This window comes from Bradyrhizobium sp. 23AC, assembly GCF_054863025.1.
In genome coordinates this window covers 106,221-221,563 of record NZ_JAVAYN010000007.1, presented here as the reverse complement: position 1 = coordinate 221,563, position 115,343 = coordinate 106,221, and the positions used below count along the sequence as shown (strand labels likewise).

The window sequence follows — 115,343 nt, the reverse complement described above, 5'->3', positions numbered from 1 at the left end:
CTTCCTGCGCGAGGTGCCGTTCGGACAGGACGGCAACTACAATCACGAGGCCATCGTGGCGCGCATCAACGCCGATCTCGCCAACGATCTCGGCAACCTCGCGCAGCGTTCGCTGTCGATGATCGCCAAGCAACTCGGCGGCGTACTGCCCGAGCCCGGCGAATTCAGCGACAACGACAAGGCAATCCTGGCGATGGCCGACGGCATGGTCGCCGCATCGCGCGCGGCCATGGCGACGCAGCAGATCCATCACTGGCTCAACGCCGTCTGGGCCGTGGTTGCGGAGGCCAACCGCTATTTCGCGGGCGAGGCGCCGTGGGCGCTCGCCAAGACCGACCCGGCCAGGCAGAAGACGGTGCTCTACGTCACGGCCGAAGTCGTGCGCCAGATCGCGATCCTGGCGCAGCCCGCGATGCCGACCGCCTCGGGATTGCTGCTCGACAGCCTCGGCATCCCGGATGGGGAGCGCAACTTCGCCATGCTCGGCGGTGCCAAGCGCATCGCGCCCGGCTCGACCCTGCCGGCGCCGACGCCGGCGTTCCCGCGCTACATCGAGCCGGCAGCCTAGGACGTTTGCGCGATGCTGGTCGACAGCCACTGCCATCTGGATTTTCCGGATTTTGCGGAAGATCTCGACGGGATCGTATCGCGGGCCCGCGCGGCCGGCATCGGCCGCATGGTCACGATCTCGACCCGGGTGCGGAAGCTCGATCAGCTTCTGGCCATCACTGAGCGCTATGAGGACGTCTACTGCTCGGTCGGCACTCATCCGCACAATGCGGATGAGGAGGACGGTATCGCATCGGACGAGCTGGTTGCGCTGACGGAGCATCCCAAGGTGGTCGCGCTCGGCGAAGCCGGGCTCGACTATTTTTACGACAACGGCTCGCCAGAGGCGCAGGCGAGGGGCTTTCGTGCCCACATCGCCGCCGCCCGCACCACCGGCCTGCCGCTGGTGATCCACACCCGCGAAGCCGACGAGGACTGCGCGCGCATCCTGGAGGAGGAGGCGGCCAAGGGCGCGTTTCGCGCCGTGCTGCATTGTTACACCGGCGGGCGCGAGCTGGCGCTGAAGGCGGTGTCGCTCGGGCTCTATATCGGTTTCACGGGCATCCTGACCTTCAAAAAATCGGAGACCTTGCGGGCGCTGGCGGCCGAACTGCCGGCCGATCGCATCCTGGTCGAAACAGACTCGCCCTATCTTGCGCCCGGCAAGTTCCGGGGCAAACGCAACGAGCCCGCTTATGTGGTCGAGGTCGCCAAAGTGCTGGCCGAGACGCGCGGCGTATCGCTTGACCAGATCTCGCGCCAGACCAGCGAGAACTTCTTCCGCCTGTTCTCGAAGGTGAAAGCTTGAAACCGGGAGCCGCATGACGCTGACGCTGACGATCCTGGGCTGCGGCTCCTCCGCCGGCGTGCCGCGCCCGGCGCTGGGCTGGGGCGCCTGCGATCCCAACAATCCCAAGAACCGCCGTCGCCGCTGCTCGCTGCTGGTCGAACGGACCTCCGAGCACGGCACCACGCGCATCGTGATCGACACCTCGCCGGACCTGCGCGAGCAATTGCTCTCGACCAATGTCGATCACATCGACGCGGTGTTCCTGACGCATGAGCATGCCGATCAGACCCACGGCATGGACGATTTGCGTTCGGTCGTGATGCACATGCGCCGTCGTATCCCGACCTACTTCAACCAATCGACGGCCAAGGACATCCTGTCGCGGTTCTCCTATTGCTTCATCGCGCCGGAGGGCAGCGACTATCCGCCGATCCTGACCCGACATTCGATCGAAGCTGGCGAAAGCCAGACCGTTCTGGGGAAGGGGGGCGCCGTAACGATGACGGCCTTCCTGGTGCAGCACGGCAACATTCCCGCGCTCGGCTATCGCATCGGGGATGCGGCCTACACACCCGACCTCAACGACATTCCGCGCGAGAGCTGGGGTACGCTGGAAAATCTGGACCTCTGGATCGTCGATGGCCTGCGCTACACCAACCATGTCAGCCATTTCAGCATCAACGACGCGCTGTCCTGGATCGAACGGTTCAAGCCGAAGCGCGCGGTCATCACCAACATGACGGCCGATGTCGATTACGAAGTCATCCGGCAATCGCTGCCCGCGGGCGTCGTGCCGGCTTTTGACGGGCTGCGGCTGGAAACGCACTGAACCTGCGGTAGAAATTCCCGCCACAAGCAGGCATAGTCCTTGCTTGCACCGGTTGCATCATGTTGATCTAACGTCTGAAAGACAGACGTTGGGCAAGGACGATATTGAAGAGGATCGGCGGCACGCGATACGTGACCGCCGGGTCGGCTGAATCGCCCACATGTGAGATGGGGATCGCGTGGCAGGGGACGACGTAACGGCAGGGGGACTGGTGCGCCGCGCCCTGGATCTCCTTTATCTCGGAGCAGGCTACGCCGCCGGCGTCTTCCTGGTTGCGATCTTTGCAATCATGATGACCATGTCGGTCGGGCGCCAATTTGCGATCAACATTCCCGCCGGCGATGATTTCGCGTCCTGGTGCATGGCCGCGATGGCGTTCCTCGGCCTTGCGCATACCTTCAAGCGCGGAGAGATGATCCGCGTCGGCCTGCTGCTGGAACGTCTGCATGGGCGGACCAAGCAGATCGCGGAGATCGTGGCGCTCGGGATCGCCACCGCCTTCGTGCTCTATTTCACCCGCTATGCCGTGCAGATGACCTACGATTCCTGGCGCTTCAACGATATGGCGCAGGGCGTCGTCGCGCTTCCGCTCTGGATTCCACAGCTCGGCTTCGCCGGCGGTCTTGCGATCCTGTCGATCGCGTTGATCGATGAAATGGTCAATGTCGTCGCCGGCAACCGGCCGACCTACGAAAAGGGCTCGCCGGACGAGACGCCGGACGAGTTCATCGAGCGCATCTCGCAGGGCGGCGGAGGTTGACCATGGCCAATCTCGGCATGATCGAGCTGTCGTTCATCCTGCTCGGCGTCATGATCCTGTTGCTGGGAAGCGGCGTCTGGATCGCGGTCTCGCTCGGGCTCGTCGGCTTCGTGGCGATGGCGCTGACCACGAGCCTGCCGCTCGGTGCCGTGCTCGCCACCACCACCTGGAGCGCCAGCGCGTCGTGGACGCTGGCCGCGTTGCCGCTGTTCATCTGGATGGGCGAGATCCTCTTTCGCACCAAATTGTCGGAAGAGATGTTCCGGGGCCTGTCGCCGTGGGTTCAGTGGCTGCCCGGGCGCCTGACCCATGTGAACGTGATCGGCTGCGGTATCTTCGCCGCGGTGTCGGGCTCTTCGGCCGCGACCTGTGCGACGATCGGCAAGATCGCGCTGCCGGAGCTCGACAAGCGCGGCTACGACAAGGGCTTGAGCCTCGGATCGCTCGCTGGATCCGGCACGCTCGGCCTCCTGATCCCGCCCTCGATCCCGATGGTGGTCTACGCGGTCACGGCGAATGTCTCCGTGCTTCAGGTGTTCCTCGGCGGCTTCCTGCCGGGTGTGCTCGTGATGGTGCTCTATTCGGGCTACATCATCATCTGGTCGCTGCTCAATCCGAAGAAGATTCCGCCGCGCGATCCCCCGATGCCGTTCCGGCAGAAGTTGCGCGAGTCGGCGAGACTCGCGCCCTGCCTGTTGCTGATCCTGGCAGTCTTCCTCTCGCTCGTGCTCGGCTTCGCGACGGCGACGGAATGCGCCGCATGGGGCGTCGCCGGCGCGCTGCTGCTGGCGTGGTGGAGCGGTACGCTGACGCGCAAGAACTTTCTCGAAAGCATCATGAGCGCGACGCGCCTGACCTGCATGATCATGCTGATCCTGGCAGGCGCAGCCTACACCACGGCTGCGATGGCCTATACGGGCATTCCGGCCGCACTCGCCACCTGGGTCCAGGGGCAGCAGCTCACCCCGGGCATGCTCGCGCTGTATCTGAGCATCATGTACATCATCCTCGGCTGCCTGATCGACGGCATCTCGATGATCGTCCTGACCGCCGTCATCGTGCTGCCGATGGTCAGGCAGGCTGGTCTCGACCTGGTCTGGTTCGGCGTCTATCTCATCATCCATGTCGAGATGGCGCAGATCACGCCCCCCGTGGGCTTCAATCTCTTCGTGCTCCAGAACATGAGCGGTCGCGATACGTTCACCGTTGCGCGCGCAGCGTTTCCGTTCTTCGTCCTGCTGCTCGTTGCCGTGTTCATCATCACGGAGTACCCGCAGATCGTGATGTTCCTGCCCAAGCTCGCTTTCCCAGACTGAGCGTACCGGTGTTCAAATTGACTGTGAGGAGAAGCCTGATGATGTCTCGATTGTTTCGCGCATTCTTGACCGCCGGCGTGGTCGTGGCCGCGACGCCCGCTTTGGCCCAGACCAAATGGAATCTGCCGGCAGCGTATCCCGCCGACAATCCGCACTCCGAAAACCTGGTCGCCTTCGCCAAGGACGTCGAAGCAGCCACGTCCGGAAAGCTCCAGATCACGGTTCATCCCGGCGCCTCGCTGTTCAAGGCGCCGGACATCAAGCGCGCGGTGATGACCGGGCAGGCGCAGATGGGCGAGGTGCTGCTCTCGATCCACGAGAACGAGGATCCGATCTTCGGCATCGACGTCGTGCCATTCCTGGCGACCAGCTTCCCGGACGCCATGAAGCTGTATCAGGCCTCCAAGCCTGCGATCGCCAAGAAGCTCGATGCGCAGGGTCTCAAGCTGCTGTTCGTCGTGCCGTGGGCGCCGCAGGGGGTCTATGTCAACAAGCCGCTCGCTACGATCGAAGATATGAAGGGCTTGAAATGGCGGGCCTACAATGTCGGAACCTCGCGCATCGGCGAGCTGGTCGGTGCGCAGTCGGTCACGATCCAGGCCGCGGAATTGCCGCAGGCGCTCGCGACCGGCGTGGTGAATTCCTTCATGTCGTCGGGCGGGACGGGCTACGACGCGAAGGCGTGGGAGTCGCTGAAGTATTTCTATGACGTGCAGGCCTGGATTCCCAAGGACTACACCTTCGTCAACAAGGCCGCGTTCGACGCGCTCGACAAGCCGACCCAGGAGGCCATCCTGAAGGCGGCGGCAGCGGCGGAGACGCGCGGCTGGAAGGCCTGGCAGGACAAGAGCACCTGGTACATCGATCAGCTCAAGGCCAAAGGCATGACCGTCGAGCCGCCGAGCCCGGCGTTGAAGGCCGGCTTCCAGAAGATCGGCGAACAGCTCACGACCGACTGGCTCAAGAAGGCAGGCGCCGACGGTCAGGCGGTCGTCGACGCCTACAAGAAGATGTGAGGACTGATGTCTTCCGCCCGCCACGTGCTCGTGCGGGCGGAAGACTCTCAGACGATGTTCAAGCCGAGATCGCCTTCACTGATCCCACTTCGTTGCGCAGCAGGAATTTTTGGATCTTGCCCGTGGACGTTTTCGGGATCGGCCCGAACACGACCGCCTTCGGCGTCTTGAAGCCCGACATGTGTTTGCGGCAGAACGCGATGATGTCGGCTTCGCTCGCGCTGGCGCCGTCCTTCAACTCGACGAAGGCGCAGGGCACTTCGCCCCATTTCGGATCTGGCTTTGCGACCACGGCGGCAAACAGCACAGCCGGATGTTTGTAGAGGATGTCCTCGACTTCGACGGAGGAGATGTTCTCGCCGCCGGAGATGATGATGTCCTTGGAGCGGTCCTTGATGATGACGTAGCCGTGCTCGTCAAGTACGCCAAGATCGCCGGTGTGAAACCAACCGCCTTCGAATGCTTCCTTGGTCGCCTTCTCGTTCTTGAGATAGCCCTTCATCACGATGTTGCCGCGGAACATGACTTCGCCGATGGTTTCGCCGTCGCGCGGCACCTCTTGCATCGTCTGCGGATCGATGACGGTGACGCCTTCCTCGAGCGGGTAGGGCACGCCCTGCCGGCGCTTCATGCGCGCGCGTTCGGCCGGCGGAAGCTCGTCCCAGCCGGGCTGCTCGGCGCAGACGGAAGCGGGGCCGTAGACCTCGGTCAGCCCGTAGACATGGGTCAGCTTGATGCCGATGCTCTCGGCACCTTCGAGCACCGCGACCGGCGGCGCGGCGCCGGCGATCAGGCCGACGACGCGGCGCGCGGCGTTGCCTTTGGGCGCGTCGGGTGCGTTGATCAGCGTGTTGTAGACGATCGGCGCGCCGCACATGTGGGTGACGCCGTGCTGCTTGATCAGCTCGAAGATCCTGGTCGGCTCGACCTTGCGCAGGCAGACATTGATGCCGGCGGCCGCCGCGATCGTCCAGGGGAAGCACCAGCCGTTGCAGTGGAACATCGGCAGCGTCCAGAGATAGACCGGATGCTGGCCGAGATTGCCGGCAAGGATGTTGCTGACGGCGTTGAGATAGGCGCCGCGATGATGGGTGACGACGCCCTTGGGATTTCCGGTCGTGCCCGAGGTGTAGCTCAGCGCGATCGCGTCCCACTCGTCCTGCGGCGGGATCGCCGTGAACGCAGGATCGCCTTCCGCGACTGCGGCTTCATATTCGATCTCGCCGATGCGACTGCCGCCTTTGACTGATGCGTCGTCGACGTCGACTACGAATGGCTTTGGCCCGCTCATCTGCGCCAGCGCGTCACTTATGACGCCCGAAAACTCGGGATCAACCAGGATGATCTTGGCGCCGCCATGGTCGAGCTGAAACGCGATCGAAGGCGCATCGAGGCGGATGTTCAGCGCGTTGAGCACAGCGCCGGTCATGGGCACCGCGAAATGCGCTTCGTTCATCGCCGGGATGTTCGGCAGCATCGCCGCGACGGTGTCGCCGACGCCAATGCCCTTGCGCGCGAGCCAGGACGCGAAACGCTTGCAGCGCTCATAGGTCTGCGCCCAGGTGAAGCTGCGGCCCTCATAGACCGTGCTGACATGATCGGGATAAACGGCGGCGCTGCGCGCGAGAAAGCTGAGCGGACTCAGCGGCACATAGTTGGCGGGCGTCTTGTCGAGGCCGATATTGTACTGATTCTGCCGCTCACTCATCGACACCCTCCGTCAAACGCCTCAAAGGAATCCGATCGAAATCCACGGGAAGATCGCGACGATGATCAATCCCACCAGCAGCGCCAGCAGATAGCCCCAGATCGGGCGGATGCCCTCGGCCGGATCGACGCGTCCGATGGCGCAGGCGGCATAATAGCCGACGCCGAAGGGCGGGGCGAATAGTCCGATGCCCATGGCGAGAATGATCACCATGGCGTAGTGCACCTCGTGCACGCCGACGGCCCGGGCGATCGGAAACAGCAGTGGGCCGAACAGCACGATCGCCGGGATGCCCTCCAGCACGCTGCCGAGGATGGTGAAGGCCAGGATCGAGACGGCGATGAAGGTCGCCGCTCCCCCGGGCAGTCCGGTCATGGCCGCCGCCAGCGAGCGCGAGAAGCCTGATTGGGTCAGGCCCCAGGCCATGCCGGTCGCCGTGCCGATGATCAGCAGGATGGCACCCGACAGCGCCGCGGTCTCGACCAGCATCGGAAACAGCCGCGACCAGTCGAAGCGGCGGTAGACGAGGAGGCCGACCAGGGCGCCATAGACGATGCCGATGGTGGAGACCTCGGTCGCGGTCGCGATGCCCTCGACCACGGCGTAGCGGATCACGAAGGGCAGCGCGAGCGCGGGCAGGGCGATGACGAACGTCTTGCCGATCTCGCCACCGCTGGCGCGTCGGACGTGGCTCATGTCCTCGTGGCGGTAGCGCCACCACACCAGCATGCAGAGCGTGATCGCGAGCACGACGCCGGGCAGCAGGCCGCCGGTGAACAGGGCGGCGATCGAGACGCCCGTGACCGAGCCGATCGTGATCAGCACGAGGCTCGGCGGGATGGTCTCGGTTTGGGCTCCGGTGGCCGCCAGCAGCGCGACGAGATCGCCGGGCTTGGCGCCGCGCTGCTTCATCTCCGGAAACAGCACGGGCGCAACGGCCGCCATGTCCGCGGCCTTGGCGCCTGATATGCCCGAGACCAGGTACATGGCGCCGACCAGCACGTAATGCAGGCCGCCGCGGACATGGCCGAGCAGGCTCGCCAGGAACGCCACCATGGCCCGCGCCATGCCGGTCATCTCGATCAGGAGCCCCAGGAACACGAACAGCGGCACCGAGAGCAGGATGAGGTGGCTCATGCCCTCGTCCATCCGCCCGACCAGCACCATGACCGGCGTCCGCGTGGTCAGCGCGAGATAGCCGAAGATCGCAAGGCCGAAGCCGAAGGCAATGGGAACGCCGGCGAAGACGCAGAAGCCGGCGACGCCGACGAAGAAGATGACGAGGTTGAGATTGCCGAGCGGCCGCAGCAACGGCTCCGCCAGCCAGAACAGGCCGATGATGACGGCAACGCTGACGACGGCGGCTGCGACCATCCGGTAATCAGCCGCGCGCAGCAGCCGCAGCAAGGCAAAGACCGCCATCAGCCCGATTCCGGCCGGCAGCGCGGCGGCGCGCCACATATTGGAGATCTGCAGCGCCGGCGTCGTGATGTAGCTCTCTTCGTAGGCGTAGTCGCAGGCCGGCCAGACGATCAGGACCAGGAACGCCAGCGCCGCCGAGGTCGCGACCAGATCGAGATAGGCCCGCATGGCAGGCGTGGCGCTGGCGACGATCGCGGTCATACGCATGTGCTCGGAGCGGCGGAACGCCACCGCCGCGCCCAGCATGGCGAGCCACAGGAAGAGGATCGAGGCGAGCTCGTCCGACCAGATCAGCGGCCGGTGCAGGCCGTAGCGCGCGACCACGCCGGCAAACAGGATCACGATCTCGGCGACGACCAGGATCGCCGCCGGGATTTCGACGACGAGACCGAGCGCGCGCTCGAGCGAAGCCAGCAAGGAAGGTCGGCGAGGGGACTGAAACGCCGCCTCGCCCACCACTCCGGTCACATCGACCTCGACATGAGCCATGATGGCCCCAACGCGTTACGACAGCTTGCCGACGGCCTTTTCCAGGAGGTCCCAGGCCTGGTCGCCATACTTGCCCTTCCACTCGGCATAGAAGCCGGCGGTCCGCAGCTTGTCGCGGAACGGCGCCACCGTGGGCTGATTGAAGGTCAGGCCCTTGGCCGCGAGCTCCTGCTGCAGATTGGCATTGAGCTTGGCGGTGTCGTCACGCTCCTTGACGGCAGCGGCGTTGATGTTCTTGGCGACGATGGTACGCACGTCCTGCGGCAGCTTCTCCCAGGCGCGGCGGTTGGCCAGGAACCAGAAGCCGTCCCACATGTGGTTGGTCAGCGAGCAGTACTTCTGCACCTCGTAGAGCTTGGCAGTCGAGATGATCGCCAGCGGGTTCTCCTGGCCTTCGACGATCTTGGTCTGGAGTGCGGAATAGACCTCACTGAAATTGATCGAGGCGGGCGCCGCGTCGAACGCCTTGAACATCGAGGTCCACAGCGGCGACACCGGCACGCGGATCTTGAAGCCCTTGAGGTCATCAGGCCCGGTGACCGGCTTGCTCGACGAGGTGGTCTGGCGGAAGCCGTTGTCCCAGATCTTGTCCATGACCTCGAGGCCGGCCTTCTTGATCTCGCCGCGGACATGGGCGCCGAGGTCGCCGTCCATGGCCTTCCAGACCGTGTCGTAGTCCGGGAACGCGAAGCCGATGCCGTTGATGGAGGCCGCCGGCACCAGGGTCGACAGGATAAGGCCCGACAGCGTGAAGAACTCGACGCCGCCGGAGCGGATCTGGCTCAGCATGTCGGTGTCGGACCCAAGCTGGTTGTTCGGGAAGATCTGGAGGTCGAACTTGCCGTTGGTCTCGGTCTTGATCGCCGCCGCCATCTCCTTGGCGCGTACGTTCAGCGGATGGGTGTCCGGCAGGTTATTGGCGTATTTGTAGGTGAACTCGGCGCTCTGGGCGCGGGCCACATGGGGCGCACCGATGCCGCCCAGGACCGCGGTCGCAGCGGAGGCCTTGAGAAGCGTGCGTCGGGAAAAACTCATGGGTCTGCTTCCTCGGAAGTTTGTTGTTGTTCTGAGACGCAAACCTATACGGACGGAAGGCCTGAAGGTCATCTGCGATCTCGCGAGGCCTCGCTTATTGCAGCCGGACAAGGTCACGGCAATATCGGCTTTCGCAGAGATGGGCCGGATTCAAAATCTGAAAAACAACCCCATGCACAGTAGCCGTCGAGAACCGGGGCGGCGTCGAGGCCCGGACTGAAAATCGCGCTTCGGCGAAGGTGCGGTGACAGGAATTCCGTCTAAATAACTGATCTGATTGTATATAAAAATATTCCATAATATACCTTATGCGAATTATGGATTAGGCTATAGCCGCTTGCGACCTGCCAGTCGGATCTCGCCTGAACTGAGCCCCTATCGCCAAACCTGTGCGTCTGTTCCGCCGGCGAAGGACGTGCGGCTACTGTCCCGGCCGTGCGGCTATGCGGTTCTGGAGTGCAGCAGCGCGTCACTCCGCCGAAAGCGATCGCAGCCAGGCCAGCCGTGAGATCGCGCGCTCGGCAAGTTGCTGCAGGCTTTCCAGGTGGGCCGCGTCGCTCGACCGCTCGGCGCCGTCGAGGTAGCCGTCGACCAGGGCTTCGGCGATTTCCAGTGGGCCTTTGTGCTCCATGGATGCCGGATAGCTCCCGAGGCCCACGGTGGCGTCGGCCATCTCGATCGTCTGCTGGCGAATGTCCCTGGTCCGGATTGCTGCTGGCCCGCTCAGGCGTTGTTCCATGTCGCCGAGCTGCATGACCAGGCGAAGCTCGAGCCTTTGCGCATCAATTTGCCGCAGAGGCCCGGACGATGCCTCGGCGCCGCTCCGTTCGTGCTCGCGATGATAGGCACGGCGCCTCTCCTTCCGCAGCGTGGCGACATGGCCGAGCTCTTCCTTGGCCATCGCCTCGGACGCCTTCTTGATATCGGGATCATCGGAGTAGGCGGCGAGATAGGACCAGAACGCAAAGGCGCGCTCCTCGTTGCGGACCGCCATCGCGAGCGCGCGGTACGGCGTCATCAAGCGCGACGTTTTGACCTCAGCGGCGGATTCCGGGGCGAGCGTTTCCGGCGCGTCCCAGCGCACCATAGTGGGATCCGGGATCTTGCCGCGCCGCGATTGCGACCACCGCGTGACGCTGTCGACATGCTCGCGCTCGGCGGCCGCGAGCTTCGTGAACACGTCAGCGAGATCATCCTTGCCCTGCCCGCGCATGTCTTCAGCAAGAGCATCATACCTTTTGGCTGCCTCCTGCTCCATTGCATGCGCTAGCGCAAAGAGTTCATCGAGCGATTGCAATACACCTGCGGGCTCAGCGCTCAGCAATGAAGTGCGCAGGAATGGCATGGCAAGGACTCCAAATGCAGGCTTCTGATTCAGCTCAGCGCGAATACAAATATTTTTGCTGGCCTTGACAGATGTGGGCACGCGCGATGACTTTGACACGTCAGCGGCGACAAATCATCGAAGAAGAATCTCAAAGCACGCGCGTCCGATAGGTCGCGCAGATCGCATTTGAATTGATATGTTGAAGCGACCGGATGACGATACCGCCTTCACAAGGCGTGCAGCGCTAGCGCTTGCGGGCTTGCTGCTGATGTGTCTGGCGTACATCTCGCCCGCGTGCGCCGCCGGTGACTTACCAACATACCTGCCGAAGATTACGCCTGCCGAGTTTTTCCCGGATGCGGATCGTTTCGGCCCGCCGCAAGGCGATCCGCCCATCGTACCAGTGTACCGCGGCGATCAGCTCCAGGGATTCGTTTTCCTCAACTCCGATTTCGCGAACTCCGTCGGGTACTCGGGCAAACCGATTCACTTGCTCGCCGGGATCGATCCGAAAGGCGTCATCACCGGCGTCAAGCTCGTCGATCACAAGGAGCCGATCGTGCTGGTCGGCATTCCGGAGGCGCGCATCGTCGCCGCCATGAACGCCCTGATCGGCAAGGACATGAAGCCTGTCGCAAGTGGTGCCGAGAAACCGCCGCAGGTCGACATCGTAAGCGGCGCGACCGTCACCGTGCTGGTGATGGGCGACAGTGTCGTCCGCGCGGCGTCAAAGCTCATCCGGAGCGGTCGCGTCGGTGGCGGTGACGGCGCGGCGGCTTCGGCCGCCCTTCCCCCTGTCGTCAAGACGCTCGATCTCGCGCGCAGCGAGGTGCGCGACTGGGAAAGCCTCGTCGGCGATGGCTCGGTGCGCCGGCTTCATCTCGGCATCGGCGATATCAACGAAGCCTTTGCGAAGTCCGGCAGCGCCGCGGCGAGCCAGTATCCCGAACCGGGTGACGCGAGCGATACCTTCATCGAGCTCTACGTGGCGCTCGTGACCGCGCCAACTATCGGCCGCAGCCTGCTCGGCGAGGACGGCTATCAGCGGCTGAAGGACAGCCTGAAGCCCGGGCAGCAGGCCATCGTCGTTGCCGGCAACGGCCCCTACTCCTTCAAGGGTTCAGCCTACGTCCGCGGCGGTATCTTCGATCGCATCGAAATCCTGCAGGAAGGCAACAGCACCCGCTTCCGCGACCGCAACCACATCCGTCTCGGCGCACTGGACGCTGTTGGCGCGCCCGAGTTCAGGGAAATCGGCCTGTTCGTCACCCCGCCTGAGTTCACCCTGGATCCGACGCAGCCGTGGCAGCTTCAACTGCTGGTGCAACGCAGCCTCGGCGGCCGCGACAAGGCGTTCCTGACTTTCGATCTCGGCTACACCCTGCCCGACAGCTATATACGCCGCGAGCAGCGTGCGGTGACGGTACCGGAGAGCGCGGCGCCTCCGGCCTCGCAGCAGGCCACCGCTGCGGCCGCCCCGCCCCCGGATGCAGACGAGCCGTTGTGGATGCGGATCTGGCGGTCGAGCACCGTCTCGATCGGCATCACCGCGTTCATGCTGGCCACCCTCACCGGCATCTTCTTCTTCCAGAATCTGCTCGTGCGCCGCCCGGTGTTCTACACCTGGGTGCGGCGGGGCTATCTCGCCCTCGTTCTGGTCTGGCTCGGCTGGTACGCAAACGCGCAGCTTTCCGTCGTCAACGTCGTCACCTTTACCAATGCGCTGGTGACGGGCTTCCGCTGGGAATTTTTCCTCGCCGCTCCGCTGATCTTCATTCTGTGGGCTGCAACGGCCGGCGGGCTTCTGTTCTGGGGCCGCGGCCCGTTCTGCGGTTGGCTGTGTCCCTTCGGCGCGCTCCAGGAGCTCACCAACACGGCCGCGAAATGGCTGAAGGTGCCGCAGATAACCGTGCCGTGGGGGCTGCATGAACGGCTATGGCCGATCAAGTACATCATCTTCCTCGGTCTGTTCGGCCTGTCGCTCTATTCGGTCGACATGGCCGAGCGGTTCGCCGAGGTCGAACCGTTCAAGACCGCGATCATCCTGAAGTTTTCGCGAAGCTGGCCCTTCGTGGCCTACGCAGTCGCCCTGCTCGTCATTGGACTCTTCATCGAACGCTTCTTCTGCCGCTACCTCTGCCCGCTCGGCGCCGCGCTCGCGATCCCCGGCCGCATCAGGACGTTCGAATGGCTCCGCCGCTGGGAAGAATGCGGGTCCCCCTGCCAACGCTGCGCCAAGGAATGTCCGGTGCAGTCGATCCATCCCGAGGGGCACATCAACGTCAATGAGTGCATCTACTGCATGCATTGCCAGGAACTCTACTACGACGATCACCGCTGCCCGCACATGATCCAGGTGCGGCTCAAGCGCGAGAAGTTCGCGGCGATGTCCTCGCCCGCGATGCGCTCAGGCGGCAAGGGTCCGGCGACCGTCATCACCGCCGGCGGCAAGCCTGTCGGCGCTTCACCCGTCATCTCTCCACCACCAAACTGAACCGGAAGCCGAGGAGGCAATCATGAGCGAAAACGAAAAGGCAAAGGGCGTCAGCCGACGAACTGTGCTGGGAACGACGGCGGCCGCAGCGGGCGTGGGCCTGGCTGGCGGAGCGGCGATGAAGGACGGCGGTTTCGTCTCGTCTGCGGATGCGCAGACCAAGGCGGCTGCACCGAAGGCCCCTCCTGCCCGGTCGGCCGTGCTGAAGACCGAGGTCGCGCCCGGCGAGCTCGACGAATATTACGTGTTCTTCTCGAGCGGCCAGTCCGGCGAGATGCGCATCGTCGGCCTTCCGTCGATGCGCGAATTGATGCGTGTTCCGGTGTTCAACCGCTGCAGCGCGACCGGCTGGGGCCAGACCAATGAAAGCCTCAAGGTTCTGACCGAGGGGCTGCAGCCCGCGACCCGCGAATTCCTCAAGGATCGCGGCGGCACCTACATGAACGGCGACCTCCACCACCCGCATATTTCGTTCACGGACGGCACCTATGACGGGCGCTACGCCTTCATGAACGACAAGGCCAACAGCCGCGTCGCGCGGGTGCGGCTCGACGTGATGAAGTGCGACAAGATCATCGAGCTGCCGAACCAGCATACGGTGCACGGTTTGAGGGTGCAGAAATATCCTCGGACCGGCTATGTGTTCGCCAACGGCGAAGATGGAGTGCCGCTGCCGAACGACGGCAAGATCCTCAACGACTCCAAACAGTATCGCTCCATCTTCAGCGCGATCGACGGCGACACCATGAAGGTGGCCTGGCAGGTGATCGTCAGCGGCAACCTCGACAACGTCGACGCCGACTATCAAGGCAAGTACGCCTTCGCGACCTGCTACAACGGCGAGGAAGGCGTCACGCTGGCCGAGATGACCGCCAGCGAGCAGGACTGGGTCGTGCTCTTCAACCTCAAGCGGATCGAAGAGGCCGTGAAGAAGGGCGACTTCAAGGAAATGAACGGCGTGCCCGTGATCGACGGCCGCAAGGGCTCGCCCTACACGCGCTACGTCCCGGTCTCGAACAATCCGCACGGCATGAACACGGCTCCGGACGGCATCCACATCGTGGCGGCCGGAAAGCTCTCGCCCACCGTGACCGTGATGGACGTCCGCCTGTTCGACCAGTTGTTCGACGACAAGATCAAGCCGCGCGACGTCGTCGTCGCAGAGCCGGAGCTTGGCCTCGGCCCGCTGCACACCGCCTATGACGGCAAGGGCAACGCCTACACCACCCTGTTCCTCGACAGCCAGGTCTGCAAGTGGAACATCGACCTCGCCAAGCGGGCTTTCAAGGGTGAGAAGGTCAATCCCATCATCCAGAAGCTCGACGTGCATTATCAGCCGGGCCACAACCATACCTCGATGGGTCAGACCAAGGAGGCCGATGGAAAATGGCTGATCTCGCTGAACAAGTTCTCGAAGGACCGCTTCCTGAACGTCGGACCGCTCAAGCCGGAGAACGATCAGCTGATCGACATTTCGGGCGATCAGATGAAGCTCGTGCATGACGGCCCGAGCTTCGCCGAGCCGCACGACGCGACGATCGTCCATCGCTCCAAGATCAACCCGATCTCGATCTGGGATCGCGCGGATCCGATGTTTGCCGATGCGGTCAAGCAGGCCAAGGCGGACGGCATCAATCTCGAAGGGGATTCGAAGGTCATTCGCGACGGCAACAAGGTGCGCGTCTACATGACGTCGACCGCGCCGGCGTTTGGTCTGGAGGAATTCCAGGTCAAGCAAGGTGACGAGGTCACCGTCTTCATCACGAATATCGACGCGGTCGAGGACCTCACGCACGGCTTCTGCATCGTGAATTACGGCATCCAGATGGAAGTGGCGCCGATGGCGACCGCGTCCGTCTCGTTCACGGCGAACAAGCCCGGAGTTTACTGGTACTATTGCTCCTGGTTCTGCCACGCCATGCACATGGAGATGAAGGGCCGGATGTTCGTCGAACCGAAGTCGGTTTGAAGTCGGTCTGATCGGAGCGACCTCGTGGGTCTGTTGTTACGCATGTTTCCGGCGGCGCTGGTCGCCGCCGGATTGTCCGGCTTCGCCGACGCGGAGACCTTGACGGCTGCGCCCGGGCAGCCGCTGCAAGCGGTGCTGGATGGCGCGCGCGCCGGCGACGTCATCGAACTTGCTCCCGGCGAATATCACGGCTCGATCCGGATCGGCCGGTCCCTGGAGCTGGTCGGGAGCCGAGGCGCGGTGCTCGACGGCGACGGCTCCGGCAACGTCATCACCGTCAGCGCGCCCGACGTCATAATCCGCGGCGTGACCATCCGGGCATCCGGCCGCGATCTGCAGGAGATGAATTCCGGGATCTTCCTGCAGAAGACGGCAGAACGCGCGAAGATCGAGGACAACCGGCTGGTGGGAAACCTGTTCGGTGTCTACGTGCATGGCGCCAAGGGCTCCCGGGTCGTCCGCAACGAGATCGAGGGACTGCGCGGCGGGCGTCTCAGCGAGGCCGGCAACGGCATCTCGCTGTGGAATGCGCCCGACGTCACCATCGCGAACAACATTTTCCGCTACGGCCGCGACGGCATCTTCTCGATCTCCAGCAGCAAGGACCGCTTCATCAACAATCGCTTCGAGCAGGTTCGTTTCGCCGTCCACTACATGTACACCAACGACAGCGAGATCAGCGGCAACGTTTCGATCGGCAACCATGTCGGTTATGCCATCATGTATTCGAACCGTCTGGTGATCCGCGGCAACTCCTCCGATCACGATCGCGACTATGGGCTGCTCTTCAACTACGCGAACTATGCCCAGATCGAGGACAACCGGGTCACGGGCGGCCCGCTCGGCTCGATGACACAGAGGGCGGAGGACGGTCCCGCCGACGAGCGAGGCATGCTTCCGCAGCAGGCACGGGAGACCACTCTCAAGAGTGGCCCGGAGAAATGCGTGTTCATCTACAACACCAATCACAACAAATTCCGCAACAACTGGTTCGAGCGCTGCGCCATCGGCGTGCACTTCACTGCCGGCTCCGAAGGCAACGAAATCTCCGGCAACGCCTTCGTCAGCAACGCCAACCAGGTGAAATATGTCGGCACCCGGCGCCTCGACTGGTCGACCGGGGGGCGCGGCAACTACTGGAGCGACAATCCGGCATTCGACCTCAACGGCGATGGAATCGCCGACACGGCGTACCGGCCGAACGACCTCATCGATCGCGTGCTGTGGACGGCGCCGGCTGCGAAGGTCCTGATCAACAGCCCCGCCGTCCAGGTGATCCGCTGGGCGCAGGCACAGTTTCCCGCGCTGCTGCCGGGCGGCGTGGTCGACAGCCATCCGCTGGTGTCGCCGCCGCGGACCCCGGTGAAGGAAACACGATGACCAGCACGGTACGAGTCAGCGACGTCACCAAGGTGTTTGGCCGGGTCGAGGCCGTGCGGGGTGCGTCGTTCACGCTTGGCCAGGGCGAGCTGGTGGCCTTGATCGGGCACAACGGCGCCGGCAAGACCACGCTCATGAAGCTCATGCTCGGGTTGATCCGGCCGACCAGCGGCGCCATCGAGGTTCTCGGAGACAATCCCGCCGCCGGCGAATTCGCAGGCCGACGGCAGCTCGGCTACCTGCCGGAGAACGTCTCCTTCGACCCCGCCCTCACCGGCCGCGAGACACAGGCCTTCTACGCCAGGCTGAAGCGAGAGCCGGTTGCCAAGGCGCTGGAGCTGCTCGACGCGGTCGGACTGGGGGCCGCCAGCCGCCGCCGGGTCAACACCTACTCGAAGGGCATGCGTCAGCGGCTGGGGCTCGCGCAGGCACTGCTTGGCGAGCCGCGCGTGCTGCTGCTGGACGAGCCGACCACCGGTCTTGACCCTGAGCTGCGCCAGACCTTCTATGACATCATCGCGCGGCTCGCGGCCCGCGGCGCGACCGTGCTGCTGTCGTCACATGCGCTGACCGAGCTCGAGGAGCGCGCCGGCCGGGTCATCATCATGAACCGCGGCATCAAGGTCGCGGACGGATCGATCGACGAGCTGCGTCGCCTCGCCCGCCTGCCCACCCGGATCCGCCTCAAGGTGGCTGGCCTTGCCCCGAGCGAGATGCCGCTCTGGGCGCCCAACGACGCGGCCTGCCGCCGTCTGAATGGCCACATCGTCGAGATCGACGCCGCGCCGGAGCGGAAGATCGAGCTTCTGCATCGCGCGACGGCCGCCGGCAATTCGGTCGAGGACGTCGACGTGGTCCCGCCCACACTCGACGAGCTATACGCTCATTTCCTCCGGCAATCGGAGCAGGCGCCATGAATGTCCTGATCATCGCCGCCAAGGAAATCCACCAGGCCATCCGCAATCGCTGGGTGCTTGCCGCAACGCTCCTGCTCGCCGGACTTGCGCTGTCGCTGACGTTTCTCGGCAGCGCGCCGACCGGGAACGTCGGCGTTCGCACCCTGGACGTGGTCGTCGTCAGCCTGTCGAGCCTGACGATCTTTCTCGTTCCGCTCATCGCGCTTCTGATTTCCCATGATGCCATCGTCGGCGAGATGGAACGCGGGACGATGCTGTTGCTGCTGAGCTATCCGGTCGCGCGATGGCAGGTGCTGCTCGGCAAGTTCTTAGGTCACCTCGCCGTCCTCGCGTTTGCGACCTGCCTCGGCTACGGCGCGGCGGTCGGAGCGCTGGCGGCGACGGGCAGCCAGATCGATAGCGACAGCTTCCTGGCGTTCGCGGCGATGGTGGGTTCCTCGGTGCTGCTCGGCGCCGCTTTCGTCGCCATCGGATATCTGGTCAGCGCGCTCGTGCGCGACCGCGGCACCGCGGCCGGAATCTGCATTGGATTATGGCTGCTGCTGGTGCTGATCTACGACATGGCGCTGCTGGGCGTGCTTGCGCTCGATCAGGGACGCAGCGTCTCGGCGAGCGTGCTCAACGCCATGCTGCTGTCGAATCCGACCGACGCCTACCGGCTGATCAACCTGACCGGGTTCGCCAATGTCAGCACCTTCGCCGGCATGGCTGGCCTTGCCCAAACCACATCCCTGACGATACCGGTCCTTCTGACCGCCCTGCTCTGCTGGACGCTGCTGCCGCTGGGGCTGGCCGCGCTCGCCTTCTCGCGGAGGGAGCTATGAGGCGCCGAACGATCCTCCTCGCCTTGCTGCTGCCGCTCGCGCTCGCGGGCTGCAACGAGAAGCAGGCCGCGAAGATCCCGCCGCCGCATCGGATGACCGCGGAAGACATCGGCCATTACTGCGGCATGAACGTGCTCGAGCACCCGGGACCGAAGGGCCATATCCTCGCCGCGAGCCTCATGGAGCCCGTGTGGTTCTCGTCCGTGCGGGACACAATCGCCTTCACCATGCTGCCGGACGAGCCCAAGGACATCCAGGCGATCTACGTGTCCGACATGGGCAAGGCGCCGGACTGGGACAAGCCCGGCGCCGACAACTGGATCGAGGGGCGCAAGGCGCTGTACGTGATCGAGAGCCGGGTCAAAAGTGGCATGGGCGGCGACGAGGCCGTTCCGTTCTCGGACCGGGCGGCGGCGGAGAAGTTCGCCGGAGAAAACGGCGGCAGGATCGTCGGCTTCGACGAGGTGCCCCGGGACTATGTCTTGACGTCGGCGAATGCCGCCGGCGCCGCTGCGGCCGACGAAGCGGCCGAAGCCCCGCCGGGAGAACGATCGAGGAGGACGCCATGACGCGAACACTGACGCGCCGACGCTTCATCCGGATCAGCGCGGCGGCAGCGGGCCTTGGCGCGCTGTCTCCAGGACACCCCGCTCGTGCAGAGGTCGCGCCGGTGACCTGGCGTGGCACGATGCTGGGCGCGGTGGCCACGATGGAGATTCACGACGAAGACCGCAGCCGGGCGGAGCGGCTGATCTCGCTGGCCTGCGCCGAGGCGCGGCGGCTTGAGCGGCTGTTCAGCCTTTACCTGAACGATTCCGCCCTGGTCGCGCTGAACCGGACCGGTGTCCTGATCGATCCCGCCGCCGAAATGGTCGATCTGCTATCGACCTCGCAGCACTATTCCACGCTGACGGGCGGTCTGTTCGATGTCACGGTGCAGCCGCTGTGGGATCTCTACGCCAGCCATTTCGCGCGAAATGACGCGGATCCGGCCGGTCCTGCGGCAGCCGCGATCGAGGCCGCGCTCGCGCGCATCGGCAGCAGCCGGCTGTCGATCAGCCGCGACCGGATCGTGATGCCCAAGGGCATGACCGTCACCCTGAACGGGATCGCGCAAGGCTACGTCACGGACAAGGTGGTCGACCTGCTGCGCACGCACGGCATCTCTCGCAGCCTGGTCGACATGGGCGAGGCCCGCGCGATCGGCGCGCGTCCGGACGGAGGGCCCTGGGAGATCGGCATCGCCGATCCCGACATTGTGGGCCGCACGAAGACGGTACTGCCGATCGTCGACCGCGCCGTGTCCACCTCGGGCGGCTACGGCTGCCAGTTCGATTCCAGGGCGCGCTTCAACCATTTGTTCGATCCCCGATCGGGCGGCTGCGCCCACCGCTATCGCAGCGTGACGACGGTGTCCCGCAGCGCCACCGCCGCGGATGCATTGTCGACGGCGTTCAGTCTGATGCCGGAAGATAAGATTCGATCGCTCTTGCCGCATGTCGACATCGACCGCGTGCATCTGATCGATGAGGCCGGTCAATCGGTCGAATTGTCGGCCTAACCTTCGCGCTACTGCAGTGGCAGCAGCTCCAACTGGCTCTGCGCCTTCTTGACCGCCGCTGCGTACCAGCTCTGGCTCGGCGCTTCCTTGGCGAAGCATTTTGTGTAGGCGTCCATGGCCTGATCCTCGCGGGCCATGTCGCCGCGCGGGTCCTTCTTGTTGACGGGTTTCGCCATCATCTGCTTCCACACGCGCTCGCAGGCCGGGATTTCAGCCGTCTTCACGGCGTTCGATGTGGCGAGGAAGTAGACCTTGTCGCCCTTGGTCGCGACGACGTCGATTTCATCCGGCGGCCCCTTGAGCCCGCCATTGCCGCGCAAGCCGAGCACGGCAACTGCAGCACTCGCGGATGCGGGCTTTGTGATCGGCAGCTCGGCATATTTGGCGAAGGCGGCGTCCTGGATCGCCTGATAATAGAAGCGGTCGGACTTGAACGCGGCGCCGCTCTCCTGCGGCATGCCGTCCTCGCGATGCTCGCGCAGCCAGTGCGCCAGAAGGGTGCTCGTGGTTACGACGGCTTGCGTCTTGTAACCTTCCGAGGCGAAACCGAGCCCGTCGAGATGGCCGAAGCCGATATCACTCTTGAAGAGCGTGTCGACGTTCGACTTGCCGTCCGCGGGAAGCCCCTTGATCGTGACCGGTCCCACCAGGCCGTGCAGCACGCCCGCCAGCTCCTTGAGCGCCGCATCATGCTGCTTGTAGATCTCGTCGCTCTCCTTGGCACTCGAGAATTTTGCGATGTAGCGATTGCGCAGGTCGAGATAATGCTGCTCGGGCGTAGCCGCATGGACGGGCGTCGCCAGGATGAGCAGGCAGAGCAAGGCAAGCGATTTCATTCGATGTCCGCGGACTGGGAGCGATCTCCAGTCTTTGTGCCCGCTGGAGGCGGGAAGGTTCATCGGCAACACCCGTACGGAGACCCTACTCCGCCGGCGTCAACTGCCGGGTCAGACGCACCGCCGCGGTCTCGCGCACGCGGATGCGGGCGCGGCGCTTGCGCCACCAGATCACGACGCCGGTGACCGAGAGTGCCGCCACGACCAGCCCCATGATCGAGATCAGGATGCGGCCGAACAGTCCGACGATGCGGCCCGAATGCAGCGGAAATTGCGCCTGGACGAAGATGTCGGCGGCAGTACCGACCCAGGGCAGCCGCTCGCCGATCGGGCGGCCGTCCTCGCTGTCGTAGTAGAGCTGGGCCGGGCCGACGCCGCCGGCGCCGTGGTCGTCGCCGGGGTGGAAGAAGGCGGCGGCGTAGACGCCATGGGCCGGGCCGTAATTGACCGAGCCGACCGGGATCGTCCATCCCCGCGCCTTGCCATCGGCGGCGGCGCGTGCGGCGATGTCGGCGAAGGTCACCTTGGGCTCGATGGGATCGTCGAGATCGCGATAAGGCCGCTGCTCATAGGGTGTCGGCGTGTAGTTCGACACCATCTTCATCAGCGGCGAGAACACCTCGAAATAGAGGTTCAGCGAGAACGCGGTGAAGGCGATGATGAACAGCACGCCCCAGGTCCAGAGACTGAAGGCGCGGTGGATGTCGAAATTGATCCGGTAGGTGCTGCCGGAGGTCTTGATGGTCCAGGCCGGCGCCCAGCGCGCCCAGAAGCCGCGCTCGAGCTGGCGCGTGACGGCAGGCGCCCGCGCCGCCTTGGCGCGCCTGCGCGAGGGCAGTGTCAGATAGAAGCCGACGAAGCAATCGATGGTCCAGATGATCGCGATCACGCCGAGCACGCGCATGCCCCAGCGATCGCTGCCCCAGAACTCTGGAATGTGCATCGTGTAGTGCAGCTTGTAGAGAAACGAGACGAAGTTTTCCCGCGTGACGGGCCAGACCGCGCCCCAATAGCGCCGGCCCAGCTCCGCGCCGGTGTTGGGATCGAGGAACACCTGATTGTAGTCGAGGGCGTAGCGCTTGCCGGTCGCCGGATCGATCCGCGGCATGACGAAGAACCACAGCGAGTGGCCCTCCTCCGGCGTCATGAAGAGGTAGACGACGCGCGCGCGGGGATCGCGTTGCTCGATCGTCTTGGCGAGCTCGATCGAGGGGATCGCCGGGCCCTTGGTCGAGACGTCGAACAGATGGCTGTTCAGGACGTCGTCGATCTCGTGATCCCAGGAGATGATCGCGCCGGTGATGCCGGAGAAGAACAGGAATCCGGCCGTGAGCAGTCCCGCCCAGCGATGCAGCTTGCCGAATATCGCTCTCATGGTCCTGCACTCTCATCCAGCAGGTCCGGCTCGCCATCGCCGGACCGTCTTCGATTTCACCAGCGATAAGTCAGCTTGCCGATGGCTTTCCGTCCCTCGGCATACATGCAGCCCGAAAGGCCGTAGCACGCCGCGACATAGCGCGTGTCCGCAAGGTTGGTGACGTTCAGCGACAGCCGCCAATTGTCACGGGTATAGGCAAGAAGCGCATCCAGCACTGTGGCCGATCCCACCTTGAACGTATTGGCGTCATCGCCCCAGGTCGCGCCGACATAGCGAACGCCGCCGCCGAACTGAAAGCCCGCCAGCATGCCGTTCTGAAGCGTGTAGTCGCTCCACAGCGAGGCGCGGTTGAGCGGCACGGTGACCGGCGCCTTGCCGACATTGACCGGATCCTGCGTGACCATGGCATCGATATAGGCGTAGGCCGCGCGCAGGTTCCAGCCGTCGGCGAGCGACATCGAGCCTTCGAGCTCGATACCGCGCGACTTCACCTGCCCGATCTGTTCGTAAAAGGTGGTTGCAGGCACGTACACAGCGACGTTGTCACGCGTCAGGTCGAAGGCCGCGAAGGTGAATAGCGCATTCCAGCCGAGCGGTTGATACTTGACGCCCACCTCGTACTGCACGCCGGTCTCGGGATCGAGCATCTGTCCCGACGGGCTGGTCGCGAGCTGCGGCAGAAACGACTCGGAATAGCTGAAATAGGGCGCGATGCCGTTGTCGAAATTGTACATCACGGCCGCGCGGCCGGTGAAGGCCGAGGCGTCCTTCGAGGTTGAAGTATCGGCCGGGGGCAGATTGGTATCGAGCTGCGTCGTCACGAAGTCCTGGCGGCCGCCGAGCTGGAACGAGAGCCGGCCGAGCTTGATCTGGTCCTGAGCATAGAGGCCGAGCTGCGACTGCTTGATGCCCTTGTTGTCGTACATGCCACCGAGGGCCCAGTCGTAACTGTAGACCGGGTTGAAGACGTTGATCTCCGGCGCCGAGGTCGTGACGGCGAAGGCCGTATCGCGGAACGTGGTGTTGCGATAGTCGAGCCCGACCAGGGTGGTGTGGCTGAGGATGCCGGTGGTGAACTTGCCCTGGAGCTGGTTATCCACCGCAAAGGAGTTGATGTAGGAGTTGCTATAGCTGCCGAAACGCCCCAGCTGCCCCGCCGCTTCGTCGGTGTATCCGGTGCCGTAGAAGGTCTTTTCCTCGTTGTGCTGATAGGCGTAACGCAGGTTCTGCCGGAACGTGATGTTGTCGGTGAAATTGTGCGACAGCTGATAGCCGGCGGTCGCAATCTCGGTGTTGAACGCGTTGAAGCTCGGCACGCCCGCGAAGAACGAGACCGGGATGGTGCGGCCGTTGTTCGGCCACACCGTGCCCGAGGCCGGCAGGAACTGCAGGCCCCACCCTGCCCGGTCGCGCTGGTAGTTGGCCAGCAGCGTGATGGTGGTGTCCTCGTTCGGCTTGAACGTGACGGCGGGCGCGATGAAGACGCGGTTGTCCTTGGTGAAGTCGACCTGGGTCTGGCCGTCGCGGACGACCCCGGTGAGGCGCCACAGCACGGTTCCGTCCTTGTTGGCGGAGCCTCCCATGTCGAACTGGCCCTGATAGCGGTTGAAGCTGCCGCCGGAGATCGAGACCTCGCCGAACTGCTGCGCCGTCGGCAGCTTTGTCACGTAATTGAGAATGCCGCCGGTGCCGCTGCCTCCATACATCGCCGAGGACGGGCCCTTGAGCACTTCCAGCCGCTCGGCCCCGTAGGGATCGAGGCCATTGAAGTGCACGTAGTTGCTCGAGGGGATCCGCAGGCCGTCGACATAGAGACCCGACATGGTCGTGTCGAAGCCGCGGATCTGGAGAGCGCCGAAGCGGGTGTCCGAGCCGCCATTGACGTCGCCGCTGACACCGGCGGTGTAGCGCAGCGCCTCGCCGATCGAGACCGCGCCCTGGTTCCTGACCTGGTCGGTGGTGACGACGGAGACCGACTGCGGGGTTTCGATCAGCGGTGTATCGGTCTTGGTCGCCGTGCCGCTTCGCGTCGCGACGAAGCCGCGCACCGGACCATTGGCACGCTTGCCCGTCGCGCCGTTCGATGAGGCCGACTGAGTTGGCGCGGCCGGCTGCGCGGGAGAGCGACGATTGGCGCGAGAGGTGCGTGTCGCCGCTCTTCGCGACGAAGCAACCGCTGCAGGACGGGCACGCTGAACCGGCGCATCGACGGTGACAGCGGGAATCTGCGTCTGCGCCTCCACGGAACCAAAGGGAACCACGAGCGAGAATGTGCTGACCGCTCCGAGGAGCAGCATCCGAATCTGTCGACGACGCGTGCCCTCACGCGAAGAAAGTTGGTAGTCGGTCACGTCTTTCGAGGCCCCACGCACTGCCGGCTTTGCCGGTATCGTTTTTGGTGTCCCGCCCTAACTCAGGCGGTTTCGGAGTGCGATAGGAACGAAGTTAGAATCTCTCCAGAGGCGTGCGCAGCGCGTGCGACGAATGCGCTCATGCCGAATTGCCGCGCACGGTGCCATGCAGTCGTCGTGCTCCACATTTGGAATGCTTCTAGATGGAAACACTCCCTCACCATTCGGCAATGGCTGGAAACGATCAGCTTGCTACCGCGCGAGAACCGCCAACGACCGGCGCGGTCGGCGCTACCGAAAAATCCGATCGAGCCCGATCGAACTCTATGACTTGCCGGCGCGGCAACACGATTCGTCGGCAGTGTTGCTCGCGTGTGCCAGCACGCTGCGGCTGTTGCGGTCCGGCGGGATGTCGCCGGCCGCATTGGCGGCGAAAAAGCCGGTCGGCTTCAGCACGAAGCCGGCATATTCCACCGGCATGATCGGAAAGTCCTCGGGCTTGCAGACATGGGTGTGGCCGAAAGAGTGCCACAGCACGATGTCGGCATTCTCGATGTTGCGGTCCTTCGCGGCATAACGCGGCAGGCCATCGCCGCCGGCATGGACGTTGGGATAATCGCCGCTTGCGTATTTCTCGGCCGGATCGAACGCAGTCACCCAGACATGCTTGGTCGCGAAGCCGCCGCGCTTGCGCACGTAACTGCCCTCCTGCGCCAGCATCAGCGGGCTCGGATTGACGACGAGCTTGTAGGCCGGGGCATTGCCGACGGAGTTGGTCTCATTGGGATTGCTGATCTTCCAGAACCGGCCGGTTTGGCCGTTGGCGATGCCCGCCGCGTCATGCTCGCGCGACAGCACCCGCGTCGTGGTGTCGAAGACGTTGCCGTGCGGATTGTCGTCACCCCAGGGCCGCGGCACGAAATCGTGTTCGGTGACGGTGTTGCCGCCGCCGTCGAGATCCATGTGCAGGCGGACGTTGAAGAAGTGCTGGTGCGTCGGTCCGCCCAGATGGTCGTCGACCATGCCGCCCCATTTGTATGTCTCGCCTGACGGCACCGCGGCGGTCTGGATGATGCCGGTGAGCTTGGTCTCCAGCTGGATCGTGCCGTCCTGGTAGAGATACCAGTAGAAGCCGTAATCGTAATTTCCGACGGTGGCGAAAAACGAGATCACGAGCCGCCGCGAGCGGCGGACCTCGAACAGGCCGTTGCGGAATTCGTAGTGCTTCCAGGCGATCCCGTAGTCTTCCTCGTGCATGCAGATGGCGTTCTGCATGACGAAGGGCTCGCCCTTGCTGTCCGCCGCCGGTACGTCGAAATAGCGGATGTTGCCGAGACAGTCGCAGCCGAGCTCGAGCGCGTTCGCAAGCATGCCGAGGCCGTATTCGCCGGCATCGAACGCCGACTTCCAGAAATGGTTCGCGGTCGGATCGGCGTAAGGTACCACCATCTCGGTGACGCTGGCGCGATGGATCAGGGAGCGCTTGCGCGCGCCGTCCTGGTAGGCGAGCTGATGCAGCACGAGGCCCTCGCGCGGCGTGAAGCCGATGCGAAAGCTCCATTTCTGCCAGTCGACCTTCCAGCCATCGACGCGAAAGCTCGCGCCCTCGGGCTGCTCGATGTGCAGGGGCTTGATGTCGGCGCGCGGATTGGTCACCTCATGCGCGCCGTAGTTGCGCTTCTTGCGCGGAATCGGCACGATCGGATCCTCATCCGTGAGGTCGATGACCTTGCCGCCGATCAGGTCAACGACAGCGACCACGCCCTCGATGGGGTGCGCATAGCCGTTGTCCTGAAGGTGCTCGCGAAAATAGCTGACGGCACGCACGATACGGGCGCAGCGCTCGAACTCCTTGTCGAAGAACCCCGACGAGAACGGATCGACCTGGACCAGCTCGATGTCCTTGTCGGAGAGCCCGCGCCGCAGCATCGCTGCCCGCCAGCCCGGATCGGCCTTCACCACGGCCTCGCACTTGAAGAATTCTTCCAGCATTACCGGCGGCTGCCCGTAGGGCGCCTCGCGGTTCGGGATGATCTTGCGGCCGACGATCTCGCCGCGGCCGAGATCGACGATGTGCTCAATCGCCTCGCCCGTGGTGACGTCGAGCGTCAACGCGAAGGCGCGGCGCCCTGCGCCGCCTGCGGCTAGCTCATGCTTGGTCGGCTCCTCCAACCGGACCGTCGGGAAGCGGCAGTTTTCCGGGGAGGTCGCAGCAGAGCGAACCAGCGCGCAGGCGGCGGTGATCTCCTCGACCGTCAACGGATCGAGCGGATGCGGCGTCCCGGTCTCTGTTTGCGATTTGGCTTTGACGATATCGAGCATGGCGATGTCCAGAAATCAGGCGAGATGCGCGGTGATGGCGCTGAAGGCGGCAAACCAGCGCTGGTCGATCGGCACGTCCATCGCCTTGGGCTGTGTCGCGAGCTTGACGATGACGGTGTCCGAGTCGAGGTCGACATAGAGGTGCTGGCCGTGAATGCCGATCGCGGTGAGCGCGTTGCGCGACGGATCGATCGTGAACCATTTGCTGCGGTAGCGCGCGCTCGGGAAGAACTCGGCGAGGTCGCCGTCGGCCCAGGCCTTGGGATCGCCATTCTCGCGGATGTCATCGATCCACCAGCCCGGCACCACCTGCCGCCCCTCGACCACGCCGCGGCAGCGGATCATCTCGCCGAAACGGATGAGGTCACGCGCGGTGACGGAGATGCCGCCGGCGATGCGGCCCATGCCGTGGCTGTCGAGTGTGAGCGAGCCGTCCTCCTCCGCGCCCAGGGGCTGCCAGAGATATTCGGAGAGGATGCGGTGATAGGGCATGCCGCAGGCACGCTCATAGACCCAGCCGAGCACCTCGGTATTGGGCGAGACGTAGTGGAACACCTTGCCGTGCGGCTCGCCGGTGCCGCGCAAGGTTGCGAGATAGGCGCGCTGGTGGCCTGCTTCGACGCCCGGCGGCGGCACGTCCCAGCCCGAGGAGAACCGATAGCGCGCAACGTCGCCGGCGGGGTCCTCGTAATCCTCCTCGAACTTGATGGCGACGGCCATGTCGAGCAGGTTGCGGACAGTGCAGCCGGCGTAGACCGACGGCTCCAGCTCCGGTACGTAGCGCACCACCCTCGCCTCGGGATCGAGCAGCCCGCGCGCGGCCAGCACGCCGCCCAGCGTGCCGGCGATCGCCTTGCTGATCGAGCAGATCAGATGCGGCGTGGTCACGCTCATGCCGTCGCCGTACCATTCGTGGATCAGCGTGCCCCGGTGCATGACGAGGAGCGTATCGGCAAAGGTCTCGCGGAGCGTGGCTTCGATCGTGGTCTCCTGGCCATCAGGCGCGGTGAAGCCGAGTTTTGCCAGTTCGCGCGGCGCGCTTCGCATCAGCGTCGGCTGCGACGAGCGGCGGATCTCTGCGGTCGGCAGCACTTCACGGGTGTGGGTAAAGCCCCAGCGAATCGCGGGAAAGCTGCGCCAATTGGCGCGCGTCACCTGCGCCTCGGCCGCGGGCGGGCTGCCGCGCATGATCTCGGTCGGTCGCATCTCGATCCCTCCGCAAAGCGCCGTCCCGGCTGCGATGTCGGAACGGCAGGACCGAAGCCTGCACCGCGGCGCCATCGGGCGTTATCGAGATCCGGCAATATTTTGCTGGACAGCGCCGATGGCCGTGCCAGTCTGGCGTGGCTCTTGCCCGCTGTCGGGTGGATTTCGACGTGTCGTCATGCCCTTAGGCGCAACTCTTCCGACTCTGGACTCGGCTGCCGGCCTGTTTCGGGCCAGCAGTACCGATGTCGATGAGCATTGCGCTTCGCTCGGTCGCTGGCGGCTCAGCTACGACCAGATCAGCGCCGGAGCCTTCAGGGGCAGCTTCACCCAACTCTCCCTGCCCCAGCTCGACGTCTTCCGCGAGATCACCAGCCAGCAGGTCCGCCAATACGGCCAGTTGGGGGCCGACAGCTTCGGCATCGGTCTGCCCTGGCACAGTGACGGCGAAGTCAATTGCAACGGCGCCAGCGTTGCAGGTGCCCAGGTCATCGCCTGCATCGACGCCGAGGTCGATATGTGCACGCCGAAGTCATTCGAACTGCGCGGTGTTGTCGCCAGCGCGGCGCTGATCGAGGAGCTTGCGGCCCGGCTCGATATCGAGCTGCCACGCGCAGTCTGGCACCAATTGCGGGTGATCGAGATGGCGCAGGCACCGGTCGCGCGATTGCGCGCTCACCTTGCCGCGATCCACGAGACCATCTCGACTGCCCCCGAACGGTTCGACGATCCGGCCGTCGGGCAGGCGCTGGAAGACGCCCTTCTCGTCGAGATCATGGACATGCTGCCGACCGCACGCCCCAGCGATCCCGGCCGCAGCGCCGCGGCGCGCAAGCGCACCGTCGATCGTGCGCGGGCGCTGATGCATGGCAGCGGCGATCGCTCGCTCTCGCTGCTGGAGGTCTGCAAGGCGGTCGGCGCCAGCCCGCGCAAGCTCGGCTATTGCTTCCAGGAGGTTTTGGGAACGAGCCCGATGCACTACTGGCGAGCAATGCGGCTGAACCGCGTGCGACGGGATCTGAAACGCGCCGGCGGCACCGATGCCTCGGTCTACGACGTCGCCGTGCAGCACGGTTTCTGGCACTTCAGCCAGTTCTCGCTCGATTACAAGCGCCACTTCTCCGAACTGCCCTCGCAGACGCTGCGCCGCGCCAGGTGTACCTGATCCGGCTCAGTGATGCCGCAGCCGGCGATTGACCCGACGCGCCAGATAATCGCCGGCGCTCTGGACGAGCTGCACCAGCGCGATCAGCACGACGACAACGGCCAGCATCATCTCCGGCATGAAGCGCTGATAGCCATAGCGGATGCCGAGATCACCCAAGCCACCGCCGCCGACCGCGCCGACCATCGCGGAGTAGCCGAGCAGACTGACCACGGCGAGCGTCAATGCCAGCAGAAGTCCCGGCAGCGCTTCGGGGATCAGCACCTTGAACACGATCTGAAGCGGCGAGGCGCCGAACGAGGACGCGGTCTCGATCAGGCCGCCATCGACCTCGCGGATGGCAGCTTCGACCAGACGCGCGATGAAGGGCGCCGACGCGATCGTCAGCGGCACGATCGCGGCGGTCGATCCGATCGAGGTGCCGGCAACGAGGCGCGTGAACGGGATGATGGCAACGACGAGGATGATGAACGGTGTGGACCGCGTCGCATTGACGACGATGCCGAGGACGCGATTGACGATGGGAGCTGCGAACAGCTCCCCCTTTCGGCTGGTCGCGAGGAAGACGCCGAGCGGAAGGCCGAAGGCGGTGCCGAGCAGCGCCGCGATGCCGACCATGTACAGGCTCTCGAAGGTGGCCTGGATGATCAGGTTGATGAGTTCAGGCGACATAGCCGAGATGCTCCGCCGGGAATTGATGTTGAGCGAGAAAGGCGAGCGTGCGCGCCACTGCATCCTCGCCGCCAGAAATACCGAGAGGAATGCCGAGAACGAGCGAGCCCACATGCTGGCCGCCGATCTCGTCGATTCGCGCCGCCAGCAGCGACACGTCGAGGCCGAGCTCGCGGGCGAGCCGCGCGACCAGGGTGTCGCCGACCCCTGCCCCGCGCACCTGGAGGCGGATCACGGCCTGCCCACCGGCAGACGGCTCCGCCACGATCCGGCTCGCCAGCGAGACGGGCAAGCTGTCGCCGGTCACCTCGGCCAGGAAGGATTGCGTGATCGGATGCTTGGGGTGGGTGAAGATATCCGCGACATGGCCGCTTTCGACCACATGGCCGGCGTCGAGCACCACGACGTCCCGGGCGAGCTGGCGCACCACGGACATTTCGTGGGTGATCAATACGATGGTCACTCCGAGCTCGCGGTTGATGTTCGCGAGCAGATCGAGGATCGCGCGCGTCGTCTGCGGATCGAGCGCGGAGGTCGCCTCGTCCGACAGCAGCACGCTCGGCCGCGTCGCCAGCGCCCGGGCGATGCCGACGCGCTGCTTCTGGCCGCCGGAGAGCTCTGACGGATAACGGTCGTGCTTGTCCGAGATGCCGACGAGCGCAAGCAGCTCGGTGACGCGGGCCTTGATATCGGCCTTGGCCCAGCCGGCGATCTCGAGCGGCAGCGCGATGTTGTCGGCCGCCGTGCGCGACGACAGCAGGTTGAAATGCTGGAAGATCATGCCGATCGAGCGCTGCGCCAGCCTGAGTTCGCGCCCCGCCAGCGCCGAGATGTCGCGGCCGTCGACGACGACGCGCCCCGTAGTCGGCTTCTCTAGCCCGTTGATGAGCCGCACCAGGCTCGACTTGCCGGCGCCGGAGCGGCCGATCACGCCGGTGATGGAACCGCGCGGTATCGCGAAGTCGATGTCTTGCAGCGCATTGACGCCGGGCTTGCCGCGATAGGCCGGATAGGTTTTCGCGATGCCGGCGAAACGGACCATCGCGTCCGGCTCAGCTGCGGCAGGTGAAATCGCTTCGAGCCTCTCGATCGGCTCTCCGACCGCGAGCGATTGGTGGGCATTCATGGAAGCGGCCTTCATGCACAATAGTTCGCTTGCCCGCCGCCCCTGGGGCGCACGGGAACCGGGTCGCATTCGAGCGACAGGGGTGAAACTGCGGTGAGGGTTCGGGTGAAACACGCTGCAACGCAGCACGCACCATCGCGCTTTCAGGTCGGTCTTGCAATGTCAGATATTTGGAAGGAGTTGGACGAAGTTTTCCCAAACCCTGCCCGGAGAAGAATATTCCTTCGCCGGGGCTGTCAGCGTCCCGCCCGAGCTCATCCCATCTGCAACCATGGCAGCACGATCAGCAGGAGCCCGGCGAAATAGAGCAGCCCGAACAGCAGGCCAAAACCCCAGAACTGGCCCTTCCCGATATAGCCGCTGCCGAAATACATCGGCGCCGGCCCGGTCGCGTAAGGCGAGATCACGCCCATCAGGCCGAGCGAGTACATGCAGAGCATGGCGAGTGTCGTGACCGGCAGATCGGGGATGCCCGATCCGACCGCGAGCACGACCGGCAGCACGGCGGCGGCGTGCGAGGTGATGCTCGAGAAGAAATAGTGGATCCAGAAGAACAGCGCGACCAGCAGCAGCATCGCGGTCGACGGCGACAGCCCGGCGAGCGGTTTTGCGTATTCGGTCGCGAACCATTTGATGAAGCCGATCTCGTTGAGGCCCGAGGCCAGCGTCAACAACGAGGTGAAATAGAAGAACACCTCCCAGGCGCTCTTCTCGCTAACAATGTCGGCAAACTCGATCACGCCGGTGACCAGCATCAGGGAGATCACGATGAACACGACGGTGGTGGCATTGACGAAGTTCGAGCCGAGCACGGGAATGTGGATGTCCGGGCTGGAGCCCGCGATCCACAGGAACATCGCGAGCACGATGAGGCCGAGCATGATCCACTCGTTGCGCGACATCGGACCCATCCCGGCGAGTTCCTTCGCCGCCCATTCGGAAATCTCGGGGCTGCTTTTCACCTCCGGCCGGCACACCAGATAGCTGAGCAGCGGCACGAGGACCATCAGCAGGATGCCGAGCGGCGCGAAGCCGAGAAACCACTGGCCCCAGCTGACCTCGACCCCGGCGGTCTTCTTGGCGATCGCCAGCGCCGCCGCGTTGGGCGCAAGAGCGGTGAAGAACAGCGAGCTGGTGACGGCGGTCGCGGCAAAGGCCGTCCACATCACATAGGTGCCGATCCTGCCGGCGGTCGGCCCCGGCTCGGAGCCATAGATGCGCGGGATGTTGCTGATGATGGGATAGACGATGCCGCCGCTGCGCGCGGTGTTCGACGGCGTTGCCGGCGCGAGCAGTAAGTCCGACATCGCCACGGCATAGCCAAGGCCGAGCGTGTTGCGGCCAAGGCGCTGCACCAGCACCAATGCAATGCGCCGGCCGAGCTGGCTCTTGCGATAGCCGATCGAGAACACGAAGGCGCCGACGATCAGCCAGACCGTGCTCTCCGCAAAGCCCGCCAGCATCCAGCGCAGCGACTTGCCGGGATCAGGATCGATATAGCCGGCAACGCCCGCGACCGTGAGTCCGATGAAGCCGACCGCGCCGACCGGCATCGATTCCAGGATGAGCCCGGTGATGACGGCCGCGAACACGGCGAAATAGTGCCACTGATTGACGTTGAGCCCTGCAGGCACCGGCCACAGATAGATCACCAGCCACACCGCGAGCGGCGCGACCAGTTTCCAGCGAAAGCCTTTCGCCTCCGGCGCCTGCGAGCTAGCAGTCATGGGCCCTCCCCCTCGATCGTCGTCGCCTGTGCGGCCCGTGGGCCCAGCCTGCTCTTGTCTCTGCGCCGCGTATAGGGACTGCCGGTTGTGCGATCAATGGCCTGGCATGAATCTACCGCCCCTTGAAGCGCGGCTTGCGGCGGCCCAGGAACGCCTCGACGCCCTCCTTGTGATCCTCGCTGAGGCTGGCGAGCGCGAACTGGTCGACGTCCATGTGGCTGGCGAGATCGTCCAGCGCATGCGCGAGCCGGTTGACGGTCAGCTTCGTCATCGCGACCGAGAGCGGCGGCTGCGCAGCGACCTTGCGCGCGAGATCCATGGCGGCATCGAAGGCATGGCCCGGATCGACCACCTGCTCCACCAGGCGCCATTCATGGGCCTCATCCGCCGAGATGCGCTCATCAGCCAGGATCACCGCCTGCTTGGTGCGGGCCGGCCCCATCAGGTGCAGCATGCGCGGGATGCTCTGCCAGCTCATGTTCATGCCGAGGCCGATTTCGGGCACGCGCAGATGCGCATCGCGGCCCATGATGCGGAAGTCGAGCGCGACGGCAAGCGCGACACCGCCGCCGACACAAAAACCCTCGATCGCCGCGATCGTGATCTGCTCCATCTCCTGCCAGGCGTGCGTCAGACGTGGTCCGAGCTTGAGGTGCCGCCGCAGCGTGCCGAGGTCCATCTCCTTGCGCGAGCGCCCCTCGGCGTCCTTGAGGTCGAAGCCGGCGCTGAATGCGCCCGAGCTGCCGGTCAATACGACGACCGACGTCGCGGCATCGTCCTCGAAACTGCGCGCCGCCGCGGTCAGCTGCCGCAATGCCTCGGGTGACAGGGCATTGATGCCGTCGCCCCGATCGAAACGCACCACCGCAATCCGCCCCTCGGGCCCGAGGCCCCTTTCGATCTTCACGTAGTCCGTCACCAACGTCTCCCCATCTGCTTTGCGGCGATGCTAGCCTACACCCGGCCTCACGAATATGGGACCCGGTTGCGCCGCTGCGCATACTCGACAGGCCCAGGCCATTGCGCCTATCTTCGCCGCCATGAGCCACGATCACGACCATCACCACGAACACGACCATTCCGAGCTGTCGGAGACCGAGCTGCGCGTGCGCGCGCTCGAGACGATCCTGACCGAAAAAGGCTATGTCGAGCCTGCCGCGCTCGACGCCATCATCCAGGCCTATGAGACCAAGATCGGCCCGCACAACGGCGCACGCGTCGTCGCCAAGGCCTGGACCGATCCGGCATTCAAAAAGGCGCTGCTGGAGGACGGCTCCAAGGCGATCGGCACGCTCGGCCATGTCAGCCGCGTCGGCGACCATCTCGTCGTGCTCGAGAACACACCCGCGCGACACAACATGGTCGTGTGCACGCTGTGCTCCTGCTACCCCTGGGAAATGCTGGGATTGCCGCCGGTCTGGTACAAGGCGGCGCCCTACCGCTCGCGCGCCGTGAAGGATCCGCGCGGCGTGCTCGCCGATTTCGACGTCACCCTGCCGAAGGACATGGAGATCCGGGTGTGGGATTCCACCGCGGAGACGCGCTTCCTGGTGCTGCCAATGCGGCCCGAAGGCACCGAGGGCTGGAGCGAGGAGCAGCTCGCCGAGCTCGTCACGCGCGATTCCATGATCGGCACCGGATTCCCGCGACAGCCCGGAGCGCCGTCATGAACGGCGTCCACGACATGGGCGGCATGGACGGTTTCGGTAAGGTCGAGCCGGAGCCGAACGAGCCTGTCTTCCACGAGGAGTGGGAGTCCCGCGTGCTGGCGATGGTGCGCGCGATGGGCGCGGCCGGCGCCTTCAACATCGACACCTCGCGCTTCTATCGCGAGATGATCCCGCCGCACGTGTATCTGTCGAGCTCCTACTACAAGAAATGGTTTCTCGGGCTCGAGGAGATGCTGATCGAGAAAGGCTACCTCACAAGGGAGGAGGTCGCCGCCGGCCATGCGATGCAGCCTGCAAAGGCGCTCAAGAATGGCAAGCTGAAGCGCGACGATGTCGAGCGCACCATGGTGCGCGGCAAGTTCGCCCGCCCTGCTCCGGCCCCGGCAAAATTCAACATCGGCGATCGTGTGCGTGCGAAGAACATTCATCCGGCCACGCACACGCGGCTGCCGCGCTATGTGCGCGGCCATGTCGGCGTGGTCGAATTGAACCACGGCTGCCACGTGTTTCCGGATTCAGCGGCGATGGAGCTCGGCGAGAATCCGCAGTGGCTCTACACCGTGGTGTTCGAAGGCCGCGACCTCTGGGGCGAGGACGGCGATCCCACCCTGAAGGTCTCGATCGACGCGTTCGAGCCGTATCTGGACCCGGCGTCATGAGCGGCACCGCTGCTGCCGCAGCCACCGCGGCCATACCTAGCATTCCCCGCGATGACGACGGCCCGGTGTTCCGCGCGCCTTGGGAGGCGCATGCGTTTGCGATGGCATTGACGCTGCACGAACGCGGCGTGTTCACCTGGCCGGAATGGGCCGCCGCCTTGGCCTCGGAGATCAAGCGCGCCCAGGCCGCCGGCGATCCTGATACGGGCGAGACCTACTATCTGCACTGGCTCGCCACGCTGGAAGGTCTGGTTGCGCGCAAGGGTGTCGCCTCGACGGAAACCCTGCACCGCTACCGCGACGCCTGGGACCACGCGGCCGATCGCACCCCGCACGGCAAGCCGATCGAGCTCAGGCCGGAGGATTTTGGGTAGGTCGGGAATGGGTACGCTTGTGCCAAGCCCTGCGCTGTCATTCCCCGCGAAGGCGGGGAATCCAGTACGCCGCGGCCTTTCGGCTCAAGCACGGTCTCTGGAATACTGGATCGCCCGCCTGCGCGGGCGATGACAGCGGAGTGGACGGTAATGAAAGAGCGCGGAGCGCTATTTGCGCCCCGCCACGAACTCCCGCCACCCCTTCGCCCGCAGGCTGCACGCCGGGCATTCTCCGCAGCCATAGCCCCAATCATGCTGCGCGCCGCGTTCGCCGAGATAGCAGGTGTGGGAATGTTCGCGGATGAGGTCGACTAGCCCCTCGCCGCCGAGATCTTGCGCGAGCTGCCAGGTCGCGGCCTTGTCGATCCACATCAAGGGCGTATGCAGATCGAATGGTCTGGCCATGCCGAGCGAGAGCGCGGCCTGCATGGCGCGGATGGTGTCGTTGCGGCAATCGGGATAGCCGGAATAGTCGGTCTCGCACATGCCGCCGACGATGTGGGTGATGCCGCGCCGGTAGGCCAGCGCCGCCGCAAAAGTCAGGAATACCAGGTTGCGGCCGGGCACGAAGGTGTTGGGCAGGCCGTCGGCGCCCATCGCGATCGCGACATCGCGGGTCAGGGCGGTCTCGGACACCGCCGCCAGCGTCGGGATCGACAGCGTATGGCTCTCGCCGAGCTTCGCAGCCCAATCCGTGCGAAGTGCTTTGACGCCCTCGAACAGCCGGTCGCGGCAATCAAGCTCTACCGCATGACGCTGGCCGTAGTCGAACCCCAGCGTCTCGACGCGCGCAAAGCGGTTGAGCGCCCAGGCGAGGCAGGTGGTGGAATCCTGGCCGCCGGAAAACAGCACCAGCGCGGTTTGTGATGAAAATGCGTCGCTCATGGTCCGCGCTTTAGCACTGCAGACGCGGCCCGCCAATCAGTGGAAATCGGCCTGTTCCGCCCCGCCGCGCTGGGAACGGCGGGCCGCTTTTGGCATAAGGTTTTGGAGCCAGGAGAGCGCCCCGCAATGACCCCTTCCCGCGACATTTCCCGCCTGATCGAGATCATGGCGGCGCTGCGCACGCCGGTGACCGGCTGCCCCTGGGACCTCGAGCAGGATTTTGCGACCATCGCGCCCTACACGATCGAGGAGGCCTATGAGGTGGTCGAGGCCATCAGCCGCGGCGATCTCGACGATCTCAGGGAGGAGCTCGGCGATCTCCTGCTCCAGGTGGTCTTCCACGCCCAGATGGCCTCGGAGCAGAACGCCTTTGCCTTCGGGGATGTCGTCGAGGCGATCACGCGAAAGATGATCCGGCGCCATCCCCACGTCTTCGCCGACAAGGACGGCAATCTCGCCTCCTCCCACGTGAAGGAAGTCTGGGACCGCATCAAGGCCGAGGAGAAAGCCGAACGCGCCGCGCGCCGTCCGCCGGAGCAGGTGCCGACGCACAAATCGCTGCTGTCAGGCGTCAAGGCCGGCCAGCCCGCACTGACCCGCGCGATGGAGCTGCAGCGCAAAGCCTCCACCGTCGGCTTCGACTGGAACGACCCGCGCGCGGTGCTGCAAAAGATCCGCGAGGAGGCCGACGAGATCGAGGCCGCGCTCGACCGCAACGACAAGCAGGAGATTGCGGAAGAGACCGGTGACCTGATGTTCGCCCTCGTCAACCTCGCCCGCCATGTCGATGCCGATCCGGAGGCCGCATTGCGTGCGACCAACGCAAAATTCGAGCGGCGCTTTGCCTATATCGAGCGCGCGCTGGAAGCGCAGGGCCGCACGCTGGAACAGGCGTCGCTGGCCGAGATGGACGCGCTGTGGAATGCGGCGAAGACGGCGACCTGAAAGGCAACGACGTGGATATCAGGCAGGACGATCCGACGGCACCTTATGTCGCCGACTTGTTGGCACATCACCTCGAAGAACTCCGCAGCGTCATGGGCGAGCACGCGCAGGCACTGGACGCGAGCGGCCTTTCGGCTCCGACCGTGACGTTCTGGACCGCTTGGCAGGGCGATGTGCTGGCCGGCTTCGGGGCCCTGAAGCAGCTCGACGAGACGCATGGCGAGGTGAAGTCGATGCGCGCCGCGGCCAGTGCGCGGCGGACCGGGGCCGGACGCACGATTCTGAACCACATCATTGCCGAAGGCCGCAAGCGCGGATATGCGCGTCTCAGCCTGGAGACCGGTACTGCGCCGCTGCACGTGCCGGCCGTCGCGCTCTACCGCAGCGCCGGGTTCGTATCCTGCGAGCCGTTTGCCGACTATCAGGCGAGCCCGCACAACCAGTTCATGAGCCTTGATCTGTCCAGGTGATTATCTCGGCGTGTAGCGCGGATGGAGCCAGCGCAATCCGGGCTACGAAGTGCGCTCTACGCGGACAGACGCGGTACGGCATCAAACCTGTTCACCACGATATCCCGCTTGGTCTCGTCCACCCGCACGGTCATGTCGAAGCGGCCATCGTGCAGCTCCTTGGCCAGCACCTCGGCATTGCGGTGCAGCCAACTGATGCCGGCGCCGTCGGCGGCGTCGATCGAGAGATCGAGCGTCGTGCGCTTGGCCGCTAGCCGCTCCTCGATCGCGGCGAGCAATGCGTCGACGCCCTCGCCTGACACGGCGGACACCAGCATCGCGGGATGATCCTCCGGCCTGCGCGCGGCGATGTTCAAAAGCTCTTCGCGCTGCTCGGAATCGTAGCGGTCGATCTTGTTCCAGACCTCGATGATGCGGCCGCTATCATCGGGGTTGATGCCGAGCTGGCGCAGCACGGCGTCGACGTCGCTCTGCTGGGCCTCGGCATCTTCATGGGAGATGTCGCGCACATGCAGGATGACGTCGGCTTCCAGCACCTCCTCCAACGTGGCGCGGAAGGCCGCGACGAGCTGGGTCGGCAGGTTGGAGATGAAGCCCACGGTGTCCGACAGCATCGCCTTGCCGCCATGCGGCAGGTTGAGTGCGCGCAGCGTCGGGTCGAGGGTGGCAAACAGCATGTCGGCGGCCTGCACGTCGGCACGCGTCAGGCGGTTGAACAGCGTCGACTTGCCGGCATTGGTGTAGCCGACCAGCGCGACGACGCGATACGGCACGCGTTGGCGGCCGGCACGATGCAGCCGCCGCGTTGCCTGCACCTTCTTCAGCTCGCCCTCGAGCTTGGAGATGCGCTCCTGGATCAGGCGTCGGTCGGCTTCGATCTGCGTCTCGCCGGGACCGCCCATGAAGCCGAAGCCGCCGCGCTGGCGCTCCAGATGGGTCCATGATCGCACCAGGCGCGAGCGCTGGTAGTTGAGATGCGCGAGCTCGACCTGGAGCGAGCCTTCCTTGGTCTTGGCGCGGCGGCCGAAGATTTCCAGGATCAGCCCGGTGCGATCGAGCACCTTGGCGTGCAGCTCCTTCTCGAGATTGCGCTGCTGGATCGGCGCCAGCGCGCAGTCCATCACGACGAGCTCGACGTCGAGGCTTTTGGCCAGCGCGGCGATCTCCTCGACCTTGCCCTTGCCGATATAGGTCGCGGGGCGGATCTGGCTGATCGGCGCGATGATCGCGTCGGCAATGACGAGATCGATCGCACGCGCGAGGCCGGCGGCTTCATCGAGCCGGGCCTCGGCGTTGCGCTGGATATGAGTCTCCGATTGCGCGTCGGCACCGCCTGCGCGCACCCGCAAATAGGGGCCGATGACAAGCACCCGCCCCGTCTGCTTAGCCCCTGCCGACCGCGGACGGTCGGCATCCCCGTCGAAATTCCGGGGTTCCAATCAGATCACTCTCAAGCCGGCTGATCCTCGCCGCCTTCGAACAACTGGATCGGCGCACCCGGCATGATGGTCGAGATCGCATGCTTGTAGACGAGCTGCGAATGACCGTCGCGCCGAAGCAGTAAACAGAAATTGTCGAACCAGGTCACGATGCCCTGGAGCTTCACTCCGTTGACCAGAAAGATCGTCAGTGGCGTTTTGGTTTTGCGAACGTGATTAAGGAAGGTGTCCTGTAGGTTTTGTGCGCGGTCTGCCGCCATTGTTTTTTTCTCGCTTTGAGTTTCTTTTTATTGCGCCGGTTGCGGCCCTCTTTGTGAAGGTCGGAGCCTCTCCCGGTTGCCGTTCCTCATGAGATCCCCCTCGGAAGGAACAGCTGTGCAATTAGAGGACAGGTGGACCTATTAGGCAAGCCGCTTCACGCGGCAGCGGGCGCCGTATTGCCCCGAAAAACTACGGAAATCGATGAATTTCCTCGTTTTATTCAAAGGTGTCGCCGCAACGTCGCGGCGTTAGAATCCTGTTTTGACGGCGTTTTCCCAGTGCGAACCGGTACCCGCTTCGCACGAACACGCGCTAGCCGACACCGAGCGCTTTCAACTTTCGATGCAGCGCCGACCGTTCCATGCCAACGAACTCGGCTGTGCGAGAAATATTTCCTGAAAAACGGCTGATCTGTGCAATCAAATAGTCGCGCTCGAACACTTCGCGCGCCTCGCGCAGCGGCAGGCCCATGATGTGCTCGCCATTGTTGCTGGTCGGCATCGCCGGCACCATGGAGCCGACGTCCTGCGGCAACATGTCGGCCGTGATGATGACCTCCGGTCCACCGGCGGCGAGAATCATGACTCTTTCAACGTTGTTGCGGAGCTGGCGCACATTGCCCGGCCAGACATGCGATTGCAGCACCGCCATCGCGTCCTGCCCGATCTGCCGCTTGGGCAGGCCGCTGCCGGCCGAGATCTGCTCCATGAAATAGTCGATCAATTCCGGGATGTCCTCGCGCCGCTCGGAGAGCGCAGGCACGCGGATCGGCACCACCGAGAGCCGATGATAGAGGTCCTCGCGGAAGTGGCCGGCCGCGATCTCCTCTTCGAGATTGCGCGCGGTCGAGGAGATGATGCGCACATCGACCTGCACCTTGGCGGTGCCGCCGACGCGCTGGAACGACTGCTCCACCAGCACCCGCAGGATCTTGTTCTGGGTCTCGCGCGGCATGTCCGCGATCTCGTCGATGAACAGCGTGCCGCCATGGGCTTCCTCGAGCGCGCCGGGCTTGCGCGCCTGTTCGCCGTTGGACTGCTCGACGCCGAACAGCTCGTGCTCCATGCGCTCGGGCGTGATCGCGGCTGCGTTGATGACGACGAAGGGACCGTCGGCGCGGCCCGAGGCCGTATGCAACGTGCGCGCCGTCAATTCCTTGCCGGCGCCGGCGGGGCCGACGATCAGGATGCGGCTGTTGGCCTTGGCCGCGCGCTCGATGGTCTGGCGCAGCTGGTTCATGCTCGGCGAGCGGCCGACGAGCTGGCTGGCGCTCGGCGCGAGCTGCTTCAGCTCCTTGACCTCGCGCTTGAGCCGCGAGTTCTCCAGCGCCCTGGTCGCGACCAGGATCAGTCGGTCGGCCTTGAACGGCTTCTCGATGAAGTCGTAGGCGCCGCGCTTGATCGCGGCCACCGCGGTCTCGATGTTACCGTGGCCGGAGATCATCACGACCGGCAGGTCGGCATTGTCCTTCTTGACCTGCTCCAGCAGCTGCAAGCCGTCGAGCTTGGAGCCCTGCAGCCAGATGTCGAGGAACACCAGATGCGGCCGCCGGTTGGCGATTTCAGCCAGTGCAGAGTCGCTGTCGCGCGCAGTCCGCGTGACAAAACCCTCGTCCTCGAGAATGCCTGCGACGAGATCGCGAATATCGGCCTCATCATCGACAATCAGAATTTCACTTGCCATGGGTCGCGCCCTGTCTTGTCAGCTGCCTGTTGAGGCTTCGATTTTCGTTGAATCATTGGTCTTTTCAGCGGCCTCTTTGGTTTCGGCCGCCAGCTCTTTTGTTTCCTGCGCCGGGTCCTTGACAGGAGCGCCGGCCTGCTCGCCGGTTGCTTCCTTGACCGCGGCCGCGCCGGCCTGCTCGGCTCCCTCGGACTTCGCGGGTTGCCCGGAGATTGCAAAGCGCATCCGCATCCAGGCGCCGCGCTGGCCCTCGCGGAAGTCGGAAGCATCCTTCAGCTCGATGCGTCCGCCATGGTCTTCCAGCACGCGGCCGACGATCGCAAGGCCAAGGCCGGTGCCCTTGGCGCGCGTCGTGACATAGGGCTCGAGCAGCCGCGAGCGCGCGACCTTGGGCAGGCCGATACCGTTGTCGATGACGTCGATCAGCACGTCCTCGCCCTGACGCGACACCACGACGTCGATATGACCTTTGCCGAGCTCCTCCGGCGGGACCTGCTCGATCGCTTCGGTGGCGTTCTTGACGATATTGGTGACCGCCTGCGAGATCAGCCGCCGGTCGAACTGGGCGCGGAGCGGATCCTCTTTGAATTCGGCCTCGATATCGATCTCGGGATGGGCGACCTTCATCAGGAACACGGCCTGCCGCACGGTGTCGGCGACGTCCTCGCCCTCCATCACCGGTTTCGGCATCCGTGCAAAGCGCGAGAACTCGTCGACCATGCGCCTGATGTCGTCGACCTGGCGCACGATGGTGTCGGTGCACTGCTCGAAGATCTGCTTGTCCTTGACCTCTGTGATGCCCTTGCCGAACTTGCGGCGAATGCGCTCGGCCGAAAGCTGGATCGGCGTCAGCGGGTTCTTGATCTCATGCGCGATGCGCCGCGCCACGTCGCCCCAGGCCGAGGTGCGCTGCGCCGAGACCAGCTCGGTGATGTCGTCGAGCGTGATGATGTAGCTGTCGTGCGGTTGGTTCTTCTCGGCGCTGACGCGGACCGAGAGATTGCGCTCGCTGCCGTCGCGGGTGATCGTGATCTGGCCCTGCACCAGACGCTGGCTCCCTTCCCGCGCTGCCTTCATCATCTCGTCGAGCTCGGGCAGCACGTCGGAGAGCGGATGACCGAGCGTCTCCGCCTCGGAGTGCCCGATCAGCTTCTCGGCCGAGCGGTTCAAAATGCCGACGCTGCCGGAAGCATCGACGCCGATAATGCCGGCGCTTGCGGAGGACAGCACCGCTTCGATGAAGCGACGGCGACTGTCGATCAGGTCGCTGGCGTTGACGAGCTCATCACGCTGGCTGCGCAATTCCTGCGTCATCTTGTTGAAGGTCTCACCTAGCTGGGCGAGATCGCCTTCCGACTGGTGCACCGGCACCTGGACATGGAGATCGCCGGTCGAGACCGTGTGGGCCGCGTTCATCAGCCGCCGGATCGGCGAGACCAGGGAATTGGCGAAGTTCAGCCCGATCAGCACCGAGGCCATCAGGATGGTCAGCGCGATCACGGCGAACATCAGCGCGAAGGCAACCTGGATGCCGAGCCGGCGCGACTCGATCTGGGCGTATTCGGCGACGCTGACCTCGGTCTGCTTGAGCTGATTGACGACATTCGGATCAAGCGGACGGGCGACATAGAGGAAGGTGTCGCTGAAGGCGCGCAGCCGGATCACCGCGGCCACGAAGCTCGCATCGGGAAGGACCGCGATCTCGGGCTCGGACTCGTTGACGTTGCTGAGGAAGTCGGACGCGGGCGGCGAATAGGCGAGCCGCATGCCAGTGTCGGCGGATTCCAGGATGTTGGTGTTCTTGTCGATGATCATCGCGCCCGGCAGGTTGCGGGAACTGGCGCTGGCGCTCAGCATCTCCCGGAACGAACGGCGATCCTGGTCGTAGAGCGGCCGGGCATGCGCGATGTCGTTGGCCATGCCGAGAATGTCGCCGCGGATCAGCTGCGCGTGGTCCTGCATATAGGCCCGCGCGATCGTCAGCGAATTCTGGATCACCTCCTTGGTCGGGCCGGAGAACAGCCGGTCGAGGCCGCGTTCGATGGTGACGTTGGCGACGACGGCGACCAGCACCGCCGGCAGCACCGCCACGATCGAGAACAGGCTGACGATCTGGACATGGAGCCGTGCCGCCGCCCTGCCCCGCCGCCGCGCAAGGATCAGCTGCCAGAGCTCGCGGATGATGATTCCGACCAGCAGCAGGATCGTGGCCGCGTTGATCAGGTAGATCGAGCGGACCACCGCCGGCGTCGGCTCGATCGTGGTCAGGCCGGTCAGAACCAGAAAGGTCAGGAAGGCCGAGAGCAGCGCCAGCGCCACGGCAAAGGGCGCCAGCCAGCGCCGCGCCGACCAACGCCGGGGCTCTTCCGCTGGGGCCGTGTCAAAGTGTGCGGCCGAGGTGTCTGCGCTGGTCATTCCGACAATGGTGGTGCTGAAAACGGGTCCGCGATGGGCGGATACTGATGTATTCGTACCACATTGTTGCCGAATTGCGACAATTCCGCGGCGCCCCCGCCGCGGCGGACCGGCGCATCCACAGGTGGATCATGGCCGATGTCGTGGACAAACCTCGCCTGCGGGAACGGTTTCCCACCGTTGCGGCTTGACCAGCATGGACAGGTTCTTCCTCGCGATAATGGTCTCGGCCGTTCTGCTGCTGATCGTGGCGTCCGATCTGCTGGTCAATGGTCCGGTCCTGCAGGAACCGACGACAGACGTCGCGCGCCTGGTGCCGTCAATTGAGCGACTGGTCAGGTGATGGATCGCAGTTGCGGGTGGCCGAATGCCTCACCCTTGTGTGACCACGGAACATTTCGGCCCCGCCCCGACTTCTGCTCACCGCGTCAGCCAAAACGGCCAGCGCGATCCGGACAGGCTCAGCTCCGCTTTGGTAGGGGGAGCTGAGCCACCGTCCGCGTAAACGCGTTGAGCGGTTGTCGCGAGGGAACTAGCCGCCGCTGCGATAGACCTGGATATCGAGATCCCGGATCTTCTTGCGCAGCGTGTTGCGGTTGAGGCCGAGCAGGTCGGCAGCGCGGATCTGGTTGCCGCGGGTGGCGGCGAGCGCGGCCGTGAGCAGCGGCACCTCGATCTCCTTGAGGATGCGGTGATAGAGGCCGGGCGGCGGCACGCCGTTGGGAAAGCCCTGGAAGTGCGAGGACAGATACGCCTCCACTGCGCCGCCGAGATTGTCGACGCCCTGCTGGACCGCAGCACCCGGGCTGACCGAGGGTGGCGCGAGCTCGCCATCAATGACGGAAGCCGTGATCACGTCCTGCGGATAGAGCGCGGCGAGGCGCCGGGCGAGGTTTTCCAGCTCGCGCACGTTGCCGGGCCAGCGGTGCTGCTTCAGCCGCTCCAGCGCCAGGGCATCGAGCTTCTTCGGCGGCAGGCCGTCCTTCTCGGCCAGCGCGAAGAAGTGACGCACCAGATCCGGCAAATCCTCGATGCGCTCGCGGAGCGGCGGCAGCCGCAGCGGAACGACGTTGAGGCGGAAGAACAGATCTTCCCGGAACAGGCCCTGCTGGATCAGGACGCGCAGATCCTTGTTGGAGGCCGCGACGATGCGTACGTCGGTCTTGATCGGGGTGCGGCCGCCGACGGTGGTGTATTCGCCCTGCTGCAGCACGCGCAGCAGACGGGTCTGTGCCTCCATCGGCATGTCGCCGATTTCGTCGAGGAACAGCGTGCCGCCCTCGGCCTGCTCGAACCGGCCGGAGGCGCGGGTGTTGGCGCCGGTGAAGGCGCCGCGCTCATGGCCGAACAGTTCGGATTCGATGAGGTCGCGCGGGATCGCCGCCATGTTGACCGCGACGAACGGGCCGTTGCGACGCTTGCCGTAATCGTGCAGCGCGCGCGCCACCAGCTCCTTGCCGGTGCCGGACTCGCCGGTGATCATCACGGTGAGATCGGTCTGCATCAGCCGCGCCAGCACGCGGTAGATTTCCTGCATCGCCGGCGAGCGGCCGACCAGCGGGATCGCCTCCATCTCGGCGTCCTCGTCCGGCGTCGAGACCCGTTCCTTCGGCTCGGCCAGCGCGCGGCCGACGATGGCGATCAGCTCCTTGAGGTCGAACGGCTTCGGCAGATATTCGTACGCCCCGCGCTCGGAGGCGCGGATCGCCGTCATGAAGGTGTTTTGCGCGCTCATGACGATGACGGGCAGATTGGGCCGCATCTTCTTGATCCGCGGCAAGAGGTCGAAGGCGTTTTCGTCCGGCATCACCACGTCGGTGATGACGAGATCGCCCTCCCCCTGGCTGACCCAGCGCCACAGCGTTGCGGCATTGCCGGTCAGCCGCACTTCGTAGCCGGCGCGGGACAGTGCCTGATTGAGAACGGTGCGGATGGCGGTATCGTCATCGGCTACGAGAATGCTACCTGCGGGCATCGTTAATCCTCATTTCGCCCCCTGTGACGCAGGCGACGGCTTCCCGGCAGAGTCGGCGCGACTGCTTTGATCGGCATGTTTCACCGATGTGGAATACATCGGCATCAGCACGCGGAAGGTGGTCTTGCGCGGCTGAGATTCGCATTCGATGATGCCCCCGTGATCGCCGACGATCTTGGCGACCAGCGCAAGGCCGAGCCCTGAGCCGGTCTGTTTGGTGGTCACGAAGGGATCGAACAGGTTGGGCAGAAGATCGTCGGGCACGCCTGGTCCGTTGTCCTTCACGCAGAATTCGAGCGGCAAGGATACCCGGGATTTTTGACCGGGGACTGACAGGCGCACGCCGGGGCGGAACGCGGTGGTGAGCTGGATCTCGGCGTCGGGGACGTCGATCAGGGCTTCTGCGGCGTTCTTCACGAGATTGAGGAACACCTGGATCAGCTGGTCCTGGTTCGCGAGCACCGGCGGCAGCGAGGGATCGTAGTCCTCGATGAAGCGGATATTGCGGGCAAAACCGGACTGCGCCAGCCGCTTGACGTGGTCGAGCACCGAATGGATGTTGACGGGGCCGCGCAACACGGGACGCTCGTCGCCGAACACCTCCATGCGGTCGACCAGCGTCACGATGCGGTCGGCCTCGTCGCAGATCAGGCGCGTCAGCATGCGGTCCTCGGACGAGGCCTGCTGCTCGAGAAGCTGCGCCGCGCCGCGGATGCCCGAGAGCGGATTTTTGATCTCGTGCGCCAGCATCGCGGCCAGCGCGATGACCGAGCGCGCCGCACTGCGATGGGTGAGCTGGCGGTCCATCTTGTCGGCGATGGAACGCTCCTGGAGCATCACCACGATATGGCCGGGCCGCTCGGTCAGCGGCGCGACATGCAGATCGACCTGCCGGTCGCCGCCCATGCGCGGCGTGCCCAGATCGACCTTGTATTCGTTGACCGGCGAATTCGACGAGCGCACCTGGTCGATCAACGCCAGCAATGGGCTGCCGAACGGCACCAGCTCTTTCAGCGACTGCCGCTTCAGGAACTGGGTCGAGATGTCGAAAAAGGCCTCGGTCGCGATATTGGCGGCGACGATCTTGCCGTCCGGCCCGATCATCAGCACGGGATTGGGCAACGCATCCAGGATCGCGTCGCTGTCGGCGGGCCGGCGATGGTCAGCGGCTGAGCTCATGCAGCAGCGCTCCATCCGAAGTCGTCGAAGGCATCCTGCAGCGACTGGTGGACGAGGCGCAGATCCTCCGAGGTCAGGATCTTCTGGCGCCAGGATTTCAGCTTCTCGACCGGAGCGCCGCTCGCAGCCGCGGCGACGTCGAGCGCCCAGCCGAGATGTTTTCGGGCGTGCTTGAGGCCTACGCGCAAACCGTAAAGCGCGCAGACGCCTTCATAAAGCGTGCGGACGTAATGCAGCTGGGTGGCGAGCGACGGGATGGCCTCAGCCGCCCCGCCCTTCAGGCGACGGCCGATCTGACCGGGCAGCCAGGGCTGGCCCTGCGCACCGCGGCCGATCATCACGGCGTCGGCGCCGGAGGCCTCGAGCGCCGCAAGCGCCTTCTCGTAAGTCGTGATGTCGCCGTTGACGACGAGTGGAAGGCAGGTGGCCTCGCGCACGGCGCGGATCGCATCCCAATCGGCCTCGCCCTTGTAGAACTGGCTGCGGGTGCGGCCATGCACCGTGACGAGCTTGACGCCGGCGGCTTCCGCGCGCCGCGCCAGTTCCGGCGCGTTGCGGCTGCGGTCGTCCCAGCCAAGCCGCATCTTCAGCGTCACCGGCACCTTCACCGCAGCGATGGTCGCATCGATCAGGCTGACGGCATGGTCGAGGTCGCGCATCAAGGCCGACCCGGACTGGCCTCCGGTGACGTGGCGGGCCGGGCAGCCCATGTTGATGTCGATGATATCGGCGCCCTCGGCTTCGGCGATCCGGGCGCCCTCGGCCATCCAATGCGCCTCGCAGCCGGCGAGCTGGACCACGTGCGGGCCGATCCCGGTGGCTTCGCAGCGCAACCGGGACATCCGGTGGCCGCTCGCGAGCTCATCGCTGGCAGTCATTTCGGACACGACGAGACCGGCGCCAAGCTCGGCGGCCAACCGGCGGACGGGCGAGTCAGTCACCCCCGACATCGGTGCCAGGAAGACCGGGGTGGCGACATCAATATCGCCTATTTTCAACGGCTTAGAGCCGGATACTGCCGAACCGGTCACAGGGGTCTCGTTGACTGGGCAGGGCCTCATCGCGCCTGCCATGACCTATCTTGCGCACAATTCTTGTGCAGTCAAGCGTCATGCCTACAGTTTAGACAATTCTGCAAATCTTTCAAGTGCAGTGCAGCAAATTGGTGTTTCCAACAATCCGGGGAAACCCCCTTTTTTTGCGGGCCTGCCGTGCTAGAGGCATGCGGCAATCACCCCACTCCCCGACTCTTCATCACCAACTGAGTATTCGAGTCCTATGGCGAAATCACAGCGCACCGCAGTCGTCCTCGTCGCAGCCGGGCGCGGACTGCGTGCAGGCGCCGGCGGGCCGAAGCAATATCGCGAGATCGGCGGCGCGCCCGTGATCTATCGCGCCATGGAAGCCTTCAGCCGCCACACCGACGTGTTCGCGGTGCAGCCGGTGGTGAACCCCGATGACAGCGCCATATTCACGGCCGCGGTCGCGGGGCTCAAGCATGAGCCGCCGACCAATGGCGGTGCGACCCGGCAGGCCTCGGTGCTCGCCGGCCTCGAAGCGCTGGTCAAGCACGAGCCCGACATCGTGCTGATCCACGACGCCGCCCGCCCCTTCGTCTCGGAAGGATTGATCTCGCGCGCGATCGAGGCGGCGAGCAGCACCGGCGCTGCGATCCCCGCCGTTCCCGTCACCGACACCATCAAGCTCACCGGTGATGGCGGCAATGTCGAGGGCACGCCGGACCGTGCGCGGCTGCGAATCGCGCAGACGCCGCAATCCTTTCGTTTCGACGTCATCCTCGAAGCGCATCGTCGCGCCGCGAAGGACGGCCGCAGCGATTTCACCGACGATGCCGCGATTGCCGAATGGGCGGGATTGACGGTTGCAACCTTTGAAGGCGATGTTGCCAACATGAAGCTCACCACTCCCGAGGATTTCGTGCGCGAGGAAGCGCGCCTGGCCGCCCAGCTCGGCGATATCAGGACCGGCACCGGCTATGACGTGCACGCCTTCGGTGAGGGCGACCATCTCATGCTGTGCGGCGTGCGCGTGCCGCATACCAAGGGCTTTCTCGCCCATTCCGACGGCGATGTCGGCCTGCATGCGCTGGTGGACGCCATCCTCGGCGCGCTCGCCGACGGCGACATCGGTTCGCACTTTCCGCCGAGCGATGCCAAGTGGAAGGGCGCCTCCTCCGACCAGTTCCTGAAATACGCCATCGAGCGCGTCACGGCGCGCGGCGGCCGCGTTGCCAATCTCGAAGTCACCATGATCTGCGAACGGCCGAAGATCGGCCCGCTCCGCGACGCCATGCGTGCGCGCATCGCCGAGATTTCCGGCGTCGACATCTCGCGCGTCGCGGTGAAGGCGACCACCAGCGAGCGGCTCGGCTTTACCGGCCGCGAGGAAGGCATCGCGGCGACCGCGAGCGCCACCATCCGTCTTCCCTGGAGCGTCTAGGTCATGGGCGGCAGCGACGCACGCGCCCTCTCCCGCTCGCTGCTCGACCTGTGCCGGATGCGCAAGCTGACGATCGCGACGGCTGAATCCTGCACCGGCGGCCTCGTCGCCGGCGCGCTGACCGACATCCCCGGCTCCTCCGACGTGATCGATCGCGGCTTCGTCACCTATTCCAACGACGCCAAGCGCGCGATGCTCGGGGTCGAAGCCGGCACGCTCACCAATTTCGGCGCCGTCAGCAAGGAGACCGCGACCGCGATGGCGGTCGGCGCGCTGGAGCGTGCCGGCGTCGACCTCGCCGTCGCCATCACCGGCATTGCCGGCCCCGGAGGTGCGACGCCCGGCAAGCCGGTCGGTCTCGTGCATTTCGCCGCCGCGGCCCGCGACGGCCGCATCATCCACCGCGAGCACCGTTTTGGCGCGATCGGCCGCAGCGCCGTGCGCGCGCGGTCGGTGGTCGAGGCACTGCGCATGCTGATGGATCTCGCCCGCGGCCCGCAAGTAGCCGCCAAGCCGAAACGCGCCGCCGCAGTAACCCGCCTGCGCCCGCGCGTCACCCGCTCGCCGCGCCGGCATGTGGCCAAACGACGGACGCCGCGGTCGCCGCGAGGGTGAAGTGTCTCAGGCCGCCGCCAGCAGCGCGCTCGCATGGTCGAGCACCCGCTGCCTGACCGCATCGGCATCCAACGGATTCACCCTTGCGCTGACCGTCAATTCCACGACGGGCGCCGCGGGATCGGCGGCGATCACCTTCGACACATTGACCGACGGCGCGCCACCCTTGGCGATGCGGGGATCGTCGCGCAGCTGTTTCAGGATCTGGTCTGCCAGCGCGTTGGCCGATCCGGCCCTGACCGGAAACGCGACCTTGACCTCGCCCGTGCCGGGATAGGCGCTGCGGTTGATGATGGCCGCGCCCCACACTTGCCCGTTGGGCAACAGGATCTGCGTGTTGTCGGGCGCGACCAGCTCGGTCATGAACAGCGACAGCGACTTCACCTTGCCCGCCTTGCCGGCGACCTCGACGTCGTTACCGATGTGAAACGGCCGGAACAACAGCAGCATCACGCCGGCGGCGAGATTGGAGAGCGTGCCCTGGAGTGCCAGACCAATGGCGAGCGATGTCGCGCCCAGCACGGCGACGAGGCTCGCGGTCTGAATACCGAACAGCTGAAGCACGGCGATGCCGACCACCGCCAGCACGCCGTAGCGCGCGAGGCTGCCCACGAACAATGTCACGAGCGGGTCGACGCGGTGCGTGACGCTCAACAGGCGCGTGACGAAGCGCTGCATGGCGCCCGACAGGTACCAGCCGATCGCGAGCAGCAGGATCGCGTAAATCGCGTTCAAGCCATACAGGACGAGCGAGGCTTTCAACGTGTCGAAATTGATGGTCATGGTGGCTCCAACCCGGACAATCCGTTGCAAACTCACTGCGGCGCGAATTGATCCCGAAGGGAACACGGTCCCGTAGGGCGGATTAGCGAAGCGTAATCCGCCGCGTCTCTCTCCTCGGTATCTGGCACGGCGGATTACGCCTTCGGCTAATCCGCCCTACGGCGTACAATTTCTTGCGTTGCCCGACAGGCAAAACACGCTAGCTGTGGGGCAAGACACTGGCGCGAAAATATTCGCCTTTACAGAATTTCGGCTTTGTCGCATTGTCCCGCCACCTCACCCCGGTCAGAGGGGCGTATCGCGATCGTCACGAAACGTGGGGTGAGCTGCGGTGGACGCTAGTCACATCGGCGCGAGAGGCATCGCAGGGCGGGCAACCGTGAGCGACGAGCCTTTTGCGCACACGACCGGTGTGACATGCGTACGGCAAAACCGTGTCGTCCTGACGCCCGGGGTCTGTGCGTCAAGTCTTGCGGTGATGCGTGTTGCCCGACCGGGTGCGCGCGTCAGCCATCTGCAAGGCGACGGGGGCAATAGTGCATCGCTCCCCGGGGAGAGCTCGGCATAAGCCGTCGAACCACTGCGCAGGGAAGGCCGGGTTGTCCTGGCTACACCTGTATGCCGCTGTGCAGCTTCTTGTCACGCAGGTTTAGCACAGTGGACCGCGGGTGCCAGCCGGCACCCGGCCTTCCCTGCGCCCTCTGACATCTGAGGGCGACATGACCAATGCAGGACTCGGGCAGGAACACTGTCGCGAGACCGCAGCGTTATGTTCAGTTTTCGAAAAAAGCACGCAAGTTTGTCCAATTCGATCGGAAACGCGAATGCAGACGGCGCGACCAAACGTCATCACGCGTCTCCGATCTTGCGCGAGAAAATATTGGCGCAATAATGCCGCTCTACGTTGTGATCCGGAATCAACCGGACCAGCACACTGGAGGGCGACGAAATTGTTCGCTCGTGCCGCGGCATCAGTCGCCGTGACTATAACCTTGGCCGCCATTGTTTTGGCTACCATTGTCTTGGCCACCATCACCTTGGCCACCATTGATGGTGCGGCCGCACAAACGGCCAACCAGCCGCCGGATACGATGGCGGCGCGGGTCGAGGCCTGCACGCCCTGTCACGGCAACAAGGGCGAAGGCACCAGCGACGTCTATTTCCCGCGGCTTGCCGGCAAGCCCGCCGGTTATCTCTACAATCAGCTGCTCGCCTTCCGCAGCGGCCGCCGCAAATATCCGCCCATGAACTATCTGCTGGAGTTTCTGCCTGATCCGTATCTGGAGGCGATGGCGGAATATTTTGCCGGCGAACATCCGCCGCTGCCGCAGCCGGCGCCGAGCGAGGTCAGCAAGGACGTGCTGGCGCAGGGCGAGCTGCTCGCCACCAGCGGCGATGCCAGCCGCAATATTCCGGCCTGCGTGAGCTGCCATGGCCCGGGACTCGCAGGCATGCAACCCGGCATCCCCGGCCTGCTCGGCCTGCGCGCCAATTACATCAGCGCCCAGCTCGGCGCCTGGCGCTACGGCACCCGCACGGCGAAATCGCCAGACTGCATGCAGCAAGTCGCAGGCCATCTGACCGAGGCGGACGTCACCGCGGTCGCGGCCTGGCTCGCGACACGACCGGCGCCCACGAACCCGGCCCCCGTGCCGAAAGGCAGCTACGCGCTGCCTTTCGGCTGCGGCAGCCAGCCCAACTGACGAGGCGGATGATGGGCTCGAAACTGTCGACCGCGCTCATATCGATCAAGCTCCTGGCCCTCGCCGCGCTCACCACGGCCGCGCAGGCGCAGGACAAGAGCAGCGACATCATCGCCCGCGGCGAATATCTCGCCCGTGCCGGCGATTGCACGGCCTGCCATACCGCGCCGGAGGGCCGCCTGTTCGCCGGCGGCCGCGCCATGCCGACGCCGTTCGGCACGCTCTACACCTCCAACATCACGCCGGACCCGGATACCGGAATCGGCAAATGGAGCGCCGACGACTTCTACAAGACCATGCACAGCGGCCGCTTCCCGGACGGCGGGTTGATCTATCCGGCCATGCCGTTCGCCTCCTACACCAAGGTGACCCGCGCCGACAGCGACGCGATCTTCGCGTATTTGCGGTCGATCCCCCAGGTGAACCAGAAGAACAAGCCGCACGAGTTGCGCTTTCCCTACGACAACCGGCAGCTCATTCTGGGATGGCGCACGCTGTTCTTCAGCGAAGGCGAGTTCAAGCCAGACCCGAAGAAATCGGCGGAATGGAATCGCGGCGCCTATCTGGTCGAGGGCCTCGGCCATTGCGGCATGTGCCATTCGCCGATCAACGCGCTCGGCGGCACCTCGCAATCGGACGCCTTCAAAGGCGGCCTGATACCGATGCAGAACTGGTACGCGCCCTCGCTCACGTCAAACCGCGAGGCCGGCCTCGGCGACTGGAGCATCAAGGACATCACCGACCTGCTGCAGACCGGCGTCTCCATGCGGGGCGTGGTCTACGGCCCGATGGCCGAGGTCGTGCACAACAGCCTGCAATATCTCAACGACGAGGACACCAAGGCGATGGCGGTATACCTCAAGGGCATTGCCGAGCCCTCGCCCCCGCCGCCGGCAAGCTCGACACTGCCGACCACCGAGAGCAGCCTGCTGATCAGCCTCGGCAAGACCGTCTACGACAAGCAGTGCGCGAGCTGTCACGGCACGCAGGGCGAAGGCAAGCCGCCGCACTGGCCGCCGCTCGCCAACAACCAGTCGATCGAGATGCAGTCGGCGGTCAATCCGATCCGCATGGTGCTCAATGGCGGCTATCCGCCCGGCACCAAGGGCAACCCGATGCCCTACGGCATGCCGCCGTTCGCTGGCCTCCTGTCCGACAACGAGATCGCCGCCGTCGTCTCCTACATCCGCACCGCCTGGGGCAATCGCGGCACGCCGGTCTCGGCGCGCGAGGCCAACGAGCTGCGCTCCGCACCGCTGAACTGAGAGACCTCATGATCAACTCCGATCCGCCGACCAGCCCCGCTAGCGCCGACCAGGCCGTCGAGGAGGTGGTCGCGCAAGGTCCGTCCGGCGCGATCGTGCTCGCCGGCATCGCCACCGCCTGCGTGGTCGCGATGTGGCTCGCCTTCTATCTGTTTGTCTTCCTGCCCCGCGGATCGCTGCAATGAGCGCAGAGGAAACTCATCACGACAGCGCCGAGGTCGCCGCCCGCGTCGAGCGGCGCTGGGCCACCATCGCCGTGATCATCATCGTGATGATGGCGCTGCTGGCGGCATTCGCCGGCATCCATCGCGCGACCATGCCGCAGCCGCGCGTCGAGATCACCGATCCCTCGCGCCTGCATCTGTCCGGCGAATTCGTCGAGAGCAATCTCGGCAGCGTGCTGGAAGCCAACGGCAATGTCACCGTGCGCGCAATCGGCCAGCAATATTCCTTCACGCCGGCCTGCATCGTGGTGCCCGCGGATACGCCGATCACGCTTCGGGCCACCAGCGCCGATGTCGTCCACGGTATCCTCATTCAGGGTACCAACGTCAACGCCATGCTGGTGCCGGGCTACATCTCCGAGCAGCTGATGCGCTTCACGAAGACCGGCGATTATCTGATGCCCTGCCAGGAGTTTTGCAGCTTTGGCCACGAGGGCATGTGGGGCAAGGTCAAGGTGATCGACAAGACCGAATTCGCCGATCGCGCGAAGGGTGGCGGGAGGCTGAGCTGTGTTGGTCAATAGGAAGCTCATCCTCGCCCATTTCTGGCTGGCCTTCGCCGTATTCGGCATCGCGCTCACGCTTGGCGCCTGGCAGATGTTCATCCGCAGCCCGATCGGCACCTGGCTCTCCAACCCCGAGCTCTATTACCGCTCGCTGACCGCCCACGGCACGGTGATGGGCTACGTCTTCCCGACCCTGGTGGCGATGGCATTCGGCTACGCCATCAGCGAGTCCGCGCTGCAGCAGCGCTTGGTCGGCGTGCGCTGGGCCTGGGCCGGATTCTGGTTGATCGTCGCCGGCAGCATCATGGCGGTGATCCCGATCGCGCTCGGCCGTGCCTCGGTGCTCTACACCTTCTATCCGCCGCTGATCGGCAACGTCTTCTATTACCTCGGCGTCGTCCTGGTCGTGGTCGGCTCATGGATCTGGGTCGCGCTGATGTCGGTCAATCTGCGCGTCTGGCGCAAGGCCAATCCCGGCGCGCCGGTGCCGCTCGCCATGTTCGCCAATGTCGCGGGCTCCTACTTGTGGGCCTGGACCGCGGTCGGTGCCGCGCTCGAGCTGCTGCTCCAGATCATTCCGGTCGCGGCAGGCCTCAAGGCCACCATCGATGCCGGCCTCGCCCGCATCTTCTTCTCATGGACGCTGCACGCCATCGTCTATTTCTGGCTGATGCCGACCTACATCGCCTATTACGCCATCGTGCCGCGCGCGATCGGCGGTCGCGTCTATTCCGACTCGATGGCGCGGATCTCCTTCATCCTGTTCCTGGTGGTGGCGATGCCGATCGGCATGCACCACACCTTTGCCGATCCGCAGGTAGGCGCCGGCTTCAAGTTCATCCATTCCGCCTTCACGGCGCTGGTCGCGCTGCCGACGCTGCTGACCGTGTTCACGATCTGCGCCTCGGTCGAGATCGCGGCGCGGCTGCGCGGCGGTCGCGGCATGTTCGGCTGGATCGGGGCCCTGCCCTGGGACAATCCGATGATGCTGGCGCTGGCGTTCTCCTTCGTCATGCTCGGCTTCGGCGGCGCCGGCGGCCTCATCAACATGAGCTATCAACTCGATGCCTCGATTCACAACACGCAGTGGATCACCGGGCATTTCCACCTGATCTTCGGCGGCGCCATCGTCATCATGTATTTTGCGATCGCCTATGATCTGTGGCCGCATCTGACCGGGCGCGAGCTGATCGATCTTCGCCTGATCCGCACCCAGCTCTGGCTGTGGTTCATCGGCATGATCGTGACGACCTTCCCGTGGCACTGGGTCGGCATTCTGGGCATGCCGCGCCGCATGGCCTATTTCGACTTCGGCGATCCCGCGATCGCGCCGCAGGCGCTCTCCGTCACCCTCTCGGCGATCGGCGGCTTCATCCTGCTGGCGTCGGGCATCATGTTCATCGTTATCCTGGCGCGCGGCATGCGCGCGCCTCAAATCGACGCCGGGCCTTATCGCTTCGCGCTGGCCGTGCATGAACCAAAGACTGTGCCGGTCGCGCTCAACACCCACGCGCTGTGGGTGGCGCTGATGATCGGCCTCACGCTGACCAATTACGGCTATCCGATCCTGAATCTGGCGCTGAGTTCGGGCACCTCGGTGCCGGCCGTCTATGTGGGGGCGCAGTGATGAGCACGCGCGACCTCTTCACCCTCCGCAACAGCCATTTCAGGACCGGCGTCGGCATCACTGCCGCGATCTTCGTTGTCACCGCGATTGCCGGCTTCATCGTGTTGCCGTTCGCACAGCCCTGGGTTCAGTTCGCCGGCGTCTGGGATGCGATCTGCAGTGCCGCCGGCGTACCGCAGCGTGCGGCCAGCGTCACGGCGCCCGAACAGGCAAAACGCCTGTCCGAAGTCGTGCTGACCTCGAACACGCTCTCGCGCCCGAGCCAGGAGGCAATTGGCCGCGGCGCGACGCTGGCGCAGCGCTGCGCGATCTGTCATGGCCCCACCGGCGTCAGCCGCGCGGACTCGCCCAATCTCGCCGGCCAGTATGCGGCCGTGATCTACAAGGAGCTGCACGATTTCCGCTCGGGCGCACGCACCAATGCCGTGATGTCGCCGTTTGCGGTCAACCTGACCGACCAAGAGATCGCCGATCTCTCCAACTATTACGCCTATCTGCCGCGGCTTCCGGCCTATCACCCGACGCCGCAACTGCCGAAACCCAACATCGTCATCTACGGCGCGCCGATGCGCGGGATCGCGCCCTGCGGCTCCTGCCATGGCAGCCTCGACAACAAGACCGGCAGCCCGTGGCTGGAGGGTCAGTCCGAGGCCTACATGAAGGCGCAGCTCCACGCCTTCGCCTCCGGTGAACGGCGCAACGACATCAGCCAGCAGATGCGCAACATCGCCCGCGCAATGACGCCGCAGGAGATCGAGCAGGCCGCGGCGTATTACGCCTCGCAGCCGCCTGATGTGGTGAAGGCGGTGGATTGAGGTTGGAGGCTCGTGCCCCGGACGCGGCGCAGCCCATCTCTCCGCATTTTGCCGTGTTGCCTTCTGGGTCCCGGCTCTGCGCAGCAACGCCGTAAGCGCGTTTACGCGCGTCTTCGCGCGCTATGGCGTTGCAGCGCGTCCGGGACACGAGAGCCCATGGCAGCTACGACGACGCCAGCTTCCGCCCGTAAATCGCGTCGGCCCGTTTCTCGAACGCAGTGGAAAAGCGCGCGAAGGCGGCGTCGAACATCGAGCCCATCAGCAGCGCCAGCATGCGGCTCTTGAATTCGTAGGACAGGAAGAACCCGACGTCGCAGACGCCCTCACCTTTGGGCTCGAACGTCCAGCGGTTTTCCAGGTTGCTGAAAGGACCTTGCAGATATTCGACCAGGATCTTCTGATTGGCGCGGTCGAGGCTCACGCGGCTGGTGAAGGATTCCTTGACCAGCTTGAACGACACCGTCATGTCGGCGACCAGCACCTCGGTACCATCAGGCTTGGCCATGCGCTGGCGCACCTTCAGCGCGCTGCACAGCGGCACGAATTCCGGGTAGCGCTCGACGTCGGCGACCAGATCGAACATCTCGGAGGCGCTGTGATTGACACGGCGCTTGCTCGAAAATTTGGGCATGGCGGTTCAGCGGGCGGTCGCGGCCCGCGCGGCCTTCAGTCTCGCAAAATCCTCGCCGGCATGATGCGACGAGCGGGTGAGCGGGCTCGCCGACACCATCAGGAAGCCCTTGGTGTAGGCGACCTTCTCGTAAGAGGCGAACTCGTCCGGCGGCACGTAGCGCATCACGGCGTGGTGCTTGCGGGTCGGCTGCAGGTACTGCCCGATGGTCAGGAAATCGACGTCGGCGGAGCGCAGATCGTCCATCACCTGCTGCACCTCGTGGCGCTCCTCGCCGAGGCCGACCATGATGCCGGACTTGGTGAAGATGGTGGGATCGAGCTCCTTGACCCGCTGCAACAGCCGGATCGAATGGAAATAGCGCGCGCCCGGCCGCACCGTGAGATAGCGCGATGGCACGGTCTCGAGATTGTGGTTGAAGACGTCGGGCTTGGCGGCAACGACCACCTCGAGCGCCCCCTCCTTGCGAAGGAAGTCGGGCGTCAGGATCTCGATCGTGGTCGTGGGGCACGCGGCGCGGATCGAGCGGATGGTCTGGGCGAAGTGCTCGGCGCCGCCGTCAGTGAGGTCGTCGCGGTCCACGGAGGTGATGACGACGTGGGCAAGACCCAGCTTGGCAGTCGCCTCGGCGACGTTCTCAGGCTCGGCTGCATCCAGTGCATTGGGCAGGCCGGTCTTGACGTTGCAGAACGCGCAGGCACGGGTGCAGGTGTCACCCATGATCATGAAGGTGGCGTGCTTTTTGTCCCAGCACTCGCCGATGTTCGGGCAGCCCGCTTCCTCGCACACCGTGTGCAGGCCGTTGGACCGCACGATGTTGCGGGTGTCGGCGTAGCCACGGGTGTTCGGCGCGCGCACGCGAATCCAGTCCGGCTTCGGCGGCGAAGCGGAGTCAGGGCGATTCACCTTTTCGGGGTGGCGCGGGCGCAGCGGGTTCGTGATGGTATCGACAATAACGACCATGGGGTGTCCGGTCTGTTCAGGTCCTACCTAGTCGGTCTCGCCACGCATCGCAACCCGGCTCGCGCCGCTTCAGGGAACATGGCAGATATGGGCAATATCCTGCTCTGTTCTCAGGCGATTCTCACCTCGAATGGCTCCAGTATCGAAGACTTCCACACCGCGGCTCGGCAAGGTCCTGAAGCGGGCCTTTTTCAACCGCGACGTCCGCGAGGTCGCCCGCGACCTGATCGGTGCCACCATGCTGGTCGACGGCGTCGGCGGCCTCATCGTCGAGGTCGAGGCCTATCATCATACCGAGCCCGCGGCGCACTCCTACAACGGTCCGACGCCGCGGAACCAGATCATGTTCGGCCCGCCGGGCTATGCCTATGTCTATCGCTCCTACGGCATCCACTGGTGCGTGAACTTCGTCTGCGAGGAGGAAGGCTCGGCCAGCGCCGTGCTGATCCGCGCGCTGGAGCCGACGCACGGGATCGCCGTCATGCGCCGCCGCCGTCATCTCCAGGATGCGCACGCGCTGTGCTCGGGTCCGGGCAAGCTGACCGAGGCGCTCGGCATCACCATCGCGCACAACACGCTGCCGCTGGACCGGCCTCCGATCGCGCTGCATGCGCGGGCCGAGGAGTTGGAGGTGGTCGCCGGCATCCGGATCGGCATCACCAAGGCCGTCGAGCTGCCCTGGCGCTATGGCGTCAGGGGCTCGAAGTTTTTGAGCAAGCCGTTTCCGAAATAGTCGTCATTCCGGGGCGCGGCGAAGACGCGAACTACGGTGCGCAATTGCGCACCGGAGAATCTCGAGATTCCGGGTCTGGTCCTTCGGACCATCCGGAATGACGGAAGTCTCACGACGCCTGCTTCAGCCGCTCCAGCGCCTCGAGCAGCTTGGCCTTGCGCGCCAGCGCGGCCTCGCGCTTTTCGCGCTCCTCCTCGACGACCTCCTCGGCCGCGTTGGCGACGAACTTTTCGTTCGCGAGCTTCGACTCGGCGCGCTTGATGTCGGCGTCGGCCTTGCCGATCTCCTTGTCGAGACGCGTGCGCTCGGCGGCGACGTCGATCACGCCCTTCAGCGGCAGCGCGGCCACTTCGCCACGGATGAGGAGCTGAACCGCGCCGTCAGGCGCGCGGTCGGCGAAGGAGATGTCCGACAGCCGCGCCATGCGCTTGATGACGTCGGTCCAGCGCAGCACGCGGTCCCTGGTTTCGGCGGAGGCGCCGACCAGCACCAGCGCCGTCAGCGTTGCCGGCGGAATGTTCATCTCGGCACGCACCGAACGGATCTGTGTGATCAGGTCGATCACCCAGCCGATCTCGGCTTCCGCCCTGGGATCGGTGAAGTCGGCGTGGTCGAAGATCGGCATGACCAGCATCGGCGACATCAGGGGTTCGGTCGGCCCGGCCGCCGCAGCGAGGATTGCGAGCTGCTCCGGCGTCGGCTCGGCCGGCTTCAGCGGCCATTGCGCCAATGCGAGCAGACCGTCGCGCTTGGCCGTCACCTCCCACAGCTCCTCGGTGATGAAGGGCATGAAGGGATGCAGCAGCTTCAGGATCTCATCGCGCGCCCAGGCGACCATGGCACGGGTTTCGTCCTTGGCCGGGCTGTCGGGGCCCAGCAGCACGGGCTTGGCGAGTTCGACATACCAGTCGCAATAGACGTTCCAGACGAAGCGGTAGATGCTACCCGCCGCATCGTTGAAGCGATAGGCCTCGATCGCCTCGGTCACCTCACGCGTGGTGTGCGCGCTTTCATGCGCGATCCAGCGGTTCAGCGTCTCCTTGGCCTTCGCCGGCTCGAAACCCTCGGGCACGGCGCAGTGGTTCATTTCGGCGAAGCGCGACGCATTCCAGAGCTTGGTCGCGAAATTGCGATAGCCCTCGACGCGGCTGGTGGCGAGCTTGATGTCGCGCCCCTGTGCCGCCATCGCAGCCAGCGTGAAGCGCAGCGCGTCCGCACCGTATTCGTCGATCAGATTGAGCGGATCGATGACGTTGCCCTTCGACTTCGACATCTTGGCGCCCTTCTCGTCGCGGACGAGGGCGTGGATGTAGATGGTCGAGAACGGCACCTCCTTCATGAAGTGCAGGCCCATCATCATCATGCGGGCGACCCAGAAGAAGATGATGTCGAAGCCGGTCACCAGCGCATTGGTCGGGTAATAGCGCTGCACCTCGGGCGCATCCTCGGGCCAGCCGAGCGTCGAGAACGGCCACAGCGCCGAGGAGAACCAGGTGTCGAGCACGTCCTCGTCGCGCGTGATGAAGCCCTCGCGCTTGTTGCGGTCGAGCGCCATCTCGCGGCCCTGCTCGGCCGTGATGACCTCCTGCTCGACGTAATAGCCGAGCGCGTGGCTGACGGCCTCCTCCTCGGTCTCGGCGACGAACACCTTGCCATCAGGGCCATACCAGGCCGGGATCTGATGGCCCCACCAGAGCTGGCGCGAGATGCACCAGGGCTGGATGTTCTCCATCCACTCGAAATAGGTCTTTTCCCAGTTTTTCGGCACGAACGACGTCTCGCCCGACCGCACCGCCGCGATCGCGGGTTTGGCGAGCGTCTTGGCATCGACGTACCATTGGTCGGTCAGGTACGGCTCGATCACGCTGTTGGAGCGGTCGCCGTGCGGCACCATGTGGGTGTGCGGCTCGATCCGCTCGACGAAGCCGAACGATTCAAGCCGCTCGACGATGCGCTTGCGCGCAGCGAAGCGATCGACCTTGTGGAATTCCTCGGCGAATTGCGAGGCGCCTTCCGGCAGGTCGCGCAGATAATCCTCGTTGTCGACGAGATCGAGGCAACCTTCCCTGTCGATCACGCTGATGCGGCGCAGGCCGTGGCGATTGCCGACCTCGAAATCGTTGAAGTCGTGCGCCGGCGTCACCTTGACCGCGCCCGAGCCCTTCTCGGGATCGGAATAGTCGTCGGCGACGATCGCGATCTTGCGGCCGACCAGCGGCAGAATCACGTTCTTGCCGACCAGCTTCAGATAGCGCTCGTCCTCGGGATGCACGGCAACGCCGGTATCGCCGAGCATGGTCTCGGGGCGCGTGGTGGCGACGACGATGAAGCTCGAGGGATCCTCAGGATTGAACGTCTTGCCCTCGATCGGATAGCGCAGATACCAGAGGTGGCCCTTCACCTCGGTCTGCTGCACCTCGAGATCAGAGATCGCGGTGAGCAGCTTGGTGTCCCAGTTCACCAACCGCTTGTCCTTGTAGATCAGGCCGTCGCGGTGCAGCTCGACGAACACCTTGATGACGGCCTTCGACAGGCCCTCGTCCATGGTGAAGCGTTCGCGCGACCAATCGCAGGAGGCGCCGAGCCGCTTGAGCTGGTTGATGATGGTGTCGCCGCTCTCAGCTTTCCACTGCCAGACCCGCTCCAGGAATTTCTCGCGGCCCATCTCGCGGCGGCCGGGCTGCTGGCGCTCCATCAGTTGCCGCTCGACCACCATCTGGGTGGCGATGCCGGCATGGTCGGTGCCGGGCTGCCACAGCACGTCGCGGCCGCGCATGCGCTCGAACCGGCACAGGATGTCCTGCAGCGTGTTGTTGAGGGCGTGGCCCATGTGCAGCGAGCCCGTCACGTTCGGCGGCGGGATCACGATGGTAAAGGGCACGGCGTCGCGGCGGTCGGGGCGGCCGGCCTTGAAAGCAAGGCTGTCCTCCCACACCACGGACATGCGGGCTTCGATATCGGCGGGCTGGTAATTTTTCTCGATCATGGGGCTGTTAGAAAGCCGCGAGTGCGGGTCAAGTCAACGGGAAGCTCAGCGGCAAAGGCTTTCCAGCCCGGTCCGCAGACCGAATATGCTGCAGAAGCAGGGCTTTATCGGGGCCGCACGACCGTCTCAGCGGCCGCCGCGCGAGACCCGCTCGATTTCGGCCTTCACGATGCGTTCAACGAGCCCCGGCAAATTGTCGTCGAGCCAGGATTTCAGCATCGGACGCAGCATCTCCTTGACCAGATCCTCCAGCGTCCGTGCATTGCTGCTGAGCACCGTATGGGCCAGGGAGTTGAAGGCGGATTCGACCGCCGAGACCGTCGACTGCGCGAGCATCGGCTGCTGCGGCGGCAGCGGCGGGGCATCGAAATCCACCGGCGCGTAGGACGGCGGCGGCGTCGGACGCGGCGGCGGCGATTCGGCGAATTCAAGATCGTCGCGCGGCTCGACCTTGCGGAAGCTCGGCGGCGGTGGAGGCGGCGTCGGATCCATCGCCATCTCGTCGGTCAATTCGAGCACGTCGGGCTCAGGCTCGGGCTCCGGCTCAGGCTCGCGGACCTCCGGCGCGGTTGTGGCCGTATCGAGCCCCGCCAGCAGCGCGTCGATGTCGTCCTGGCTGTTCGGTGACGCCTCCGCCGCAGGCGGTGGGGCCGGTGCCGGCTTTGCGGCCGGAGGTGGCGCAGGTTTTTCAGCGGCAGGCTTGGCAGGGGCAACCTTGGAGGGCGGAATGTCGTTCATCGCCTGCGGCTTGGGTGCGGGCGCAGCAGGAGGTGGCGCGGGCTTTGCGGCCTCCGCCGGCGGCGGCTTGGCCTCATCGTCGGCAATGATGCGCCGGATCGAGGCCAGAATCTCCTCCATCGAGGGTTCTGTGACCTTTGCAGGCTGCGTCATCTCCGACTCCACATCATCAACGCCCTCGCATGCGTTGTTTTACACCAAGCACGACAGGATTGGCCGGTTCCGGATGGGTGGCCCGACATTTTCGTCGCGGCAGCCCGACTTGTCCCCAGATCACGGCTCAACGTGCAGCGGTGCGCCCCTGCCCCCGGCACTCAAGCTTTACGCACACGGCATCACTGCGAGGCGAATCGACCCGCATCGTCTTGGCAAGGCTATGTCAGGGATTTTGATGATTGCAAGCAAAGCGCCGGTCGGCCTCGGCAATTCACGAGGCCGACCGGACGAGTACGGGAATCAGCGCCCGTCAGGCGTACGCACGCCGGCCCAGCTGTCGCGGACCTGATGGTAGTGAACGCTGGGATCATAAACCGTGGTCGCAAGGCCGAGGACCTGCGGCGCGAGACGGCCGACGGCCGAGAGGACGTTATAGGATGCAACAACCCGGTCATGCTGCGCGGTCACCAGCGCGACGCGCGCATTGACCAGCGCCTGCTGCGCGTTGAGCACGTCGAGCGTGGTGCGCTGACCGGCCTTGGCCTCTTCACGCACGCCGTTCAGCGCGATCTCGGACGCCGTCACCTGTGCTTGCGCCGATTGCACCTGCGCCTTGCCGGCCTGCAGCGAACCCCACCACTGCACGACAGTGGCGCGGGTCTGATCCCGCGTGTTTTCGAGGTTGAGACGTTGCTGCGCCAGGTTTTCCTTGGATTGCCGGATCAGCGAATATTCGCTACCGCCCTGATAGATCGGCACCGAGATCTGCGCGAGCGCGGAAGCGTTGAGCGAGCGGTACTGAATCAAAGATTGTTCGTAGGCCTGGGTCACGCCCGCCTGCAGGGTGACCGTGGGCAGCAGAGCGCCCTCGGCAACCTTGACCTGCAAGAAATTGACGTCAATGCCGAACATCGCGGCCGTGACGTTGGGATGCTCGACGAGGCCGAGCTCGACCGCGGCAGCGAGCGTCGCGGGCAGGAAACGGTCCACCGGGGAGCCGGGTGCCAGATTCGTCGGCTCGTTGCCGATGATGCGGCGGAAGTTCGCGCGCGTCGTGGTGAGATTTGCTTCCGCGGTCAGGGCCTGCGTCCTGCCTGCCGCCAGCTGTGCTTCCGACTGTGCAACGTCGGTGCGCGTCACTTCGCCGACGTTGAAGCGGTCACGGGTCTGCTTGAGCGTCTGCTCGAGCACCCGCACGTTGCTGCGCTGGACTTCGAGCGTCGCCGAGTCGCGCAGATAATCCATGTAGGTCGTGGCGGCCAGGAGCAATATGCTCTGATCGAGGCTGCGCAGCGCTTCGCGAGAGCCGGAAACCTGACTCTCCGCGGCGCGCGTCCTGTTGGCAGTCTGGTTACCGTTGTACAAGGTCTGGGAAGCAGTAAGTCCAACGCTTCGGGGATAGCCTTTACCGTTGATCGGAGGATCGTTGGCGCCGCTCTTGAAGTCCGAGTACTGAATGCCACCGCTCGCCGTCAGCGAGACCTTGGGGCGATATCCCGACAGCGCCTGAGGCACGTTTTCGTCAGTCGAGCGCACCTGGGCGCGCTGTGCGTTGAGCTGTGGATTGTTCTGATAGGCGCGCACCAGCGCGGACTCGATCGTGTCCGCCAAGGCAGGCGTCGGCCCGGCAAGCGCGAGCAGCAGGACCGAAACCGCAGCTCCGGTGAAGAGCTTCACCCCATGCATCCCAAAAATTCCGTTCATTCTAACGCCCGGCTCGTGCCCGCGAGCTGGGTTACCGTCTACGAGTGGAGTCGTTGCCCCGCCGCAACATAAGACGCGGTCAAGCGCGACGGAACTACCTGAGGGTAGTTCTCGGTGGAAACTCTTCACGTGCAGCATCCCGGCCACACTTCTGATTCAGAACGGGATTTTATCGCGTTTTGGACGTCAGAAGACGAAGGCGGCCGCCCGTTCCAGCCCGGGAAGGACCGGAGCGGCAGCGTCGAACAGGGCCCGATGGCCGAATTCACCATGGGTATGGGTCACGATTATGGCACGCGGTGGCCTGGATTCGGCCGACACCCCCACCAGACGCCCGCCCTCCTTCAGCTGCCCGAGCAGCGCTTCCGGGGTCACCTCAGTCGCGCCATTGAGGATGATCACGTCGTAAGGAGCGGCGGACGGATCGCCGTCGGCGCAGGCCGCGGCCTTACAGGTGACGTTGGCAAGGTTCAGGGCGGCCTTGGCTTTCGCGGCCAAAGCCGAATCGCATTCGGTGGCGGTGACCTGCCGCGCAAGTCTGGCGGTCAGCGCGGCGAGGTAACCCGTGGCGCAACCGACCACCAGCACGTTGTCGCCCTCGCCGATCTCGGCGGCCTGGAGCAGCTTGCCGGTCAGCTGCGGCTTGATCAGGAACCGCTTGGCGGCGCCTTCGCTTACGTCGAGATCGAGATCGAGATAAGCCAACGCCTGCCGGTCGGCCGGCACGAAGGCCTCGCGTGGAACCGTGAGCATGGCATCGAGAACACGACGGTCGGTGACGTCATTGGTGCGCACCTGGCCATCGACCATTTTGAGGCGCGCGGTCGAGAAACCGGACATTTGCGGACCCTGCAAGGCGGACGATGCCGCGGACGAAATTCGCGGCATCTTTGGAGCATGCACAGCCAAAACGCAACACGGCCGTTAGCCTGCGCAGCTAAGGCATCCGCATGTTACCGCATCAGGGTCGGGATGGATTATTCGATGGCCACCGCGAGGCGACCGATGAGAGCGGCGACTTCGTCCAGCCGCGCCGAATCGGGCGTCTCGACCGCGCGCGCCAGACAGGCGAGGCATTCGTCGTCGCTGAGCTCGGGAATGTCGGCCGGCAGAATCGAGGGGGCCATATGGTCGACCTGGATGTCTGGCATGGGAATCAGCTCCGTTAAGATCCGGCTATCGCGAAGCTCGATTTCAATTGAGTCGATTTGGCGCCGTCCGCATGGCGCGGCGGGGCCAACCCACAACACATCTGCTTGAATGCGATTCCCAGCTGGAATCGCGAAAGCGCGGTTCAGAAGGCACGGCAACGAGATCGCGCATGGCGCGAGAATGTGCCCGTAACCCGTTGAATTTGCGGCATGATTTGGCTCCCCGGGCTGGATTCGAACCAGCGACCATCCGATTAACAGTCGGATGCTCTACCGCTGAGCTACCGAGGAAAAGGCGAACCAGTCGTTCGCGCGCGGCTGCGTATAACAAAGCCGCTTGCGCTTGCAAAGGACGAATTCGTCATCATCCGCAATGCGCCGGAGGAAGGCCGGGACGCCCCCTCCTCCGGGCCGTGTCGGCCAAAGGCTACTCGGCGAGGAACGAAGTGGTCTTGGTGCCGGGATCGTAGCGCAGCCGAAGCGCGGTCATCTTGCAGAGGTTGACGTTTTTCCAGAGCACGGCTTCGTCGTAGCTCTGCCAGTCGACGCGGATGTTCCAGACGCAGCCCTCGTCGTCCTCGTCGAACTCGACATAGGTGCTGGCCTGGTTCTGCAAAACCTTCTCGAGCTCATTGTCCCATTCGTCCAGGCCATCGTCCGGCGCGTTGAAGCCCAGGAATTTGATGGCATAGCCGGTCTCGTTGACGACGGTGACGTTGCGGGCATCGGCCGCGAACGAGGGCATGGCGGCGATCGAAAGGCCGATCGCGATCAGTCCAGACAGAAAATATTTCATATGAAATTCCCCGATCGAAACAGGCTTCAGCGCCTGGCGTCGATCGGCGCAGGCGCCGCGGCAACCAATGTCGTTGCCTTGGAAGGTTCGTCCGGAGTGCGATCGAAAGGTTCAAGACGATCGATCGGCACTCCGGCACGTTGCGCGACGCGAGACGCGCTCAACCTGTTTATCGATTCGAATTCTCCGCAGCAATGAACGGGCATTCATAGATCGGCGGTGTTGGTCTTCTCCGGCACCGGCGCCGGCACGGCCGCGCCGTTGCTCTTGCCGGTCACGGCTCCGACCAGCGCCTTCACGGGATCGTCGCCGGGCGCAAAGCCGCTCTGGCGCAGGATCTCGTCGATCATCGGACGCAGCGCGTGCACCTTGAGGAGCTCGCCGGCGAGTCCCTCGCCGAAGCCGACATTGCCTCCGCCGGCGCCGCTGCCGCCGAACGCGCCGCCGGTGTGCAGGATACGGACGTCCTTGAGGTTGGCGATGGGCTTGACCATCTCGGCCAGCGCCGCCGGCATCGTCTCGATCCGCTTCTTGGCGATCTCGAAGTCGATGACGTTGCTGCCGAGCTTGTTCTGCGCCTCGTTCTTCATGGTGATGACGGCTGCCTCGGCCTCACCGATATTCCTGACGCCGACCGCCTTGATCTTGTTGGACTCGGCTTCGGCCGTGGCCAGCGTCTTCACGGCCTCGGCGCGATCGAGCGAGGCCTTCTTCTCGGCTTCGGCCGCGACGATCAGCTCGGTCGATTTGCGCTCGGCCTCGGTCCGCGCGGCCAGCACCTGGGTGAGACGGGCACGATCGGCGACCTCGACCGCGCGTGCGGTCACGACCTTTTCCTCCGCGGAGACCGCGATCGCTTCGGCGGTCTTGGCCTCGGCGACGGCCTCCGAGGTCTGCTTGCTCTTGGACGCGATCTGGATCTCGTTCTCCTGGGTCGCAATCTGGATCTCGCGCTGGGCGTCGGTCTTGCGCTTGTTGATCGCCAGATCGGACTCGATCACGGCGGTTTCCTTGACCTGCTTGGCGCCCGCCTCCTTCTCGGCGACCGCCCTGTCGGTGTCGATGCGGGCATTCTCCTCGGTGAGGCGCGCGGTCTGCGTCGCGGTTGCGACCTCGGCGCGGGTGCTCGCGGTCTTGTTGGCGATGTCGCGCTCCTGCGACAGCTCGGCCTCCTTCTTGGTTCGCTCGATGCCGAGGGTCTGCTGCCGCGCCTCGAGGTCCTTCTGGGCGATCGCCACCTCGTTGTCGCGCACGATGGCGTTGCGGTCACGCCGGCGCGTCTCGGTGACGGTCTTGAGCTGGGTGAGACCTTCGGCGTCGAAGAAGTTTTCCGGGTTGAAGAACTTGACGTCGGTCTGGTCGAGCTTTGTGAGCGACACGGATTCAAGTTCGAGGCCGTTGGATTTGACGTCGGATTCGACTGTCGCCTGCACATGTTTGACGAAGTCCGAGCGCTTCTCCTGGAGCTCGAGGATGCTCATGGTCGCCGCCACCGAGCGCAGGCCGTCGACGAATTTGGCCTCGACCTGGTTGCGCAAAGCTTCGGCGTCATTGGTCAGTGCCCCCAGCGTCTGGCTCGCAAGCGCGATACTCTCGTCGTCGGGGCGAACGCGCACGTAGAACTCGGCGACGATGTCGACGCGCAACCGGTCCCTGGTAATGAGGGATTCCCGCTCCTTGCGTTCCACCGTGAGCCGCAGCGTCTTCAGGTTGACGCTGGCATAGGAGTGGAAGATCGGCAGGATCATGGCGCCGCCGTCGAGCACGACCTTCTTGCCGCCGAGGCCGGTGCGCACGAAGGCCTCGTCGCGGGTGGCGCGCTTGTAGAGGATGGTGAAGACGATCCCCAGGACGACGATCAGCGCGACGCCGATCATGGCCGGGACTGCAATGTCGAACATGATGTTCTCCGATAATGACTGGCTAGCTGTTTAGAGTGGGCTTGGAAGGTTTGAGTTCATCGTCGGCCTTGACCGCCACGAAGCGGGTGCCGTCGCGGTCGACGAGCAGGACCATGGTTCCCTGTGGCAGGGGCGATGACGCCGGCGCCGCAACCGCCCAGACGAAATGGCGGTTGCCGTGGACGTCGGCGACGCTGACGCAGCCGGGCGGTCCCTGGTCGAGCGGGCCGATGACGACCTCACCGATGCGGCCGACCAGATCCCCTAAACCGACGGCATAGCTTTCATCCTTGGGAATGACCCGCGCGATCGCCCTGCTGGCGGTGCGGACCATCGGAACCGAGACCACGACGGCCCCGACCGAGGCGACTGTTGCCGGCAAGGGCCCCGCAACCATTCGCGCGATGTCCTGGATCAGGAAGCCGGTGATGGAGAAGGCGCCGAGCAGCAGCAGCAGGAAGATCAGAAGCGGCACGCCGCCGACATTGATCCAGGAAATGGCGTTGATCACGCCATTGTCGCTGGGGTGACCGAAATCGATGTTGGTGCCGAGCATTTCGCTCAAGGAAGCCCCGACCAGCATCGAGACCACTTCGATCGAGCCGACGATGAGGATCATGGCCGCCGCGATCGCGAACGGCCTGACCTCAGGCGACATGACGTGTTCGAGCAGAGCGCTCATGACATGGCACTCAGGAGCGCGACTTCAATCGCGCGAGCCTCGCCGCAATTTCCTTGTCGCGATGCAGCGTGCTGAGCTCGTCGATGTCGCTCGAATAGGGAATGCCCGGCGGCACGCCGGTGGCGCGTGCCACCGCCCTGCCCGCCCGCAGCGCCTTCGCTGCCGCAGAGCCGCCGCCCTGTTTTCGGGATGACGTCGAGGCCTGATGGCTTGCGGCTGCCTCGCTCCTTTCGAGATCGGCGCGGCGCTGCTCGGCATCCTGGAGCGCGGACAGCACCGCGCGCAGCGAGGTGATGCATTGCTCGATCTTCTCGTTGTTCTCGTCGATGGCGCGGGACAGCACATCGAACTGCGCCTCCAGATCCATCTGCCGCGCGATGCCAGCGCGGGCGAGATCGTCGCGGCTGTCAGCGATCGCGCCCTCGATCTTGGGGGCGAGATCGGCCATCTCGCGTTCGATCTCGGTACGGCGCGCGTTGAGGCGATATTCCTCGGCACGCGCAGCGGCGAGCGCGTCGCGCGCTTCGCTCTCGGCGCGCTCGATCTCGCGGATGGCCTGGCTGACCACTTGCAGCTTGTTCTTGCCTTCCGCCTGCTCGATTGCGTCATAGGCGATCCCGGCGATCAGGCGCCCGACCCGGGACAGGAAGTTTTCGGGAGCGGCAGCGATGGTATCCATGGCGTTCTCCTCCTCTGGCAGATTGTTCGGCGTGACGCCGTAGTGAACTTCAAAGCCGTCGTCGGTGCGGATGAGGCGCGCGGGCACACTCTGCCCCCAGCCCTCGGCATAGCCGGCATAGTCAAAGGGCACGCTGAAGCGTCCCTCGACGGTCGCAATCGAGATGGTGGCCGGCCCCTTGATCTTGGCGAGCTTGTCGTCGAGCGGCAGACGGCGGCCCTGTGCCGCGCGATACTCGGCGCGGTCACGCAGGCCCAGCGTCACCAGGCGCGAGGGCAGCGCGGTCTGTTTACGGATCGGGTCATAGGCGTGGGCATGCAGCAGGACGACATTGGAGCCGACATTGTGGCTCCGCGCGACCTCATCGAGGATCTCCATCATGCGGTCATAAGCCCTAAACGTCGCCTCCAGCGCGGCCTTGGCGGCCGGATCAGGGGCAAGCCTGTAACGCAGCGCTGACGGCGCGTTTCGGGGCGATTGGCTCATGGAAAGCACTAAAGCACCATTTTGGTGCTTTAGGAAGAGGAGGCATAATCACGTTTCCCTGACCCTCATGCGCGCTACCTATTAGTCGTTGTGCCCGGGACGCGCGTTCAAGCCGGGCGTTCACCCCTAGATCACACCCGATCAAGACTTCTTGCACGCACGGATTGCAATTTGAGACGAAATGCTGGGAGCGTTCGGCAAGCCCAGTCACCCACTTGCTCAGCCTTGGTGTCCCGGACGCGCAGCAGCGTTCTCACGCTGCTGCGCAGAGCCGGGACCCAGCTAGCCGCGCGATTTGCCGTTGCATGGGCCCCGGCTCTGCAGCGCATCACTTCGTGCTGCGCGGCGTCCGGGGCACCAGGCTGGGGTTGAGGCGCCGGTCTCTCTCCACGTCGTCATTGCGAGGAGCCCTTACGACGAAGCAAGCGGCGGACGAGTCGCTGCGCTCACCCGGGCTACGGAGCACCCGTTGGTCCACAGCCTGTCCGCAGCATATCCACAGGACCGGTATCGGCGAATTCGTCAGCTGGCGCGAGCCACTTGCTGCGCACACATCCACAGGCCCTTAACCGCCGGCCTGATCGAACACGCTGCGGCACGCTTCGCTCAGGCTCGAGCGGTTGCGCCGCAGGCACGCCGTGATGGCGCGGACGTTGGGAATTTCGCCGGCGCAGAGCCGGTAGACATCGGGCGTGCAGGCCCGGCGCTGTTCGGCTGTCCCCTGCGCGTGGGCGGTGGATGCAAACAGCGTCAGGAACAGCCCGACCGTGGAGGCGCGGCGCGCCCGGCTCTTCACACCCGCAAACCGCAAGAACCTCGCCTTCATGACCAGTCTCCCGTTCCGCCGTGCCCGCTCCAGCCTGCATTGGGCCGGTACGCGAAGGGGTTAAGAGAAATAAACCGTCGAGGATGTGATCTCTTTCACACTGCCGGCGCAGCGGAGGAACCTAGAGTTTCCTGGGGATTTTTTACACACCGCTAACCAATCGGGACCCGATCGCCGGATCGTTAAAATGCGAACGATCCGCTCAACCGGGTAACAAACCGGCTTTGCGACATTGCGCCGTCCGCGTTCTGCGAGGGTGCGATGAGAAGCGAAGCCGAATTCAACTTGTTGCTGGATGCCGTCCGGGACGCCATGGTCATTGAAGACTTTGCTCCCGCGCCGGAGGAGGAATTCGTGCCCCGCTCGTGGAGTTTTCACGCGACGCCCAAAGCCGCCAATGACAATGAGGGCGCCTGGCCCCTCCTGCCGTTCCCCGACGGCTGGTACGCGGCCTGCTGAAGCTGCTTTCATCGTGAGCCGTAGCGCCCGCCTCGCGGGCGCTTCGCCATAGGCGAAGCCCTGCTGCGCCGTTCAGGTCTTGATGCGATCCTCGCCATCCTGCGGCACCCGGTCGGGTGCGGCCGATGGAAAGATGCTGTCATAGATCGCGCGAGCCTCGCGAATGAGGCGGGCCCGCTCCAGCTCGGATTTCGGGACAAATCGGACGATGTCGCCCACGGGTGCTCCAGCGCTCGTTGGTGTCGGTCGCATCACTTCACCGATGCGAAGACTATGCCAACGGGCGTGAACCGGGGGTTCCAGCGAGCTCCGGACAAACCCGGTGATCGATCCGCCTCTCACGTCGGCAGAACGTTGCGCGCAGCATCAGCGAAGCCGGCGGCGAGATCGAATTGTGCTGGGAGATCAGAGGGATATGATGGAGGCCACGACCAGAATTGAACTGGTGTACACGGTTTTGCAGACCGTTGCGTAACCACTCCGCCACGTGGCCCCGTAAGGCCGGAGCAATATAGGGGATGAAGGGTTTAGGCAACCGCCTTCGTCCGATTTTGGCTGGAGGCCGCCTCGTCAGCGGGACCTTCGAACCGCTACGCCTTCTTCCCGCCGGACCCCGCCAGATATTGCGCGAGAATCGTATCGGTTGCGCCGGCCGCGATGATCTTCCCCTGCTCCAGCAGGATCGCCCGGTTGCAGGTGCTCTGGATCAGCTCGATGTCATGCGAGGCGAGCACCAGGATGCCTGCGCGGGCGACGATCTCATCCAATCGCTGCCGCGCCTTCTTGCGGAATTGCTGGTCGCCGACGCCGATCCATTCGTCGAGCAGCACGATCTCGCCCTCGACCGCGGTTGCGACCGCAAAGATCAGGCGCAGCATCATGCCGCTGGAATAGGTGCGCAGCGGCAGGTCGAGCCGGTCTCCGAGCTCGGTGAACTCGGCAATCTCGGCCCGCCGCGCGTCGATCTCGGCCCGCCGCGCGCCGATCACGAGCCCGCGCCGCATGATGTTCTCGTAACCGGTCGCTTCCTCGTCGAAGCCGGCCTGCAGATCGAACAGCGACAGGCAGCGGCCGCGTACGTCGATGCTGCCCGCCGTCGGATGATAGATGCCGGCGAGAACCCGCAGCAGCGTGGTCTTGCCGGCACCATTGGCACCGATGACGGCGAGGCGGTCGCCGGCGCGGATATCGAGGCTGACCTCGTTCAACGCCGTGATGAGGTGCGAGACCGCCGCCTTCCGGCGCAGCGTCACGGCGCCGACGAAGCGACTGCGCAGCGAGCGGTCGCGAAACGACAGCACCGGAAACGTGACCGAGACGTCGCGTAGCACGATGTGGGCCGTCCGGGTCATGCGCGCATCACAGCCAATACGCCACGCGATGGCGGTATTTTGCGTAGCAGCCGAGGCCGATGACGGCCACGACGATCGCATAGAGGGCCCCTAGCAGCCATTGCTCCGCATCGGTCGGCTGCGACAACAGCGGCCGGCGCACCAGATCGAGCAGCGTCGCGAACGGATTGACCCGCGTCAGCCAGTGAAACGCGGTGCCGCGCGCGCTGTCCTCGGTCCAGATGATCGGCGTGAGAAAGAAGACGAATTGCAGGCCGCTGACGATCGCCGAACCGATGTCGCGAAACCGCGCGCAGAGCATGCCGAGTGCGACCGAGCCGCCGAGCAGCGCGAGGAACAGGATCGCAAAGCCGGGCAGCGCGAGCAGCATGCTCCAGTGCAGCGGCCAGGGTATCACGACGTAGAGCAGCACGACGATCACCAAATGATGCGCGAAGATGAGGACGTTGCGCGCGATCATCTGGAGGACATGAACGATCAGCGGCGCCGGCACGGCTTTGATGAGATGGCCGGACGCCACGAAGATGTTGGAGCCCTCCTGGAGCGTCGTTGCGATCAGGGTCCAGACGATCAGGCCGACCGCGAAGGACGGCAGGAAAGTGGCGATGTCCTGCTTGAACAGGGCCGCATAGACGGTGCCGACGCTTGCGATCGTCGCGGCCAGCGTCAGCGTGATCCAGAGCGGGCCGATCACGGTCCGGCGGTAGCGCAGCGAAATGTCCATCAGCGCGAGCGTGCCCCAACGATCGGGCCGCGCCGCCTGTGCCAGAATTTCCTTCGCTGCGAGCTGAATACGACTGCCCCTCAGGTTCTCGCTCTCCAATGCCGGAACAGGAGAGCGGATCGCGACCGGTTTCGGCCGATCGTCTCTAGACGCCCGGCCCACGCGGTGCAATCGACCGTACAGATGATGTGGGCCGAAGTCAGGCTCGTTTGCGCCGCCGGAAGTCGCGCCGGCCCTTCGGGGCAGGCTTGGGCGCCAATTCCGGCATCTCGGCCTGGACCTCGCGGTAGCGTGTTAACAGGCGTTCAAAGCTCGCGTTCAGCGTCTCGGCGATGTCAGGACGCCGCTCGAGCCCGGCGAGAATCGTCGCCGCGGCCTCGATGGTGGAGAGCCCGTCCTTGCGCGGCTCCTTGCGCAGACGGCCATAGCGCGAGGGGTGCGCCGGGTTGAGAATGACGCGCTGGCATTTCAGCATCCAGGGATTGCGCCACCACAGCGCCTTGGCCTGGCTCCAGGTGCCGTCGAGCAGCACGACGCCTTCGAGCTTGCCGAGGATCCCGCGCTGGTTCTCCGCGACCTCGCCCTTGCGGTTGAGCGCGACGATCTCGCCTTCCGCCTCGAGATCGGCGGCGCGGGCCGAGCCGAGATAGAGCACGGCCCAACGCGCGGCATTCTCCACCGGCTGTCCCAGCGCCTTGGACAGGCTCGGCCAGGACAGGCCGACCCGCACCGTGGCATCGGCAAAATGCCCGGCAAGCAGGCGCGCGGTGCCGAGCGCCCTGTCCTGCTCCTGCGGATGCTGCAGGATCAGGAGGGACAGTCGATTTTCAATCGGCGTGACGCTGTCGCAGATGCACAGCGGCATCGGCTTCTGGCAATGCGGGCACTCGGGGATCGGATCGGCCGGCGCGGCGGCCGTATCTGGCGGGTTCGACATGGGCGCCGCTATACGCTTGATGCGGCGCTTCAACAACCTATTCCGCCGGCGCAGCCACCGGGCGCGGCGCGGACCGCCGCCGCAGGCGGTCGATCAAGAGGTAGATCACCGGCGTGGTGTAGAGCGTCAGGATCTGCGAGACGAACAGGCCGCCGATGATGGTGATGCCGAGCGGACGGCGAAGCTCCGTGCCGGGACCGGTCGCCACCACGAGCGGAATGCCGGCGAACAGCGCCGCCATGGTCGTCATTAGGATCGGGCGGAAGCGCGCCTGGCAGGCCTCGAAGATCGCCTCCGCCGAGGACAGGCCGCGCTGGCGTTCGGCGTCGAGCGCGAAATCCACCATCATGATGCCGTTCTTCTTGACGATGCCGATCAAGAGGATGATGCCGACGAAGGCGATCACCGTCAGCGGCGTGTTGGTGAGTTGCAAGGCGAGCAGCGCGCCTAACCCCGCCGAGGGCAGCGTCGAGATGATCGTGAGCGGATGGGCGAGGCTCTCATAGAGCACCCCGAGCACGATATACATCGCCACCAGCGCGCCGAGGATCAGGAGCGGCTGGCGGCTGCTGGTCTTGGCGAAGTCGCCGGCATTGCCGTCGAAGCTGCCGCGGATGCCTTCGGGCATGTGCAGTTCCTCCACCGCCCGCTGGATGCTCTGGGTCGCTGCCTGAAGCTGCACGTCCGGCAGCAGGTTGAACGACACCGTCGTCGAGGGAAACGACTGCGAGTGATAGACCGCGAGCGCGGCCAACCCACGCGTCGCGTGCACTACGGCCGACAGCGGCACCTGCGCGTCGCCGGCGCCCGCAACATAGATGCGCTCGAGGTTGGAGGGATCGACCTGGAACTTCGGATCGATCTCCAGCACGGTCATGTACTGGTTGCGCTGGGTGTAGATGATCGAGATCTGCCGCTGCGAAAAGGCGTTGTTCAGCGCATTGTCGATGTCCTGAACCCGGACGCCGAGTGCCGAGGCCTTCTGGCGATCGATGTTCAGGGTCAGCTGAAGCCCGCCGGGATCGCGGTCGCTGGAGATGTCGGTGATGCCCTCGACGCTCTCCATGCGCTTGGCCACGATCGGCGCCCATTTCTGCAGCAGACCGAGGTCGGTGCTGGTCAGCGTGTACTGGTAGTCGGAATCGCTCTGCCGCCCGCCGGCACGGACGTCCTGAGCGGCGAACATGAAGAGGCGAATGCCGGGCACGGGGTACAGCGCGCGCCTGAGACGGTCGATCACGACCTGCGTTGAGACGTGGTCGCGCTCCTCCGGCGGCTTCAAGCTGATGTACATGATGCCGCGGTTCGAGGTCGCTCCCCCCGGCCCGCCTCCGGCGCCGACGGTCGAGCCGATGCCGGCCACGGCCGGATCCTGCATCACGATGTCGGCGAGCCGCTGCTGGAGACCGAGCATCGACTGGAACGAGATGTCGGCCGAGGCGCGCGTCGCGCCGATCACGAAGCCGGAATCGTCGGTCGGAAAATAGCCCTTGGGGACCTTGATGTAGAGCGTCACCGTGAGGCCGATGGTGGCGAAGAACACCAGCAGCGTCGCCAGCGGATAGTCCAGCACGGTGCGCAAGGTCCGGGCGTAGAAGGCGACGATGCGCGACAGGGAGCCCTCGATCACCCGATCGAACAACGTCGCCGTGCCGGACGTGGCCTGCCGGATGTAATGGGCGCAGATCATCGGCGTGACCGTGAGCGACACCAGCGTCGAGACCAGGATGGCGAAGGTCAGCGTCAGCGAGAATTCGCGCAGCAGGCGGCCGACGATGCCGTCCATGAAGATCAGCGGCGTGAACGCCGCGATCAGCGACAGGCTGATTGAGACCACGGTGAAGCCGATCTGCTTCGCGCCCTCCTGCGCCGCCCGGAACGGCCGCATGCCGTGCTCGAGATTGCGGTACATGTTCTCGATCATGACGATGGCGTCGTCGACCACGAAGCCGACGGAGATCGCGAGCGCCATCAGCGACAGATTATCGATCGAGAAGCCCGCGACCCACATGCCGGCGCAGGTTCCGGCCAGCGCCAGCGGCACCGAGATGCCGGCCGCGATCGTCGGCGTCAGCCTGCGCAGGAACACGAACACCACGACCATCACCAGGACCGCGGTCGCCAGCAATGTCCATTGCATGTCGAGCACGCTGGCGCGGATGGTGCCGGTGCGGTCGACCAGGGTGGAGATCTCGACACCGGCCGGAATCCACTGCTTCAGCTGGGGGACCAGCGCCTTTACCCTGTCGACGGTATCGATGACGTTGGCATCGCCCTGCTTGGTGATCTGGATCAGCACCGCCGGCTGCTTGTTGAACCATGCGATCGAGCGGGCGTTGCGGACGGAATCCTCGATGTCGGCGACGTCGGACAGGCGCACGAAATTGCCGTTGGCGCTCTTGATGATGATGTCACGGAACTCTTTCGCCGTGCGCATCTGCCGGTTGAGCGCCAGCGTCTCGCTCTGGCGCTCGCCGTTGAAGATACCGACGGGGCCGAGCGGGTTGGCGTTGACGATCGCGGTCCTGACGTCATCGGTGGCGATGCCGGCGTTCGACAGCGCGACGGGGTTGAGCTGGACCCGCACGGCCGGCTGGTCGGCGCCTGATACCGTGACGTCGCCGACTCCCGGCACCTGCGAGATGCGCTGCGCCAGCACCGTGTCGGCGACGTCGTAAATCGCGCTGGCGGACAGCGTCTTGGAGGTCAGCGCCAGCACGAAGACGGGCGCGCCGGCGGTGTTGGCCTTGCGGAAGCGCGGCAGCGTCGGCAGGTCGCTCGGCAAGTCGACCATCGAGGCGTTGATCGCCGCCTGCACGTCGCGCGCGGCCTTGTCGATGTTGCGGCCGATGTCGAACTGGAGCTGGATGCTGGTGTTGCCGAGCGTCGAGGTCGAGGTGATCTGGTTGATGCCCGAGATCTCGCCGAGCCGCCGCTCCAGTGGTGAAGCCACCGTGGCCGCCATCACCGACGGGTCGGCGCCGGGCCGGCTGGCCGAGACGAAGATGGCGGGGAAGTCGACGTTCGGGACCGAGGCGACGGGAAGGAAATCGTAGGCGACCACACCCAGCAGGAACAACCCGATCGACAGCAGCGTGGTGGCAACCGGGCGGCGGATGAAGGGCTCCGAGATCGATGCCATCACTGCATCCCCTCGGTTGCGCCGGCGACTGGCGGGCCGCCGGATTCAGCCGGCGGCAGCGCCTGCTCGAGGCGGCGGTTGATGCGGTCGAGCGCGAGATAGATCACGGGCGTGGTGTAGAGCGTCAGCAATTGGCTGAGCAGCAGGCCGCCGATGATGGAGATGCCGAGCGGGAAGCGCAGCTCGGCGCCGGTGCCGCTCTCGATCGCCAGCGGCAAGGCGCCGAACAGCGCCGCGAGCGTCGTCATCATGATGGGACGGAAGCGCAACAGGCAAGCCTGCACGATCGCCTCGTTCGGCGACATGCCCTGCCCGCGCTCGGCCTCGAGCGCGAAGTCGATCATCATGATCGCGTTCTTCTTGACGATGCCCATCAACAGGATGATGCCGATCAGGCCGATCACCGAGAGGTCCTGCCCGCACAACACCAGCGCCAGGATCGCGCCGACGCCGGCCGAAGGCAGCGTTGACAGGATCGTGATCGGGTGGATGTAGCTCTCATAGAGCACGCCGAGCACGATGTAGATCGTGATCACGGCCGCGAGCAGCAGCCAGGGTTGGCCCGCGAGCGCCTTGGCGAACTCGGCGGCATCGCCGGCATAGACGCCGACGATGCTGTTGGGCATTTCGATCCGGGTCTCGATCGCTTTCACGGCGTCGACGGCATCGCCGAGTGCGGCGCCCGGCGCGAGATTGAAGCTGAGCGACACGGACGGGAATTGCGCTTGGTGCGAGATCGCGAGCGGCGCCGTGGTGCGCTTCAGCGTCGCCACGGCCGACAGCGGCACCTGGGCGTTGGGCGCGCCGACGGTGGAACTCGCAGCGCCCGGCAGATAGAGTTTTGACAGGATCGAGGGATCGCGCTGGTACATCGGCAGCGCCTCCAGCACCACGCGGTACTGGTTGGCCTGGCCGTAGATGGTCGAGATCTGGCGCTGCGCGAAGGCGTCGTTGAGCGTATCGGTGATGCCTTGCAGGCTGACGCCGAGCTGGCCCGCGCGGGTGCGATCGACGTCGAGTTGCGCCCGCAGGCCGCCTTCCTGCGCCTCCGAGGAGACGTCGCGGAATAGCGGATCGCGCCGCATCTCCGTAACCAGCTTGCGCGCCCATTCCGACACCAGCGCCGCATCGGTGCCGGTCAGCGTGTACTGGTACTGCGAGCGGCTCGACTGGGTCGAGATCTGCACGTCCTGCACCGGCTGGAAATAGACGGTCATGCCGGGAATGCCCGCCACCCGCTGCTTCAGCCGGGTCACGACCACGCTGACATCATCCCGCCGCTCGCCGCGCGGCTTCAAGGTCATGACGAGCCGGCCGACATTGGTGGTCGGATTGACCGAGCCGGCGCCGATCACCGAGACCACGCCGACCACGTCAGGGTCCGCCTTGATGGTGTCGGCGACCTCGCCCTGCCGCTTCTGCATCTCCGCGAACGACACGTCCGGCCCGGCCTCCGTCACCGCCGTGATCGAGGCGGTGTCCTGCAGCGGCAGGAAGCCTTTCGGCGCAACGACGTAGAGGACGAGGGTCGCAATCAGCGTGGCGAAGGTCACGACCAGCGTGGCGCGCTGGCGCTCCAGCACCCAGAGCAGCGTCCGATGATAGGCCTCAACGGTGCGGTCGATGAAGCGGCTGATGGCGGCGAGACCCGGCACCGCCAGCTCCTCATGGGCGTGCTTGAGCAGGCGTGAGCACATCATCGGCGTCAGCGTCAGCGAGACCACGGCCGAGGTCACCACCGCGATCGTCAAGGTCAGCGCGAATTCGCGGAACATGCGCCCGACGAGGCCGGACATGAACAGCAGCGGGATGAAAACCGCGATCAGCGACACCGTCAGCGAGATCACGGTGAAGCCGATCTCGCTGGCGCCCTTCAGCGAGGCCTCCATCGGCCCGTCGCCGTTCTCCATGTGGCGGACGATGTTCTCAATCATGACGATGGCGTCGTCGACGACGAAGCCGGTGCCGATCGTTAGCGCCATCAGCGACAGATTGTCGAGGCTGAAGCCGGCGAAATACATGATGCCGAAGCTGGTGATCAGCGACAGCGGCAGCGCCACGCCGGCGATCAGGGTTGCCCGCAGCGAGCGCAGGAACAGCAGCACAACCAGCGTCACCAGCACGACGCTGAGGACCAGCGTGAACTGCACGTCGTGGACCGAGGCGCGGATCGTCACGGTGCGGTCGGAGACGATGGTGAGGTTCACGCCGGCTGGGATCGCGCGCTGCACTTTCGGGATTTCGGCGCGGATCTGGCTGACGACGTCGATGACGTTGGCACCGGGCTGGCGCTGGATGTCGATGATGACGGCCGGCGTGCCCTGGTACCAGCCGCCGGTGCGGTCGTTCTCGAGGCCATCGACGATCTGCGCGACGTCGGCGATGGTGACCGGCGAGCCGTTGCGGTAGGCGATGATGACGGGCTTGTAGGCGTCGGCGGCTGCGATCTGGTCGTTGGCCGCGATGATGTAGGATTGCTGCGCGCCGTCGAGCGAGCCTTTCGGCCCGGAGACGTTGGCGTTGGCGATTGCGGTGCGCAGATCCTCCATGGCGATGCCATAGGCGGCGAGCCGCGCCAGATCAGCCTGGATGCGCACGGCCGGTTTCAGCCCGCCGAGCACCGAAACGCGCCCGACGCCGGAAATCTGGCTCAGCCGTTGCGCCAGAAGCGTGTCGGCAATGTCGCTCATCGCCCGCAGCGAGATGGTGTCGGAGCGCAGCGCCAGCGTCATCACCGGCGCGTCCGCCGGGTTCACCTTGGCGTAGGTCGGCGGATAAGGCAGCGTCTTGGGCAGCACGCCCGCCGCGGCGTTGATCGCAGCCTGCACGTCCTGGGTCGCGCCGTCGATGTCGCGATTGAGATCGAACTGCAACGAGATCTGGCTGACGCCGAACGAGCTCGTCGAGTTCATCGCCGACAGCGACGGGATCTGGCCGAGTTGCCGCTCCAAGGGCGCCGTGATCAGCGAGGCGATCACGTCGGGGCTCGCGCCTGGAAGCTGCGTCGTCACCTGCACGGTCGGGAAATCGACCTGCGGCAGCGCTGAGACCGGCAGCGCGAAATAGCCCAGCAGCCCGCCGATCAGCAGCGCGATGCCGAGCAGCGAGGTCGCGATCGGACGGCGGATGAAGGGTTCGGAGACACCCATGGGATTTGCCTGCCGCTTCAAGCGGCTGTTGTCGGGATCATGGCTGCTTGGCTCCACTTCCCGATGCGCCCGGCCCTGGCGCCGGCCCGGTCTGCCCCTTCTGGTCGCCCTCGCTGCTCTTGCGCTTGGCGCGGAACTCGCCGTCCTTACCCTGTCCGTCCTTCTGGTGCTCCTTCTGCCCTTCCTTGGCACCATCCTTCTTCTGGGCGTCGGGCCCCCGCGAGCGCTTGCGCGGGGCGAGATCGGCCGACGGGGTCTGGTCGTCGCGGCCGATGGTCACCTTGGAGCCGTCGGACAGATTGGCAAAGCCCGTTGTGACGACCCTGTCGGTGGCTGACAGGCCGCTGGCGATCACGGCGTCATGCTCGTTCTGCTGGGTCACCGTCACGGGCTTGGCCGAGACCACGTTGTCCTCGCCGATGACATAGCTGAACGTCCCGATCGGGCCGCGCTGCACGGCCGAGGTCGGCACCACCAGTGCCTGCGTCAGCGTCTCGACCTTGAGACGGACATTGACGAACTGGCCCGGCCAGAGCTGGTAATTGGCGTTGGGAAACTCCGCCTTGAGCTTGAGCGTGCCGGTGGTCTGGTCGACCTGGTTGTCGATGCCGGTGAGCTTGCCGGTATCGATCACGGTGATGCCGTCATTGCCGAACACGTCGACCGCCAGCGTACCCTTCGACGCCGCGGCGTTGACGCGCATGATCTGTTGCTGCGGCAGGCTGAACCACACCGCGATCGGCTGCAATTGCGTGATCACCACGAGGCCCGTGGTGTCGGCGGCATGGATGATATTGCCCTGGTCGACCTGGCGCAGGCCGGCTCGCCCCGAGAGCGGCGCCACGATCTTGGTGTAGCTCAGCGTCGCCGCCGCGTTGTCGATCGCAGCCTGGTCGGCCTTGACCAGCGCCTCGGTCTGCGCGACCAGCGCGCGCTGGGTGTCGGCCTGCTGCTTGGAGCCGGCGTTGGAGGCAGCGAGCTGCTCGTACCGTGTCAGGTCGATGCGCTGGTTGGCGAGCTGGGCCTGATCCTGCGCCTTCTTGGCGACCGCTTGGTCGTAGGTGGCCTGGTAGAGCGCAGGATCGATCTCGCCGAGCACGTCGCCCTTCTTGACGTCCTGCCCTTCCGTAAAATTCACGGCAATCAGCTTGCCGTCGACCTGCGAGCGTACGGTCACGGTGTTGAGCGCGCGGATCGCGCCGACACCGTCGAGATAGACCGGAACGTCCTGCACGCGGGGCGTCGCCGCGAGCACGGGCACCGGCAGATCGAGCCGCTGGTTGTTGCGGTTATTGGCCTGCTGCTGATGCGTGGCAGTCCAGCCGAGATAGAAGAGACCGCCCAGAATCGCGAGCGTGATCAGGGTCATGATGAAACCGCGGCCGCGCGATTTCTTCGCCGTGCCCTCCTTCGCGTCCTGCTTGGTATCCGGCTTAAAGAGCATTGACCGGTTTCTCCATTCGCGGCTCCCAGCCGCCGCCGAGCGCCTGATACAGGCTGACGATGGCGAGCAAGCGGGCCAGTTGCGCCTGTGACAGCGCGTCTTCCGCCTGGAACAGGGTCAGTTGAGTGTTGAGCACGGTCACGATGTCGGCGGTGCCGGCGCGCAATTGCTGCTCGGAGAGATCGAAGGCGCGGCGCGAGGCGACGACGACGTCGCGCTGCAATTGCAGCTTGATCGTGGTCTGCTTGATCGAGAACAGCGCATTGTCGACGTCGGCAAACGACTGGATGATGGTCTTGCGGTAGGTCTGGAGCAATTCGTCCTGCCTCGCTTTGGCGAACTCGAAATTGCCGAGGATCTTGCCGCCATCGAAGATCGGCTGCGTGGCGCTGCCGACGAGCTGGAAGAAGGCCGCATGCGGCTGGAACAGCGAGACCAAGGCCGAGCTCTGATAGCCGCCATTGCCGGTGAGCTGGATGGTCGGAAAGAATTGTGCGCGGGCGTTGCCGATGTTGGCGGTCGCAGACGCAAGCTGCGCCTCCTGCCGGCGAATGTCAGGCCGCTGCGTCAGGAGCTCCGACGGCAGGCCGGGCGTCACGCGCGGGATCGCGATCCGGTCCAGCGAGCCGCCGAGCACGCGCACGCTTTTCGGCGGGCGCGATACCAGCACGGCGAGCGCGTTGACGTTCTGGTCCAGCGTCTGGCGCAGAGGCGGCACCAGGGCCTTCTGGTTGGCAAGCACGCTCTCCTGCTGAGCGACGTCGAGATCGGTGCCGGTGCCGGCCTTGCGCCGCTCCCTGACCGCATCGAGGATGCGCTGCGCGCTCGCAATGTTGCGCTGTGAGGTCCTGATGCGATCCTGCGAGGCCAGCACCTGGAAATAGGCATTGGCGACGCCGGCAAGCGTCGTCAGGGCGACGGTGTCGCGATCAAAACGGTTGGCATTCGCGGTCTCTTCCGCGGTCTGCAATGCGTCGCGGTTCTGGCCCCAGAAGTCGAGCTGATAGCTCGCGCTCAGCGAGGCCGAATAGTTGACGACCTCGCGGCCGCCGATGGACAGACCGGACGCGCTGGAGCCCGAGGTGCGCGAATAGGTTTCCGATCCGCCTGTCGAGACGCTCGGCAGCAGCGCCGCCCCCGCCTGTCGCGCCTGGGCGTCGGCCTGGACGATACGCGCAACGGCGGCGGCGATGTCGAGGTTGACGGTCTGCGCCTCCTCCATCAGCTGCGTCAGCTCCGCGGAGCGGAACCCGCGCCACCAATCCAGTGACGGCGGCGCATCACCCTTGCCCGCATATTTGTACTGCGTGGGAACGTCGAGGGCGGGATCCGGAAGGTCCTGGGTCAGCACGCAAGCACCCGAACCGGCGGCGAGGCACAACACCGCAATCCAGCGCGTCGCGCGCAGCGTCCGGGATGCAGAACCTTCAGACCGCCGCACGGCGATCGCAGGAACATCCTGTGTCACATCCATCCCCCACCGGGCAGATCGAACCGCCGCGCAGCCGGATTAACCGATTCGCGGCGGGACAGTCGGGGGGCTTTGGACAACTCGTTCACAGCGGCGATGCTTTCTGCGGAACCTCGAAAACCATACTAGCCGGGCGCTGAACTGCGGGACAGTCCCGCAGTTGCGAGATGGCCACGCCGACGAAGTGGAAACGAACCGCTCGAAATTCAAAAGACGGCTGTCTCGCAGGGATTTTTCTCATTCTGAAACATTGGGATACACGATCAAGCTTACCAAGATTTCATGTGATATTGCTGCCACAGCGGCACTTGGGCGTTTCCATCCGACCGCACCACGCCCCGCCTCAGTCGCGCCCTGGCTGAGTAATCTCACAAGCCCGTCAATCGCCGAACAGAAAGCCGTTCCTCGGGCCGATATGATTCGACCATCCGGGCGTCATCCACGGCCCTCGATGGCGAGAAGCCTCGGCCTTGGAAAAAGTTTGTCGCGAGTTGGCTGGTGACGACTATCATCTTCCCTGGCCGGACGGAGCGCGGGCGTTTCCTCCTATCGATATCCCGGCTTGCGGCCGAGCGCATCGCCGTCGGGCGCGCCTCTCAGGAATATCGCTGTTTGGGCAGAGGTTTCGCTCGGTTTCGCCGCAGCGCAAAAGCCTTCCCCTTTGGCCTCCCAAGCACTACGTTCTCGCCAACCAGATCAACCCCCTTGGTAGCGATTTCCCTGACATGACCATTCGAAATGACGTTGTCGAAGCCATCGGCAACACCCCGCTGATCAAGCTGAAGCGCGCCTCGGAACTGACCGGCTGCACCATTCTCGGCAAGGCCGAGTTCATGAATCCCGGCCAGTCGGTCAAGGACCGCGCCGGCAAATGGATGATCCTGGAGGCCGAGAAGCGCGGTGAGCTCAAGCCGGGCGGTCTCGTGGTGGAAGCGACCGCCGGCAATACCGGCATCGGGCTTGCGGTCGTCGCGAGCGCGCGCGGCTACCGTACCCTGATCGTGATCCCGGAAACGCAGAGCCAGGAGAAGAAGGATTTCCTGAAGCTGTGCGGCGCCGAGCTGATCGAGGTGCCGGCCCTGCCCTACGCCAATCCCAACAACTACCAGCATGTCGGTCGCCGTCTTGCTGACGAGCTGCGCAAGACCGAGCCGAACGGCGTGCTGTTCGCCGATCAGTGGAACAACCTCGACAATGCCAAGGCGCATTACGAGTCCACGGGCCCCGAAATCTGGGAGCAGACCGGCGGTAAGGTCGACGGCTTCGTCTGCTCGGTCGGCAGCGGGGGCACGCTCGCCGGCATCAGCCGTTACTTGAAAGAGAAGAACAAGAACGTGCGGATCGCATGCGCCGATCCGCACGGCGCCGGCATGTATGAATACTTCAGGACCGGCGATCCCAAGGCGACACCGGGTGGCTCGATCACCGAGGGCATCGGCCTCAACCGGGCGACCGCCATCGTGGAGACCGCGAAGGTCGATGATGCCTATCTCATTCCCGATGCCGAAGCTGTCGGCGTGATCTACGAGCTGCTGCAGCACGAGGGCCTGTGCCTCGGCGGCTCGACCGGTGTCAACATCGTAGGCGCAATGCGCCTCGCCAAGCAGCTCGGGCCCGGCAAGACCATCGCCACCGTGCTGTGCGATTCCGGCAGCCGCTATCAGTCGAAGCTGTTCAACGCGGACTTCATGCGGGCCAAGAACCTGCCGGTGCCGGAATGGCTTGAGAAGCGCAGCAACATCAAGCCGCCCTTCGTGTGATCGTCACGCGCCCTCTCGGGTCGGGGACGCGGTCCACAACGTCAGCGCCGTTCGGCCGGTTTACGCGACCTCGCCGCCTTGCGAGGCCGCGGCACAATAGTCGCGCCAGAAGTGGCGGTAGCCCTCCTCGACCCTGCGCGTGTAGATCTCGACATTGCCGGCCGCCGAGGCCGCGATCCGAGCCGGCAGGCCCGCACGCAACTTCGCCAGATACTCGGGCTGCGACGCAAATCTGCGGGCGATCTCGACATAGCCCTCGTCATCCTCGGCGACCCAGTCGTTAAGCCCGATCGCCGCCACGATGGCGCCGCCGGCGCGCGACGAGGCGCCGTGACCGAGCTTGGCCACGACAGGAACGCCCGCATAGAGGGATTCCCAGGTGCTGATGCCGCCATTCTGCGGGAATGGATCGAGCGAAATATCGACTTGCGCGAAGGTCCGCAGATGATCCGCCCGCCCTGACGAGCCCAGGCAGGTGATGTTCTGTTCGGGGATGCCCTGGTTCACGAGCCGCGCAAGCAGGCCGCCGCGGATCATGGGATCGTCAAGCAGCGTATGTTTGACGATGATCTTCGATCCGATCACCTCGCGCATCACCTTCGACCACACCCGGATCGCCTCGTCCGAGATCTTGTTGACACGGTTGAACACGCCGAAAGTGACATGGCCGTTGCGAAGCATGGGAAGCTCCGAAGGCGGCACGTCCAGGATCGGATCGATGGTGTTGAGACACGGCAGGTCAAAGACCTTTTCGGCCAGCATATGCCGTGCCGATTGCGGAATGAAGACGGGGTCCGCGAGCACATAGTCCATGGTCTGCATGCCCGTGCCCGTCGCGTGTCCGAATCCGGTGGCCTGTATTGGAGCCGGCTTCCGCGCGAAGACCTGCAGCCTGTTGCCGGTCGTGTGGCCCGAAACGTCGATCAGAATGTCGACATTGTCGGCCTGGATGCGATCGGCGAGCTCGTCGTCCGAAAGCTGCCATGCATCGACCCAGACGTCCGCCAGCGACTTGAATTTGGCGGTCATCTCGTCTCGTGACGGCGAGCACGAATAGCAGATGATCTTGAAGTTGGTGTGATCATGATGGCGCAGCACCGGCAGCAAAGTCAGCCCCGCCGAGTGCTGTCGGAATTCGGTAGCGACATAGCCGACCACAATCCGCTTGTCCGGATCAAGCGGTCGCTTCGGCAGAGTCCGCCGCGGTATCCTGGAGCCGATCAAGTCCCACCAATCCCGTCGCACCGCCTGCTGGAGCGCGAAATCGGCCTCAGCACGGAAGTCCTGCAAGAAGATCTTGCCCCGGATCGCATCCTCATAGTCCGGCCGGATCGCCAGCGCGCGATCGAGATATGCGATAGCGGCGTCCATGTCTCCCTGGTTCGAATGAGCAAAGCCCATCAGCGCCAGCCCCGTCTCCGAGCGCGGATTTCGCTCGATCAAGGCCGCAGCGGCCGCCATCGCCTGCGCCGTCTTTCCCATCACGAGGCAAGCCTGTGCCTTGCCCCGGAGAGCCAGTTCGAGCTTGGGCGAAATCGCAAGCGCCGCATCGAAATCGGCAACCGCCGGTTCCAGACGCTGCAGCTCGTAATTGAGCCGCCCGCGTTGCGCCAATATCTTCGCCGAACCGGGCCTGATCGCGAGCGCCGCTGCGAGAGCAGCTTCCGCATCATCGTAATGCTTGAGCTCGAGGCCGACCACGGCTTTGCCGACGAGCGCCTCGACATGGCGCGGCTGAAACAGCAGCGCGCGCTCGAAGCTTTGCATGGCAGGGGCAAACCGGCCCAGCGCCAGCTCGGCCAAACCACGATTGCAGAGCGCATCGGCATAATCGGGCTTCAGCTTGAGGGCGCGATCGTACAGTTCGATCGCCTGTTCGCGCAGGTTCATCTGGAGAAAGGTGTTGCCGAGGCCCACCAGGGCCGGCAAAAAATTCGGCTTCAGCGCGATCGCCTTCTCCTGACATGCACGGGCGGCCTCAAAATTTTGAAGGGCCAGGTGCACAGCCGCGAGATTGTTGTGGGCCTCGTGCGAGCGCGGATCGATCGCGATTGCGCGCTCGAGCAGTTGTTGCGCCTCCTCCAGGCGCCCGCCCTGTTGCGCGCTCAGGCCGAGCAGATGCATCGCGTCGAAATGATCCGGAATGGCTTGCAGGATCTGACGGCAGAGCGCCTCGGTCTCCGCATGTCTGCCCTGGCCATAGGCGCTCGCCGCGGCAGCGATGATGGCGTCGGCCTGCTTCTTCAATTTCTTCTGCAATCGCGCATTCTGGAATGCGCGCGCGCCGGCGCTGCTCTGCAAGGTGTCTCTCCGGAAGATGAGCCCGCGGCGAGTCTAACTGATTCGCGTTCCGGGCTATTCTGGGTGCGCGCTGCAGGATCCGGCTCAGGAACCGCCAGGTGCGTCTGCCCCGCTTACCGCAGCGTCGTCGCTTTCCGCGGCGGCGGCACAATAGTCGCGCCAGAACTGACGATAACCCGCTTCGAGCTCGCGCGTGTAGATCTCGACATTGCCGGCGGGCGAGGCTGCGATCTGAGCCGGCAAGCCCGCGCGCAACTTCACCAGATGCTCGGGCTGCGAGGCGAATTTGCGGGCGATCTCGACATAGCCGTCGTCATCCTCGGCGACCCAGTCACCGAGACCGACGGCGGCCACGATGGAGGCGCCGGCACGCGAGGAGGCTCCAATGCCGAGCTTGGCGACGACGGGAACGCCCTTGTAGAGGGATTCCCAGGTGCTGATGCCGCCATTCTGCGGGAACGTGTCGAGCGAAATATCGATCTTGTCGAAAGCCATCAGGTGATCGTCGCGCGAAGTGGTGCCGAGGCACGTGATATCCTCCTCGGCAATGCCCTGCGCGATGAAGCGTGCGATCAGGCTATCGCGCAGCAAGGTATCGTCGAGCAAACCATGCTTGAGGATGATCTTCGATCCCGGCACCTCCCGCATGATGCGCGACCACACACGGATCGCATCATCCGAGATCTTGTAGATGCGGTTGAACACGCCGAAGGTGACGTAACCGTTGCGGAGCATCGGCAGCTCGGAAGGCCGCAGATTGGTGACGGGCTCCATCGTGATCAGGCACGGCAGATCGTAGATCTTTTCCGGAAACAAATGCCGCGCCGATGGCGGAATGAAAATGGGATCCGCGAGCACGTAGTCCATGGTCTGCATGCCCGTGCCCGTCGCGTGTCCGAAGCCGGTAGCCTGGATCGGAGCCGGCTTCCGCGCGAAGCATTGCAGCCTGTTGCCGGTCGTGTGGCCCGAAACGTCGATCAGGATGTCGACATTGTCGGCCTGAATGCGATCGGCGAGTTCGTCGTCCGACATCTGCCAAGCGTCGACCCAAACGTCCGCCATTTGCTTGAACATGGCGGTGTACTCGTCCGCTCCCGGCCAGGAGTAGTAGCAGATGATCTTGAACTTGGCGTGATCATGATGGCGCAACACCGGCAGCAGGGTGAGCCCCGCCGAGTGTTGCCGGAATTCGGCCGCGACATATCCGACCACGATCTGCTTGTCCGGATCCAGCGGTCGCTTCGGCAGCGTCCTTTGCGGAATCTTCGAGCCGATCGCATCCCACCATGACTTTCGCACAGCCTGCTGGACCGCGAAATCGGCATCCCCGAGGTAGTCCAGCAGGAAGATCTTGCCTCTGATCGCGTCTCCATAGTCCGGCCGGAGCGCCAGCGCACGATCGAGATATTCGATCGCAGCGTCCATCTCTCCCTGGTTCGAATAAGCGAAGCCCATCAGCGCCAACCCCATCTCGGAGCGCGGGTTGCGCTCGATCAAGGTCGTCGCGGCCGCCATCGCCTGCGCGGTCTTTCCCATGACGAGGCAGACCTGCGCCTTACCCCGAAGGGCCAGTTCGAGCTTGGGCGAAATCGCAAGCGCCGCATCGAAATCCGCCAGCGCCTCGTGGAGGCGCTGCAGCTCGTAACTGAGCCGCCCGCGCTGGGCCAGGATCCTCGGCGCGCCGGGCTTGATCGCGAGCGCCGTGGCTAACTTGGCTGCCGCCTCCTCGTGGTGCCGCAGTTCCATGCTGACCATGCCGCTGCCGACGATGGCCTCCGCGTGGCGCGGCTGAAACAGCAGGGCGCGATCAAAGCTCTCCTTGGCGCGCATGATCTGCCCAAGCACGATCTCGACCATGCCGCGATTGCAGAGCGCGTCGGCATAATCCGGTTTGAATTTGATGGCGCGCTCGTGCATTTCGAGCGCCTGCTCGTAGAGCCCCATATGCATCAGCGTGTTGCCGAGATTGGTCAGCGCCACCGCGAAATTCGGCTTCAGCGCGATCGCCCTCTCCTGGCAGCGCCGCGCGTCCTCGTAATTGCCGAGGTCGAAATGCACGGTCGCAAGGTTGTTATGGGCATCGTGCAGGCGCGGATCGAGCGCAATCACGCGCTCCAGCAGCTGTTGCGCCTCCTCGAAGCGCCGGCCGTCATGGGCGCACATGCCGAGCAGGTGGATGGCGTCGACATGATCCGGAAGGGCTTTCAGGATCTCGCGGCACAGCGCCTCGGTCTCGGCATATCGGCCCTGGCCATAGGCGTTCGCCGCAGCGGCGATGACGGCATCGGCCTGCTTCATCAACTTCTTCTGCAATCGCGCATTCTGGAATGCGCGCGCGCCGCCGCCGCTGTTCTGCAAGGTGTCTCTCCGGAGGATGCCCTCAGCGGAGTCTAACTGATTCGCTGCCCTGGCCCGCCGGTGACCAGACCAATAGCGACTCCGGGGTTTCCCGGGGGGCAACGCAAGGTCGGGCTACGCCACCTCGCCGCGTTCCGAGGCCGCGGCACAATGATCGTGCCAGAACCGGCGATAGGCCGCTTCGACCTCACGCGTGTAAGGTTCGACGTTGCCGGCAGGCGAGGCTGCGATCCGAGCCGGCAGCTCCGCCCGCAACGTCGCCAGATGAGCGGGCTCTGCCGCATATTTGCATGCGATCGCGGCGTAGCCGTCGTCATCCTCGGCGACCCAGTCGTCGAGGCCGACGGCCGCCACGATGGAGCCCCCGGCGCGCGACGAAGAGCCGTTGCCGAGCTTGGCGACGACCGGAACGCCCGCATAGAGGGATTCCCAGGTGCTGATGCCGCCATTTTGCGGGAAGGTGTCGAGGGAGATGTCGACTTGTGCAAAGGCCAGCAGATGCTCGTGGCGCGTGGTCGAGCCGAGGCAGGTGATATTCTCTTCGGCAATGCCCTGGGCCACGAACCGCGCGACCAAGCCGTCGCGCAGCAAGGGATCGTCGAGCAGCCCGTGCTTGATGATGATCTTCGACCCCCTCACCTCACGCATCACCTTCGACCACACCCGGATCGCCTCGTCCGATATCTTGTAGATGCGGTTGAACACGCCGAAGGTCACATGGCCGTTCCGGACCATGGGAAGCTCCGAGGGCGGCACGTCCAGGATGGGATCGATCGTGATCAGGCAGGGCAGATCATGGACCTTCTCAGTCAGCAAATGGCGCGCCGATTGCGGAATGAAGATTGGATCGGCGAGCACGTAATCCATGGTCTGAAGGCCCGTGCCCGTAGCGTGTCCGAAACCCGTGACCTGGATCGGAGCCGGCTTGCGGGCAAATACAGGCAGCCTGTTGCCGGCCGTATGCCCGGATACGTCGATCAGGATGTCGATCTTGTCCGCCTGGATGCGATCGGCGAGCTCGTCGTCCGAAAGCTGCGCGGCATCGACCCAGACGTCCGCGAGAGGCTTGAATCTCTCGGTGATCTCATCCTGCAGCGGCCAGCAGGAATAGCAGACGATCTCGAACCTCGTGTGATCATGATGGCGCAGCACTGGCAACAGCGCGAACGCGGCCGAGTGGTTTCTGAATTCCGAGGCGACATATCCGACGACGATCCGCCTGCCCGGATCGAGCTCCCGGGGCGGCAGTGTCCGTTGCGGCAGTCTGGTGCCGATCGCATCCCACCAGGATTTTCGCGCCGCCTGCTGGATCGCGAAATCGGCCTCCGGCAGATAATCCAGGATGAATATCTTGCGTGCGATCGCATCCGCATAGTCAGGTGATATCTCGAGCGCCGCGTCAAGGTGCTCGAGCGCCGTCGCGACGTCTCCCTGGTTCGCGTAGCAGGCCCCGAGAAGCACGATTGCATAATCGGACCGCGGATTGTCCTCGAGCAGGGTCTTGACGGCTGCAATCGCCTGCGTCGTGTTCCCCAAGAGAAGGTTGACTTGCGCCTTGCCACGCAGTGCGAGCTCGAGCCGCGGCGATTGCGCCAGCGCCGCATCGAAGTCCGCCGCCGCCTGCTCCAGCCGGTGCAGGTCGAAGTTGAGCCGTCCGCGCTGCGCCAGAATCCGCGGTGAACCCGGCTTGATCGCGAGCCCTGCCGCGAGGGCGGCTTCCGCCTCCTCGTAATGCCGGAGCTCGATGCAAACCATGCCCTTGCCGGCGATCGCTTCTGCATGACGCGGCTGAAACGACAGGGCGCGATCGAAACTCTCCTTGGCGCGCTCGGACCGGCCGATCATGAGCTCCGCCATACCGCGGTTGCAAAATGCATCGGCGTAGTCGGGCCGCAGCCCGATAGCGCGTTCGTGCAGCCCGATCGCCTGTTCGCCGAGGCCGACGTTCAGGAGCGTATTGCCGAGATTGGTCAGGGTGATCGGACAATTCGGCTTCAGCGCAATCGCCTTCTCCTGGCATGCGCGCGCGTCCTGGAATTTCTGGAGATCGAAATACACGGCGCCGAGATTGCCATGGGCATCGGGCGAGCGCGGATCGAGCGCAATCGCGCGTTCGAACAGCCGTTGCGCCTCCTCCAGCCGCCCGCCCTCATACGCGCGCAGGCCGAGCAGGTGCGTGGCGTGGAAATGATCCGGAACCTCCTCCACAATGCCGCGGCAGAGCGTCTCGGCCTCCGCAAATCTGCCCTGCCGGAGCGCCTCGACCGCGAGCGACATGACGGCGTCCGCCTGCTTCCTCAACTTCTTGTGCAATCGCGCATTCTGGAATGCGCGCGCGCCGACACTGCCCTGCAAGGTCTCTCTCCGGAAGATGGCCCGGAAAGAGGCACAGCTGATTCGGATGGTGCCAGGCTGGTGGCCCGGTCAGACCGGCGCGGCCTCCGGATGGCAGGTGCTCAGCGCAGGATCTGGCTCAGGAACAGTTTTGTGCGGGCGTGCTGGGGCGCCGCAAAGAACTCGTTCGGCGTGTTGGCCTCGATGATCTGCCCGGCATCCATGAACACCACGCGGTTGGCGACCTCGCGGGCAAAGCCCATTTCGTGGGTGACGACCAGCATGGTCATGCCTTCCTCGGCGAGGTCCACCATGGTGTCCAGCACCTCCTTGACCATCTCGGGATCGAGCGCCGAGGTCGGCTCGTCGAACAGCATGACCTTCGGGTTCATCGTCAGGGCGCGGGCGATCGCGACGCGCTGCTGCTGGCCGCCGGACATCTGCCCCGGAAACTTGTTGGCCTGATGCGGGATCTTGACCCGCTCCAGGAACTTCATCGCGTTGATCTCGGCGTCCTTCTTCGGGATGTTGCGCACCCAGATCGGTGCCAGCGTGCAGTTCTCCAGCACGGTCAGATGCGGAAACAGGTTGAAGCTCTGGAACACCATGCCGACCTCGCGGCGCACCGCGTCGATGTGCTTGAGGTTGGGCCCGAGCGCGATGCCGTCGACGACGATCTCGCCTTCCTGGAATTCCTCCAGCGCGTTGATGCAGCGGATCAGGGTCGACTTGCCGGAGCCCGAGGGTCCGCAGATCACGATGCGCTCTCCCTTCGCGACCGCGAGGTCGATGTCGCGCAGCACGTGAAAGTCGCCGTACCATTTGTTGAGGCCGGAAATCTTGACAATGGGGTCGGACATGGTGACCTCGATCAGTTGCGACGGTGGGCGTTGAGGCGGTGCTCGACGAACAGCGAGTAGCGCGACATTCCAAAGCAGAAGATGAAGTAGATGATCCCGGCGAAGGCGAAGCCGGTGAACGCGGTCGAAGGCGTCGACCATTTCGGGTCCGAGAACGAGGCCCTGAGCGAGCCCAACAGGTCGAACAGCGCCACGATCGAGACCAGCGAGGTGTCCTTGAACAGCGAGATGAAGCTGTTGACGAGGTTCGGAATGACGTGACGCAGCCCCTGCGGCAGCACGATCAGCGAGGTCGTCTTCCACCAGGACAGCCCCAGGGCCGCGGCGGCCTCGCCCTGCCCGCGCGGAATCGCAGCGAGCCCGCCGCGGACGTTCTCGGCCTGATAGGCGCCCGTGAACAGCGCGATGCCGATCAGCGCGCGGACGAGACCGTCGACGGTGAAATTGCCGGGCAGGAACAGCGGCAGCATGTAGGTGGCGAAGAACAGCACAGTGATCAGCGGCACGCCGCGCCAGAACTCGATGAAGGCGATCGAGAAGATCCGGATCAGCGGAATGGTGGAGCGGCGGCCGAGCGCCAGCGCGATGCCGATCGGCAGCGAGGTGACGATTCCGGTGACGGAGACCACCAGCGTCACCAGGAGGCCGCCCCACAAATTCGTCGTCACAACCGGCAGTCCACCGCGATCGAGCCCCATCAGCTTGATCACGACAGCGATGGCGGCGAAGGCAGCGATGCTCGAGGCCAGAGCGCGCCAACCCGTGCGCAAGCCGCCGCCGAGGCCGAAGGCGATCAACGACACGACTGCTGTCGTCACGGCGAAATCGGCCCAGACCGACTGGCCCGCTCCCTGGATCTGATCGCGCAACGAGGTCAGCGGGAGGATCAACCAGGAGATCGCCGTGCCGACCAGCACGATGAAATTCCCGACCAACCACAACAACGGCGCGGCGGCGGATGTCTTGCTGAGACCGAGCACGGCCTGCCCGGCGCCGATGATGCTGTCGTCGAACAATTCCAGCAGGCCGGCGGTCCAGCTGAGGCCGAAGCCCTTGATGCCGCCGCCGTGCAGCAGAAAGAACGCGATCACCGGAAATGCGAAGAAGAACAGACTGGCGTTGAGCCCCTTTGCCGGCAGACGCGGCACGAGCAGCGGCACCAGCAGGGCCACCGCAAGGATGAAGGTGAGGTTGACCCGCCAGCGCTCGGCCTCGGGATAAAAACCGTAGATCAATTGCGGCAGCTTGGCGTGGATGTAGGGCCAGCAGGCGCCGACCGCAAAGCCGGCGTTCTCCGCGAGGCATGCCGTGCGGTCCTTGCCGCTCCAGACCGCATCGACCATCAAGAACCTGACCGAGGGAACGATGGTGAACCACAACAGCAAGGCGCCCACGATCGTGAGCAGGATGTTGGTCGGCGAGTTGAACAGGCGCGTGCGCATCAGCCCGACAAAGCCCGTGGTCTTCACAGGCGCGGGACGTTCGGTGAGTAAGTCCCGGCGGACGAAGCTGCTCGAGGCGATATCGCTCATGCGCCAAGACTCCGGCTGACGCGCCACCCGTAGACGCTCATGACCGCGCTGGTGAGCAGCGAGATCAGGAGATAGATGCCCATGGTCATCGCGATGATCTCGATCGCCTGCCCGGTCTGGCTCAGCGACGTGCCGGCGAACACCGAGACGAGGTCGGGGTAGCCGATCGCGACCGCCAGCGACGAGTTCTTGGTGAGATTGAGGTACTGGTTGGTCAGCGGCGGCACGATGACGCGCATGGCCTGCGGCACGACGATCAGCCGGAGCGTGGTGCCGCGGCTGAGGCCGAGCGAGGCCCCCGCCTCCATCTGCCCCTTGTGGACGGACAGGATTCCGGCGCGCACGATCTCGGCGATGAAGGCGGCGGTATAGGTCGACAGCGCCAGCGTCAGCGCCACGAATTCCGGGATGATCCGCGAGCCGCCGGCGAAGTTGAAGCCCTTCAGCTGCGGCAGCTCGAAGGTGAAGGGCAGACCTGATACCAGCATCGTGGCGAGCGGCAGCCCGAACAGCAGGCCCAGCACAGCGGGCCAGATCCGGATCATCCGCCCTTCCTGAAACAGCGCGCGCCGCGCATAGAAGCGCAAGACCAGTGACGCGACGATACCGAGCGCCAGCATCGCCAGGAACGGCTCCAGGCCGCTCCCGCCGACCGGGCTTGGAATGACGAGGCCGCGATTGCTGATGAAGGCAACGCCGAGCAACGAGATGCTCTGCCGCGGATTGGGCAAGGCAGCGAGCACCGCGAGGTACCAGAACAGGATCTGGAACAGCAGCGGCAGGTTGCGGATGAGCTCGACATAGATCTCGCCGACGCGGGACAACAGCCAATTGGGCGACAGCCGGCACAGCGCGACGATGAAGCCGATCAACGTGGCGAAGACGATGCCCACCACCGAGACCACGAGTGTGTTCAGGAGCCCGACCACGAACACGCGCAGGAACGTGTCCGAGCCGGTGTAGGAGATCAGGGTCTGGTTGACGTCGAAGCCGGCATTATTCCTGAGGAAGCCGAAGCCGGCGGCGATGTGCTGGTTTTCGAGGTTGGCACGGGCATTGGAGACGATCTCATAGCCGATCCAGCCCAGGATCGCCGCGAAGGCAAACTGGACGGCAACGCCGTTCCAGCCTGCCTTGCCACCCAGAACGCGCCTGATCTTCAGCGCGATCTGGGGTGGCGGTTTTCGGGCCTCGGTGCTCATGCCGCTGCCAGCGGATCAGGATGATCAGCGGATCGGCGGCGCGTACTGAAGACCGCCCTTGTTCCAGAGATTGTTAAGGCCACGATTGATACCGAGCGGCGAGCCTGCGCCGACATTGCGATCGAACACCTCGCCGTAATTGCCGACCGCCTTCACGATCCGCACCACCCAGTCCTTGGTCAGGCCGAGCTGTTCGCCGAAATTGCCGTCGGTGCCGAGGACGCGCTTCAACTCGGGATTTTCCAGCTTCGCTTTCTCGTCGACGTTCTTCGAGCTCACGCCAAGCTCTTCGGCGGTGACCATCGCGAACAGCGTCCACTTCACGATGTCGAACCACTGATCGTCGCCGTGGCGCACCATGGGGCCGAGCGGCTCCTTTGAGATGATCTCGGGAAGCACCATGTGGTCGTTGGGATTGGCAAGCTTCAGGCGATTGGCGTACAGGCCCGACTGGTCGGTGGTGAAGACGTCGCAGCGTCCGGCCTCATAGGCCTTGACCGTTTCGTCGTTGGTGCCGAACGCGATCACCTCATACTTCATGTTGTTGGCCTTGAAGTAGTCGGCCAGATTCTGCTCGGTGGTGGTGCCGGTCTGCACGCAGACCGAGGCGCTGTTGAGTTCGAGCGCCGAATTCACCTTGAGCGACTTCTTCACCATGAAGCCCTGCCCGTCATAATAGGTCACGCCGGTAAAATTGGCGCCGAGCGAGGTATCACGCGAGATGGTCCAGGTGGTGTTGCGCGAGAGCACGTCGATTTCGCCGGATTGCAGCGCGGTGAAGCGGTCCTTGGCTGACAGCGGCACGTACTTGACCTTGGTCGCATCGTTGAAGATCGCCCCGGCGATCGCCTTGCAGACGTCGACGTCGAGGCCGGTCCAGTTGCCCTTGTCGTCGGGCGAGGAGAATCCCGGCAGGCCCTGGCTGACGCCGCAGGACAGCATGCCCCGGTCCTTGACCGTCTTGAGCGTTTGCGCATCGGCTGCTTGGGCGGCGAGGCCGGCGGCGAGAGCAAGGGTGAGAGCCAGGGTTACGCGTTTCATGGGCTTTGGGCCTTTCAAAGTCGTCTCAAGGAACGTTGTCTCAGGATCATCGCTGCCAGGGCCAGGCGTATCAAGGCCAGCCCTGCAAGAGTCATGCTGGAAAACCTTGCCGAACACCCGCCGATCCCGGGAGGCCATACCTTAATCCCCGCCGCAGGCGCCCGCCGATATGGCTGTGGCGCAAAGTCCGGTCAGACGATGGATCGAAGGTCGCGGCAGGCCCCTCAACATGCGGCGACTGAATAGCACCTGCGCATCACAGAACGACTGGCGTGCCGGGTCAAGGGGTTGACGGGACTCTTCTGTGTTCTGTTATTAACGACAGCGGCCTTTCGGCCAGCCCGTCAGGCGCCAAGCCCGAGCGGAAACGCGGTTTTGAAAGCAGACGCATGGATTCCTCGCACCCCCAAGAGCAGCATGCCGAGACCCGGCTGGTCACCTCCGGCCGCGACACCAAGGCGCAGAAGGGGTTCGTCAATCCGCCGGTCTTTCACGGCTCGACCGTGCTCTATCCGACCGCGGAGGACCTGCACGCCCATCGCGGCGAGTTCACCTATGGCCGCCACGGTTCCCCCACCACCAAGGCGTTTCAGGAGACGCTGATGGCGCTGGAGGGCCCGCAATGCGCCGGCGTCGGCATCGTCCCGTCGGGGCTGTCGGCGATCTCGACCACCCTGCTCTCGGTGCTCAAGGCCGGCGACCATCTCCTGGTCTGCGACAACGTCTATCGGCCCTCGCGCAATTTCTGCAACGGCATGCTCACCCGCTTTGGCGTCGAGACCACCTATTTCGATCCGATGATCGGCGCCGGCATCGACAAGCTGTTCAAGCCGAACACCCGGGCGGTGCTGGTGGAGGCGCCGGGCTCGCAGTCGTTCGAGATGCCGGACATTCGCGCCATCGCCGAGGTCGCGCATGGGCGCGGCGCGCTCGTCATCGACGACAACACCTGGGCGACGCCGCTCTATCACCGCTCGCTCGAACAGGGCGTCGACATCAGCATGCAGGCCGCAACAAAATATATCGGCGGCCATTCCGACATCATGTTCGGCACGATCTCGGCCAACGCCAAGGCCTGGCCGCAGATCGCGGAAGGCATCCGCCTGCTCGGCGTCTGCGCCGGACCCGACGACGTCTTCCTGGCGCTGCGCGGCCTGCGCACGCTGTCGGTGCGGCTGGCGCAGCATCATCGTTCCGGACTCGACATGGCGCGCTGGCTGGCTAGCCGGCCCGAGGTCGCGCGCGTGCTGCATCCCGGCTTGGAGACCGATCCCGGTCACGCGATCTGGAAGCGGGACTTCACCGGCGCCTCCGGCCTGTTCAGCATCGTGCTGAAGCCGGCCCCGCAGAAGGCCGTCGACACCATGCTGAACACGCTCAAACTGTTCGGCATGGGCTTCTCCTGGGGCGGCTTCGAGAGCCTTGCAATTCCCTTCGACTGCGACGCGTATCGCACCGCGACCAAGTGGTCGCCGGGCGGCCCAACGCTGCGTCTCCACATCGGTCTGGAGAGCGTCGACGATCTCAAGGCCGATCTCGACCGCGGCTTCGCTGCCCTCAAGGCGGCAATGTGAGCCTGCTCACAAGGCATCTCGACTGCGGACGCGCCAACGCGCGCCGCGGCGGACGCGAAACGCGCCGCGGGAACGTGCAGCTGGCGTAAACGTTAACGCCGACGCGCCAACAAAAGGTTTGAACCTCAAGCATTTGGCGCTAGCTTCACCAATCGACTCCAATCCGGACACGGAGCATGGGAACGTTGGTTCTGCTCGATCTGATGGGCGGCGTTGCGCTGTTGCTGTGGGGCCTGCACATGGTCCACAGCGGAATCCTGCGCGCCTTCGGCCCGGACCTGCGGCGCCTGCTCGGCAAGGCGCTGAGCAACCGTGCCAGCGCCTTTGCCGCCGGCCTCGGCCTCACCGCGCTGCTCCAGAGCAGCACCGCGACCGCCCTGATCACGAGCTCGTTCGCAGCCGAGGGGCTCGTCAGCCTCGCCGCTGCGCTCGCCATCATGCTCGGGGCCAATGTCGGCACGACGCTGATCGTGCAGGTGCTGTCGTTCAACATCGCAGCCGTCGCGCCGGTCCTGTTCGTGCTCGGCCTCGTCGCCTTCCGCTCCGGCCCGCGATCGCGGATCAAGGATATCGGCCGCGTCTGCATCGGCCTCGGCCTGATGCTGCTCTCGCTGCACATCCTGCTCGACACGCTGGCGCCGGCGGAGAACGCACCGGGCGTCCGCATCGTGATGTCGGCCATCACGGGCGATCCCATATTGTGCATCGTCATCGCCGCCCTCGTCACCTGGGCCGTGCATTCGAGCGTCGCCAGCGTGCTGCTGATCATGTCGCTGGCCTATTCGCAGTTCATCACGCCCTACGCGGCGCTGGCGCTGGTGCTCGGGGCCAATCTCGGCAGTGCCATCAATCCCGTGTTCGAGGGCGCCAAGCGTGACGATCCCGCGAGCTACCGTCTGCCGGTCGGCAATCTCGTCAACCGCGTCGTCGGGATTGCGCTCGTCCTGCCCTTCCTCGGCACGATCGCCGAGCACATGCACGCCTGGCAGCCTGATCTGGCCAAGATGACGGCGGCTTTCCACATCGCCTTCAATGTCGGCACCGCCGTCGTCTTCATCGGCCTGCTCGACACCATGTCGCGCCTGTTGACGCGTCTCCTGCCCGATCGCGTGCAGGAGGCCGATCCGGCCCGCCCGCGCTATCTCGACGAGACTGCGCTGGAGACGCCGTCACTGGCGCTCGCCGACGCCGCTCGCGAGACGTTGCGGATGGGCGATCTCGTCGAGGTCATGCTGCGCAAGGTGATGGCCGCAATGATGACCGGCGACCGTGCCCTGGTCGACCAGGTCTCCAAGATGGACAATTTCGTCGACGGTCTCGACGAGGCCATCAAGCTCTACGTGACCAAGCTGATGCGGGGCAGCCTCGACGAGAGCGAAGGACGGCGTGCGATGGAGATCATCTCCTTCGCCATCAACCTCGAACATATCGGCGACATCATCGACAAGAGCCTGAGCGAGCTCGCCACCAAGAAGATCAAGCGGCGCTTCCAGTTCTCGGCGGAAGGGGCCGACGAGCTCGCCGCCTTTCACAAGCGCACCATGGACTCGCTGCGGATCGCCTTCGGCGTCTTCATGTCGGGCGACGCCAACGAGGCGCGCAAGCTGCTGGTGGAGAAAACTGCACTGCGCAACACCGAGCTTGCCGCAGTCGAGCGCCACCTCGACCGCCTGCGCGAGGGTCGTCCCGAAACCATCGAAACGACCTCGCTGCATCTCGACGTGCTGCGCGACCTCAGGCGCATCCACTCGCACATCTGCTCGGTCGCCTATCCCGTGCTGGACGCGGCCGGCGTGCCGTATCGCAGGACCGAGGCGGAGACAGCCGCCCTGCCCGGGTCGGGCACGGCGTCGGCGTTGCCGCGCTAGCCCTTCCGATCAGCGATCCAGCGTCTTCGAGGCCCTACCGCGGTTCTTGATGATCAGCATGATGTTGCGGATATAGATGATGGTCGCGAGCGATTGTCCGAGGATGATGACCGGCTCGCGCTTCACGACGCCGTAGACCAGCGTCATCAGCCCGCCGCCCATCGAGCAGAACCAGAACGCCATCGGCACCACGCTGTTGCCGGCGCGCTCGCTGGCGATCCACTGCACCAGGAAGCGCGCGGTGAAGAACAGCTGCGCGACAAGGCCGAACGCCAGCCAGAAATCGAACTTGGCGACGAAGACGTCGTAGAGATAGTTGCTCAGCGCCTGACCGTATTGAATGATCATGCGTTCACCTCAGTCACATCTGGTGTCGGCTTCTTGCGGCGGATCAGCCACCACACGCCGGCGAGATCCATGATGCCGATCCACAGCCGGTCGAAGAAGCCGTAGTTGGACACGCCGGAATGGCGCGGCCGGTCGATCACGTCGACATAGGCGATGTCGTAGCCTTCGCGCCGGACCAGCGCCGGCAGGAAGCGATGCAGCCCGTCGAAATAGGGCATCATCAGGAAGACCTCGCGCCGGAATGCCTTCAGCCCGCAGCCGGTATCCCGCGTGCCGTCCTTCAGGATGGAGTTGCGGACGCCGTTGGCCACGCGCGACTGGAATTTCTTGAAGCCGGTATCCTTGCGTCCGACGCGCTGCCCCGCGGCGAGGCCGATGCGCCCTGCTCCCTTCTCGACCGCCGCGATCAGGTCGGGCAGGAAGGCCGGATTGTTCTGGCCGTCGCCATCGAGGGTCGCCACGATCGCGCCGCGCGCCGCGCGCACGCCGCTGCGCACGGCCGCGGACTGGCCGCCTGATCTGGCATGGCGCAGTTGGCGCAGATTGCTCCGCTGCGCCATGATCGCCGCGAGCCGTTCGCCGGTCGCGTCGGTCGAGCCGTCGTTGACATAGATGATCTCATAGGCCCAGCGGCCATCGAGCGCCGCGCCGATCTCCGCGATCAGCGGCGCGATGTTGTCGGCTTCGTTGCGCACGGGAACGACGATGGAAACCGAGGGCTGGGACGTCGACAAAGGCGGCTCGTGGTTGGAAGTGGGCCTGGGACCCCTGGGAACCGGCGGTCCCGGCAGGCAGCCGCTTTTATGGGGCGGATGCCCCGCGGGCAACCCTTTTGAGATGGCCCGAAACTGCCCCCGGGAGAGGCACGATGGTGCCGTCGGCGCGGATAGCAAAGCCCAGCCGCCGGGCCGCGAACCAATAGCGGACCGCCATGGCGCCGACCGTGCCGACCAGGGCGCCAGCCACGACGTCGCTCGGGTGATGCGCGACCAGCACCAGACGCGTCAACAAGATCACGATTGCGTAAGTGAACATGAACACCCGCAGGCGCGGCCACAATGCCGACACGGCAAACGCCAGGGCGAACGCTGCCACGGCATGGCCCGACGGCAAACTGGCATAAGCCCCCGTCCCCTCGAACGGCACGAAGTTGAAGGGATTGGCCTTGCCACCGACAAACGGACGGCCGCGGCCGATGATGTATTTCAGGACCTCGGCAACGAATGCCGACACGGCAATCGACAGAAACACAAACTGCAGCCGTGTGCCGAGACCGAGGAGTAGCGCGCGGCTTGTGCCGTGAAGCCCGGCCGCAACGAGCGCCAACACCACCAGCACGCCCCCGAGCACCGAGAGCAGATACTCGTCCTTGCCGAAATCGGTGAGGATGCGGATCGGCCACAGGCTTGGCGTGCCGCGCGCCGGCATCAGCTGGATCTCGGTCTGGTCGAACGCGAGCATCAGCGCAATGATCAGGGCCGCGCCCGCCGCGCTGAGCCACAGCGAATGCCGCGCCAGTTTTCGCGCGGCCTCTGCGCGGCGCGAATGCGAGGGCGTGCGGACGAGCTGCGCCAGCGCGCGCCGGGACACGGCGAGTAATTGCGCGGGATATCCCGGACGGGGCGCGGGGCTGGTCGTAACAGGCATCCTATTCGGTGCCTTCCGAGCGGAAGATCGAGATCGAGATCGCGCGCCCTTGCGAGAAATTATAGCCGTCGATGCGGGTACCGACCTTGTAGCGCAGCCCGATCGCCTCGGCGCGCTGCACGAAGCTCCGCTCCGAACGCTGCTCGATCAGCGCAAAGCGGCAGCTGCCCTGCCTCAGGAAGTCGGCCGCGCCCGACCCGTCCGTGAGCACGGTCTGGGTGCCCGTCAGGAAGACGAGGCTCGGCTCGTGATAGCCGGCAGCCGCCGCCTTCGGCCCGACGCAGGTGACGTTGCGGAGCGCGCGCGCGATCTCGATGCTCGGAAACAGGGGCGTCAGCGACGGCAGCACGATGCCATACACCACCACCGCCAGCATCAGGGCCGCGACCAGCGCGTTGAGCAGCGAGCGCTCGGCGCGGTTGTTGTCGTAGAGCCACCAGGCGAACAGGCCGAAGATCAACGATGCCGCGATGAACGGCCAGGCCACAAAAGCCGGCTGCCGCGTCAGCATCACAGCACCGACCACCGCGATGATCGAGGCGGCCGCGGGGATCGCGAACCACCAGGCCGAACCGCGCATCAGCCAGGAGCGCGACAGCACGCGCCGTTCCACCGCGCCGGCGGTGAGAATGGCGATCGCCGGATACAGCGGCAGCACGTAATGCGGCAGCTTGGTCAGCACCGCCTCGAACACGATCCAGGACGGGATCAGCCAAGCCAGCAGAAACTGCGCGCCAGGCTCACGCCGCGCCCGCCACACCGCGGGCGCCGCCATCGCCGCAAGCGGTGCGCCCGGCCAGAACGTGATCCAGAACAACGCCAGGTAAAGTCCGGGCGGCGCCCCATGGGATTCCTGTGCGCCGATCTTGCTCAGCATGTCGCCGCCGACGGAATCGGCAAAGAAGGCATCGCCCGCGCGCCAGAAGATCGCGACGAACCAGGGCAGCACCAGCACCAGCATCCACATCAGGCCCCACACCGGGCGCAGCTTCCACAGCCAGGAGGCATCGCGGTCCTGGATCGCGAGCGCGACGATGGTCAGCGCCGCGAACATCAGGATCAGCGGCCCCTTGATCAGGATGCCCACCGCAAGCGCGGTCCAGAAGATCGCAGGCCAGCTCCACGGCGGATGCGTCTCGTCCTCGGCGCGCTGCCAGGACAGATAGGCTCGCGCCATCGCACCCATCGCGGCGGTCACGCAGAACAGCAGCATCGCGTCGGTCTTGGCCAGCCGCGCCTCGACGCCGAGCAGCACCGAAGCGCACATCATCAGCGCCGCCAGCACCGCGGCGCGCCGCGTGACGAAGCCGAGCGCGGCCCAATAGGTCATGAGCACGGCGCCGATCGCTCCGAACAGCGACGGCAGCCGGTAGACCCAGATCCGCAATTCGGCCTTCGGCAGCTTGAGCATCGAGGCGGCTTCGACCGTCGCCGATTGCAACCAGTAGATGCCGACCGGCTTCTTGTAGCGGACGTCCTCCTGAAAGCGGATGTCGACATAATCGCCGCTCTCGACCATCTGCTTGGTGGCCTGGGCGAACCGCGCCTCGTCGCGATCGATCGGCGGGATCGTGAAGAAGCCCGGCAGGAACAACAGCAGCGCGCACACGAGCAGGAAGGCGACGGCGCGGGCATGGCTGGCCGTGGCGACATCGAGCATGCGCACGAGCCCGCTGCCCGGATTTGCGGGCGATTTCGGCTCGCGGGGAGCTCCAAAACGGGGTGTAGGATAGGTCTCGGCCATTGGTTCCGCTTACGCTGAAACCGCCATCGCCACAACCGCTTGAGGCAGGGTCATTGAATTCGAATGACGACTGTGTCCGCGGCGCCCGTGGCGTCGATCACGGTGAGCCGCGCAAAGCCCGGACCGGGCGGATCGATCAGGCGCTGGCGGCGGCCGTCGATCTCACCGAGCGCCGTACCGTTAACCATGACGGTCATGGGCAGCACGCCGCCAGCGACCTTGACCGGCATCGCGGCGCTCTCCTGCCCCCCGGAGCGATCGACGTCGATCCGCGAGCCGTTCAGCGGGAACTGGATATGCAGCGCCTGCTCGCGGCCGGTCCGCACCAGTTCCCCGACGGGGCGGAACCGCTTCAGCGGCAACGGCAGCTTGGCGTTGCTGGCAACCAGGGTTCCCCTTGGCGGCTTCGGCAATGCGGCCAGCGTCTTGCCGCTGCGGGCGAAGGCGTCGAACAGGATCGGTGCGGCGGCGACGCGCCCGATCAGGCCGGGAACCGGCGCACCATCGGGCCGGCCGACCCAGACGCCGATGGTCATCCGGCCGTCGAACCCGACCGACCAGGCGTCGCGATAGCCGTAGGAGGTCCCGGTCTTGAAAGCGATGCGGTTGTGAGCGGCGTTCTCCGGCGGCGGCGTTCCCAGCAGCACGTTGCCGACCTGCCAGGCCGCGACCTGATCCAGCAGCCGGAGTGGCTCGCGGTCGTCCTTGTCAGCCATCACCTCGCGCAGCGGCTTGGTGGTGCCGAGGCGGGCAAAGCCCGTATAGAGCTGGGCGAGATCCTGCAGCGTCACGCCGACGCCGCCGAGCCCCATGGCGAGCCCCGGCGCTTCGTCCTTGGGCAGAACCAGATTGCCGCCGGCCTGCCGGAGGCGCGAGGCCAGTCGGCTGGAGCCCACGCGGTCGAGCAGCACGATCGCGGGCACGTTCAGCGAGAGTTGCAGCGCCTTCCTCACGGGCACCGTGCCCTGGAAGGTCATGTCGAAATTTTCCGGCGCGTAGGAGCCGAAGCGGACCGGCCGGTCGTCGATCAGGCTCTCCGGATGGACGAAACCGTCCTCGAAGGCGAGCCCGTAGATGAAGGGTTTTAGCGTCGATCCTGGCGAGCGGATCGCGCGGGTCATGTCGACCTGCCCTGCCCGGCTCTCGTCGAAGTAATCGGCCGAACCGACGCGGGCGAGCACGTCGCCGCTCTCGTTGTCGACCACGATGATGCCGACCGAGATGTTCGGCCCGAGCGCAATGGCACGGTCGCGGGCCAGCGGCTCCAGCACCTTCTGCAAATTCGCATCCAGCGTCAGCTTGATGACCGGCTTATCCTTGACCGTCGACAGCGCGGTATCGGACGCATGCGGCGCCAGGATCGGCATCGGCTTGCGCAGCTTTGGCACGGGCACGGCCTTGGCCTGCCTTGCGTCGTCTGCGCTGACCACCTGCTCCTCGACCATACGGTCGAGCACGCGATCGCGGGCCTTGCGCGCGGCCTCCGGATGGCGATCGAGGCGGCGCGTCTCCGGCGACTGCGGCAGCGCGACCAGCAGCGCGGCTTCGGCCAGCGACAACCGCTTCGGCTCCTTGCCGAGATAGCCGATCGAGGCGGCGCGGATGCCCTCGAGATTGCCGCCATAAGGCGCGAGCGCGAGATAGAGGTCGAGGATCTGCTCCTTGCTCATGCTGCGCTCGATCTCGATCGCGCGCACCATCTGCCGCAGCTTGGCGTAGAGCGAGCGCTGCCGCCGCGGCTCCATCAGCCGCGCCAGCTGCATGCTGATGGTCGAGCCGCCTGAGACGATGTGGCCGCGCGTTGCCAGCTGCCAGGCGGCGCGCCCGAGCGCGAGCGGGTCGAGACCGTTGTGGGCGTAGAAGCGCTGGTCCTCATAGGCGAACAGCAGCTTCAGATAGGTCGGGTCGACGCTGGATTTGGCATCGACCGGCAACCGCCAGCGGCCGTCGGCCATGGCGTAGGCCCGCAGCAGCTTGCCGTTGCGGTCGACGATGGTGGTGGAGACGTGCCGGGCTTCGTCGAGCGGGAGCGGGCCGAGCGAGTAGACCCAGATCACGAAGCCGACGATGGCGAGGACGAAAGAGAGTGCGAAGGCGGAGAGGATACGAAGGCCGCGGCCCCTTGCTGCGTCATGGCCGGGCTTGTCGAGGCCATCCACGTTCTTGCCCGCTGCGCCACAGTTCGTGGATGCCCGGGACATTTGCGCGAAGACGCGCTTCGCGCTTTTGCCCGGGCATGACGACTGAGTATGTGGCTCCGCTGCGCTCATTCAATCAGCACTCACTTCGCCGCCCGCACCTCGACGGTGCCCGTGCCCGTCCGGCCGTAGCGCGAGGGATTGTACATGTCCTCGACATAGGCTTGCGGCAGCACGTATTTGCCGGGCGAGACCACGCGCACGATATAAGCGACGGTGAAGACCGATTTGGAGTCCGAGGCCCGATCGACCGCCGCCGTGAAGCGGTCGTCGCGGAACTCGGTATCCTCGGGCTCCTCGCCGTCCTCGATCCAGTCCAGCGTGCCGCTGTCGCCCGATGACACCAGCTTCGGGTTGTCGATCTCAAGGCCTGCCGGCAGATAGTCGGACACCATGATGTGGCCGTACTCAGGCTTGGCCTCGGTGATCTTCAGCACCACCGCAAAACGCTGGTTCTGCTTGACCTTGCTGATGTCGGTCGGCTTGCCGTCGAGCGTGAAGTAATTGCGCTCGATCTTGAAGCCGTTCGATGCTGCCGGCTCCGGTGTCACCGGCGAGCCCGACACCGAGACCACCGCCTGCACCGGCGCATCGCCGGTGTTGGTGATCTTCAGCGGCTTGCCCTCCAGCGTCGCAGCCTTGTAGCTGCGATAGAGCGCGGTCTTGACCGGCTGGCCGTCCACTTCCATGGACAGGTTCTCCTTGGCCAGCGCGCGCGCGGCCAGCACCAGCCACGCATTCTCCTGCGTGGAGGTGTAGGGCGTCAGCCCGCGCGCGGTCTCGACCCGCGACACCGCCTGCGTCAGCGTCGCCTTCGGCGCATTGCCTTCGCTGGCAAGCGACACCAAAGCTGCGGCATCGCGAAGCTGCGAGCCGTAGTCGGTGCGGCCGAACTCCAGGACGGGCTTCGGCGCGAGCGAGTCGAGCGCGGCACCATAGACGCGTTCGGCGCGGTTGCGGTCGCCGACGAGCGCGAGCGCGGCGGCGAGCTGCGACTTCGCGATCGGCGTTGCGAGGTTGTTCAGCTTGGTGTCGGCGAGATAGCGGAGATCGCCGATCGGCGCTGCGCCGTTACGTGCGAGCACGTAGAGGCCGTAAGCGAGATCGCGCCCGCCGTCCTTCTCCGGCTCGTTGCCGTTCACGACGGAGTTGCGGATGCGGTCGAGCGCGTTCTTGAACAGGACGTCCGGCACCGCAAAACCCTTCTCACGGGCGCGGGTGAGGAAGTCCGTCACGTAGGCATCTAACCAGGCGTCGTCGCCGCCGGCCGACCACAGGCCGAACGAGCCGTTCGAGCCTTGACGGGCCAACAGCCGCTCGATCGCGTCGCGGATGCGCTGGTCGACTTCAGTGTCCATGGCCAGATGCGCGCCGGCAGCAAGGTCGTTGACGTAGAGCAACGGCATCGCGCGGCTGGTGATCTGTTCCGAGCAGCCATAGGGATAGCGGTCGAGCGCTTTCAGGATCGTTGCCGCGTCGAGCGCGGTCGACAGGCTCGCCGAAACCGAGACGCTGCCGGTGCCCGGCACGAGGTCGGAGAACATGTCCGAGGTCAGCGTCAGGCTCTCGCCCTTCGCCAGCGTCCGGATCGACCGCCGTGCCAGCACCTGCGTCGCCGCCTTGACGTCGAACGCGTAGTGGCGCGCCAGCGTCAGCCCGTTCGGTCCCTTGATGTCGACATCGAGCGTCGCCTGCCCGGCCGCGGTCGCGTCGATCGCCAGCGCAAACGAGTTGCGCTGCTTGGCGGCGAGCTTGACCGTGGTGGTGGGATTGCCCGTCATCTTCACCGGGCCGCCGGTCTTCACGTTGATCACGTAGTCGCCGGCCTGGCCCTCGACATTGTCGATCTCGAGGTTGACCGTGCCGTGGTCGCCATTGAGCAGGAAGCGCGGCAGCGTCGTGGTCAGCACCACGGGGTCGCGGATCACGACATCGGTGTTGGCGCGGCCAAGCTTGGTCGCGGTCCACGCCACCGCCATCACGCGAGCGGTGCCGGCGAACTCCGGAATGTCGAAGCTGACTTCCGCGCTGCCATCGGAGCCAACCGTGACGATGCCGGAATAGAGCGCCAGCGGCTTCTGCGCGGGCGGCGAGCCCTGCAGCTCGGCCGCTCCCGCGTCACCGCCGGACTTGATCTGGCCGCGCGTGCCGGACATGCCGTCGATAAGCTGCCCGTAGAGGTCGCGGATCTCGGCACTGAGGCGGCGCTGGCCGAGATAGTAATCGTCCGGCGCCGGCGGCTTGTAATTGGTGAGGTTGAGGATGCCGACATCGACCGCGGCGATGACGATCTTGGCATCCTCGCCCGGATTGAGCCCGTCGAGCTTGACCGGGATCTTCAACGTTGCGTTGGGCCGGATCAGCGACGGCGGCGACAGCTTCACCTGCAGGGTGCGGACCTGCTTGTCGATGCCGAACCATTTCAGGCCGATCGCCCGGCCCGGCATGCGCTGGGCAGCGGCGTCGAGCGGGCGGCGCAGCGTCGCCACCACGTAAGCGCCGGTGCCCCAGTCCTTGCCGACCGGGAGCTTCACCTGCGCGGTGCCCTCCTTCACGTCGATGGTCTGCGTCGTCAGCAGGCGGTCGCCGAGCACGTTGATGGTGAGCTTGCCGGCACTGCGGGCATTGACCGACACCGTCATGGTGTCGCCGGAGGAATATTGCGGCTTGTCGATCGAGGTCTCCAGGAGATCCGGCGTGTCGGCGCTGCCGTCGGAATACCAGCCGACGTCGAACTGCACCGAGGTCACCGGGCCATCGGCGTCGTTCGACTTTACATCGAGACGGTAGCGGCCGGGCTGGGGGCTGAGCGAAATCCGCGCCGGCTTGTCGGCCGTAACGGTCACATCACCGTCGGCAACGCGCGAGGTCGACTTGACCGGCTCGTACTCCCAGTAATTGTTCTGGCGATACCACTGGTAGCGCGACTCCATCTTCAGGAGCTCGTAGCGCAGGCCGTCGCGGCGCAGCTTCTCACCCTCGGGCGAGACGAACAGGACATCGAACTCGGCCTTGTCGCCCTCGGCGACGTTCTTGTCACCGAATAGCGGCTTGACGCCGATCAGGGCGGTCGCGGGCGCCACCGGCAGCACGATCTTGCGCTCGACGGCGCGGCCGCCGGTCTCGACCATGCGGACGAAGATCTGCGCCTCCTGCGGACGCGTCGAGGCCGGCTGCTTCTCCAGCGTCACCGGGAAGGTCGCAACGCCATTGGCGTCGGCTTCGGGCAGGTTCTCGAGCGGCGTACGTTCGTTCGAATTGGTCTCCTCGTCAGCAACGCCGAACTGGTAACCGGCAAAGCCCGGACGTTCGGTTGCGGGCGCGACCAGCATGTCCCCTTCAAGCTGCAGGCCGGACGCGGGCGCGCCATAGAGGAAATGGCCGTCCGCCTTAAGCTCCACTGGAGCGTTAGCTTTGATCAGCTTGTCCTTGGCGGACAAGCTGAATTCGATCCGATCAGGAACGTAGTCCTCGACCATGAAAGTGGTCTCGCCGACCGAGGAGCCTTTCGGGTCGGTGAAGGCGCGCACCCGCCACGTCCCGGTCGGAACGGCCGAGTTGAGCGGCACGGACAGCGTACGGCCGCCGGCGCCCTGGTCGGCGAGCGCGGCACGTCGGTATTCGACGCCATCAGGGCGCTCGATCACCAGCGTCAGCGGTCCGCCGCTGACGGCATTGCCCTGCCCGTCGCGCAACAGTGCGGTGAGATAGACGGTCTCGCTGGACCGGTAGACGCCACGCTCGGCATAGACGAAGGCATCGGCGCCTGCCGGCACCACGCGGCCGGAGACGCCGCGATCGGACAGGTCGAAGGCGGAGGACTTCAGGCTGAGGAAGGCATAATCGGCCTTCTCACCCGTGACCGTCAACATCGCCGGCGACAAGCCGCCGTCGCCGCGCGCAAGGCCGGCCTCGAACAGCACATGGCCGCTGTCGTCGGTCTTGCGGGTCGCCAGGATCTCGTTGTTGCGGGCAACCAGCCGCACCTCGGCCTTGCCGACCGGATCGGTCGAGGCCAGCGAGTTCACGAACACATGGATACCGTCATTGCCGGAATAGGCTGTTACTCCGAGATCGGAGACGATGAACCATTGCGTGGCGAGCTGGTAATCGTCGTCCGAGCCCGGACCCTTGGCGGCGGCCGTCATCACGTAGACGCCCGGCTGAAGCTCGCCGAGTGCCTGGTCAACCGGAAAGGCCGTGGTGACGTCCTGGTTCAGCGTCATCGCGGTTGCGAGCTCGCCGGTCCAGACTTTTACGCCGCGCTCATCGCCGAGATCGGAGAGCTGGTATTTCGACAGCGTCTTCTGGAAATCGCTGTCGACCACCGTGTTGATCAGGTTGCGGTCGCCGATCCGGAAGACGTTGATGTTGACCGCGGGCGTGTTGACGCTGACCACGGGAATGCCGCGCTGGCCGGTCCGGGGCAGCACATAGGCCCGGCTGGTGAAGCGCACGAACGGCTTGCGGTCGCGCACATAGACGTTGAACTCGGCCGATTTCGGCAGCCCCTCCTTCACAGTGGACGGCAGGCCGGCGCGCAGATTGATGTTGTAGCGCTCGCCGTGCTTCAGCCCGTCGACGCAGAGCTGCTTGCCTTCGGCCGAGACCGCCGGCTTGTCCTGGCCCGCCAGCGCCAGGTACGGCGCGAAGTCGGTGCGCTTTGCCAATTCCTCGGAGAACTGGAAGCAGGCGCGCGGGCTCGCCGAATCCGAGTCCACGGTGTAGTCGAGCAGCCGGAAGCCGTGCTCGTCGCGCATCTTCTCATATTGGCCGCGGACGTCGGCGACCTCGCGCATGTCGAGCGACAGCCGCAGCGAATCCAGCGCCGGCCGCCATAGCTTGCGCTCCGACAGCGACTTGCCGAGCACCGCAAGCGCGTCGGCCTCCTCGCCCGGATTGCCGGCGCGCAGGTAGGCGATGTAGGCCGCTGTCGAGGCGCGTTCCAGCAGGAAGGTCTGCTCGCTCGAGCTCTTCGGCGAGATCTGGAAGATGACCTTGGCGAGCCGCAACCAGTTGCCGGCGTCTTCCGGCGTGGTCGCCGCGATCTGGCCGAGGACCGATAGGCCGGTGCGATAATCGTTGCGCCGGAAGGCGGCGTCGGCGTCCGTCTTCAACGTCGCATTGGTCTTGGCGACGGGCCCCGCCTCGCTCTTGATCTGGGCCTCCAGCTTGATCGCGGAATCGGCGAGGTCGTCGCGCTTGAACGCCTTGTCGGCAGCGTGTGCCGCGCTGAAGCCGAGCGCCAGCGTGGCGCAGATTGTGACGGCGCGAGCAAGACCGATCATGATGGACTCCCGGAAATCGCGGACAGCCGCCCGCAGGCAGCATGAAATGCGCGGAAAGGTGACGGACTCAAGGCGATGGAACCAAAGGTGCAAATCGTCGCATTCGCCATGGAAAGGCAAGCCCAGAGGAGACCGATCAAGATACCGCCGCACACACCGTCCTGATGGCGCAGCAATACCCGACCCGTCGACCGGCGGCCACATCCCGGAAGCTGGCCAGCATTCCCGGCGATGTGATCCATCGTCCAGTCCGCTGCCGCTCAACCCGGCACCCTGACATGCCACCGTCTCGCTTTGTCGCGGCTCTGAGGAAAAGGGTTCGGTTCAGACTTGGCGAAAGACGATATTTTTCATATTTGGCATGGTAGATGAACCAGCCGGCCTCCCAACGGAGGCTGGCGTAGCGACGGTCCCATAGCTCAACTGGATAGAGTAGCGGATTTCTACTCCGCGGGTTGCAGGTTCGAGTCCTGCTGGGATCGCCAGTCTCATTCTAAATCCACCGCCCTTCACGAACGCGTGGGTAACCATACGCGGGCCTTTGAACCGTGCCGATCAGCCCTATGTAAGCGGCGGGCGAATTGCGCCCGCGTTAAGGACTCCGATGCTTCCTGCCGAATGGACGAGAATGGCCATCGCATTTGCGGTGGCGATCGTCGCGATGTCGTATCTGGCAATCGACGCAGGCGTTGTGAACACCAGTGTGGTCACCAGGCCCATCAAGGTGGCTCAAGCATCGATCATTGGCGCCGCCATGGGCCAGCATCACCTTTCCTTCGCCGTTCAGGAGTGGGCGCGTCCCAGCCGCGACAACAGCGAAAAACCGGCCCTGGAGCACTGCCTGGCGATCGACTGATCGAGGCGCCCTCTTCCGCGCAAGCGACGACATTCATCCTCCGCCACCTGTCGACTGACGAACCTGCCACCAGCGCGCAATCGCTGAGGTGAGATCGCCCCAGACCTCCGTCGGCAAATCCGAGACCGCCACCCGCACACTATATTGATCCGTGGTCGCGTCGTGAAACCACTCGGTCGCGGCAAAGTCGAAACCGAAGCTGCCGGCATGGCGAATCGGTAGGCCCTCGGCGCGCAGTTCGTTGCTCATGTCCTCGGCGTCCTGCCGCGCGCTCGCCTCGTCGAGAGGGCGCCTGCCCCGCAAGGTGACGTAGAGACCGTGGGCGAAATGGAGTTCGGCCGAGAGCGCCGGGAGCTTTGCAGCAAAATGGCGAGCTGTGCTTCGGCCGTTGCGCAAGATCGCCGCGACACGCCTCTTCGTGAGGGCCCAGTAGGCCGCGCTGCCGACAAAGGGCGGGAAGTGCGCCGGCAACGCCGCGCCGCCGAGCAATCGCACCGCGTTGCGGGTTTCGGCTGCAAGACGTGTCCATTCAGGGCGCCCTGCCCGCTGCTGGTCATCATTCCCCTGCACGAAAACCGCCGAGCCGAGGCGGCCATATTCCGCCCCGAGCGAATCGAGCTTGTTGTGGCTTCGCACCAGCACCAGTGGAATTCCGTATCGCCGGGCCCAGCCCAGGACGCGCCGGATCCGGCCCGAGCTGCCTGCGAAGCATGTCGTATCGAAAATCACGAGATCGAGACCTGAGCCGTCGCTTCGGATCGCCGCCTCAATAGCGCCGGCGCGGGAGCAGGAATCCAAAAGCAGAATTTTGGGCGAATTCGCCGAAGCAAACGCATCACCCAACGGCGGCCTCAAAGCCACGAGCCGCAAATGAGGAACAAGGCCCCGGATCAGCTCCATCGTCTCGCCGTAGGAACCGGGAAGCACCAGAAAATCAGCCTTCTCGACGATTTGCGCGGAAGCGAGCAGCACTGCGGAGATCGCAGCCATGCCCGAGGCAGTATAGATCGCCGCGCTCATGCCGCCGCATTCGAACTCATAAAAGGAAGGACCGCGCACCGTAAGATCGGCCCGCTGGTAGTCGTAACTGAACTTGAAGGGCCCGCTGACGGGATCGGCGCTGTGCGACCAGGCAGTTTCCGTTGCCTTCCACCCGTGCAGCTCGTGCTCTGCCCTGAGCGCCGCAGTGATCTGGAATTTCGACCTGACGACCTCGTCGACCGATCGCGGACGCGTCAAATCGAGCGGATGGCTCAGGCAATCGTTTAACAGCCCGAGTTCCCTGTGCTTCCGTTCCAGATAGGCCTGTATGGTCTCCATGCGCGTCTTGGGCAGATCCGATCGGACCTCAACGTGCGGAAATCGCCTTGGGTCCAACGCACGCCTGCTGCAACGAACATCGATCCTGGCCGTTGAGACGGCGCAAGGAGGACAACATGTCTGAGATCAGAGAGCACATGAAAATCATCGGCAAGGACGGCGCACATGTTGGCACCGTCGACCGCGTCGAGGGCAACCGCATCAAGCTGACGCGGAAGGACAGCCCGGAAGGTCACAAGGACCATCATCACTACATCGACATGAAATATGTCGGTGCCGTCGAAGGCGATGTCGTCAAGCTTTCAATGAATGCCGACGCCGTACCGAAGACGGAAGCCGCCTGAACATTGAGCCCCTTCGGGGGCTTTTTGTTTGTTCACGATCCGACTCCGCTTCGTTCCAAAAGCACGAATCGTAATCGCAAAATCGGCGCTGCGCTTTTCTTAACATCGCGTTTCGTCGGATCGATCACGTAGCCATCGATCACGTAGCCATCGATCACGTAGCCATCGATCACGTAGCCATGGGCACGAGCGTCGGCCGCAGCAGGTAGGCGTCGATCGCAGCGTTCGACAACAACAGCCTGCGGCGCTCTCCTCGCAGCATCAACCTATCGATCCTGTTCAGGATGAAGCGGGCGGAGTCCTCGTGCTCGCCTGTGAGCAGGCCGGATCGGTCGAGATATTTCCAGGCAATGTCGAAGGACTGGGCGCGTAACTCGGGGTCGGTCATGGACGGCCAACGTCCTCGGGGAACGGAGGTTCCTGTTTGAGCGCGAGCGAGGCGGGTCGCCTTGCGCAACGCCAGGCGTATCGAACACGGCACAACAAAATGAGCAGCGGCGTGGAACGAGATCACGACCGGCACGTTAGATGGCTTG

General features: G+C 65.0%; 91 protein-coding genes, 3 tRNA genes and 1 pseudogene (1 of these 95 only partly in view). 36 read left to right on the top strand and 59 right to left on the bottom strand.

Annotated features, from left to right (window positions below):
- The 6 genes from metG to RAD10_RS19055 form a co-directional block, all read left to right on the top strand.
- Positions 1-568, top strand: partial view of a methionine--tRNA ligase gene (gene metG / locus RAD10_RS19080; RefSeq protein ID WP_461618752.1) — the 3' end only. Its footprint begins 1,451 nt before the window's first position; 568 of the gene's 2,019 nt are visible here — the last part of the coding sequence; its start codon lies beyond the left edge, outside the window; its stop codon occupies positions 566-568.
- A gap of 12 nt (positions 569-580) precedes the next feature.
- Positions 581-1,357: a TatD family hydrolase gene (locus tag RAD10_RS19075; protein WP_461618751.1), complete on the top strand. Its 777-nt coding sequence runs from the start codon at positions 581-583 to the stop codon at positions 1,355-1,357.
- 13 nt (positions 1,358-1,370) lie between these two features.
- Positions 1,371-2,168 (top strand): MBL fold metallo-hydrolase, encoded by a 798-nt coding sequence (locus RAD10_RS19070; protein WP_461618750.1) that lies wholly within the window; start codon positions 1,371-1,373, stop codon positions 2,166-2,168.
- A 178-nt stretch (positions 2,169-2,346) separates the two neighbouring features.
- Entirely contained in the window at positions 2,347-2,928 is a 582-nt protein-coding gene (locus RAD10_RS19065) for a TRAP transporter small permease (RefSeq protein WP_104462651.1), read from the top strand.
- A gap of 2 nt (positions 2,929-2,930) precedes the next feature.
- On the top strand, positions 2,931-4,244 hold the full coding sequence (locus RAD10_RS19060) for a TRAP transporter large permease (RefSeq protein WP_104462650.1): 1,314 nt from the start codon (positions 2,931-2,933) through the stop codon (positions 4,242-4,244).
- A gap of 38 nt (positions 4,245-4,282) precedes the next feature.
- Complete coding sequence (locus RAD10_RS19055; protein WP_461618749.1) at positions 4,283-5,260, top strand: TRAP transporter substrate-binding protein; 978 nt, start codon at positions 4,283-4,285, stop codon at positions 5,258-5,260.
- A gap of 58 nt (positions 5,261-5,318) precedes the next feature.
- On the opposite strand, the gene RAD10_RS19050 is transcribed toward RAD10_RS19055, so the two are convergent.
- From RAD10_RS19050 to RAD10_RS19035, 4 genes are all read right to left on the bottom strand, one after another.
- Positions 5,319-6,968: an acyl-CoA synthetase gene (locus RAD10_RS19050; RefSeq protein ID WP_461618748.1), complete on the bottom strand. Its 1,650-nt coding sequence runs from the start codon at positions 6,966-6,968 to the stop codon at positions 5,319-5,321.
- Between the two features lie 21 nt (positions 6,969-6,989).
- Positions 6,990-8,879: a TRAP transporter large permease gene (locus tag RAD10_RS19045; RefSeq protein ID WP_461618747.1), complete on the bottom strand. Its 1,890-nt coding sequence runs from the start codon at positions 8,877-8,879 to the stop codon at positions 6,990-6,992.
- Positions 8,880-8,894: 15 nt separating this feature from the next.
- Positions 8,895-9,914: a TRAP transporter substrate-binding protein gene (locus RAD10_RS19040; protein ID WP_461618746.1), complete on the bottom strand. Its 1,020-nt coding sequence runs from the start codon at positions 9,912-9,914 to the stop codon at positions 8,895-8,897.
- A 469-nt stretch (positions 9,915-10,383) separates the two neighbouring features.
- Positions 10,384-11,259, bottom strand: coding sequence for a ferritin-like domain-containing protein (locus tag RAD10_RS19035; RefSeq protein WP_461618745.1), 876 nt, complete (start codon positions 11,257-11,259; stop codon positions 10,384-10,386).
- 250 nt (positions 11,260-11,509) lie between these two features.
- Here RAD10_RS19035 and RAD10_RS19030 point away from each other — a divergent pair, with 250 nt between their 5' ends.
- From RAD10_RS19030 to RAD10_RS19000, 7 genes are read left to right on the top strand one after another with little or no spacing between them, the layout of a single operon-like run.
- A complete protein-coding gene (locus tag RAD10_RS19030) occupies positions 11,510-13,735 on the top strand; it encodes a 4Fe-4S binding protein (protein ID WP_461618918.1) in 2,226 nt (741 codons plus the stop codon).
- Positions 13,736-13,757: 22 nt separating this feature from the next.
- On the top strand, positions 13,758-15,704 hold the full coding sequence (gene nosZ / locus RAD10_RS19025) for a TAT-dependent nitrous-oxide reductase (RefSeq protein ID WP_461618744.1): 1,947 nt from the start codon (positions 13,758-13,760) through the stop codon (positions 15,702-15,704).
- Positions 15,705-15,728: 24 nt separating this feature from the next.
- The gene (locus tag RAD10_RS19020) at positions 15,729-17,084 is read left to right on the top strand and encodes a nitrous oxide reductase family maturation protein NosD (RefSeq protein WP_461618743.1); all 1,356 of its coding nucleotides are present in this window, start codon (positions 15,729-15,731) and stop codon (positions 17,082-17,084) included.
- Positions 17,081-18,001, top strand: coding sequence for an ABC transporter ATP-binding protein (locus RAD10_RS19015; protein WP_461618742.1), 921 nt, complete (start codon positions 17,081-17,083; stop codon positions 17,999-18,001). The genes RAD10_RS19020 and RAD10_RS19015 overlap by 4 nt, the downstream gene beginning before the upstream one ends.
- The gene (locus RAD10_RS19010) at positions 17,998-18,825 is read left to right on the top strand and encodes an ABC transporter permease subunit (protein WP_461618741.1); all 828 of its coding nucleotides are present in this window, start codon (positions 17,998-18,000) and stop codon (positions 18,823-18,825) included. The genes RAD10_RS19015 and RAD10_RS19010 overlap by 4 nt, the downstream gene beginning before the upstream one ends.
- Positions 18,822-19,394 (top strand): nitrous oxide reductase accessory protein NosL, encoded by a 573-nt coding sequence (locus RAD10_RS19005; RefSeq protein WP_461618740.1) that lies wholly within the window; start codon positions 18,822-18,824, stop codon positions 19,392-19,394. Before RAD10_RS19010 ends, RAD10_RS19005 begins: the two co-directional genes overlap by 4 nt.
- The gene (locus RAD10_RS19000) at positions 19,391-20,386 is read left to right on the top strand and encodes an FAD:protein FMN transferase (RefSeq protein ID WP_461618739.1); all 996 of its coding nucleotides are present in this window, start codon (positions 19,391-19,393) and stop codon (positions 20,384-20,386) included. The genes RAD10_RS19005 and RAD10_RS19000 overlap by 4 nt, the downstream gene beginning before the upstream one ends.
- A gap of 8 nt (positions 20,387-20,394) precedes the next feature.
- On the opposite strand, the gene RAD10_RS18995 is transcribed toward RAD10_RS19000, so the two are convergent.
- From RAD10_RS18995 to RAD10_RS18975, 5 genes are all read right to left on the bottom strand, one after another.
- Positions 20,395-21,222 carry a hypothetical protein gene (locus RAD10_RS18995; protein WP_461618738.1) on the bottom strand — a complete coding sequence of 276 codons (828 nt, stop codon included), beginning with the start codon at positions 21,220-21,222 and terminating at the stop codon, positions 20,395-20,397.
- Between the two features lie 85 nt (positions 21,223-21,307).
- Entirely contained in the window at positions 21,308-22,597 is a 1,290-nt protein-coding gene (gene fsrB / locus RAD10_RS18990) for a siderophore utilization protein FsrB (RefSeq protein ID WP_461618737.1), read from the bottom strand.
- A gap of 56 nt (positions 22,598-22,653) precedes the next feature.
- A complete protein-coding gene (locus RAD10_RS18985) occupies positions 22,654-24,897 on the bottom strand; it encodes a TonB-dependent siderophore receptor (protein WP_461618736.1) in 2,244 nt (747 codons plus the stop codon).
- Between the two features lie 378 nt (positions 24,898-25,275).
- Positions 25,276-27,273: a primary-amine oxidase gene (locus tag RAD10_RS18980; protein WP_461618735.1), complete on the bottom strand. Its 1,998-nt coding sequence runs from the start codon at positions 27,271-27,273 to the stop codon at positions 25,276-25,278.
- Positions 27,274-27,288: 15 nt separating this feature from the next.
- On the bottom strand, positions 27,289-28,479 hold the full coding sequence (locus tag RAD10_RS18975; protein ID WP_461618734.1) for a serine hydrolase domain-containing protein: 1,191 nt from the start codon (positions 28,477-28,479) through the stop codon (positions 27,289-27,291).
- Between the two features lie 178 nt (positions 28,480-28,657).
- Here RAD10_RS18975 and RAD10_RS18970 point away from each other — a divergent pair, with 178 nt between their 5' ends.
- Complete coding sequence (locus RAD10_RS18970) at positions 28,658-29,644, top strand: helix-turn-helix domain-containing protein (RefSeq protein WP_461618733.1); 987 nt, start codon at positions 28,658-28,660, stop codon at positions 29,642-29,644.
- A 6-nt stretch (positions 29,645-29,650) separates the two neighbouring features.
- Here the strand turns inward: RAD10_RS18970 and RAD10_RS18965 are convergent, their stop codons facing one another.
- From RAD10_RS18965 to RAD10_RS18950, 4 genes are all read right to left on the bottom strand, one after another.
- The gene (locus RAD10_RS18965; protein ID WP_461618732.1) at positions 29,651-30,316 is read right to left on the bottom strand and encodes a methionine ABC transporter permease; all 666 of its coding nucleotides are present in this window, start codon (positions 30,314-30,316) and stop codon (positions 29,651-29,653) included.
- Positions 30,306-31,457, bottom strand: a complete 1,152-nt coding sequence (locus RAD10_RS18960) for a methionine ABC transporter ATP-binding protein (RefSeq protein ID WP_461618731.1) — start codon at positions 31,455-31,457, stop codon at positions 30,306-30,308. Before RAD10_RS18960 ends, RAD10_RS18965 begins: the two co-directional genes overlap by 11 nt.
- Before the next feature lie 239 nt (positions 31,458-31,696).
- The gene (locus tag RAD10_RS18955) at positions 31,697-33,169 is read right to left on the bottom strand and encodes a DASS family sodium-coupled anion symporter (protein ID WP_461618730.1); all 1,473 of its coding nucleotides are present in this window, start codon (positions 33,167-33,169) and stop codon (positions 31,697-31,699) included.
- Between the two features lie 112 nt (positions 33,170-33,281).
- The gene (locus tag RAD10_RS18950) at positions 33,282-34,088 is read right to left on the bottom strand and encodes an enoyl-CoA hydratase/isomerase family protein (RefSeq protein WP_461618729.1); all 807 of its coding nucleotides are present in this window, start codon (positions 34,086-34,088) and stop codon (positions 33,282-33,284) included.
- Positions 34,089-34,209: 121 nt separating this feature from the next.
- Here RAD10_RS18950 and nthA point away from each other — a divergent pair, with 121 nt between their 5' ends.
- From nthA to RAD10_RS18935, 3 genes are read left to right on the top strand one after another with little or no spacing between them, the layout of a single operon-like run.
- A complete protein-coding gene (gene nthA, locus RAD10_RS18945) occupies positions 34,210-34,839 on the top strand; it encodes a nitrile hydratase subunit alpha (protein WP_461618728.1) in 630 nt (209 codons plus the stop codon).
- On the top strand, positions 34,836-35,498 hold the full coding sequence (nthB, locus tag RAD10_RS18940) for a nitrile hydratase subunit beta (protein WP_461618727.1): 663 nt from the start codon (positions 34,836-34,838) through the stop codon (positions 35,496-35,498). Before nthA ends, nthB begins: the two co-directional genes overlap by 4 nt.
- Positions 35,495-35,872 (top strand): nitrile hydratase accessory protein, encoded by a 378-nt coding sequence (locus RAD10_RS18935; protein ID WP_104462629.1) that lies wholly within the window; start codon positions 35,495-35,497, stop codon positions 35,870-35,872. Before nthB ends, RAD10_RS18935 begins: the two co-directional genes overlap by 4 nt.
- Before the next feature lie 168 nt (positions 35,873-36,040).
- Here the strand turns inward: RAD10_RS18935 and queC are convergent, their stop codons facing one another.
- Positions 36,041-36,757, bottom strand: coding sequence for a 7-cyano-7-deazaguanine synthase QueC (gene queC / locus RAD10_RS18930; protein WP_461618726.1), 717 nt, complete (start codon positions 36,755-36,757; stop codon positions 36,041-36,043).
- A gap of 126 nt (positions 36,758-36,883) precedes the next feature.
- Here queC and mazG point away from each other — a divergent pair, with 126 nt between their 5' ends.
- Together mazG and RAD10_RS18920 are read left to right on the top strand one after the other, a co-directional pair.
- Positions 36,884-37,702 (top strand): nucleoside triphosphate pyrophosphohydrolase, encoded by an 819-nt coding sequence (mazG, locus tag RAD10_RS18925; RefSeq protein ID WP_091956712.1) that lies wholly within the window; start codon positions 36,884-36,886, stop codon positions 37,700-37,702.
- The gene (locus RAD10_RS18920) at positions 37,675-38,172 is read left to right on the top strand and encodes a GNAT family N-acetyltransferase (protein ID WP_461618725.1); all 498 of its coding nucleotides are present in this window, start codon (positions 37,675-37,677) and stop codon (positions 38,170-38,172) included. The genes mazG and RAD10_RS18920 overlap by 28 nt, the downstream gene beginning before the upstream one ends.
- Before the next feature lie 56 nt (positions 38,173-38,228).
- Here RAD10_RS18920 and hflX read toward each other — a convergent pair whose 3' ends face one another.
- The 4 genes from hflX to RAD10_RS18900 form a co-directional block, all read right to left on the bottom strand.
- A complete protein-coding gene (hflX, locus tag RAD10_RS18915) occupies positions 38,229-39,611 on the bottom strand; it encodes a GTPase HflX (RefSeq protein ID WP_028144670.1) in 1,383 nt (460 codons plus the stop codon).
- Between the two features lie 11 nt (positions 39,612-39,622).
- Positions 39,623-39,871 carry an RNA chaperone Hfq gene (gene hfq, locus RAD10_RS18910; RefSeq protein WP_007591126.1) on the bottom strand — a complete coding sequence of 83 codons (249 nt, stop codon included), beginning with the start codon at positions 39,869-39,871 and terminating at the stop codon, positions 39,623-39,625.
- A gap of 313 nt (positions 39,872-40,184) precedes the next feature.
- Positions 40,185-41,555 (bottom strand): nitrogen assimilation response regulator NtrX, encoded by a 1,371-nt coding sequence (gene ntrX, locus RAD10_RS18905; RefSeq protein WP_018320442.1) that lies wholly within the window; start codon positions 41,553-41,555, stop codon positions 40,185-40,187.
- Between the two features lie 18 nt (positions 41,556-41,573).
- Positions 41,574-43,970 carry a sensor histidine kinase gene (locus RAD10_RS18900; protein ID WP_461618724.1) on the bottom strand — a complete coding sequence of 799 codons (2,397 nt, stop codon included), beginning with the start codon at positions 43,968-43,970 and terminating at the stop codon, positions 41,574-41,576.
- Between the two features lie 196 nt (positions 43,971-44,166).
- Here RAD10_RS18900 and RAD10_RS18895 point away from each other — a divergent pair, with 196 nt between their 5' ends.
- The gene (locus tag RAD10_RS18895; RefSeq protein WP_461618723.1) at positions 44,167-44,313 is read left to right on the top strand and encodes a hypothetical protein; all 147 of its coding nucleotides are present in this window, start codon (positions 44,167-44,169) and stop codon (positions 44,311-44,313) included.
- 189 nt (positions 44,314-44,502) lie between these two features.
- Here RAD10_RS18895 and ntrC read toward each other — a convergent pair whose 3' ends face one another.
- The 3 genes from ntrC to dusB are packed head-to-tail and all read right to left on the bottom strand — an operon-like array spanning position 44,503 to position 48,122.
- Positions 44,503-45,945 carry a nitrogen regulation protein NR(I) gene (gene ntrC / locus RAD10_RS18890; RefSeq protein WP_128921811.1) on the bottom strand — a complete coding sequence of 481 codons (1,443 nt, stop codon included), beginning with the start codon at positions 45,943-45,945 and terminating at the stop codon, positions 44,503-44,505.
- Between the two features lie 9 nt (positions 45,946-45,954).
- Positions 45,955-47,124, bottom strand: a complete 1,170-nt coding sequence (locus RAD10_RS18885) for a two-component system sensor histidine kinase NtrB (RefSeq protein ID WP_028144678.1) — start codon at positions 47,122-47,124, stop codon at positions 45,955-45,957.
- The gene (gene dusB, locus RAD10_RS18880; RefSeq protein ID WP_461618917.1) at positions 47,121-48,122 is read right to left on the bottom strand and encodes a tRNA dihydrouridine synthase DusB; all 1,002 of its coding nucleotides are present in this window, start codon (positions 48,120-48,122) and stop codon (positions 47,121-47,123) included. The genes RAD10_RS18885 and dusB overlap by 4 nt, the downstream gene beginning before the upstream one ends.
- Positions 48,123-48,402: 280 nt before the next feature.
- On the opposite strand from dusB, the gene RAD10_RS18875 reads away from it, so the two are divergent.
- Both RAD10_RS18875 and RAD10_RS18870 read left to right on the top strand, forming a co-directional pair.
- On the top strand, positions 48,403-49,584 hold the full coding sequence (locus RAD10_RS18875) for a bifunctional 2-C-methyl-D-erythritol 4-phosphate cytidylyltransferase/2-C-methyl-D-erythritol 2,4-cyclodiphosphate synthase (RefSeq protein ID WP_461618722.1): 1,182 nt from the start codon (positions 48,403-48,405) through the stop codon (positions 49,582-49,584).
- A gap of 3 nt (positions 49,585-49,587) precedes the next feature.
- Positions 49,588-50,199: a CinA family protein gene (locus tag RAD10_RS18870; protein ID WP_461618721.1), complete on the top strand. Its 612-nt coding sequence runs from the start codon at positions 49,588-49,590 to the stop codon at positions 50,197-50,199.
- Positions 50,200-50,205: 6 nt separating this feature from the next.
- On the opposite strand, the gene RAD10_RS18865 is transcribed toward RAD10_RS18870, so the two are convergent.
- Positions 50,206-50,982: a mechanosensitive ion channel family protein gene (locus RAD10_RS18865; RefSeq protein WP_461618720.1), complete on the bottom strand. Its 777-nt coding sequence runs from the start codon at positions 50,980-50,982 to the stop codon at positions 50,206-50,208.
- A gap of 950 nt (positions 50,983-51,932) precedes the next feature.
- Here RAD10_RS18865 and RAD10_RS18860 point away from each other — a divergent pair.
- From RAD10_RS18860 to RAD10_RS18835, 6 genes are read left to right on the top strand one after another with little or no spacing between them, the layout of a single operon-like run.
- On the top strand, positions 51,933-52,685 hold the full coding sequence (locus RAD10_RS18860; RefSeq protein ID WP_461618719.1) for a c-type cytochrome: 753 nt from the start codon (positions 51,933-51,935) through the stop codon (positions 52,683-52,685).
- A gap of 8 nt (positions 52,686-52,693) precedes the next feature.
- The gene (locus tag RAD10_RS18855) at positions 52,694-53,950 is read left to right on the top strand and encodes a cytochrome c (RefSeq protein ID WP_461618718.1); all 1,257 of its coding nucleotides are present in this window, start codon (positions 52,694-52,696) and stop codon (positions 53,948-53,950) included.
- A gap of 8 nt (positions 53,951-53,958) precedes the next feature.
- Positions 53,959-54,135, top strand: a complete 177-nt coding sequence (locus tag RAD10_RS18850) for a hypothetical protein (protein WP_018320427.1) — start codon at positions 53,959-53,961, stop codon at positions 54,133-54,135.
- A complete protein-coding gene (locus RAD10_RS18845; protein WP_461618717.1) occupies positions 54,132-54,698 on the top strand; it encodes a cytochrome C oxidase subunit II in 567 nt (188 codons plus the stop codon). The genes RAD10_RS18850 and RAD10_RS18845 overlap by 4 nt, the downstream gene beginning before the upstream one ends.
- On the top strand, positions 54,685-56,307 hold the full coding sequence (locus RAD10_RS18840) for a b(o/a)3-type cytochrome-c oxidase subunit 1 (protein WP_461618716.1): 1,623 nt from the start codon (positions 54,685-54,687) through the stop codon (positions 56,305-56,307). The genes RAD10_RS18845 and RAD10_RS18840 overlap by 14 nt, the downstream gene beginning before the upstream one ends.
- The gene (locus RAD10_RS18835) at positions 56,307-57,122 is read left to right on the top strand and encodes a c-type cytochrome (RefSeq protein ID WP_461618715.1); all 816 of its coding nucleotides are present in this window, start codon (positions 56,307-56,309) and stop codon (positions 57,120-57,122) included. The genes RAD10_RS18840 and RAD10_RS18835 overlap by 1 nt, the downstream gene beginning before the upstream one ends.
- A gap of 163 nt (positions 57,123-57,285) precedes the next feature.
- Here RAD10_RS18835 and RAD10_RS18830 read toward each other — a convergent pair whose 3' ends face one another.
- Positions 57,286-57,753: a type II toxin-antitoxin system RatA family toxin gene (locus tag RAD10_RS18830; protein ID WP_091956725.1), complete on the bottom strand. Its 468-nt coding sequence runs from the start codon at positions 57,751-57,753 to the stop codon at positions 57,286-57,288.
- 6 nt (positions 57,754-57,759) lie between these two features.
- On the bottom strand, positions 57,760-58,716 hold the full coding sequence (gene lipA, locus RAD10_RS18825; RefSeq protein WP_461618714.1) for a lipoyl synthase: 957 nt from the start codon (positions 58,714-58,716) through the stop codon (positions 57,760-57,762).
- Positions 58,717-58,846: 130 nt separating this feature from the next.
- Here lipA and RAD10_RS18820 point away from each other — a divergent pair, with 130 nt between their 5' ends.
- Complete coding sequence (locus RAD10_RS18820; RefSeq protein ID WP_461618713.1) at positions 58,847-59,449, top strand: DNA-3-methyladenine glycosylase; 603 nt, start codon at positions 58,847-58,849, stop codon at positions 59,447-59,449.
- 109 nt (positions 59,450-59,558) lie between these two features.
- Here RAD10_RS18820 and RAD10_RS18815 read toward each other — a convergent pair whose 3' ends face one another.
- The 11 genes from RAD10_RS18815 to RAD10_RS18765 all read right to left on the bottom strand — a co-directional run bounded on the left by RAD10_RS18815 (position 59,559) and on the right by RAD10_RS18765 (position 71,554).
- Positions 59,559-62,435 (bottom strand): valine--tRNA ligase, encoded by a 2,877-nt coding sequence (locus RAD10_RS18815; protein WP_461618712.1) that lies wholly within the window; start codon positions 62,433-62,435, stop codon positions 59,559-59,561.
- Between the two features lie 126 nt (positions 62,436-62,561).
- Positions 62,562-63,326, bottom strand: a complete 765-nt coding sequence (locus tag RAD10_RS18810) for a PopZ family protein (RefSeq protein ID WP_461618711.1) — start codon at positions 63,324-63,326, stop codon at positions 62,562-62,564.
- A gap of 303 nt (positions 63,327-63,629) precedes the next feature.
- Positions 63,630-65,015: a TolC family outer membrane protein gene (locus RAD10_RS18805; RefSeq protein WP_461618916.1), complete on the bottom strand. Its 1,386-nt coding sequence runs from the start codon at positions 65,013-65,015 to the stop codon at positions 63,630-63,632.
- Positions 65,016-65,219: 204 nt separating this feature from the next.
- Positions 65,220-65,873, bottom strand: coding sequence for a protein-L-isoaspartate O-methyltransferase family protein (locus RAD10_RS18800; protein WP_461618710.1), 654 nt, complete (start codon positions 65,871-65,873; stop codon positions 65,220-65,222).
- A gap of 137 nt (positions 65,874-66,010) precedes the next feature.
- Positions 66,011-66,184, bottom strand: coding sequence for a hypothetical protein (locus RAD10_RS18795; protein ID WP_018320416.1), 174 nt, complete (start codon positions 66,182-66,184; stop codon positions 66,011-66,013).
- Positions 66,185-66,400: 216 nt separating this feature from the next.
- A tRNA-Asn gene (locus tag RAD10_RS18790) sits at positions 66,401-66,475 on the bottom strand.
- Between the two features lie 136 nt (positions 66,476-66,611).
- Positions 66,612-66,980 (bottom strand): hypothetical protein, encoded by a 369-nt coding sequence (locus tag RAD10_RS18785; protein WP_317239512.1) that lies wholly within the window; start codon positions 66,978-66,980, stop codon positions 66,612-66,614.
- Positions 66,981-67,186: 206 nt separating this feature from the next.
- A complete protein-coding gene (locus RAD10_RS18780) occupies positions 67,187-68,881 on the bottom strand; it encodes a flotillin family protein (RefSeq protein WP_461618709.1) in 1,695 nt (564 codons plus the stop codon).
- Between the two features lie 22 nt (positions 68,882-68,903).
- Positions 68,904-69,563: an OB-fold-containig protein gene (locus RAD10_RS18775; protein ID WP_461618708.1), complete on the bottom strand. Its 660-nt coding sequence runs from the start codon at positions 69,561-69,563 to the stop codon at positions 68,904-68,906.
- A gap of 10 nt (positions 69,564-69,573) precedes the next feature.
- Entirely contained in the window at positions 69,574-70,737 is a 1,164-nt protein-coding gene (locus tag RAD10_RS18770; RefSeq protein WP_461618707.1) for a PspA/IM30 family protein, read from the bottom strand.
- Between the two features lie 556 nt (positions 70,738-71,293).
- Entirely contained in the window at positions 71,294-71,554 is a 261-nt protein-coding gene (locus RAD10_RS18765; RefSeq protein WP_026202356.1) for a hypothetical protein, read from the bottom strand.
- Positions 71,555-71,815: 261 nt separating this feature from the next.
- Between RAD10_RS18765 and RAD10_RS18760 the strand changes: the two genes are divergently transcribed.
- Entirely contained in the window at positions 71,816-72,013 is a 198-nt protein-coding gene (locus RAD10_RS18760) for a hypothetical protein (RefSeq protein WP_018320410.1), read from the top strand.
- 72 nt (positions 72,014-72,085) lie between these two features.
- Here RAD10_RS18760 and RAD10_RS18755 read toward each other — a convergent pair whose 3' ends face one another.
- From RAD10_RS18755 to RAD10_RS18715, 9 genes and pseudogenes are all read right to left on the bottom strand, one after another.
- On the bottom strand, positions 72,086-72,232 hold the full coding sequence (locus tag RAD10_RS18755; protein WP_018320409.1) for a hypothetical protein: 147 nt from the start codon (positions 72,230-72,232) through the stop codon (positions 72,086-72,088).
- 200 nt (positions 72,233-72,432) lie between these two features.
- Positions 72,433-72,506: transfer RNA gene (locus RAD10_RS18750), tRNA-Cys, on the bottom strand.
- 97 nt (positions 72,507-72,603) lie between these two features.
- Positions 72,604-73,209: pseudogene (locus RAD10_RS18745) on the bottom strand (ABC transporter ATP-binding protein); the annotation flags it as partial.
- Positions 73,210-73,372: 163 nt separating this feature from the next.
- Positions 73,373-74,251 carry an ABC transporter permease gene (locus tag RAD10_RS18740; protein ID WP_461618706.1) on the bottom strand — a complete coding sequence of 293 codons (879 nt, stop codon included), beginning with the start codon at positions 74,249-74,251 and terminating at the stop codon, positions 73,373-73,375.
- Positions 74,252-74,288: 37 nt separating this feature from the next.
- The gene (locus tag RAD10_RS18735) at positions 74,289-75,026 is read right to left on the bottom strand and encodes a tRNA-uridine aminocarboxypropyltransferase (protein WP_461618705.1); all 738 of its coding nucleotides are present in this window, start codon (positions 75,024-75,026) and stop codon (positions 74,289-74,291) included.
- Positions 75,027-75,063: 37 nt separating this feature from the next.
- Entirely contained in the window at positions 75,064-78,168 is a 3,105-nt protein-coding gene (locus tag RAD10_RS18730; RefSeq protein ID WP_461618704.1) for an efflux RND transporter permease subunit, read from the bottom strand.
- On the bottom strand, positions 78,168-81,317 hold the full coding sequence (locus RAD10_RS18725; RefSeq protein ID WP_461618703.1) for an efflux RND transporter permease subunit: 3,150 nt from the start codon (positions 81,315-81,317) through the stop codon (positions 78,168-78,170). Before RAD10_RS18725 ends, RAD10_RS18730 begins: the two co-directional genes overlap by 1 nt.
- Before the next feature lie 37 nt (positions 81,318-81,354).
- Complete coding sequence (locus RAD10_RS18720; RefSeq protein ID WP_461618702.1) at positions 81,355-82,761, bottom strand: efflux RND transporter periplasmic adaptor subunit; 1,407 nt, start codon at positions 82,759-82,761, stop codon at positions 81,355-81,357.
- Complete coding sequence (locus tag RAD10_RS18715) at positions 82,751-84,235, bottom strand: efflux transporter outer membrane subunit (RefSeq protein ID WP_461618701.1); 1,485 nt, start codon at positions 84,233-84,235, stop codon at positions 82,751-82,753. The genes RAD10_RS18720 and RAD10_RS18715 overlap by 11 nt, the downstream gene beginning before the upstream one ends.
- 722 nt (positions 84,236-84,957) lie before the next feature.
- Between RAD10_RS18715 and RAD10_RS18710 the strand changes: the two genes are divergently transcribed.
- Positions 84,958-85,992, top strand: a complete 1,035-nt coding sequence (locus RAD10_RS18710) for a cysteine synthase A (RefSeq protein WP_461618700.1) — start codon at positions 84,958-84,960, stop codon at positions 85,990-85,992.
- Positions 85,993-86,052: 60 nt separating this feature from the next.
- On the opposite strand, the gene RAD10_RS18705 is transcribed toward RAD10_RS18710, so the two are convergent.
- The 7 genes from RAD10_RS18705 to RAD10_RS18675 all read right to left on the bottom strand — a co-directional run bounded on the left by RAD10_RS18705 (position 86,053) and on the right by RAD10_RS18675 (position 97,620).
- On the bottom strand, positions 86,053-88,293 hold the full coding sequence (locus RAD10_RS18705) for an O-linked N-acetylglucosamine transferase, SPINDLY family protein (protein ID WP_461618699.1): 2,241 nt from the start codon (positions 88,291-88,293) through the stop codon (positions 86,053-86,055).
- A gap of 84 nt (positions 88,294-88,377) precedes the next feature.
- Positions 88,378-90,651, bottom strand: a complete 2,274-nt coding sequence (locus RAD10_RS18700; protein WP_461618698.1) for an O-linked N-acetylglucosamine transferase, SPINDLY family protein — start codon at positions 90,649-90,651, stop codon at positions 88,378-88,380.
- 114 nt (positions 90,652-90,765) lie between these two features.
- Positions 90,766-93,006, bottom strand: a complete 2,241-nt coding sequence (locus RAD10_RS18695; RefSeq protein ID WP_461618697.1) for an O-linked N-acetylglucosamine transferase, SPINDLY family protein — start codon at positions 93,004-93,006, stop codon at positions 90,766-90,768.
- Between the two features lie 101 nt (positions 93,007-93,107).
- Positions 93,108-93,845, bottom strand: a complete 738-nt coding sequence (locus RAD10_RS18690; protein ID WP_183234228.1) for an amino acid ABC transporter ATP-binding protein — start codon at positions 93,843-93,845, stop codon at positions 93,108-93,110.
- Between the two features lie 11 nt (positions 93,846-93,856).
- A complete protein-coding gene (locus RAD10_RS18685; RefSeq protein WP_461618696.1) occupies positions 93,857-95,377 on the bottom strand; it encodes an amino acid ABC transporter permease in 1,521 nt (506 codons plus the stop codon).
- Entirely contained in the window at positions 95,374-96,579 is a 1,206-nt protein-coding gene (locus tag RAD10_RS18680) for an amino acid ABC transporter permease (RefSeq protein WP_461618695.1), read from the bottom strand. The genes RAD10_RS18685 and RAD10_RS18680 overlap by 4 nt, the downstream gene beginning before the upstream one ends.
- Positions 96,580-96,603: 24 nt before the next feature.
- Positions 96,604-97,620, bottom strand: coding sequence for an amino acid ABC transporter substrate-binding protein (locus RAD10_RS18675; protein ID WP_461618694.1), 1,017 nt, complete (start codon positions 97,618-97,620; stop codon positions 96,604-96,606).
- 389 nt (positions 97,621-98,009) lie between these two features.
- Between RAD10_RS18675 and metC the strand changes: the two genes are divergently transcribed.
- Entirely contained in the window at positions 98,010-99,194 is a 1,185-nt protein-coding gene (gene metC / locus RAD10_RS18670; protein ID WP_461618693.1) for a cystathionine beta-lyase, read from the top strand.
- Positions 99,195-99,370: 176 nt separating this feature from the next.
- Entirely contained in the window at positions 99,371-101,062 is a 1,692-nt protein-coding gene (locus tag RAD10_RS18665; RefSeq protein WP_461618692.1) for a Na/Pi cotransporter family protein, read from the top strand.
- A 9-nt stretch (positions 101,063-101,071) separates the two neighbouring features.
- Here RAD10_RS18665 and RAD10_RS18660 read toward each other — a convergent pair whose 3' ends face one another.
- The 6 genes from RAD10_RS18660 to RAD10_RS18635 all read right to left on the bottom strand — a co-directional run bounded on the left by RAD10_RS18660 (position 101,072) and on the right by RAD10_RS18635 (position 112,287).
- Positions 101,072-101,410: a lipid-A-disaccharide synthase N-terminal domain-containing protein gene (locus RAD10_RS18660; RefSeq protein ID WP_018323154.1), complete on the bottom strand. Its 339-nt coding sequence runs from the start codon at positions 101,408-101,410 to the stop codon at positions 101,072-101,074.
- On the bottom strand, positions 101,407-102,144 hold the full coding sequence (locus RAD10_RS18655) for a glycosyltransferase family 2 protein (protein WP_461618691.1): 738 nt from the start codon (positions 102,142-102,144) through the stop codon (positions 101,407-101,409). Before RAD10_RS18655 ends, RAD10_RS18660 begins: the two co-directional genes overlap by 4 nt.
- Positions 102,145-102,211: 67 nt before the next feature.
- On the bottom strand, positions 102,212-103,057 hold the full coding sequence (locus RAD10_RS18650; protein ID WP_461618690.1) for a phosphatase PAP2 family protein: 846 nt from the start codon (positions 103,055-103,057) through the stop codon (positions 102,212-102,214).
- 1 nt (position 103,058) lies between these two features.
- On the bottom strand, positions 103,059-104,801 hold the full coding sequence (locus tag RAD10_RS18645) for an ArnT family glycosyltransferase (RefSeq protein WP_461618689.1): 1,743 nt from the start codon (positions 104,799-104,801) through the stop codon (positions 103,059-103,061).
- Positions 104,802-104,851: 50 nt separating this feature from the next.
- Positions 104,852-107,002 carry a penicillin-binding protein 1C gene (gene pbpC / locus RAD10_RS18640; RefSeq protein WP_461618688.1) on the bottom strand — a complete coding sequence of 717 codons (2,151 nt, stop codon included), beginning with the start codon at positions 107,000-107,002 and terminating at the stop codon, positions 104,852-104,854.
- An 80-nt stretch (positions 107,003-107,082) separates the two neighbouring features.
- Complete coding sequence (locus RAD10_RS18635; protein ID WP_461618687.1) at positions 107,083-112,287, bottom strand: alpha-2-macroglobulin family protein; 5,205 nt, start codon at positions 112,285-112,287, stop codon at positions 107,083-107,085.
- A gap of 408 nt (positions 112,288-112,695) precedes the next feature.
- Between RAD10_RS18635 and RAD10_RS18630 the strand changes: the two genes are divergently transcribed.
- Both RAD10_RS18630 and RAD10_RS18625 read left to right on the top strand, forming a co-directional pair.
- Positions 112,696-112,772, top strand: a tRNA-Arg gene (locus RAD10_RS18630).
- A gap of 143 nt (positions 112,773-112,915) precedes the next feature.
- Positions 112,916-113,143, top strand: a complete 228-nt coding sequence (locus RAD10_RS18625) for a hypothetical protein (RefSeq protein ID WP_461618686.1) — start codon at positions 112,916-112,918, stop codon at positions 113,141-113,143.
- A gap of 33 nt (positions 113,144-113,176) precedes the next feature.
- On the opposite strand, the gene RAD10_RS18620 is transcribed toward RAD10_RS18625, so the two are convergent.
- A complete protein-coding gene (locus RAD10_RS18620; protein ID WP_461618685.1) occupies positions 113,177-114,463 on the bottom strand; it encodes a hypothetical protein in 1,287 nt (428 codons plus the stop codon).
- A 116-nt stretch (positions 114,464-114,579) separates the two neighbouring features.
- Here RAD10_RS18620 and RAD10_RS18615 point away from each other — a divergent pair, with 116 nt between their 5' ends.
- A complete protein-coding gene (locus RAD10_RS18615) occupies positions 114,580-114,807 on the top strand; it encodes a DUF2171 domain-containing protein (RefSeq protein ID WP_028144728.1) in 228 nt (75 codons plus the stop codon).
- A gap of 169 nt (positions 114,808-114,976) precedes the next feature.
- Here the strand turns inward: RAD10_RS18615 and RAD10_RS18610 are convergent, their stop codons facing one another.
- Entirely contained in the window at positions 114,977-115,195 is a 219-nt protein-coding gene (locus RAD10_RS18610; protein WP_018323145.1) for a hypothetical protein, read from the bottom strand.
- Positions 115,196-115,343 lie beyond the last annotated feature (148 nt).

Bases quoted from the DNA above. Each gene is read 5' to 3' on its own strand.
- RAD10_RS18955 (WP_461618730.1), bottom strand. From the start codon at position 33,169: ATGACTGCTAGCTCGCAGGCGCCGGAGGCGAAAGGCTTTCGCTGGAAA.
- RAD10_RS19040 (WP_461618746.1), bottom strand. From the start codon at position 9,914: ATGAGTTTTTCCCGACGCACGCTTCTCAAGGCCTCCGCTGCGACCGCG.
- RAD10_RS18690 (WP_183234228.1), bottom strand. From the start codon at position 93,845: ATGTCCGACCCCATTGTCAAGATTTCCGGCCTCAACAAATGGTACGGC.
- RAD10_RS18820 (WP_461618713.1), top strand. From the start codon at position 58,847: ATGGCTCCAGTATCGAAGACTTCCACACCGCGGCTCGGCAAGGTCCTG.
- RAD10_RS18780 (WP_461618709.1), bottom strand. From the start codon at position 68,881: ATGTTCGACATTGCAGTCCCGGCCATGATCGGCGTCGCGCTGATCGTC.
- nthB (WP_461618727.1), top strand. From the start codon at position 34,836: ATGAACGGCGTCCACGACATGGGCGGCATGGACGGTTTCGGTAAGGTC.
- RAD10_RS18730 (WP_461618704.1), bottom strand. From the start codon at position 78,168: ATGGCATCGATCTCGGAGCCCTTCATCCGCCGCCCGGTTGCCACCACG.
- RAD10_RS18885 (WP_028144678.1), bottom strand. From the start codon at position 47,124: ATGAGCTCAGCCGCTGACCATCGCCGGCCCGCCGACAGCGACGCGATC.
- RAD10_RS19060 (WP_104462650.1), top strand. From the start codon at position 2,931: ATGGCCAATCTCGGCATGATCGAGCTGTCGTTCATCCTGCTCGGCGTC.
- RAD10_RS19050 (WP_461618748.1), bottom strand. From the start codon at position 6,968: ATGAGTGAGCGGCAGAATCAGTACAATATCGGCCTCGACAAGACGCCC.
- RAD10_RS18680 (WP_461618695.1), bottom strand. From the start codon at position 96,579: ATGAGCACCGAGGCCCGAAAACCGCCACCCCAGATCGCGCTGAAGATC.
- lipA (WP_461618714.1), bottom strand. From the start codon at position 58,716: ATGGTCGTTATTGTCGATACCATCACGAACCCGCTGCGCCCGCGCCAC.
- RAD10_RS19055 (WP_461618749.1), top strand. From the start codon at position 4,283: ATGATGTCTCGATTGTTTCGCGCATTCTTGACCGCCGGCGTGGTCGTG.
- RAD10_RS18735 (WP_461618705.1), bottom strand. From the start codon at position 75,026: ATGTCGAACCCGCCAGATACGGCCGCCGCGCCGGCCGATCCGATCCCC.
- RAD10_RS18725 (WP_461618703.1), bottom strand. From the start codon at position 81,317: ATGGGTGTCTCCGAACCCTTCATCCGCCGTCCGATCGCGACCTCGCTG.
- RAD10_RS18615 (WP_028144728.1), top strand. From the start codon at position 114,580: ATGTCTGAGATCAGAGAGCACATGAAAATCATCGGCAAGGACGGCGCA.
- RAD10_RS18835 (WP_461618715.1), top strand. From the start codon at position 56,307: ATGAGCACGCGCGACCTCTTCACCCTCCGCAACAGCCATTTCAGGACC.
- RAD10_RS18650 (WP_461618690.1), bottom strand. From the start codon at position 103,057: ATGCCTGTTACGACCAGCCCCGCGCCCCGTCCGGGATATCCCGCGCAA.
- RAD10_RS18765 (WP_026202356.1), bottom strand. From the start codon at position 71,554: ATGAAGGCGAGGTTCTTGCGGTTTGCGGGTGTGAAGAGCCGGGCGCGC.
- RAD10_RS18895 (WP_461618723.1), top strand. From the start codon at position 44,167: ATGGACAGGTTCTTCCTCGCGATAATGGTCTCGGCCGTTCTGCTGCTG.
- RAD10_RS18845 (WP_461618717.1), top strand. From the start codon at position 54,132: ATGAGCGCAGAGGAAACTCATCACGACAGCGCCGAGGTCGCCGCCCGC.
- RAD10_RS18830 (WP_091956725.1), bottom strand. From the start codon at position 57,753: ATGCCCAAATTTTCGAGCAAGCGCCGTGTCAATCACAGCGCCTCCGAG.
- ntrC (WP_128921811.1), bottom strand. From the start codon at position 45,945: ATGCCCGCAGGTAGCATTCTCGTAGCCGATGACGATACCGCCATCCGC.
- RAD10_RS18685 (WP_461618696.1), bottom strand. From the start codon at position 95,377: ATGAGCGATATCGCCTCGAGCAGCTTCGTCCGCCGGGACTTACTCACC.
- RAD10_RS19005 (WP_461618740.1), top strand. From the start codon at position 18,822: ATGAGGCGCCGAACGATCCTCCTCGCCTTGCTGCTGCCGCTCGCGCTC.
- RAD10_RS19030 (WP_461618918.1), top strand. From the start codon at position 11,510: ATGTGTCTGGCGTACATCTCGCCCGCGTGCGCCGCCGGTGACTTACCA.
- RAD10_RS18785 (WP_317239512.1), bottom strand. From the start codon at position 66,980: ATGAAATATTTTCTGTCTGGACTGATCGCGATCGGCCTTTCGATCGCC.
- RAD10_RS18875 (WP_461618722.1), top strand. From the start codon at position 48,403: ATGGCGAAATCACAGCGCACCGCAGTCGTCCTCGTCGCAGCCGGGCGC.
- RAD10_RS18965 (WP_461618732.1), bottom strand. From the start codon at position 30,316: ATGTCGCCTGAACTCATCAACCTGATCATCCAGGCCACCTTCGAGAGC.
- mazG (WP_091956712.1), top strand. From the start codon at position 36,884: ATGACCCCTTCCCGCGACATTTCCCGCCTGATCGAGATCATGGCGGCG.
- RAD10_RS18900 (WP_461618724.1), bottom strand. From the start codon at position 43,970: ATGACCAGCGCAGACACCTCGGCCGCACACTTTGACACGGCCCCAGCG.
- RAD10_RS19075 (WP_461618751.1), top strand. From the start codon at position 581: ATGCTGGTCGACAGCCACTGCCATCTGGATTTTCCGGATTTTGCGGAA.
- RAD10_RS19070 (WP_461618750.1), top strand. From the start codon at position 1,371: ATGACGCTGACGCTGACGATCCTGGGCTGCGGCTCCTCCGCCGGCGTG.
- RAD10_RS18850 (WP_018320427.1), top strand. From the start codon at position 53,959: ATGATCAACTCCGATCCGCCGACCAGCCCCGCTAGCGCCGACCAGGCC.
- RAD10_RS18810 (WP_461618711.1), bottom strand. From the start codon at position 63,326: ATGACGCAGCCTGCAAAGGTCACAGAACCCTCGATGGAGGAGATTCTG.
- RAD10_RS18975 (WP_461618734.1), bottom strand. From the start codon at position 28,479: ATGCGACCGACCGAGATCATGCGCGGCAGCCCGCCCGCGGCCGAGGCG.
- RAD10_RS19035 (WP_461618745.1), bottom strand. From the start codon at position 11,259: ATGCCATTCCTGCGCACTTCATTGCTGAGCGCTGAGCCCGCAGGTGTA.
- pbpC (WP_461618688.1), bottom strand. From the start codon at position 107,002: ATGTCCCGGGCATCCACGAACTGTGGCGCAGCGGGCAAGAACGTGGAT.
- nthA (WP_461618728.1), top strand. From the start codon at position 34,210: ATGAGCCACGATCACGACCATCACCACGAACACGACCATTCCGAGCTG.
- fsrB (WP_461618737.1), bottom strand. From the start codon at position 22,597: ATGAGAGCGATATTCGGCAAGCTGCATCGCTGGGCGGGACTGCTCACG.
- RAD10_RS18715 (WP_461618701.1), bottom strand. From the start codon at position 84,235: ATGGATGTGACACAGGATGTTCCTGCGATCGCCGTGCGGCGGTCTGAA.
- RAD10_RS18985 (WP_461618736.1), bottom strand. From the start codon at position 24,897: ATGCTGCTCCTCGGAGCGGTCAGCACATTCTCGCTCGTGGTTCCCTTT.
- RAD10_RS18775 (WP_461618708.1), bottom strand. From the start codon at position 69,563: ATGAGCGCTCTGCTCGAACACGTCATGTCGCCTGAGGTCAGGCCGTTC.
- RAD10_RS18635 (WP_461618687.1), bottom strand. From the start codon at position 112,287: ATGATCGGTCTTGCTCGCGCCGTCACAATCTGCGCCACGCTGGCGCTC.
- RAD10_RS18800 (WP_461618710.1), bottom strand. From the start codon at position 65,873: ATGTCCGGTTTCTCGACCGCGCGCCTCAAAATGGTCGATGGCCAGGTG.
- RAD10_RS18665 (WP_461618692.1), top strand. From the start codon at position 99,371: ATGGGAACGTTGGTTCTGCTCGATCTGATGGGCGGCGTTGCGCTGTTG.
- queC (WP_461618726.1), bottom strand. From the start codon at position 36,757: ATGAGCGACGCATTTTCATCACAAACCGCGCTGGTGCTGTTTTCCGGC.
- RAD10_RS18620 (WP_461618685.1), bottom strand. From the start codon at position 114,463: ATGGAGACCATACAGGCCTATCTGGAACGGAAGCACAGGGAACTCGGG.
- nosZ (WP_461618744.1), top strand. From the start codon at position 13,758: ATGAGCGAAAACGAAAAGGCAAAGGGCGTCAGCCGACGAACTGTGCTG.
- RAD10_RS18720 (WP_461618702.1), bottom strand. From the start codon at position 82,761: ATGCTCTTTAAGCCGGATACCAAGCAGGACGCGAAGGAGGGCACGGCG.
- RAD10_RS19010 (WP_461618741.1), top strand. From the start codon at position 17,998: ATGAATGTCCTGATCATCGCCGCCAAGGAAATCCACCAGGCCATCCGC.
- RAD10_RS18980 (WP_461618735.1), bottom strand. From the start codon at position 27,273: ATGCTCGATATCGTCAAAGCCAAATCGCAAACAGAGACCGGGACGCCG.
- RAD10_RS18960 (WP_461618731.1), bottom strand. From the start codon at position 31,457: ATGAAGGCCGCTTCCATGAATGCCCACCAATCGCTCGCGGTCGGAGAG.
- RAD10_RS18760 (WP_018320410.1), top strand. From the start codon at position 71,816: ATGAGAAGCGAAGCCGAATTCAACTTGTTGCTGGATGCCGTCCGGGAC.
- RAD10_RS18625 (WP_461618686.1), top strand. From the start codon at position 112,916: ATGGCCATCGCATTTGCGGTGGCGATCGTCGCGATGTCGTATCTGGCA.
- RAD10_RS18855 (WP_461618718.1), top strand. From the start codon at position 52,694: ATGATGGGCTCGAAACTGTCGACCGCGCTCATATCGATCAAGCTCCTG.
- RAD10_RS18795 (WP_018320416.1), bottom strand. From the start codon at position 66,184: ATGCCAGACATCCAGGTCGACCATATGGCCCCCTCGATTCTGCCGGCC.
- RAD10_RS18935 (WP_104462629.1), top strand. From the start codon at position 35,495: ATGAGCGGCACCGCTGCTGCCGCAGCCACCGCGGCCATACCTAGCATT.
- RAD10_RS19045 (WP_461618747.1), bottom strand. From the start codon at position 8,879: ATGGCTCATGTCGAGGTCGATGTGACCGGAGTGGTGGGCGAGGCGGCG.
- RAD10_RS18675 (WP_461618694.1), bottom strand. From the start codon at position 97,620: ATGAAACGCGTAACCCTGGCTCTCACCCTTGCTCTCGCCGCCGGCCTC.
- RAD10_RS18805 (WP_461618916.1), bottom strand. From the start codon at position 65,015: ATGCATGGGGTGAAGCTCTTCACCGGAGCTGCGGTTTCGGTCCTGCTG.
- RAD10_RS18865 (WP_461618720.1), bottom strand. From the start codon at position 50,982: ATGACCATCAATTTCGACACGTTGAAAGCCTCGCTCGTCCTGTATGGC.
- RAD10_RS19000 (WP_461618739.1), top strand. From the start codon at position 19,391: ATGACGCGAACACTGACGCGCCGACGCTTCATCCGGATCAGCGCGGCG.
- RAD10_RS18870 (WP_461618721.1), top strand. From the start codon at position 49,588: ATGGGCGGCAGCGACGCACGCGCCCTCTCCCGCTCGCTGCTCGACCTG.
- RAD10_RS18815 (WP_461618712.1), bottom strand. From the start codon at position 62,435: ATGATCGAGAAAAATTACCAGCCCGCCGATATCGAAGCCCGCATGTCC.
- RAD10_RS18970 (WP_461618733.1), top strand. From the start codon at position 28,658: ATGCCCTTAGGCGCAACTCTTCCGACTCTGGACTCGGCTGCCGGCCTG.
- RAD10_RS18710 (WP_461618700.1), top strand. From the start codon at position 84,958: ATGACCATTCGAAATGACGTTGTCGAAGCCATCGGCAACACCCCGCTG.
- ntrX (WP_018320442.1), bottom strand. From the start codon at position 41,555: ATGGCAAGTGAAATTCTGATTGTCGATGATGAGGCCGATATTCGCGAT.
- hfq (WP_007591126.1), bottom strand. From the start codon at position 39,871: ATGGCGGCAGACCGCGCACAAAACCTACAGGACACCTTCCTTAATCAC.
- metC (WP_461618693.1), top strand. From the start codon at position 98,010: ATGGATTCCTCGCACCCCCAAGAGCAGCATGCCGAGACCCGGCTGGTC.
- RAD10_RS18995 (WP_461618738.1), bottom strand. From the start codon at position 21,222: ATGAAATCGCTTGCCTTGCTCTGCCTGCTCATCCTGGCGACGCCCGTC.
- RAD10_RS18610 (WP_018323145.1), bottom strand. From the start codon at position 115,195: ATGACCGACCCCGAGTTACGCGCCCAGTCCTTCGACATTGCCTGGAAA.
- RAD10_RS18645 (WP_461618689.1), bottom strand. From the start codon at position 104,801: ATGGCCGAGACCTATCCTACACCCCGTTTTGGAGCTCCCCGCGAGCCG.
- RAD10_RS18660 (WP_018323154.1), bottom strand. From the start codon at position 101,410: ATGATCATTCAATACGGTCAGGCGCTGAGCAACTATCTCTACGACGTC.
- RAD10_RS19015 (WP_461618742.1), top strand. From the start codon at position 17,081: ATGACCAGCACGGTACGAGTCAGCGACGTCACCAAGGTGTTTGGCCGG.